Genomic DNA, 98205 nt, shown 5'->3' on the forward strand with positions numbered 1-98205 from the left:
GTCCGGGGACCATTCTGTCTGCCACATATTTGGCGGCTTCTGTATTGGCGAGAATCATCATCTCGGCAACCATGGTACGTGCAGGTGTGTCACTGCGGGCAAGGCTGATATGCACTCTCGACTGGTAATCGACATGGATATTAACATCCGGGAAGGGCAACAGCAGTGCTCCGGATTCCAGTCTGCGTTTGCGGAGTTTACGGCGTAACATCTCAAGAATTTTGATTTCCTCGTCACTTTCCAGCATCTGATCAACCTGGTCGTAGGTCAGACGCCTTGCCACTTTGATGATCGAGGGGAAGATACGGACACGGAGCACCTCACCTTTTGGGCTGAGGAGAATCATAAAGCTAAAGGCAGCACGCACTTCATCCTGGATCAACGAGCAGATTCCCTGAGAGAGGTGGCGGGGCAGCATCGGTATTTGCCGTTCCGGGAAATAAATAGAGGTCCCGCGACGCATGGCCTCAAGAAAAAGTGGATCACCGGGTCTGACATAATGAGCTACATCGGATATATGGACACCGACGAGGAAATCATTTCCTTTTTTCTCGACAGTAAGAGCGTCGTCAAAATCGAGGGTCGTCGGGCCGTCAATGGTCATCGGCTTGAGATCTGTGAGATCGCGGCGGGCATCATCTTCAAAAAGATGATCCGTACTGCTCTGCAACAGCATCTCCGCCTGCTGACGGGCGGGGAGGGAAAAGGTGTCGGGAAGTTCAGCCTGAAGGAGGGGAATATTTTCCTCTTCCGACCAGAAACCGCACTTCACCAGCAGGTGAAACGGGGCATGCTCACCGTGCATTCCCGCCTCCTTGAGGAGACGACGGGCAATATCCACAGTGCTGCTGTTTTTGCCGAAGAGATAGTAATCACGCAGGATTTTCAGCACATCCCCTTCAAAAATACTGCACCTGCCCACCTTGATGTTTCCGGCATCCATGTTTTTAAGGACACCGCAGCCTTCGGCAATCAGCTTCTCTTTTTGAGCCTCTTTTTCAGTTTGAATTCTAAGTTGTTCTACCTTCTCAACGCTGTTGGCAAGAATTTTTCCCTCTTTAAATTTAAAGAAGAATTTATCAACAAAAACACAGCGTAACAGGGCAGAAACCGTGTTGTCGGAGGCATCTTCACCGAAGGTCAGCTCAGCAAGAAAATCGGGACTGAAGGCATTGGTATTTTCGTCGGTTGTCAGTTCCCAGATTCCTTCCAGATCAACCTGAGCCATGAGGGCAAAGCGTTCCTGAGTCGTTTCCATCAACTGATGGGTAATGTCGTCACGATTACTGTTCACCTGCATGGTGGCGGTGGAACAATGGACAACCCGAGAGATCGGTAAATTCACTTCCCGGCCGTTTTGGGTGAGCAGGCGTAACCGCTTTGGTTGACTTTCGGTAACAAGGGCACAAATAAATTTGCCATTATCGAGATATTCTATGAGTTTTCCTGCGACAATCATTGGGAGTGCATTACCTTTTCACTTTGAGATCAGTCCTTGCAATAGCAGGAAAAAGAGAGTGTAATAGAATCGTTTTATATAACCGAATCAATATAGCGCAGAAACTGCGCTTTTGTCCATTACCAAATATTTATAATCCAGTGCTATGGAAATTAAACAAGCAGGATCCCCGGCAGAGCCGGTTCACTCGGGAATGACAGCTATTGTTGGACCGCCGAATGCCGGCAAGTCAACATTGATGAATGCGTTTCTCCGACAGAAAATATCTATCGTCAGTCCCAAACCGCAAACGACACGAAACCGCATTGCCGGAATTGTGAATGGCGACGACTATCAGGTCGTTTTTCTCGATACCCCGGGGCTGCACCAGACTCGGGAAGCGTTGAATACCGAAATGGTGCGGGTTGCCCTGGAGAGTCTTTCTGATGTGGATCTCGTACTTTTTCTGATGGACGTCTCTCTGCCGACTCCGGAGAAGGTGCAGGCAGCAAGGGAAAAAGAGATGTCCGGCTGGCTGGCAAAGATGAAGAGCCCGGCCATACTTGTACTGAACAAGGTCGATCTTATTGCCCGTGAAAAACTGTTGCCCCTCATCGCCGCCTATCAGAAGCTTTTTTCCTTTACTGAAATTATCCCGGTTTCAGCCAAAGACCGCGACGGTGTTGATCTGCTGCTGGAAACCATTATCAAGAAAATGCCTTTGGGCCCGCGCTATTTTCCGGAAGATATCCCAACCAATGCCTCCGAACGTTTTCTCTGTGCAGAGATTATCCGTGAAAAGGTGTTTTTACAGATCAATGCGGAGATTCCGTATTCAACGGCAGTAGTAATTGAGGCATTTCAGGAAGAGAAGAACCGGGTTCTCATTCACGCAACTATCGTTATTGAGCGACCTTCTCAGAAGGGAATCATTATCGGCAAGGGCGGCACAAAACTCAAGAGTATAGGTATTGCCGCCCGTAAAGATATTGAGAAACTGCTCGGGCAGAAGGTGCGGTTGGAGCTGTGGGTGAAGGTGAAGAAAAACTGGTCTCAGGATTCTCAGTTTATGAGAGAGCAGGGGTTTTGAACCGCGTTACAACTTTTCTTTTTTTGATCTCTGTCTGGTGTAGAGGTTGAGACTTTTCAAGATGTTGTAGGCAGCATGGAGCTGATTGTCGTTGGCGAGTCTTTTTTGCAACGCTTTCAGCTCCTGCGTATTTTGTTCCTTTTCTCTGATGTTTCTCTTTTCAGCCTCTCCCGGCAGATGATTCGCGAGATCAATCTCTTTGCGGGCCTTGCGTTTCATCGTGTTTTCTTCATCACTTTTTCGCTGTACCACTTCCACATCGGGGATGATTCCCATCGCCTGGATGGAGCGATCATCCGGGGTGTAATACCTGGCTGTGGTGAGGCGGAGTCCGGCGCCATTCGGCAGAGGAATCACCATCTGCACGGAACCCTTGCCGAAGGATTTTTTACCTGCAATGATACCTCGTTTATGGGCCTGAATCGCTCCGGCAACGATTTCAGAGGCGCTTGCGGAACCTTCATTGATCAGTACCACGAGGGGATACTCTGCATGGGAGCTGTTGTTGTGCGCGTTGTAAATGGTATTCTGGTCGGCTCGACGTCCCCGGGTATAGACAATGCGCCCCTGGTTGAGAAAGGTATCCACCACTTCAACCGCCTGGTCAAGCAGTCCACCCGGATTATTACGCAGGTCAAGAATGAGTCCCTGAATGGGTGCCTTTTGGGAAAGGTCAGCCAGCAGGTGACGCAGGTCCGCACCCGTGTTGCTCTGAAAATTAGTAATACGGGCATAGACCAGCCCTGGTGAAAGTGATTCGCCTTCGACGGAGACCAGTGGAATATTTGCACGGGTAATCTTGAAATTCCTCGGAGAAGCCCAGCCTGCACGTATAACAGCAAGATTTACCTTGCTTCCTTCTGGTCCGCGTAGTTTTTCGATGGCTTTGTACGCGCCGATATTCTCGGTATTTTCACCGTCAATGGAGACAATAAGATCTCCAGCCTTCAAGCCCGCAGATTCTGCTGGCGTGCCATGAATGGGGCTGACGACCGTCAACTCATCATGTTGCACCGTTACTTCAATGCCGATACCAGTGAACTGTCCACTGGTTTCCTCCTGCAGGTCTTTGAACTCCTCCGGGCTGAGGTATGAGGAGTGTGGATCCAGATTAAAAAGTAATCCTTTGATCGCGCCGTTAAGCACATCCGCTGTATCAACCTCTTCCACATAATTTTCCTGCAGCATGCTGAGAACGTTAGAAAAAACCTCAAGCTGTTTGTAGGTACGGGTAAGCTCTTCCTGACGTATCTTCTCCTTATTCTGTGCATCGGTTACGGCCAGGGCCGGAACTGCGAAGAACACAACACCGAGAAGAATTGAAGTTATAATTCTACACGGGAAGAGGTGGAACACCCGGGGAGTGGGGAGTCTTAACATGATCTTGTTTTGCCTTACAGGACGGTAATTACTCACGTTTAGTCGAAGTTTGATTTTATAAAAATCTTGAATAATTGTTTCTTATACCATTTACATTTTGTATTGACCAGAGAACGCAACTGCGTAAACATCTTTTTTGGCAATGACGAATGAGTAATAATTCGTGTTTATCCGTGTCCATTCGTGGTCCCTTTTGTCGTTTGTAACCACGAATGGATAAACAGGATGCAAAGCGGGGCATAACTTAACAGGAATGGTATTATTTGAATTTGAGCTGCTCAGAGTCAATCCATTCCAGAGGATCCACCTGGTTGTTGCCCTGGCGGACTTCGAAATAAAGGCCACGGGTGAAGAGGGTGGTACTGTCCCCGGCGATACCGATAACAGTGCCGGACCTGATCGTTTTTTCAGCCTCCACCTCGACATTTTCCAGCCGGGCAGTGACAGTGTAGACATGGGAACCATGGTTGATGATCACCGCATTGCCGTAGCCTTCGAGATAACCGGCAAAAATTACTTTACCGGTACCGATGGCACAAACCGAAGCGCCATCCGGGGCCTCAATTTCAATTCCTTCACAGAGTTCCTGCTCACCAAATTTATTCTCCGTCCAGGCGTGAAATCGTGTCCTTACGATACCATCTACCGGCATGGGCAGTTTCCCTTTACTTTTAAGAAACGCCTTCTGCTCGCGGGTAATCTCATCTTTTACTCTGGATATCGCCTCTGTAATTTCTTGAGATTTTTTTTCCAATTGTTGAATAGTCTTGCGGTGCAAACTGCGTTTGTCCTGCACGGCTTTTAAGACCTTTTCCAGATTCTTGCGGGCAACAGCGACTTTGACTTCTTCTCCTTTCCCCTGTTTGACCAGCTTGTCAAGTGCGGCGTTTTGCAGTTTGAAAGATTCCGTATTCTTTTTCTGCAGCTTGAGAGTCTCTTCATAGGCTGCAAGAAGTTTACTGTCGTACGTAACCAGCTGTTCAAAGGCGTTATTAAAGATAATCAGATCGGGCAGGGTACGGGCAGAAAAAATGGCATTAAGCAGCCCGAGACGGCCCATTCTGTAGAAGACGGAAGCGCGTTTCTGCAGCATGACTTCTGCCTTTTCACGTTCTGTGTGCAGGTGCTGCAGCTTCTTTTCTGTGCCCCTGATAATTGTTCGATACTTTTTGGCGCTTGCCTGAAGTTTTCTCAGTTTTGTCTGATGTTCAGCCACTATCAAGTCCATCTGCAGGATATCATGGAGGATTTTTTTTTCCTCCCTTTTGAACTGATTGTCTTCTCCGCGGGCAACTGCAATGTTCCCTTCGAGGTAAAGGATACTCTCATTGTAGGATTCAATCTGTTTTTCCACAGATGGTTCTTGAGACATCGCAAACGTATTAAAGACGCAGGCACATATTCCCTGCATGGCAAAAATGAAGAGAAAGGCAGTACCCCGCAGGACGTTACGCACAGGTTTTTTCTGCTGGACAGAGTTCATTAGCAGACCTTTACAAATCTTTGCATGGTTACCCATGAGCCTATGGTACAGAGAAGTATGGAGCTGAGGATAATAATCACTGTACCCCAGGGATTCAGGAAGGTGAAATCAAATATGGCCATGAAACCCGAAGTGGTAAAATGGATTTTGACCCAGAGAAAAAGTGCATAAAGAGTCCCGAGTCCGATGGAAGATCCCAGCAGGCCCTGCAGGAGGCCTTCCAGGAGAAAAGGTGCGCGGATGTAGTTGTTGGTTGCACCTACCAGCTTCAACAGTTCAAGTTCATTGTGGCGGCCAAGGATGGTCAGCCGAATGGTATGGGCCACAATAAAGATGGTGGTCAGAATGAGCAGGGCGCCGGAGGCGATGACAATGATGGTAATAAGCTGTGAGGTATAGTTGAACTTCTCCACCCAGTTCTGGCCAAACTGAACCTTCTGAATACCTCCCATTTTGGAGAGATAATCCGAGAAATCCTTGAGCCTGTTAAGGTGAGTGAGCGTGTTGAGCGGGACCACTTCTACCGAGGGAGAAAGAAAATTCTTTGGCATTCCGTCGAGGACGGCGGCATTCTCGCCAAGCTGAGCCTTGAAGCGGTTATATGCCTGTTCACGGCTGACGAAATTAATCTCTTCGACATCATCAAACTGCAGAATCTTCCGCTCAAGTTGTTTTCTCAATTCAGGGCCTGGCTCTTCGTCGAGATAAACAATCAAACGGATATTTTCACTGAGACGATCGCCAAAATGTACGATGTTAGTGTAAACAAGATAGGAAAAAGAGAAAATCAGTACTGAGAGAGCTACAGTAAGCAGAGTCATGATCTGTACCCCCCATGTCTGGCGAAGATTACGACCAAGTTGACGCAGAACTGTAAACAGAAAACTCATTATTTTTCCCCTTCAATGGGCTTTGGACCTGCGGTTAAAGCGTGCGGATTTCTGTGCCAGTGTAAATTCATCCTTTTTCTGCACATCCTGCAGAAAAATTGCTGCCTCATCCATACCATGCAGGGCAGAACCCTCTTTTTGTTGTACGGTGTTCCGTTTGTTTCGATCCCTGCGTCGATTTTTCGAATAAAGAAGGCAGCCGGTCTGGTGACCTGAGAGAGGGTCCACAGGGCATGGAAGGTATCATGGCACTGTCGGGACGCCTGTCATTTTCTTCAGCCTGCCGTTGGTAATCTCCAGTACACGATGAGAACTTTTCCGGAAAATTGTCTCGTCGTGAGTCGCAATCAGGATGGTAGCACCGTCCTTGTTGCAGTTGGAAAGCAGTCGCATAACGCGTTTAGTGGTAACGGCATCAAGGTTACCTGTCGGTTCATCGGCAAGAATAAGAGTCGGAAAGTTGGCAACAGCCCGTGCCAGAGTCACCCGCTGCTGTTCGCCATGGGAGAGCTCTCCGGTAGGGATGTTGTACTTATCGGCCAGCCCGAGTTGATCAAGCAGACTGCACACCCGATCACGAATGATCTGTGGTTTCTTGTAGCTTACTTCCATGCTGACGGCGATATTCTCCGCTGCAGTTCGTTTGGGGAGGAGCTTGAAATCTTGATAGGCAACCCCTATTTTCTGGCGGAGTTGCGAGAGCTTGCGGCCACGAAGCAGATTCATCTTCTGGCCGTCAACTTCAATCAGTCCACTGGTTGCCTGGTCCATATTGCAGATCAACTTGAAGAGCGTTGTTTTCCCGGCGCCGCTCTTGCCTGTAAGAAAACACATCTCACCCCTGCTAACAGTAAGAGAGATCTCATGCAAAGCGTTGATATCAGGTGGATAGATCTTGGCAACCTTGATCACTTCGATCATTGGTTTTGCTCTGCGATGTACTTTTTTTTTCATGGTTTGTCATTTTTACGAAAAAGAGAAACCGGGACGGGAAATGCCTCGGATTAAATACCTGAAACTCCATTAAATATATACGGTATTTACCGTAGAAAGGCAAATCTACTGTCTGAAAAGAGCAATATAATCCGGAAAGTGGTACTCTCCGGAAAATTTTCCGCCGAGACCTTTGCTTTCGGTATGTACTCTTTTTTTTCGGATAAATATCTATGAGAAGTTTCAATCGCAGTAACGATCAACAGCGTCCTTTTTCCCTCGAACGGGGTATTCAGCCGCAGGCGGCAGCCTCGATACTCATTAAAACTGGCAACACCCATGTTCTCTGCGGAGTCTCTGTGGAGGAGAACGTGCCGCCTTTCCTGCGCAACAGCGGACGCGGCTGGATTACCGCAGAGTATGGCATGCTCCCTTGTGCCACCAACAGCCGATTTCGTCGTGAGACGAAAGGACAGGGTGGCAGGACGATGGAGATTCAACGTCTTATCGGGCGCAGTCTGCGTATGATGGTTGACCTGCAAACTATCGGTGAACGTACCCTGCGGGTGGACTGTGACGTTATCAATGCCGATGGTGGAACCCGAACCGCTTCCATCACCGGTGCCTCCATTGCCATTAACGATGCCCTTCTTGGACTGGTTGAACAGGGACTGCTGGCACAGATGCCGAAGGTGATGCCGGTAACCGCGATCTCCGCAGGTATAGTAGATGGAGAAATTTGTCTTGATCTCGACTACAGCGAAGATTCCCGTGCTCAGACCGACGCCAATTTTGTCATGGGTGGCCTCGGCGAGTCTGCCCGCTGGATCGAAATGGGGGCCACCGCCGAGGGAAAACCGTTTGATGATGAAGAAACTTTTCACATGATGGCTCTCGCCAGGAAGGGCTGCATGGAACTTGCCTCTCTCTGGGATTGAGCAGAGTCCTTTCCCTTTTGTTGCCAACCCTCACCTTGCGAATACATGTTACGAGCATTTTTTTTAGACAGGCACTACTTCTGGTGGGCCTGGGGAACAGGGTTTCTTCTGGTCCTCATGGTGGTATACCAGGTTCTGCTAATGCTGGACTTTAACGACTGGTACAAGCAGTTTTACGACCTTGTGCAGACACCTCACAAGCATCACATTGATGAATTCTGGGGGAGCATCAAAGTCTTTGCCGTAATCACGGCGCAATACATTCCGCTGCAGACCCTCAACGCGTGGGTCAGTCGTCACTACGCCTTTCGCTGGCGCAAGGCAGTTACCTTCTCGTATCTCTATAAATGGCGTGCAGTCGAGCATGACATTGAAGGATCAAGCCAGCGTATTCAGGAGGATATCCGCCGTTTTTCCACCACCATTGAGAGTCTTGGCCTGCAGGCGCTGCAGGCAGTGCTGCTGCTCTTCTTTTTCACCCCGATTCTCTGGCATTACAGTTCAGATGTCCATATCCCGCTGCTTGAAGGGGTGCCCGGCTCGCTGGTATGGGTGGCGTTTGTGGTTTCTGTCGGTGGTATGTTCATCTCCTGGATGGTGGGAATGAAGCTGCCCGGACTGGAATATGATAACCAGCGCGTCGAGGCAGCTTTTCGCAAGGAGCTTGTCTATGCTGAGGATAACAAAAAGGATTACGCCGATCTCAAGACCATCTTCTGCCTCTTTACCGGACTGAAAAAAAGCTACTACCGTCTTTATCTGCACTATGGATATTTCGATATATGGCTGATTTTTTTCATGCAGTTGATGGTGGTGGTGCCTTTCGTTCTGATGGGGCCGTCGCTGATGTCCGGAGCGGTATTGCTCGGTGTGGCAATGCAGGTCGCCAATGCCTTTGAGCAGGTGCAGGAGTCACTTTCCATCTTTACCAATAACTGGACAACCATTACAGAATTGCGCTCCATCCACAAGCGTCTGCGTGAATTCGAACATAATATCGGTTACTGACGGGTACCTTGAATAATATTCAATGTTCCCTCTCCTGGAGTTAAAAACGTGTTCAAGGCATTTTTCGGCAGTAAGAAATGGGCAATATGGGCGTGGGGCGGCGGAATCCTCGTCTGCCTGCTTATTGAGGTAAACGTAATGCTCACCGTAGAGCTGGTGGAGTGGCGCGGCGATTTTTTCAAGATGCTGCAGGATGTCAGCAGTTATAACATTAGAGATTTCTGGACTGGCATCGGGAAGTTCACTAAAATTGCTCTTGAGCTGGTCTTTCTTGGCATGTTTTCCGCGTATTTTGCACGTATCTACTCTTTTCACTGGCGCGAAGCGATCACCTGCGCCCATATAAAGCGCTGGCGTGAGGTGGAGCAGGATATAGAGGGCTCAAGCCAGCGGATTCAGGAAGACTTCATGCGGTTTGCGATAATCGTTGAGTCCCTGGGAGCACAGGTGGTGAAAGCTTTTCTCACTTTGATCAGTTTTTTGCCTATTCTCTGGGCGGCCAGCGCTGATCTTAACCTGAGCTGGCTCAACAGTATCAACGGTTTGATTGTTCGTACAGCGGACTCCTGGCAGATCCCATTTTTATCTGTCTTTGCTGAAGGTTCAATGGTCTGGCTGGCCCTCTTCATTTCTATAGGCGGGCTGGTCATCTCCTGGCTGGTGGGGATTAAGCTGCCGATTCTGGAATATAATAATCAGATTGTCGAGGCAGCATTCCGCAAGGAACTGGTCTTTGCTGAAGACAACAAAATATCCTTCGCCCAGCCACCGACCATTATTGGACTGTTTACCGGACTTGAGAGCAACTATTACCGGCTCTTCCGCCATACCGCCTACTTCGATGTCTGGATTTACTCTTTTGACCGGATTATGATGATCACCCCCTATCTTCTCATGGCTCCAGGGCTTTTTGCCGGTGTCATTAATCTTGGCATACTTATCAAAGTCAGCAGTGCCTTTGGTCAGGTCCGCGCCTCCTTTTCCGTCTTTACAGCACGCTGGACCGTTATCACAGAACTGCGCTCCATCTTTCGACGTATTCGCGAGTTTGAACGTAATATTGGATATTGAAAGTATTGGGAAAATGTAATACCATTTACATTTTATATTGACTAGAGAGCGCGACTGCGTGGACATCTTTTTTTGTGATTACGAATGGTTACAAACGACAAAAGGAACCACGAATGGACACGAATAAACACGAATTATTACTGAAAAAACCATAAGGGACCCATAAGAGAATGCCCTTGTGGTTACTTTGAGGTAATTGATGTATTAGAGCGTAAAACGCTTAACCCTGACTTTCGAATGACTCCCAAAGTTGATTCATAATCCTGATGCACTGTACGGCTTAACTTTGGATACAAACGTTTTCGTTTAATGTGTTGTCCCTGTTCGTGAAAATTCGTGTCTATTCGTGGTTACAAATTGCAAAAGGAACCACGGATAAACACGAATTAGTACTCATTTGTAATCGCCAGAAAAATGTCCACGCAACTTTAAAGTTTTTTGCCTTTATTCGCATGATTAGAGCTTTCCTTTGGCAAAAATTTTTTCGCTGTTCCGTCTTTTGCTTTTTCCTGTCTCCCGTCTCCTTTCTCCTGTTTTCCGTCCCCCTGCCTTTACATTCGCCAATAGAAAGTGAAAATGGCATTTAGTGAGGTCACAACGTAATCGGAATGGTATCAGGGTTCCCTTCAGAATGTGATAACCTTGTCGCTGTGAATGACCCATTCCGCCAGCTCTGGCATTGTTGATTTCTCGGCACCTTCGAAATACGGATGATTCTTGTAGACTCCGCAACGTGCCATGCAGGTTCCGCAGACTTTGACGGAGACCCCATTGGCAATGAGGTCCTTGAGCATCTGTGACAAATCCTGGTCATAGCTCTCGGGTGGTCTGCACACGTCACGAGCCATATCCACAGAGTCGTTCATCAAGAAGATTCTAACTTCCTGCCCCGCCTCGGACAACTTTTGGGCCAGACGCAGACCGTTCCAGTTGACGTCGGTATTGTCGTAGGGTTCGTGATTGAAAATGATCAATATTTTCATAGTATTCTTTTCTCCATCATCTCTCAGCCAACATGTTTTCCATCGACCGATATTCAAAGGTTCGGTGAAAGGACGTGTTGGAATTTTCATGTTTTCTTCGTTAAGACGCAGAGAACATGGAGAGAATCATGTTCCTTTGCCAGAACGGAGATTTTAACCTCACTCCTTACAGATTTGGTAGATAAATTTACTACCACTCATAAAAATTGTTAATAATACAAATCGTGGTAGTACACTATTGCTTTGAGGTAATTGATGTTTTCCGTGTCCTTCCGTGTTTTCCGTGGTAGCAAACTGCATGAGTCTGTTGGAACCCAAAGGCAGGGATGGGAGACGGGAGACAGGAAAAAGCAAAAAGCTTCCGTAGAGAGGAGCAATTTGGGCGTTTCCAGCACAACGGATGTTTCTACAATGAGATCAATGTTACATTCTATCCATTCGTAATCGTCAAAAAAGATATAAGGTATCCGCGCAGCCAGGTTGCCGGGGCTTAAAAAAACACGGGATCTCGTAATCAGAAAACTCAAATTGGCACGGCCGTTGCTCTAAGGTCGGCATGGGCAGGATACTTTTTATGAAATCAGTGAATTTTGAATTTCTCAGACCAGAGAATGAGCCACTGGCCAATCTTGGCGGCCTGGCGGAAGCGGTGCTCTATATCGATCCGGGCAGTGCGCTGACCAGACTGCGCAGCTTTGCTGAAGAACTCACCAGAGCCATCTATAACGAAGAGCTGTTGCCAGTAATGCCTCAGTCCACCTTCTACGAGCTGGTCAAAAGCCCTGTGTTTGAGGCCTGTGTAAATACGTCACTGATCCATCAGATAAATTTCCTGCGGATTCAAGGCAACAACACCGCCCACGGTGGCAGGGGTAACCTGAGCAATGCGAAAACAGCACTGGAGACTGCCCATCAAATTGCCATGTACATGGCCCTTCGCTACTATGGCAGAAAAAAAGAGCAAATAGGTGAATTTAAACATATTCAGAATCCTGCCGCCACATTGAACACGCTGCAAAAATCAGTCTCCAGCCATGAAAAGGAACTGAAGAAACAGCAGGACGAGCTCCAGCGGGTGATAGACCATCTGGAGCAGGAGCGCATAAAAAACAGCGAAAAACGTAAAAAACCTGCCGAACCTGAGCAGCAGAAACGGAAACAGCAGAGCCAGAGCGTCGCCGACAGCCTGCAGTGGAGCGAGGCCAAAACGCGACATCTTTTGATCGACGCCATGCTGCTGCAGGCCGGATGGGATATCAAAGATCCGGAGCAGGTTGGTCAGGAGGTCGAAGTGCAGTTTGAGGACAACCCCTCCGGCAAAGGAAAAGTAGATTATGTTCTCTGGGGTGAGAATGGCGATCCCCTGGCGGTGATCGAAGCCAAGAAGTCCGGCAACACCAATTTACAGGCTGGCCGTGAGCAGGCACGTCTCTATGCCGATGCCTTCGAGAATATGGGCTGTCAGCGCCCGGTGATTTTCTATTCTAATGGCTATGAAAGCTTTATCTGGGACGATTCTCAGTATAACACCTACCGCCCGGTCTACGGCTTTTACAGCAGAGAGAGCCTCAAGTATTGCATCTATCAGCGGCATTACCGGGAACAAGAGCTGGAGAAGCATAATCCCCGGCTGAGCATTGCCGATCGCCCCTATCAGATCGAGGCCATCAAGACCGTGGCCGCTCATTTTCAAAACGAACGTCGCAAGGCGCTGCTCATCCAGGCAACCGGCACCGGAAAGACCCGTGTCGCCATCGCGTTGACCGAGATGCTGCTCCGCTGCAGCTGGGCCAAACGAATCCTGTTTCTCTGCGACCGCAAAGAGCTGCGGGTCCAGGCCGATGAAGCCTTCAAACAGCACCTGCCATCCGAGCCGCGCTGTATCATAGGAGGGACCAGTACAATCGATACCTCTGCCCGCATCTATATCGCCACCTATCCCGGCATGATGAACCGGTTTACTCAGCTGGATGTGGGCTTTTTTCACCTGATAATCGCCGACGAATCGCACCGCTCCATCTACAACAAGTATCAGGACCTGTTCGAGTATTTCGATGCTTTGCAGGTGGGACTCACGGCAACACCGGTGAAATTTATCAGCCGCAATACCTTTGATATGTTCGATTGTGAGTCCACCGATCCGACCTTCGAATTTGGCCTTGATGCTGCCATCAACAACGATCCTCCATATCTGACTCCTTTTCGTGTCAAAGACCTCACCACCGACTTTCTGCGTGATGGTATTCACTACAATGATCTCACCGAGGAACAAAAGCGTCAACTGGAAGAAGATGTTGGTCTCGAAGAAGCACGCAATACCACCATCGCCGGCAAAGATATAGGCCGTAAGATTTTCTGTGAGGATACCGATCGCATTATCCTGGAAAATCTGATCAATAACGGTATCAAGGATGAAACCGGCTCTCTGGTGGGAAAAACCATTATCTTTGCCCAGCGCCAGGAACACGCCGAACACCTGGAAAAGCTTTTCTGCACACTCTACCCGCAATACGGCACCAGGGTGTGTAAGGTTATCCACAATGCTGTTCCCCACGTGGAGAGTCTGATCAAGGAATTCAAAAAGGGCAGGAACCAGTTCCGTATCGCCATCTCTGTGGATATGCTTGATACCGGTATCGATATCCCTGAGGTTGTCAACCTGGTCTTTGCCAGGCCGGTAAAATCATGGGTCAAGTTCTGGCAGATGATTGGCCGCGGCACGCGTTTGTGCCCAGACCTCTTCGGCCCCGGCAAAGATAAGAGCGAATTTTTGATCTTTGATCACTACTCCAATTTCGATTTCTTTGAGGAGGAATACCAGGAGCCGGAAGATGTTGGCGGTAAATCCCTGCTGCAGACCACCTTCGAAACACGTCTTGCGCTGGCCTCTGCCGCCCTGCAGCAGAACCACGCCGCCGCCTTTGCTGTTGCGGTCGAGCTTTTGCGTGCCGATATCAACGATCTGCCCGAGTCCAGTATTGCCATCCGACGTGAGTTGCGCCTGGTACACCAGCTGCAGCAGACCGGGCTGCTGAAGAAGATGGATGCCAGAACCCGGCATCTGTTATCCACAACCATTGCCCCCCTGATGTCAACACGGGTGCTGCGCGACAAACATGCCAGCCGGCTCGACAGGCTTATGGCCTTTATAGAACGCTGTTTTGTCGAACAGGCCAGCTGTTTTGCCGATGGGCAGAGTCAGCTGCTGGCGGGGCTTGACAGCCTGGCCGTCAATATCCAGGCTGTGCAGCAAAAGGAAGCACTGATAGCCGAGGTGCGCTCGGCTGACTTCTGGCAGAATCCAAGTATTGAGCGGCTGGAAACGGCCCGCAGTGAACTGCGCGACATCATGAAGTATTGCCAGCAGCCAACAGGGTCTATCTACGAAACGGCCACCACCGACACCAGAGATTCGGGGCTGGAGACCCATGAGCGCAGGGTCAAGATCGCCGGAGCCAATGATGCCATGCTCTACCGCCACAGACTTAAGGGCATTCTGGATGAAATGATAGATGCCAGCCCGACGTTGCAGAAGATCCGTAAAGGTGAAACGATCGAAGAGGCAGAGCTGAAGAGCCTGACTTCAACCATCCTTGCCAGCCATCCCGGTGTGAGCCTCGAAGTTTTAAACGACTTCTACGGGCGCACGGCGGACCAGCTGCATCTCACCATCTGCGAGATCATCGGGCTGGACCTGCAGGCCGTTGAAGAACATTTCAAGGATTTTTTGCATACGCATCCCGCATTGACAGCGAGGCAGGTGCAGTTTATGAACCTGCTGAAAAACTATATTGCTCAGTACGGCTCCATCCTTGTCGACAAACTCTATGAAGCACCCTTTACCTCTGTTTCACACGAGGGCATTGAGGGGGTCTTCGGTCTTGAGGAGGCCGATGACCTTATTGCCGCACTGAAACCATTTTTACGGACTGGTTCATCGACCAGTGCCACCTCAACCCCCGTGCAGGGACAGGAAGAACAATGTTAACAGGACCAATACGTAACGATATCGATAAACTCTGGGAAAAATTCTGGACAGGAGGGATCACCAACCCTCTGACCGTTATTGAGCAGATCAGCTATCTGATGTTTGCCCGCATGCTCGACATGCAGGAAGATCTGGCCGAGCGGAAAGCCCGGCGCACCGGCAAAGATTTTATCAGACTGTACGAAGAGACCCCGGAAGGGCAGCTGTTGCGCTGGAAAAATTTTAAAAACCTCGGTGGCAGCGAGCTGCGCACCCATCTCAAGGAGAACGTTTACCCCTCTTTTTCCAGGCTTGGCAACTCTATGAAAACGGAGGTGAAGTCGCTCGGCCAGATCGGCGAATATATGCAGGATGCCGATATGGAGATCAAAAACGAATCGGTACTGGTCAGCGCTGTCGAGATGGTCGATAAGCTGCCGCTGGCGCAGAGCGATGTCAAAGGTGATATCTACGAGTATCTGCTCAGCAAACTCACCACCGCCGGGATTAACGGACAGTTTCGCACCCCGCGTCATATCATCGACACCATGGTGGAGATGCTTAACCCGCAGCCCACTGACACGGTCTGCGACCCGGCCTGCGGCACAGCCGGGTTTCTGGTGCGCACCATGGAGTATCTTAATCGCAGGTATTCCAGCGAGTTTGGTATTTTCACCGATGAAGAGGGCAATACCCAGTACAGCGGCGACCTGCTCGAACCCTACCGCGACCATATCAATAAAAACATGTTCTGGGGCTTTGACTTTGATACCACCATGCTCCGCGTCTCCAGCATGAATATGGCCCTGCATGGCGTCAGCGGTGCCCATGTCCTCTATCAGGACAGCTTAAGCAAATCGATCAAGGAGAATTTTCCTCAGCAGGAGGAGGATTTTTTCGACTGTATCCTCGCCAACCCGCCCTTTAAGGGCAGCCTCGATGAGACGAATACCAACCCCGATGTACTGGGGATGGTCAAGACCAAAAAGACCGAACTTCTCTTTGTGGCCCATATCCTGCGTGCCCTCAAGCTCGGCGGCCGCGCTGCGGTGATCGTACCGGACGGGGTGGTCTTTGGTTCCAGTAAGGCCCATAAGCAGTTACGCCAGGAGTTGATTGAGAACAACCAGCTGGAAGGCATTGTCAGTCTGCCCAGTGGTGTTTTTAAACCCTATGCGGGAGTGAGCACAGCAATCTTGTTCTTTACAAAGGGTGGCACCACAGAGCGCGTCTGGTTCTACGACCTGCAGGCCGATGGCTATTCGCTCGATGATAAACGCACCGAGCTGAAGGGCGAGGGGGGGAATGATCTGCCCGATGCCCTTGCCCGCTGGCAGGAGTATCGGGAACTGGTGCTGGCCAACGCCACAGCGGAGGAGATCAACGAGGCCTTTGGTGATAAGAAAGAAAAGGCCTTTGTGGTGGATGCAGAGGATATTGCTGCCAATAAATTCGACCTCTCCATCAACCGCTATAAGGAGGTTGTGTATGAGGAAGAGGTGTATGAAGAGCCGAAGGTTATTCTCCAAAAGCTCAGATCCTTGGAGAAGGATATTTTAGGGGATTTGGATGAGTTGGAGGGGATGCTGTGAGTTGGCCAATGGTGAAATTGTCTGAAGTGGCTCCAGCAAAGCCACTGAAAACAGATAAATATTCAGGTGAAGATCATATCCTTCATATTACGTTAGATAACATTGAGTCTGAAACAGGATCATTACTTAAACGCAATTATGCACCGGTAAATGAAGCTGGTAACTCAACACATTGGTTTAATAGCAGCCATGTCCTTTATTCAAAACTTCGGCCATATCTAAATAAAGTATACCTGCCGGATGAAACCGGTATTGGTACAACAGAGCTCGTACCAATGTTGCCAAATGAAAAGGTTCTGGACCGAAGATACTTGGCATATTTTCTAAGATCGAAAAATTTTGTTGATTGGGTGACTTTGCAAACAGCAGGAGCAAAAATGCCTCGCGTTTCTATGAAGGTGTTTTGGGATCATGAAATCCCCCTCCCACCCCTGACCGAACAAAAGCGCATCGCCGCCATCCTCGATAAAGCCGATACCATCCGCCGCAAACGCCAGCAGGGTATCCAGCTCGCCGACGACTTTCTCCGCGCCGTGTTCCTGGATATGTTTGGCGATCCGGTGACTAATCCTAAGGGATGGGAAAGGTTACCTCTCAAAAAGATCCTTGACCGAATTGACAGCGGCTGGAGCCCGAAATGTTATAATCGAGAACCAGCCAAAAATGAGTGGGGGGTTTTAAAACTTGGTGCAGTTACAACGTGCAATTTCATAGAAGGAGAGAGTAAAGCACTTCCATCTGATTTAGTTCCAAGACCTCAGCTAGAAGTGAAAAAAGGTGACCTCCTTTTTAGTCGAAAAAATACTTATAACTTGGTAGCAGCTTGTGCTTTGGTTAATTCTACCCGCCCAAAGCTTATGCTTTCTGATTTAATTTTTAGATTAAGAATCAATGAAAAAGCTAAAGTTGTTCCTGCCTACTTATGGGCACTATTAACACATTCAGGGAAAAGAAAAAAAATCCAGGGAATCGCTGGAGGGGCGGCCGGTTCAATGCCGAATATTTCAAAGAAGCGCCTTTTAGAGCAATTGATTGAAATACCAAATTATAAATTGCAACAGGAATTTTCTTTGATATTAGCCAAGACCATTGTTTTAAAATATAATTTTTATTTAGGTGTTGAAGAGAATGAATATTTTTTCAACTCCCTCACCCAACGCGCTTTCCGAGGAGAACTCTAATGCCGGAGACTTGCCCCTTCTCCTCGACCCAGATCGCCAGCATGTTTTTCAGGAAGAGATGCAGTAATACCCTTGACATTTTTACTGACCAGAGAACGCAACCGCGTAGACATCTTTTTTTGTGATTACGAATGGATAAACAGGATGTAAAACAAGCATAATTTAATAGAAATGGTCTAATCATGCGAAAAAGGGCATTTTTTATAAAAGCGTAACTTCTTAATTTTTTTTGCCTTTATTCGCATGATTAGAGCTTTTATTCGTTGGCAAAAAGTTTTTCGCTGTTCCGTCTTTTGCTTTTCCCTGTCTCCCGTCCCCCTGCCTTTCAATTCGCCAATAGAAAATGGCATTTAGCAAGGTCATAACTTAATAGGAATGATGTTATTCGTGTTTATTCGTGTCCATTCGTGGTTTCCGTGGTTCCTTTTGTAGTTTCCAACCACGAACAGACCGACTCGCATGCCAGTTATTTTAAGAGAGTTGATGAGTTGCGCTCTTTCATTGGAAGTTGTTTATTGACTAAATTTAGGGACTTAGCTACTATACTTTTCACGCATTATTTTTATGGGAACCTTGAATAATCAGTCTTTCGCCCATCTTCTTCGTTACAGTCGAAAATTTATCCTCGCAATATCAAACATATAGCTCCGGTAAATTTTCTCCTGTGCCTCGAATATGAACGAAATACAAGATTATTCAAGGTACCCTTATGTATTGTTTTTCTTCCAATAACCCCCACAAAAAAGGATCTCGACAATGACACAAGCTGTGAAATTTCTAACACTACTTTCTCTGCTGGTTTTGATGCCGGTTATGGCTCAGTCTAAAAGTACAGATTTCAATATGAGTGAAGTAGAACTAGAACAAGGGGCCATGTTTATACAGCAAATGATGAATTCACCTCAAGCTAAAGCCAAGTTTCAGCAAGAAAAAGATCAGATGCCAAAAATGCTGAAAATGATGAAAAGTTTTGCGAGCTGTCTGGAAGGTTGCTCCTCTCAAAAAGATGCGGATAGATGCGTTGAAAAAGCATCTAAACTTTCCCAAAAACTGGGATTAGATGAAGATTTTAGCGACGATGAAGATCCTTTCATCTGGGATGAAAACACCAAAGAACAAGTTCTTGCAGAATTCCAAGAAAATATTCAACGTGTAGAACAGATAATGCCATGTATTGAAAAAGCAGAGAATATGATGGATATAATGAAATGTAATCAGGATATGGAGCAGTTCTCGGAGTGAAATGACCTGAGACTATTTACATTTTGTATTGACCACAAAACACAACTGCGTGGAATAAACGGGTAGCAATTCCAAGAGTTATTAGAACAGATACAGCCGGGATTGGGTATCCTTAAACGGGGCATAAATTAAGAGAAAGGGAGGCGCTGGAGTAGTACAAGAAGTGCAACAGCAGTGCAAAAGCATCAGTCAAAAACACCAACTAAATACAGGAGTATTTATGAAATCTACGAAAGGATCAAGCGTTATGACTGACAGAAAGTTCGAGCAATCACTGGAAAAGCTGGGGGCATTTGAAGTGAGCAGCAAAATGCTGGGTTTAGCAAAGAATAATGAGCGTCACAACTCGTTTCTTAATGCTGGACGTGGCAATCCAAACTGGATTAACACCAGGGCTCGTCTTGCTTTTGCACGTTTTATCAGTTTTGGCGTGGAGGAATCGCAGCGTACGACTGATGAAGGCGATCTGGCCGGATATACTACTTTAGACGGAATAGCCGGGCGTTTTACTGCATTTCTGGACGAAAAGAATCAAACAGACGCCTTCCTGAGTCAGGCACTGGAGTATTGTGTCCAGAAATTGGGAATGAACGAAGATGTAGTGGTTAAGGAGTTCACTGATGCAATTATTGCAAACAATTATCCGGTTCCCAGTCGATTTCTCGTCAAGCTGGAGCAAATCGTCAACACCTATTTGCAGGAAAAACTCTACGGCGGCGTCGATATTGCAAAACAAACAACGCTGTTTGCTACCGAAGGCGGAACAGCAGCGATCGTCTATATCTTTGAATCGTTACGCCGCAATCATTTGATTAAGGAGGGGGATAAAATCGCGATTAACACGCCGATCTTCACCCCCTATCTCCAGATTCCTCATCTGACCATGTACAGCATGGCAGAGATCGACCTTTGTGCGACAGAGGAAAATGACTGGCACATGAAGACCGAGGAGCTTGATAAGCTGCTCGACCCTTCAATCAAGGCGTTTTTTCTCGTCAATCCTTCAAATCCCGGAGCCCGCGCCCTTGGGCAGCCCGAATTGGATAAGATCAAAGAAATTGCATCCAAACGAAAAGATCTGATTATTATTACGGACGATGTCTACGGTACCTTCGTCAATGGATTTCAGACGGTATATGCGGTCGCCCCATACAACACGCTCCTCGTCTATTCCTATTCCAAGCTTTACGGAGCCACCGGCTGGCGTGTGGGTACCATCGCGGTCAACAAGAAAAATGTGTTTGACGATCTGATCGCGGCAATGCCGGAGGCTACACAAAAAGAGTTCGATGAAAACTACAGCATTGTGACAAACGAGCCCCGCAAGCTGCCATTTATTGAACGTCTGACTGCAGATAGTCGCTCGATTGGTCTGTACCATACGTCGGGTCTGTCCACCCCCCAACAGGCGATGATGGCGCTTTTCTCGTTGACCAGCCTGATAGCAGGGAAAAACGATCCTTATATAGAGTCATCGAAGAAAATCGTAGCAGATCGCTATAGCACCCTTATGTCGACGTTGGGAATCACCGAGGATAATGAGCGTACGAACAGTAAATACTACTGTCTGATAGATATCTATAAGTTGGCCCGCAAACGTTACGATGCCGATTTCGAAACCTGGTTGCGAACAAAATTCGAGGAAATTGATTTTCTCCTGCGTCTGTCGGAAGAAGAGGGCGTTGTGCTGATGGAAGGGGTTGGTTTTGGAGCGTCGCCGGGCACGCTTCGCGTTTCACAGGCCAACCTGCCTGACGAGAGCTATGAAATACTTGGTGAGCGAATATTGCAATTGCTTGCTGAGTATCATGTTGAATTCAGCAGTAAAGAGGAGATAAAAGAATGACCTTTATCTCGCAATATATGCTCCATCACGTAACTATTGCTATCTTCCTTTGTCTTGCATTGGGCTATTTGCTGGGCAGATTAAGGTATAAAACATTGGTTGTCGGGGCGACCGTTGGCACGCTTCTGGTCGGCTTGCTCATCGGGCATCTCGGGAAGTTTGAGATTGATGGCAACATAAAGACGATATTTTTTAGCCTTTTCATCTTTACGATCGGGTACGAAGTCGGGCCGTCATTCTTTCGCAGCCTGAAATCATCAGGAATTAAAGTTGTTCTTCAATCAGTATTTTTCGCTGCGGCCGCTCTGGGTGTGGCCATGGCGTGCTTCAAGATTTTCAACATTCAACCTGGCGAGGCAGCAGGCATAATTGCAGGCGCGCTGACCCAAAGCGCGATAATTGGCACAGCCGCAACCGCGATCAGTGATCTGAGTATCTCTGCGAGCATGCAGCAGCAGATGCAATCGCAGGTAGCTGTTGCCTATGCACTCACATACGTTTTGGGAACGGTTGGTGTGATTATTCTACTGAAAAATATTGCCCCGAAGCTCTTAGGTGCAGATCTCCGCGCAGAAACGAAAGCGATGATCGAAAAGCACAATTATCATGGGGATACACCGCTATCAACAGCTGTCAGCCCAACGAAGCTCCGATCATTTATCGTGGAAAAGGGATCATCATATATCGGGCAATCCGTGGCGCAGCTCGAAGCTCAGTTCCAGGACCAGATTATAGTCGAGGGATTGTATCGAAATAATTCCAGCGTTGCTTTTTCTTTGGCAACAAAGATTACCGCCGATAACATCATCCTGGTTATTGGCGACCTCTCGGATATGGTTCAGTTGGAGGGTAATGGCCTTACGGAAACGTTTGATGAGAAATATCAGTCTGTCGATTTGCAGCAAGTTGATGTCATGCTGACCAGGGTGTTTCGTCGTGATCACCTCAAGGATCTTTATGCAAATAATATCGTGATTGTTTCCGATAAGTGCGAAGGCAATGCAGTTTCGGATCGAAATGATATGCAGGCAGGAGACACATTGACGCTGATTGGTCCCAAACGCTCCATTGAAAAAGTTGTGCACGAATTTGGTTATCCGAAGCAGGTGGGCAGCGATACCGATGTCAGTTTTCTCAGCGCTGGTATCGTACTTGGTTTGATCGTCGGCGCCATTACTTTGGGAAGTGCTTCTATTCCCATTACACTGGGTGGTGGGGGCGGTGCCTTGCTCATGGGTTTGTTGATGGGGTGGTATCGCGACAAACACCCGCATTTTGGCCTGATTCCTGCACCCACGCGCTGGTTTCTCAAAAGCGTTGGCCTGAACCTGTTTATTGCCATCGTCGGGATCGAGGCGGGGGCCAGTTTTATCCCTGCGTTGCAATCGATGGGGTACATGGTGCTGGTTATTGGGCTGATAGTCTCGATCGTGCCGCATATTCTATCGATATTCTTTGCCAAATACGCGCTGAGGATGAATGCTGTTGATATCATTGGCGGGCAGTGCGGTGCAGGAACTATTACTGCCGGGTTGAATGCGGTAAACGAAGAATATGGTACCAGTATCTTTGCGCTCAGCTATACGCCAGGTTATGCAGTGGGCAATATTCTACTGACACTTATGGGGCCAATCGTCATTGCTTTTCTCTGAGTGATGGCCGTTGCTGTCCGGAAGGGTACCTTGAATATTCAAGGTACCCTGTTGTGAGATGAGCCACCTGTTGTGCTGAAGACGCCCAAATTGGGCGTCTCTACAAGGACATCCTTCCCACAAAGACAACGCCATATTGCCACTACGGGGATATCGCGGCAGAATTGTATCCGGATTTGTATAATCAATACCCGCAAGATAAAAGATTTTTTTGCCAAAGGAATACTCTAAACATGCGAAAGGAGCATTTTATATAGAGAATCTTTCGTGTGTTTCGTTGGTCATCCAGTCTTTCCACCTTTTGCGTTTCCCTTTCTCCTGTCTCCCGTCTCCTTTCTCCCCTTTCCCTGCCTTTAAATTCACCAATAGAAAGTGAAAATGGCATTTAGAGAGGTCACAACGTAATCGAAATGGTCTTACTCATGTCGGTGTACAATAAAGTGGCGGCCCTTGATTTTGTTTTTGGAGAGCGCTTTTTCGGCTTTATCCGCCATCTTGCGCTCGATGGCCACGTAGGAATAGAACTCAAAGCAGTTGATCTTACCCACGCAGCTTCCGGCAATTCCCGCATCTCCGGTAAGAGCACCGAGAATATCTCCAGGGCGAAGTCTGGTCTTTCGTCCACCGTTGATGGAGAAGGTTACCATGGGAGGTGCGCTCTTTTCGGTTGAGGGCTCAAGCTCTTTGATATCTGAAGCCTCAAAAGCAGTACCCATCAGGGTATTTATCTCTTCCAGCCTGAAGCGTTCGCCAGGTGCCATAAGAGAAAAAGCCATGCCCTCTTTTCCGGCCCGGCCTGTCCGACCGATGCGGTGGATATACACCTCCGACTCAAAGGGAAGGTCAAAGTTGATTACCGTGCTGAGCTCTGAAATATCAAGGCCCCTGGCGGCGACGTCCGTGGCAACCAGAATGGGGCTGCTGCCGTTGGAAAAACGCACCAATATTTCAGTTCGATCCTTCTGCTCAAGGTCACCGTGAATGGCCAGAGATGAAAAGCCTTTTGCCTCAAGAAATTTTGCCAGAGATCTGCACTGCAGTTTTGTATTGCAGAAAATCAGTGTCGATGCAGGCTTGCACGTTGCTAAAATCTGCGCAGTAACAGCGGGCTTTTGATCCTCCTTTGATTTGTAAAAATATTGTCGAATAACGTTTTCTTCGTGCTCAGCATCCACTATCACCCGGTGCGCGTTTTTCTGAAAGCGCGTACTGAGCTTCAGGATCGGCTTTGGAAAGGTCGCAGAAAAAAGAAGAGTCTGGTGAGTTTTAGGAACATACCCCATGATAACTTCGATGCTGTCGGCGAAGCCAATATCCAGCATGCGGTCCGCCTCATCGAGAACAAGGGTGGTGACATTATCAAGGTTCATTGTTCCGCGCTTTAAATGCTGTTCAATACGCCCGGGAGTTCCCACTACAATATGTCCCTGATGCTCCAGAGAACTCTGCTGGGGCAGGAAAGGAACCCCGCCGCAGATGGTTACAATCTTGATATTGTGTTTAAATCGGGCTATGCGCCGCAGCTCAACAGCCACCTGCTCTGCCAGCTCGCGGGTGGGGCATATCACCAGGGCCTGCACCCTGAAGAGCTTCACATTCAGATTGTGCAGCAGGCCGATACCAAAAGCTGCGGTCTTCCCGCTTCCCGTTTTTGCCTGGGCCAGCAGGTCATCACCTTGAAGTACATGGGGCAGGCTCTCCGCCTGAACTGGAGTCATCTCGTGGTATCCCAGAGTGTCCAGATTTTCAATCATTGCTTTGGTTAATGGTAACGCGTTAAAAGTACTCATAAATCCTTTTTTTTATTAAATTCAGGCCTGTAAGACCATTTACATTTTGTATTGGCGGATTCAAAGGCAGGAGACGGAAAAAGGGAGACAGGAGAAAGGAGACGGGAGAAAGGGAAAAGCAAAAGACGGAACAGCGAAAAACTTTTTTCTCAATAATGCTTTTTGCCTTCCTTCGCGTTCTTCGCGGTGAAAAAATGTCTTATCGCCTTTTGCTTTTTCCTGTCTCCCGTCTCCCGTCTCCTTTTTCCCCTTTTCCTTTTTAATCTTGAGGTTCTGAAGCCAACATATTTAAAGTCACGGCCTCGGCGACCTTAATACCATCCACGGCTGAGGAGAGTATGCCGCCAGCATACCCCGCACCTTCACCCGTGGGATAGAATCCTCTGGTATTGATACTCTGCAGATCGTCGGTGTTGCGTTTGATGCACACCGGCGAGGATGTACGGGATTCCACCCCGGTGAGAACGGCATCGGCCAGGTCGAAATCTTTGATTTGTCTGGCAAAGGCGGGCAGGGCTTCGCGGATGGCAGTAATTGCGTACTCCGGCAGGGCCTTACTGAGATCGCAGAGGGTAACGCCGGGGCTATAGGAGGGCTGTACCGAACCAAACGCGGAAGAGGGCCGACCGGCCAGAAAATCACCCACCAGTTGTCCCGGCGCATGATAATTACTCCCGCCAAGCTCAAAGGCCCGTGATTCCCAAAAACGTTGAAATTCCATACCGGCCAGTGGGCCACCCGGGTAATCTTTGGGTGAAATGTCTACCACAATAGCGCTGTTGGCATTTCGTTCTTTGCGCGAATACTGGCTCATGCCATTTGTTACTACCCGACCGGCTTCAGAGGTTGAAGCAACGACAGTGCCTCCCGGACACATGCAAAAGCTGTATACCGTTCGGCCATTGCCGGTATGATGAACAAGTTTGTAGTCGGCGGCACCGAGCAGCGGATTGCCGGCGTTTTTGCCATAGCGACCGCGATCAATAAGGGACTGGGGATGCTCAATGCGAAAGCCTATGGAAAAAGCCTTTGCCTCGATATAAATTCCACGACGGAGAAGCATCTCAAAGGTGTCGCGGGCACTATGGCCAATGGCTGCAATGAGATGATTTGTGGGGATACGCTCACCACTGGCCAATACAACCCCCTGCACCTGACCGTCTTCAACAAGGACATCATCCACCCGGCTCTGAAAGCGAATATCTCCCCCCAGGGACAGGATGTGGGCACGCATTTTTTCCACGATACCAATAAGTTTATAGGTCCCTATGTGAGGCTTGCTGACATACATGATTTCCGGGGGTGCCCCGGCCTCAACAAATTCAGTAAGAACCTTTCTGCCGTAATGTTTGCGGTCTTTGATCTGGGTGTGCAACTTGCCATCGGAAAATGTTCCGGCGCCACCTTCTCCGAACTGAACATTTGATTCCGGATCAAGAATACCTTTGCGCCATAAATCAAAGGTGTCTCTGGCCCGCTCCCGCGCAATCTTGCCACGCTCCAGAATTATCGGCCGCAAACCGGCCTGCGCCAGGATCAGACCGGCAAAGAGGCCGGACGGGCCCATACCAATGATGACCGGCCGGGTGGTGAGCGGCTTTTTGGGAACACCGGCTACAAAATGATAGGAGGTGTCCGGGGCGATTTTCAGGTGTGGATCTTTCTTGAATCTGGAGAGAAGTCCGGCCTCATCTGCTGCTTCAAGATCAAGAGTGTAGACAAAGGTAATGGCGGAAGGTTTTCGTGCATCAACACCGCGTCGAAAAATCGTATAGCTGATAAGATCATCTGCAGGGATGCCAAGATATTTTATAATTGCCTGCAGGATGTCAGCTTCGTCATGTTTGAAAGGGAGTTTTATCTCTGTTAATCTAAGCATTTAAGTGATTGAGTTTTTTAGATTTATGCAGGTTGCGAAGGTAACTCGTCGTTTTCATTTATTTTCATTTAATGAGCGGTTATTTCTGAATTTTTCCATTTTGCCGCGTAAAGGCAAAAAAGGTCAACCATAAGCACTTTGTGAAAGAATTTCACCGCTTATTTCCGTAAAACAAAAATTCCAAAATTCCCACCGCCGGTAATCCTTTCCTTTTCAATTTTCAATCCTGCTTTTTCGATTACGCGTGGCAGGCCGCCATTTTTTATAAAATGACGATAATTTTTATGATGATCTCCTCCCGCCAGAAATTCAAAAAATCTTATTACTATTTTTGAATATACCCCTTCAAAATTTTCTATTGGTCCGGGATGGTAATCAATCAGGAGGATTCTTCCGTTATTTTGAAGAATTCTTGTCGCTTCTTTCAGTATTTCTATTCTTATGACGTCTGAAACTTCATGCAAAATAAGAGAACAGGTGATCAAATCAAAAGAATGCGGTTTAAATTCAGTTTTTGTGGCACTGCCAACAATGAGATTTGCTTTCTCATTCAGTTTTTTGCGGGCGACCCTGATCATGGAAAGCGATACGTCAATACCAGATATATTTTCAGTATATTTTTGATAAATCTTTAATAAGGAACCTGTTCCACAGCCTATATCCAACACACTTGTATTTTTGCTCACTGGAGACATTTCCAATCCCATGATTTTTAAATTTCTCACCATGGGCTCTATGATTCTATCATAGCCTTTTGATACATTTTTATATTGATCTTTCATATCAGCCTTCGGCAGTTTGCAACCACGAATGGACACGAATTTTCACTAATAACAATTACATTTCAAAGAACACGATTGCGTAGACATCTTTTTTGGCGATTAAGAATGGATAAACAGGATGTAAAAAAAGCATAACTTAATAGAAATGGTCTAATCATGCGAAAAATGGCATTTTTTATAAAAGCGTAACTTCTTAAAGTTTTTTGCCTTTATTCGCATGATTAGAGCTTTTATTCGTTGGCAAAAAGTTTTTCGCTGTTCCTTCTTTTGCTTTTCCCTGTCTCCTGTCTCCCTTTTTTTATTTAATCCCGAAAGGCTTCAGCTGTAGAAAAGCATTAAAAAAGTTCATTGTTGAGAATCAAAGAGGCAAGAGAAATCATACCGATAAGCTCACCTCCATCGTCAACCGGAGCTCTTCGTATTCCAGCCTGGCAAATCAGACGGGAAACATAGCGTATGTCCATATCCGCAGGCACGCTGATAACAGGTTTTGTCATGATTTCATAGACATTCACTTTCTGTGGGGAGCGACCGGGCATGATTACCCCTTTAATAAAATCCTGATAAACCAGTATCCCCCAGGCATCATCTGCATGCCTTTTATTGACAAGAAGTGAGTAGACTTTTTCAGAACGCATCTTCGCGGCAGCCTCACTGGCGGTTGCCATGCCGTCAATGTACACGATCTTACGCATCACGTCCCTTGCCCGAATTATTGTGGTATTGTCAGGTGCCATAATTTCTCCCTTTATAGAAACAAATATCATTGACGAATTATTGACTACAAATAGCTGTTTCGAACTTCTTCTTTGAATTTTTCCATCTGGCTTTCCAAACCGATAACATGTTCAACTGGAAGTACAAAAGCAATGCCTGTTCCAGGCTCATGAAATTTTCCCGCTTTCTTTATAGCGTCTAAAATTTTAGCAACAAAATGTTCTTCGACAAGGAACATGATAATGTCGGTTTGTGCTTCCAGCGAAAGGCCAAAAAAAGTTTTCGCCTCCTTGAGCCCGGTTCCTCTGGCCGGTATGATGGTCGCTCCAGTGGCTCCGGCCTCTTTTGCCGAATCAACAATATGGTCAGTGAGATCCGGTTTTACCGAAGATAAAATAAGTTTAAAGCGCATTCCTCTTCTCCATGATTTTTGTACTGCGTTTTGTTTTCCAGTTCATCAACTGAGCATAGCCCAAAACGGCAATGATTGGAAAAAGACTGGCAAAAGCAATAAGGCCAAAACCGTCCAGGGCAGGATTTCGTCCAGGCACGGTGGCGGACAAGCCAAGACCAAGGGCCGCCACCAGAGGTACTGTTACTGTTGAAGTGGTGACCCCGCCCGAATCATACGCCAGAGCAATGATGCTTTTGGGAGCAAACAGGGTTTGTACAATAACAATCATATAGCCGACAAGAATGTACAGGTAAAGTGGGGTCCCGGTGACAATGCGAAAGGTTCCGAGGCTTATTCCAAAAGCGACGCCTATGGCAACGGTAATTCTCAACCCCCATTGACTGATCGTCCCGGCGGATACCTCATTGGCTTTATACGCCACGGCGATAAGAGATGGTTCGGCGATGGTGGTTGCAAAGCCGATCATGGCCGCAAAAAGATACACCCAGCCATACGCCTTCCAGTCTGCCTCGCTGACAATTTCCGCTGCACCATAAATAAAGGCGGGATCAGACAGCTGGTCAGCCATAATTTTTCCCAGGGGGAAAAGTGCTTTTTCAAGTCCTGCCAGAAACAGGGCAAGGCCAATAACAACATAAACGCCACCGACAAGGAGACGACGCAGATGGGGAATTGGCTGACGCAGGACGAGGAGCTGAAAACCGGTAATGAGAAGAATAATCGGCAGCACATCTCTGCAGGTAGCAAGCAATATTTTACCGAAATCATACATGAATTCCACTCAAAAATTCCCCTTTTTATCTGAAGATGAGAAGTCCATAACCCATAACAAAAATCATCGGAAGAAGAGATGCAAAAGCGATAAGACCAAAACCATCTAAAAGAGGACTTCGTCCTTTGATTGATGAGGCCAACCCTACTCCCAAAGCGGTAACCAGTGGTACGGTAATGGTGGATGTGGTTACTCCACCAGCATCATAGGCTATACCAATAATCTCTTTCGGGGCAATTATGCTCATCAGCATCACAACAACATAACCGCCGATGATCAGATAATGAACAGGCCAGCCGCGGATGATACGCATGACACCGACAAGGATAGCAAGCCCCACAGAAAAAGCGACAGACATGCGAAGTCCAAAAGCATATCGCTGCAGGGATTCTGGACCGGGGTCAATAAGCCCTCCCTGGCTGGCAATATTGGCCGCTTCCCAGGCCACTGCTATGAGGGCAGGTTCTGCCACCGTGGTAGAGAAGCCCAGGGCAAAGGCAAAGGAGAGGAGCCAGAAGATACTGCCCTTTCTGGCCAGGGCATGGGCCATTGTCTCACCAATGGGGAACAGGCTCATTTCCAGTCCCTGAACAAACAAGGTGAGGCCAGCGACCACAAGAAGAGTACCAAAAAGGACTTCTCCCAATTGAGGTAAAGGCTGTTGCAGGACAACGATTTGAAAAAAAGAAATAACCAGAATAATGGGAAGCAGATCAGTAAAAGACTGCTTAATTTTGTTTAGAATTATGGAAGTGATCATTTTTTTCCCTGACTCTTGCAGAATGTCATGACAGTAAATGCGACGAAAAGAGGGCGGAACTCTTGTTACGTTACATCGACCCAACCACGTTTACAAAAAAAAGAAAGCCGCCAGGCTGTTAACTTCTACGTTAAGACCCTGTAGATTGAGATCGCGACTGCGTGGAAATCTTTTGCTTTTTCCTGCCTCCTGTCTCCCGTCTCCCGTCTCCTTTCTCCCTTTTCCCGTTCCTGCCTTTGAATCCGCCAATACAAAATGTAGACCGTATTATTCCTGTTCGAGGTCAGCAAAGCTGCCCCCCGTGGCTTCAAGCAGGGCCTGAGGTTTCAGTTCGAGATCCATTCCACGGCGTCCGGCACTGACAAAGACCGTCTCCGCCACCTGCGCCGAAATATCAAGGAAGGTGGGCAGGCGTTTTTTCTGACCAAGAGGGCTTACGCCACCGAGTACATACCCGGTGCTGCGCTGAACCTCATCGGGTTTCGCCATGGCAGCCTTTTTTGCCCCGGCGGCTTTTGCCGCCTTTTTCATGCTGAGCATGGCATTAACCGGAATGATACAGACGGCCAGAGATTTCTTGTCAAGGCTGACAACGAGTGTCTTGAACACCCGCTCCGGGGCCACACCAAGTTTTTCTGCGGCCTCCATGCCATAGGAATCAGTCGAGGCATCGTGCTGGTATTCGTGCAGGGTATATTTGATTTTCTTCTTTTGGGCGGTTTTTACGGCGGGAGTCATAGTTTTACTGTGAAATAGATTTTATTTTTGTGTTACGTATTTGTTTTTACGTCAGGTATTGCTGAATTCAAGGAAAAGTGCAACACGTCTGTCGGAAACTTAATTCGTCCTCGCTCCACCCCATTTCCGTTTACGATTCTCAATCCGGGTAGGTCTCCCGTGGAAACGAACGGGTTCCTTCTCCTGAGGAAAAACCTTTCTGAGTTCCATGGTCAACTCCTGACAGGGGCGGACCGTGAGATCGGAGAGCACGTCCACATCTACTTCACCAAGATCCTGGAAATCGAGGGTAATCTTTAAAGGGACACTGCCGTGCCATGAGAAAAAGATATTCTTTACCTTTTCCAGAAGAGGTCGATTCACCAGGTTTGCTGGAATTTTCAGGGTGGCAGAATCGGTATATTTCGCCCGTGCGTTCTCAAGTGTATCGACACTTTCGGCGATAATCTTTGGCCCGTGTTCTTCCTGCTGCACTCGTCCGAGCACTACTATCGGACCTTCACTTTTGAGAACTTCGGAACATTGTTCAAAGGTACGCGGGAAGATCACTACCTCTATGCTCTCAAAGACATCTTCTACTGAAATAAAGGCCATGGCGTCCCCTTTTTTACTGCGGTGGAGTTTTATGCTCTTAATCAGTCCACCGATGCGCACTGCGCCTTCATCGGGCCACTCTTTGAGTTCATCGATCTGGCAGTCAACAACGGTTTTCAACGCGGACATGACATCATTGAGAGGATGACCGGTGATATAGAACCCCACAGCGTCTTTTTCCCAGGCGAGTTTGTCTTTCTCGTCCCATTCGTCAATGGAAGGCATGATAATATTCGTGACAGGGATAATCTGTTCAGAGTCAGAAACTACGCCGAAAAGAGAAAGCTGACCGCTCTGTTTGTCCCTCTGTACTGCTTTCGCCTGCTCCATCACCTGTTCCAGCACTGCCATATACTGTGAGCGCCGATAACCAAGGGAGTCGAAGGCTCCCGCCCTTATCAGAGCCTCAATAACCCGGCTGTTCACCCTGCGGGAGTCTACCCGGTTGCAGAAGTCACTGATCGATCTATACGGACCGGACTCTTCACGCTCGGCAATAATGATTTTCAGCGCTGATTCTCCAACGTTTTTAATTGCTGCAAGACCAAAACGTACCCGGTCATTTTTGACACTGAAGTCGATATAACTTTCATTGATATCCGGTGGCAAAACGTCCACATCATGATCGCGACACTCAGTAATATAACGGACCACCTTCTCGGTGTTGTTCTTATCGCAGGAGAGCAGGCCTGCCATGAACTGCGGCATGTAGTGTGCCTTCAGCCATGCGGTCTGATAGCAGACAAGGGCGTATGCTGCAGAGTGCGATTTGTTGAATCCGTAACCCGCGAATTTCGCCATCAAATTAAAGACATATTCGGCTTTGTCCATGGGAACCTTGAGATTTTTCGCCCCTGCAAGGAAAGAGACCTTTTGCTTTTCCATCTCCTCCTTTTTCTTTTTCCCCATTGCCCGTCGCAACAGGTCGGAAGATCCGAGGCTGTAGCCGGCAAGAATGTTGGCGATCTTCATTACCTGTTCCTGGTAAACGATAACGCCGTAGGTCTCGCGTAAAACATCTTCAAGCTGGGGCAGGGGATAGACAGCCTCTTTGCGGCCGTGCTTGGTATTGACAAAGTCATCCACCATGCCGGACTCAAGCGGTCCAGGACGGTAGAGAGCGACAAGAGCGATAAGATCACTGAACTGCTCCGGAGCCATCTTCGTCACCAGATCACGCATCCCGGAACTCTCCAGTTGAAAGACGCCGAGGGCGTCTCCCCGGCAGAGCAGAGCGAAGGTCTCGGGATCATCAAGGGGGATAGTGTCGATGTTGAGGTCGAGTCCCTTGTCCTTTTTGATATGCTGTATCGCCTTGTGAATAACGGTGAGTGTCTTCAGACCAAGAAAGTCAAATTTGATCAGGCCTGTTTTCTCCGTGTGATAACCGTCATACTGGGTGATGGTGGTAAATTTCTTCTTCCCTTTTTTCCCTCCCGGCTGATCACTGTTTTTCTCCTCACTGCCCCGTGCAAGAGGGAGGAAACGATCCATGGGACCGGGGGAAATGACGACTCCGGCGGCGTGGGTTGAGGTATGGCGGGCCAGTCCTTCAAGGGTCTGTGAGACCTTCAGCAGTTCTGCTATCTGAGGGTCACTGGCAGCCATTTCTTTAATTTTTGGCTCAATGTCCAGTGCCTTGACAAGAGTCATCTTTAACTCATCTGGAATCAGTTTTGCGACCTTGTCAACCACCGGCAGGGGAATATCCAGTGCCCGGCCGACATCCCGCACCACGCCCCGGGCTTTCATGGTTCCATAGGTGATGATCTGGGCTACCTGAGTTGCCCCGCCGTACGTCCGGCGAACATAGTCAATAACCTCGCCGCGTCGTTCCTGACAGAAATCGACATCAAAGTCAGGCATGTTGATCCGTTCTACATTGAGAAAGCGCTCGAAGATCAGTCCGTAGGGCAGGGGATCGATGTTGGTGATCTTCATGCAGAAGGCGGCAAGACTGCCCGCGCCAGAGCCGCGCCCCGGACCCACCGGGATATCATTGTTCTTGGCCCAGATAATAAAGTCTGCAACGATGAGAAAATAGGTGGGAAAGTCCATGGTGATGATGACTTTCATCTCCATGTCGAGTCGGTCGTGATACTGTTTTGCTTTCTCCTCTGTGTAGATACCGGCCGCACGCATGTCATTGAAGCGGTCTTCAAGGCCGTCGAGACATGCTTTGGTGAACATTGACCCGGCAGTTTCTCCCTCTGTAATGGGGAAATCGGGGAAGGAGTAGTCCTCAAGGGGAATTTCGAGATCACAGCGTTGAACAATCTCCTGAGTGGTGACAATTGCCTCCGGGCAGTGGTCAAAGGCGCGCTTCATAACATCTGGAGATTTAAAGTAGAACTCGTCGGTAGAGAAACGAAAGTGTTTGGGATCGGTAACAGGTCTCCCTGTCTGGATGCAGAGAAGGATCTCATGGGCGTGAGCATCCTCCTTGTTGAGATAGTGACAGTCGTTGGTGGCGACAAGTTTTACCCCCATCTCCGAGGCAAGCTGCTTCATGCCGTCGTTTACCCCCTGCTGGGCGGGAAGACCGTTTTCCTGCAGCTCAAAGTAGAGACGGTCACCGAAAACATCGTAATATTCCTTTGCCTTCAGGCGGGCACCTTCCATGTCGTTATGAAAAATCATCCACGGAATTTCGCCCTTGATACAGGCGGTGAGAGCGATAATGCCCTCGTTATATTCGCGCAGTAACTCCATATCGATACGCGGCTTATAATAGTAACCTTCGAGCTGGGCAACGGTGGCCAGATGCATCATGTTCTGGTAGCCGGTGTAATTCATTGCCAGCAGCACGAGATGGTTCTTCTCGTTTTCGGGAACATTGTCCGTACACGTGTGTCCCATAGGGGCGATGTAGAACTCACAGCCGATAATAGGTTTGATATCGGCGGCCTTGCAGGCGAGATAAAATTCAAGCGCACCGAGCATGACGCCGTGGTCAGTGATAGCGACCGCGTCCATGTTGTACTCTTTGCATTTGGCGATGAGATCTTTGATGCGGATTGCACCATCGAGAAGACTGTATTGGGTGTGAAGATGAAGATGGGTGAACCCTGAGCTCATAGTGCTGTCCTGGAAGTCGTTATTGTAGAAAGAGAGTAGATCTGATTGCGAAGGGGAACCGCCGGAAAATCAGAGTGAAAAAGATATGGTTAAGGATGAAAATATTTTAACATGGGGGGAATCAATGACAAGCCCCTTTTAAAATGAAGGGACGTAAGTATCGGCAGTTTGGCGCTAAAAAATAACATGTAACAATAACAAATAGTTATCAGACAGAAAACGCTGTATCCCTTGACAGTAAAGGGATACAGCGTTCTTCCTGCAACAGGAGTGAAAGGGGAAATGTGATGCAAAAGTCTTCATTCTTCCTGCTGGAGATGGCGATGGCTCCCACCATAAGCATCTTCTGCAGCAGCAACTCCCGCCTGGTCTGTCTGCGGATTACGGCAGCAAAGAAGAGCATGAAGAAATTGGCACAGAGGAGGCAGTAGAAGGTGAGGGAAGAGCTCTGGATTGTGGCGTTGTTCTGCGTAGAAACAGGGCCGATTAAGAGTGAAACAGAAGCAGTTTCTTGTCCGCTTCAGCCATAGCCGCTTAGAATACCGGCTTGTAATCGAAGAAGTGAGTGGTGCGCAACTGACGATAGGTATGCGTTTCTCCACGGGCGACAAAACTGCTGGTCTGCGCACCGTTGGAGGTAAAACGAACGCCTTCCAAAAATTCGCCGTCGGAGACACCGGTGGCGGCAAATGCCACTTTATGACTTTTAATAAGATCTTCGGCATGAAAGATTTTGTCAAAATCGGTGATACCGTGGTGTTGTGATTCAGATCGGTCACGGTCATTTTCGTAGAATATTTTTCCTTCAAAATATCCGCCGAGACAGGAGATGGCTGCGGCTACCATAACCGCGTCCGGAGCGAAACCATAACCGATATAGATGTCCGCTTTTTCTCCGGTGATTGCCGAGAGACAACCGGAAATTTCACCATCCTCAATCAATTTAATACGGGCCCCGCACTCCCGTACCTCGTGGATAAGCTTGTTATGCCGCGCCTGGTTGAGAATACAGACGGTCACGTTCTCAGTATATTTCTTCAGTGCCCGCGCCACCCGTTTAACGTTTACCACTGGTGCCTGATTGATGTCGATCACTTCACCAGCCTCGGCACCGACGACGATCTTGTACATATTGAGATTGGGCACTGACTGAATAGTCTTATTTTCAGCTATTACTGCGAAGGCGGAGGCATTATTCTTCCCATCAGCAGCGGAACGGTAGGCTTCAAGTGGAATTGCCATGAGGTCAAATTTTTCACCACCCTGACCGATTTTCGCGGGGAACTGCACGATTTCCGTACGCGGGGTAAAACGGTCATTGACTATAGTACCATCAATGGGCACGCGGTTGAGTACTTTGATCAGCGAAGACCGGGCACGGTTGAGGATGTCAGTGTGGTTTCCAAGCCCCTGCATCCGTGCAGCGGTGAGCGCCGCAATCTCCGTCGCCCTGACGATCTCCATTCCGTAGTTGGTATTCATTATTGGCTCTGGCTCTGGTTTTCGGTTGTACTGCATTCCCTGGTGGGCACCCTGGTATCAGTTTTTTCAAACGCGATGGAATTCCGTTGCAGCGCTGTCACTTCCCATGGCCTGCAGCTCGGCGAGAATGGCATCCCGTTCAGCCTGCATTTTTTTCCCGGCGATTGTATCGCGGATCTTTATCGCCTGTGGAAATTCATCAATCAGCTCAATATCAAGTGGTGCAGATTCCAGCCGTCGCTCCGCTTCCATGATCTCCTGCGGCGTGGGCAAGATAATACCGTAGAGCTGGAACGGTGTATGAACAAGGCTGTGGCCGCGATTATAGTAGGCCGAGGCGAAGCCCCCGTCGATATTGATAGAAACACCGTCACTGCTTGCCATGTGCGCCCCTTTGGCATAGTTGACAGGTGTGTGACCATAAATAACCCGTTTCACACCAAACTCCTCCAGCAGTTTCTGCTTAAACCCCTCGGTATTCATATTTTTATGCCAGTAGAGGGTGCGTTCCTGATGGAGTTTTTTGTCAAGCAGGAAATAACGTTCAAAAGTCTTCATCGCCTCTTTGCCAAAAAAAGGCGATTTAGGGCCACACCAGAGGTAGAAAAAGAGTGCCTGATCCTCCGGTTTCTGTTTGCGTCCGGAAATGTAGTTCTGGCCAACACGGTAGATAATTTCCTGTATATGGTTAAGAAGCTGTTTGCCTCGACGACCAAGAAATTCCTCAAATTCGCCGTCTACAGTGGAGGGGACAAGGGCATGAATATTAAGAAAGTTGTTTTGAATATGATAGGTCTTGCCACGCTCAAAGAGAAACTGCAGCAGCCGTTTGAGTTTGCGGTTGGTGGTGAACTGCTTCACGAGGTCCTTGACGATCGCAGATTCCTCACTGGTCAGTTGTGCAGGGTTCTCAAGGTCAATGGTTGGGAAAAAAGTATCGTTGAGCCCCGCTTCTTTATTCTTCAGCATCCTGGCGAGACGGTCAAGCCACAGCCGGGATTCCATTTCATACTGGGGAAAATCGTGGATGGTCTGCTCTTCCAGCTTGAGCTGAATGATCGTCAATGCCTTCTCAAGTGCGCGGCCCTTATCGGTCTGAGCCTTGAAATTACCGGTGATTTTGTCGACAGGATAGGTCTCAATGGCAAATTTTTCGAGACGGGCGGTATCGAACCCCATCCGCTTGAGAAAGACAAAGTGATCGTAGCGACAGGTAATACGCATGGCCTCGACAGCCAGCGAGGCGCAGCCTGCGGCACCACCCATCCATAGGATATCATGGTTGCCGAAAACGTAATCAACACCGTTGCGGTAAGAGGATGAGGAGAGGATACGCAAAATCTTGTCAGGCTGATCGCCCCGGTCGAAAACATCCCCGAGAACCTGAATACGGTCGAGGAGAATCTGGCGGATAGCAAAAGAGAGATGTGAAATCAGCCGCCGAGAGACAATAGGCTCTTCAAAAATAGGGTCCGGTACAGGCAACCCGGAGAGCAGGCGGGAAATAACATCGCGAAACTCCGGCTTAAAGTTACTGCCTTTGTTGGGACGAATATTGGTCGTCTTATATCTCAACACTTCCACAAGACAAAGAATGATATCCTGCATATCCATCTTGATGACATCGTCCTTCAGATATTGCTGTTTACGGATGATGCGGGTGAGATATTGGATCTTTTCCATGCTGAAGGTGCCAGGCAGCGCCTCACGACAGGTCTGATAGAGCATGCCGAAGCGTCCGCGGAGAATCGATTTGAAACGATCCCCCTCCCCATGCAGGTCGCTGATCCAGAGAGTTGTGGGAATGTTGGAGTTGAGTTCGAGGTCGAGTTCGAGCAGCCGACTGGCAAGCTGGTCTATCTTTTCCACATAACCGCCTGAAACTTCGAACTTATTAGGAATGTGTTCCTTTTCTGCCGTCATGATTTCCCCATGCTGAAAGGAGTGATGCTGTAAAGGATTGAGCTGTCAATATAGCAAAATCAGGGCAGGAAATAAACCCTGGACTTTTTATAAGAAAAAGCTGTAATGTTGTCGGTGTTCGTGGATTATACGTGATGTCAGTTACAAGGAGTACTGTCATGTATCCCCGATCCTCTTTATTCCGGTTATATTACCACCTGTTCTTATTCTCTGGAGGCAATCTTGAAACGAATTCTCACCTTGTGTATTGTGGCAGTGCTGGGTCTGGTTTCGGTCAACTCTTTTGCAGAGTCAGCAGTGCCGCAGATCAGTGTGTTCGGAGTGTCCGAAAAAAGTGTGGTTCCCGATGAGATGCACTGGAATCTGCAGGTCAACACCCGCGGTGCCAGTGTTGAAGAAGTTGCCTCCGCCCATCTTAATGATGTCTCTGATGTGCTCTCTCTACTTGATGAAATGAAAATTTCTGAGGCGAAAACGGTTACGAGTCGTATGCAGATCCGTGAAAACTGGCAATATCAAAATAACAGCCGCGTGCGCGATGGCTACATTGCCGGCACACAGATATTTTTTGTCATGAAAGACTTTAAAAAATATGTGCCAATATGGACAAAGCTCTCCACTTTTAAAAATCTGCAAATAGAGAATGTTAACTTTGCTCTTTCCACGCAAGGGAATATCCAAAATGAACTTCAGATATTTGCCCTCAGGAATGCGAAAAAACGAGCAGAGAGGCTTGCGGCAGTACTTGGGGTTCGTATTGGCACTCCGCTTTTAATTGAGGTTAATGTATCTCCTTCGACACTCAACAACAGAATGGCACCAATGCTTGTTGGGAATGCCTCCAGTGATTCCAGTGAAAAGGTGGTGGCACCGGGAGAACAGCAAGTGCGCAGCTCGGTTCATGTCGTTTTCAGTTTGGAGACGATTTCTGGAACAGAATAAAATATAAAACATCTCATTTTATTGGATATACAATAAAATGTGTCTTCAGGAGAAATCCTGCGTCCAAAGATTTTTTCGCATTTCTCCTGTGGTAAAATATGATATATTTTTTTTGTTTCATGGGTACGGTTGTATAAACCTTTTATTTAAAGGCTCCCCTTATCTCTTTGAGGGCACTGGGGATGTATTGGATGTCTTCAATTTTGTTGAAAGTTTAAATTATTTGAAGAACCCGGCGTTTTGAAGTCTTACTACTGAATTTGAATGAGGAAAACTGGGATTACTATGAATGAGAAAGATCTGCAGAAGCAGTTACAAACCCGAGTGCGCAGGAAACTAGAAGCTCTTTTCACCAAATACGGCATGGATTACGGTGGAATTGATGACAGCATGAAGTGGAAGCCTCTGGTTCTGGTTATCGGAAACTATTCTTCTGGTAAGTCAACACTCATTAATGAGCTGGTTGGCAAAAATATCCAGCGTACAGGTCAGGCTCCCACTGACGACTCTTTTACTATTTTGACTTCAGGTGAGGAAGAAGAAGAGCGGGAAATTCCTGGTTCGACTCTTGTCAACGACAGCACCTTGCCTTTTGAGCATTTCAAGCATTACGGTGAAAAACTGATTTCTCATATCACCATGAAGACGCTCAACTCCCCGGTTCTTGATAATCTTGCTATTATCGACAGCCCCGGCATGCTTGATGCTACTTCTGAGAACGACCGCGGCTACAATTACATGGAGGTTCTTGGTGATTTTGCCAGGATGGCTGATCTTATTGTCCTCATGTTTGATCCGCACAAGGCTGGAACCATCAAAGAATCCTACGAAGCGATTCGTAATACTCTGCCGGAAAAATCTGGAGAACACCGTCTGATTTTTGTCATGAGTCGTATTGACGAGTGTGATCATCTCACCGACTTCACCCGTTCTTACGGGACGCTCTGCTGGAACATGTCGCAGATGACAGGTCGCAAGGATATTCCGCACATCTATCTGACCTATGCGCCGAATCTTGCCAATAGTGACAAAATGGCAAAAGACTGGCCTCAGGAACGTGAGGAGCTCTTTGAAAAAATTAAAGGTGCGGCGGCGTTTCAAATCAATCATATCCTTGAAGACCTTGATCGTCAGGTAAATGAGGTGAATATTGTTGCAGAAGCCGTAACTGAATTTATCAGAAGGGCAACACGCATATTCTGGAAATACTTTAATATCACCATGCTTATAGCTGTTCTGTTTTTCTTTTTCGGTGATGTAATGCTTAAATCTATTCTCGGTCTTCCAGAAGCTACACTGTTAAGTTCTATCCGCGGAGGTACGGTAGGAAGTTTTCCTTTTACTCTGATTTTATTCCCGCTTGTTTTTTTCTTTGGTACTATCGTTGTAGGGGGAATTTCTTTCAGCCGCTATGCCTTTCCGAAGTTGCGCCGTAACTCTCTGGCCCGGAGCAGTGAACTGGTGATTCTTGACACTCAGTATCGCAAAAATCTCTGGCAAAAGATGGAGGGCAAGGCTCTTGAAAACATCCAGAAACTTACCATGAAAGATCTCTGGGGTGGTTATATCCGCAGTTCTCAACGTATCAAGGCCTTCCTTAATAATGATATGAAGAGATTTTATGAAAAGATCGGCAGCAAACGGAACTCGTCTCCTGAATAAGGGGGAGTTAATACAGTTTTAAATCTATAAAAGGGCCGTCTCCAAGTAGTGGAGACGGCCCTTTTATATTGTGACTGGCAGGAGGCAGGGAAAAGCAAAATACGGAACAGCGAAATTTTTTTTGCCAAAGGAAAGCTCTAAATTACTGTTGTTCTCTCTTTACTTTTTGCGTTCTTCGCGGTGAAATTCTTTGTCTTTTTATACCATTACTATTAAATTATGCCCCTGTCTAAGGAGGCATCAGTAAAAAATGTAATTGGTATTAGTGTAATTGGTATTAGTGAAAATTCGTGTCTATTCGTGGTTACAAACTAAAAAAGGAAACACGAATTATTACTCATTCGTCATCGCCAAAAAAGATGTCTACACAGTTACGTTTTCTGGTTAATACAAAATAGAAATAATATAAGACAAATTGATAATCATCGGAGAGTTAAAAAGAAGGGTGCCCGCAGAGGTTCTCTTTTTCCTTTCTTTATGATGAAAAAGAAAAATTGTTATTTTTGGAAAATTGCGTCCAGGAATCAAAACGGGGAGCTAATAACAATTTTGAATCGCCAGCTGAGCAGTTACATATACAACAAACAAACCTGCCAGAATACTCAGAATAAAAGGTGTGCGTTTTTCATTAACATAACGTTTGCTCGTATTCACTATCCATTTCCAGTTCAGACTAAGATGTAAAAATAACAGAAAAACAAACAGAAGAGAAAAATAAAGGTGAATATCAGCCCATTCTTGACGATGTATTCCTAAAAAATACTTGTTTACACCTCTTCCTATTGGAATAATGAATCCCAGGAAAAATCCAGTCATCGTTACAGAACAAAAATCAATAAACATAACAATATCAACAACGCATTTCAGATTGTTTTTGTTCATTTTTTCCAGCATTTTTTTTCAGCGCGTCTTTTATTTATTTCCACCTGGATTTCGAAAGAGAGGGAAAAGAAGATGAGTTTTTCAGCAACAGTGGCGATATGCGTATTGGCGTACATATTGCCACTGATCCCTTTTTAGCAGTTCATAAGAATTTAGATCTTGATTTCACTTATTTGAATATGAGGCTCTATGTTCGTGAAGTTTTCCATATCAGAGAAGATTTCCTTGGCGTGAGGACCAAAACATGTTCGGAAAGAATCAATTGAGTCAAAGGTAAAGTGCCCAACGGCTACAAACAGGGGGGTTTCTCCTGGAGAACCACCGGCCACCCCGGCCTCCACTTCTTTTCCCTTTAAATCATTGCCAAGCAATTCTGTCATCATTAAGATATGTTTGCTGCAGTAATAATCAATGTCGAATTGACATTTTGAACTGTTCGGATACATGACACTTACTTTGATCATCGTTTCTCCTATTGATTGATATTTTTTTGATGTGACGATCCTCGACCGGAGATGCCTGCAGGTTAAGTGAAACAATGAGCAGCGTGTGTATCAATTACGGAGAAGAGAGATTTCGCATCAGAATCTTTTGTAAAAAAATCCCGAGTATTTCATTACCTTGATCGTAATGACGATATGAGTTCTTTCTCTCTATAATTTTTACGACTGTGAAAAAACGTACTCTTTGAACGACACATTGTCTGCATTCCTTCTCCGGGCAACGTTCGATAACAAACAGCCAGACCAGCTCTCCCTCATCTGCTCTCAGAAGCAACAAGATATTTACATCTTCTGAGTTTTCCTTCAACACTCACTCTTTAAATTGACATCTTCAGCAGAAAAAAACAAAAAAACAATAGAAAAAAAATAGGATAGAATATCTCTTAACGTTTCGCTTTTTATGAATATTTCAACTAATGATAATCTATATAATTATGGATTTCAAGTAGAAGACTTCCTCCAGGCAGGCATACCGCTCATGAGTAAAAATATTAAAACATCCTTCCCAGCCTGAAGAACGGGGATTCGGACGGGGATTCCTGCAGCGCCTGCGCGTTTTCTGCGTGAATCATTTCAACAGGAATTGCGGTAAATTTTCTCCTGTACTTTGAATATGAACAAAATACACGTTGTTTCAAGGTACCCTGCAGGCAGCTTGCTGTAAAAAGGGGACCGTACCTCTGATGGCCCCTTTTTTATGCATTGAATTGTATTTTGAGGAGGTCATATAAAAAAAGCCCGGCTGCACAAAGCAGTCGGGCCTGAAAAAGCATCAGAAAAAACAGTTATCAATTTTTCGGCCAGACCAGCGGGGCATAAATCCAGCCAATGGTTCCACCGGAGTGCCGTACTTTAATCCAGTCTCCTTTCTTCTGCAATTTAGTGAGTACAACTCCGCGCTCAACACTGGCAATAACTTTAGATTTGGTCGAAGGCTGGGAACGCATATTCATAGACTCCTCAGCATTCACGATAATGGAGTTCTGGGGCATGGTAATACCCTTATGAATCCAGCCCGTATCATTCTCAAAATCAGAAACCTTGAACCAATTCCCCTGAGTCTGCAGAATCTTCAGCGGATATCCCTTGAAAAGCTCCATGCAGACACTGTCCCTGGTTGACGGACCTGTACGCACATTGGCGTTATCTACTTTTACAGAAATATATTGAGCTGCAAAAGCCGGGGAGGAAACGAGAGCCAGAATAACCACTACAGCTATTGTACAAAGAGTCTTCTTCATAATTACATTTTTTGTCTTTTTTTTTGTCTCAAAGAGTAGCGCTTTTTTGCTGTTACCAAAAAGCAAACTAATACACGAATACAGAACACACGCACTCTCTCAAGTCATGCGAAAGAAGATCTGATATTACACGTTCTTGAAGTTCAGGTAAACCGTAAATCCTTTTTTTTTGACATGAGCGTTTCCGCGCCAAGAGCGAGAGCCATGTTTTCCGGGCAATGTCCCACCGGCAGACCGGCCCATATAGGGCAGGGAACTGCCGAACCCGAAACTGCATCCAATGCCAGTTGCCAGACAGCTTCAAGGAAGCGCAGATGGGCAAGACTGTCGGTCTGTGCATTCGCCTGTGAGGTATGAAAATCTCCAAGGAGCAGTCCCGCAAGGTTTTTCAGCTTTCCCGCCAGCTGCATCTGGGTAAGCATGCGGTCTATCTTATAAAGCGGCTCATCAACGTCTTCCAGCAGCAAAATACAGCCACTGTAATCAATGTCATTTGGAGTGCCAAGAAGGGAGACGAGAGTGGTGAGATTGCCGCCGAGCAATGGGGCACGCACCTCAGCGCCGTCACGAAGTACCTCAAGTTGACGTATTTCCAGAGCTGGCTGTTGCTGCAGAGGAGTCTGGAGACAATGGGCAAGACGCTCAAGAGCAGCTGGAGCAGCAGCAGCAATACTGGTGACTACAGGTGCGTGCAGCGAAACGAGCCCGGTCTTCGCCCGCAGGGCATTGAGCAGGATGGAGATGTCGGAGAATCCGGCAAAGATTTTCGGGGCAGTACGAATCTGCTCATAATCAATATTCTCCAGCAGCTTCAGGCAGCCGAAACCTCCGCGCATGCAGAAAATCCCCTGTACTTCGGGAGCAGCCCACATACGGTTGAACTCCTCTGCACGGTTGGCATCAGTATCAGAAAACCACGGGAATGTACTGCCGGGCCAAAGTTCCCGGGGAAATTTCACCTCAAATCCCATCTCGCGCAGGCAGGCTACTCCCCGTTCAAAGCGGACGGTATCCTGCAGCTGACCGGCGGGAGCAATAATGCCAAGGGTATCGCCACGTTTCAATGGCGGCGGAAAAAGAGGTGCCGGCAGGGTCGAAAAGCTCATTTAGCCAGTCTCCTGTAGATCTCCTGCAGCCCGTTAAGGGTTAACATCGGCTCGATCCTTTCAATGCAATGGCTGTAGGGAGTGACCAGGGGGGCCATGCCGCCGGTGGCGGTTACAGCGAAGTCATCCTCCGGTTCACACATCTCCATGCGGATATTGTGCACCATGCCGTCCACCATAGCTCCATAGCCGTGAAGGATACCGCTTTTCATAGCCTCCACAGTTGAGCGGCCAATCACATTCTCTGGCGGTGAGGAGATATCAATCTGCGGCAGACGCGCGGTGCGGGAGGAGAGGGCATCGAGTGAGATCCCGATACCGGGGAGAATCGTACCTCCTAAATAGGTGCAGTTGTCACTAATACAGTCAAAGGTAATGGCGGTACCAAAGTCAATTACGACCTGTTTCACCGGATTCAAAGCCCAGGCTGCAATAGAGTTAACGAGGCGATCCGCTCCAACTTCTTTCGGATTTTCAAGATCGACATGGATAAGGTCTTTGATCTGATCCACCTCCACCACAATAACATCCTGTCGTAAATGGGCAGAAAAATATCGTCTGCAGCAGCCGAGCCAGGCTGCCTGCAGGGCGGGGACTACCGAGGAGATGATGATACCGTGCAGTTCTTTATGCGGAATTTTCTGCATGGCAAAAAGGGCATTGTAGCGCATGGCAAGTTCATCGGCTGTGTGCTTGCGATCAGATGTCATCCGCCAGTCTGCGATAAGGGTATCGCCATCGTAAATCCCTGTTACAGTGTGGGTATTTCCCACATCGACAACTAAATACATGGTCATTCCAGAGTGGGTTAAGATTTCAAAGTGATGCCCGGATGAAAAGCAGGGCGCGTGTGAAAACCGAGCAGGGATTTCGCAGAATGACTATACTGTTTCAACGAATTGCGCTAATAATAGTCATCCGCCTGCTGTCTTGAGAGTTAAGATATCAGGAGTTAAGATACCGAAATGGGGAAAAAATGACAGAGAAAAAATCCTACCGCCGCCGTCACCGTGGAGAATATGTTTGCCACTGCTGCAAGCAGAAAAAAACTTTCTGCTGGAGCTGTAACTGCGGCTTCATGATCTGCCCTGAGTGTTTTGCAGAAAACGGCTGGGGGCTGACAAACGGTCCCATCTGGATCTGCCCGGACTGCGGTCGTATTCACATGATGGAGTAAACTCTGCCGGGGAGAGAAACTGCCTTGCCAAAGATGAATCATTTGCGCAAACCGCCTTGATATTATACAATAGCTGCCTCATTAAACACATCTCTTCCTGCCTCCCGCTGTCAACTTTCAGAAAAATTAAAAACTATGGCAATACCCCAGAAAAGTCTGCTTGATACCGCTGTAAACTCTACATCGAAGACAAATAATTCTTCCACCAGGACAGCAAAGGGACAGTACACCGACGACTCCATCAAGACCCTCAGTTCCCTGGAACATATCCGCCTCCGTCCAGGAATGTATATTGGCCGTCTCGGTGACGGCTCCAACCAGCATGACGGCATATATATCCTCCTGAAAGAGGTAATCGACAACTCCGTCGATGAGTATATCATGGGTGCTGGCAAACGCATCAATATAGAAATCAGCGACGAAGGCCGGGTGACGGTACGCGATTTCGGTCGCGGGATTCCTCTTGGCAAGCTGGTTGACTGTGTCTCGGTGATCAACACTGGTGCCAAATATAATACTGACGTTTTTCAGTTTTCTGTGGGTCTCAACGGCGTTGGTACCAAGGCCGTCAACGCGCTCTCCTCAGAGTTTATCGTTACCGCCTGTCGGGACGGGAAATTTGCTTCAGCCTCTTTTGCCAACGGCAATCTGCAACATGAGGAAAGTGGCGAGACCAAAGAGAAAAATGGCACCCGTATTGAATTCGTGCCCTCAACAGAACTCTTTCCCAAATACAGCTTCAATCCTGATTTTATTGAGAAACGGCTGTGGCGTTATGCCTGGCTCAACGCCGGACTCAAGCTCTATTTCGGCAACAACCTCTACTACTCGACCAGGGGGTTACTCGATCTGCTCGAAAAGGAACTGGACGGCGGCGAACTCTATCCGCCCATATCCCTGAAAACAGATATCCTTGAATTTGCCTTTTCCCATGCGGACAACTTTGGCGAAACCTACTACAGCTTCGTCAATGGGACCTACACCAGTGAAGGTGGAACCCATCTGTCTGCCTTTAAAGAGGGAATTCTCAAGGGGATTAATGAATATTCCGGCAAGAAATTTATCAACACTGATGTGCGCGACGGGATCGTCGGCACCCTCGCCGTGAAAATCATGGAACCAGTGTTTGAGTCGCAGACCAAGAACAAGCTGGGAAATACTGACATCCGGGTATGGATTGTCAATACCGTGAAAGAGGCCGTCTCCAAAGCGCTCTATAAAGATACTGAAGCGGCGCAAAAGCTGATCGACAAAATTAACCACAATGAGAGGGTACGCAAGGAGTTGCAGAGCGTGCGCAGTGAGGCGAGGGCCAACGCAAAGAAGGTTGCTCTGAAGATCCACCAGCTGAAGGACTGCAAGTACCATCCCGCCGCCGGGAAACCGTCAAAAGAAGATCAGGAGAATATGGTTTTCATCACTGAAGGACTTTCTGCCGCTGGCTCCATTGTCTCCTCACGGGATCCACTTCGTCAGGCAGTCTTCTCTCTAAAGGGAAAACCGAAGAACGTTTTTGGACAAAATATCGCGACACTCTATAAAAACGAGGAAATGTACGCCCTGATGCGAGCCCTTAACATCGAGGACAACATTAACAATTTGCGTTATGACAAGGTTATCTTCGCCACAGATGCCGATGTGGACGGACTGCATATCCGCATGTTGCTGCTCACCTTTTTTCTGCAGTACTTTGAGCCGATGGTCCGAGAAGGGTTTATCTATGTGCTGGAGACACCAATTTTCAGAGTACGTAACAAGAAGAAGACCATTTACTGCTATTCCGACAAAGAGAAGGAGAGGGCGATCAGAGAGCTGCAGGGCAAAAAAGAGATCAAGGTAGAAATAACCCGATTCAAGGGGTTGGGTGAGATATCTCCAAAAGAGTTTAAACAATTCATCGGGGATAATATCCGCCTTACTCCTATCATTCTTGATTCGCTGAGTGAGATCAACAAAGTACTCTCATTTTATATGGGAAAAAACACACCTCAGCGCAGAGATTACATCATGGATAATCTTTTACCTGTCGAGGAAGCAGTGGGCGCGTGAGTGAAAGGGGGGATGTTTCCTGCAGGGTAATCCTGATTGACAGCCTGCTCCTGCCATCTGTCGTACTGCTTTTTACTGAAATACTGTTCGCGGGGAACAAACTCTATGATCAACTGCGCCGAAAACCTTCGCATTCAGATTCACAATTTTCCACAGAAACAAATTAAAGATGCCTGAAAAACAGAGTAAACTTCGCGCCTTTTTCGATCATAACTTTATTGAATACGCGACCTACAACATCCGTGACCGTGCCATTCCCACCATTGATGACGGCTTGAAACCGGTACAGCGGCGGATTCTGCAGACCCTTGCCAATATGGATGACGGCCGATTTAACAAAGTGGCCAATGTTGTCGGCGAGACGATGAAACTGCATCCCCACGGCGACGCCTCCATCTATGAAGCCCTGGTTAACATCTCCAATAAAGGGTATCTCGTTGACCGCCAGGGAAACTTCGGTAACATCTTTACCGGCGACGGAGCTTCAGCCGCACGCTATATTGAGTGCCGTCTCTCAGCCCTTGCCAGAGAGACCCTTTTCAATAAAGAGCTTACGGAGTATATCGACTCCTACGACGGCCGCATGCAGGAGCCGGTCACGCTGCCGGCCAAATTACCCCTTCTGCTCCTGCTCGGAGCAGAAGGGATTGCCGTTGGCATGGCAACAAAAATTTTGCCTCACAACTTCTGTGAACTGCTCAAGGCAGAGCAGGCTGTCCTGCGGGGAGAGGAGTTTCAGCTCTACCCGGATTTCCAACAGGGGGGACTGCTTGATGCCTCCGGGTACGAGGACGGTAACGGTAAAATACGCTGCCGGGCACGTATTGTGGAGGAGAACGAGAAGACAATCATCATCAAAGATATTCCTTACGGTCAAACCACCCAGAAACTCACCGATTCCATAGAGAAGGCGGCAAAGCAGGGCAAGATAAAAATTGTCTCCATCAATGACTATACCGCTGAACATGTGGAGATTGAGATCAAGGTTGCCCGTGGAGTCTATGCCAGCGAAACCATCAAGGGGCTCTACGCTTTCACGGACTGTGAAGTATCCATTACACCAAATCTCACCCTTATCAATGGGAATGATCCTCAGATAAGCACCGTCACTGCAGTCGTGAAGCACAACGCTCTCAAACTTTGCCATGATCTTGAGAAAGAGCTCAATTTCGAACTTGCCCACCTTGAAGACAAGCTGCATGCCCGTCTCCTCGAACAAATTTTCATTGAAGAACGTATCTATCAGCGGATTGAGGAAGAGGTTACTCCGGCGGCCATCGTGGCAACAGTTTATGAAGGCCTGAAGGCCTTTCATAAAGAGGTTGGTCGAGAAATAACCGATGACGACGTCAATCGGCTGCTGGAGATACGCATCAAGCGTATTTCCCGTTATGACATTAATAAGCAGGCGAAGGAAATCAGGGATATCCGCAGTGCAATCAAAGTAATTACGTCTGATCTCAAGGATATGACTGGGTATACCATCAATTTCCTTGAGAAATTACTGGAAAAATATGGTGATCAGTTTCCAAGACAGACCGAACTGACCAGTTTCACAGAGGTCAATTTGAGAAGGGCGGCAATTGCCAACCTTAACGTGGTTTACAACCGCGAATCCGGCTTTGTCGGCACTCTGGTGAAACCGGAAGAGGGGCAGGATAATATGTCTCTGATGTGTTCTGAGTATGACAAACTCTTTCTCATCTTTTCCAATGGTCTCTATAAGTTTGTCTCAGTGACAGAAAAAATTTATGTCGGTAAAGAATTAGAGTGGGTTGGAATCGTGAAACGGGATCAAATCTTCAATGTAATTTACCGTGATGGCGCAGAAAATATTGCCTATGTTAAACGATTAAAGACACCAAGTTTTATCCTGGATAAAGAGTATCGTTTGTTCCCTGAGCATAAACGCTCAAGAATTCTGCTGTTGAGTTTTGGTAAAGGGCAGTATGCCAAAGTCAATCTCATGCCTTCCTCCCGCGCACGCAGCAACAGCCTTGAGATTGATTTCGACAGCCATCTGGTGAAAAACGCTACAGCCAGAGGCAAGAGGGTCTCACCGCGCAGCGTTCGCAGGGTTTCACCACTTTCCGATCTGAGCAGCAATGCTGAACCGAAAAAAGAGCCTCCTCTGCCGGGACTGGGGAAGGAAAAGGAGAACAGTGAATAAAAACGGGAAGGATGGAAAAAGGGAAGAGCAAAAGGTCTTTGTAGAGACGCCCAATTTTGGCGTCTCTACAAAAATCTCTCCAGTACAACAGGCGTTTCATACCACAAAGGATAGCATCGCGGATATCATCGGGTTTTGTTACCCTGCTTTTTCCTGTCTCCTGTCTTCCTCTTTGTCTTTGTCTTTTTTCATTTTTTTCTGAAGATCCTGCAGAGCAGTACGCACTCCCTCTTCAACGGTTGGGTGATAGAAGGGCATCTCCAGCATTTTCTCAACTGTCAATTCCATCTGATGTGCCCATGCGAGAAGGTGTCCAAGATGCTCGGCATCCGGGCCAAACATTTCGGCACCGAGAAAACGACTACTCTTCCTGTCTCCATACACCCGCAGCATTCCCTTATTGCGCAGCATCGTTCTGGCACGTCCCTGGCCGGTGAAAGAGACCTCTCCAACGGAAAAACCATTCTTCCCATATTCTTTCTGCAAATGCCCATAACTGTCACCAATCATGGCAATCTGCGGGTCGCTGAAGACAATTGATAAATTACTCCGCCGCAGACCGTGATTTATTTCAGGATAACTCCCCGCATTTGCACCGGCAATACGTCCCTGATCTGTTGCCTCATGGAGAATGGCAGACTGATTGCTGGCATCTCCGGCGATAAAAATGGTCGGGACACTGGTCTGCATCGTATTGCGGTCAGCAACAGTGGGAATACCGTGACTGTCAAGCTCAAGGTCAGTATTCTCCAGACCAAGATTCTCTACACTGGGACGGCGGCCGGTGGCAGCAAAAAGGTATTGCGCGTGAAAGACGGCTTCCTTTCCCTTACGATCGGTGTAGGTGATCTTTACCCTGTCTCCATCCTCTTCCATCGAAGTCACCGGATCTTTGGGCGCGACATAATATTCTTCGTTCAAAGCCTCTTCAGTGTAATCACGCAATTTGGGATCGGTGATCGGGCGAATCCGACCACTGCGGCCAAAGAGTCGCACATCAACTCCAAGACGGTGCAATGCCTGGGTAAGCTCCAATCCGATAACTCCAGAACCGAAAACCGCCACTGACTGCGGTAACTCTTTCATGGAAAAGAGATCATCGTTGGTGATGATGGCTGTGCTGAATTTCGCAAGACTGGCAGGAATCACTGTATGTGAACCGGTGGCGATAACAATCCGTTTCGCCTTGATACGCAGCTCTCCAGGCTCTCCAATATCGAGGGTGTGGTTATCAAGAAACCGGGCATTGCCGATAATCTTCTGTTCCGGCGGGATGTTGTCCACTCCCTCAAGCACAAAGCCAACAAAGCGGTCTCGTTCGGCAAGAACCCGTCCCATAACTTCATCACCCTTGATACAGGGGGCGTTCTCTGTATGAACCCCGAAACCGGGGGCACGCTCAATTGCATGCACACTCTCGGCTGCGGCAATGAGAAGTTTAGACGGCATGCATCCAACCCTTGCGCAGGTTGTTCCCCAGATTCCTCCCTCAATAAGAACAACGGAATCCGTATATGCAAGGGCAGAGCGGCGGGCATTGAGCCCGGCGGTCCCACCACCAATTACTGCGACATCGACGTTTTTTGTCTGCATTTCTCTTTCCTTAAACAGTTTTCCCCTGAAGAGAGTGTTGACCTGCATAGGTGATTTTCACCATGCACAGATCCCCGGGCACAGCCTTTACTCCTTCTTTCAGATGAACAATAAGATTGCTTCCGGTGCGACCGCGCATGAGCAACCCACCATCATCCGCCGGTTCGAGCATAATCTCCAGTTCGCGGCCGATATACTCTTTATTGCGCTCCAGACTTATTTCGTCCTGCCGTTTCTGAAAACGGTGAAGACGTTCACTCTTCACATCCTCGGGTACGGCATCGCTGAAATCAGCGGCCCGCGTCCCCGGGCGGGATGAATATTTGAAGGAGAAAGAACCGTGATAACGCACATCATTGAGCAACTTCATCGTTCCCTCAAAATCCTCCTCCGTCTCACCGGGAAAACCGACAATAACATCAGTAGTAAGCGCTATTGAAGGTAATACCTTATGCAGTTTGTCGACAAGTCCAAGATAGGAGGAGATAGTGTATCTGCGGTTCATCCGCTTCAGAACTGCATCCGAACCAGCCTGAACTGGCAGATGGAGTTGCGGGCAAAGGATATCAAGGGAACCAAAACAATCAATCAACTCGTCGGTAAGATCTTTGGGGTTGGAGGTGGTAAAACGAAGGCGTTTCAGACCGCGCTCCTGCAGCGCGGCAACCTCGCGCAGAAGTTCACTAAAACCATATTCCCCTTTGCCACGCCCCGGAGCTACGCTGTTGGTATTGCCGTAGGAATTGACGTTTTGTCCCAGCAGGGTGATCTCTTTTACTCCTCCCTCAACCAGTACCCGTGCTTCATCAACAATATCTACAGCCAACCGGCTGACCTCCCGACCACGGGTATAAGGAACCACGCAGTAGGTGCAGAAGTTGTTACATCCCTGCATGATGGTAATAAATTTTCGGAAGGGTACTGCAGAGGGTGGGAGATCCATAGATGGAAGAAATCTCGGGATATCATAGACATCAACCAGGGAGGTGACCACCTTCTGACCTCCCTCCGCTGCACACTGCAGGGCAGGGACGATGTTATATATATTCTGGGTACCGATAATCAGGGAGACAAAGGGCATGCGGCGAAGTATCTCGGATCCCTCCTGCTGGGCGACACAACCGGCGACCACTGTTTTCAGCTTCGGCTTTTTCTTCAGATTTCCACGCAGATGTCCCAGAAGGCTCATGACCTTTTGTTCCGCTTTTGCACGAATGGAGCAGGTATTGATAATAACCAGATCAGCGGTATCCATTTCCGCCGATTCAACGTATCCGGCCTCACCGAGAAGTTGTGCCATGATTTCCGAATCACGTTCGTTCATCTGACAGCCAAAGGTCTTAATATAAAAGAGCTGTTGTTCCATAATTTATAGTTGTATAGGGGCTTGGCGCAGGTCAGCGGCAATGCTGGCAAGAAGGGGAAAAAGTTCGTTGGCAGATTCCCGGGCGTATTTCAGACGCACTGTTCCCGGGACACCTGTACTGGAGAGAACAGCAAGGTTATCGTAACCTTCAAGGATGAACTTCAGAGAGTGAAAACGTCCCGGAGCTATACGAAAGTAAGAATTGCACAGCTCCGGGGCAAGAGCGGGAGTCATAAAATCAGACATTGAGGACACTGTCAACGGCGGCCATCCTGTTTTTATTAGCGGAGAGAAGAGGGTGCACTACCTCTTCAAGATATTCTGTGGTCTGCGCCTCTGCCCGACCGGTAAACTGCGTATAGTCAGAGATCATTGCATCCATTTCTTCCTGGGTGAAAGGAATACGAGGATCAGCAGCCATGCGCTCAATAAGGTCGTTACCAGCACCATTTTCCTTAATGTTACGGCCTGCGGCAAGGGAGTGTTCTTTCACAACTTCATGCATCTCCTGGCGACTTTTTCCTTTTTCGACAGCCATCATGAGGATCTTTTCAGTGGACATGAAAGGGAGTTCCTGCAACAGGTAACGTTCAATTTGTTTCGGGAAAACAACCATATCGGAAGAAACGTTATTGAAGATTCTCAATATTGCATCTGTAAGAAGAAAGGCTTGTGGAATATCCATCCGACGAATGGCGGAGTCGTCAAGGGTACGCTCAAACCACTGATTACTGTAGGTCCCGGCAAAATCAACCGACAGGTTCATCAGCTTGCGGGCAAGTCCACAGAGGCGTTCACTGCGCATGGGGTTTCGCTTATAAGCCATCGCTGAGGAACCAGTCTGGTTTTTCTCAAAGGGTTCCTCCTGTACCTTAAGATTGGAGAGAAGGCGAAGGTCAACGGCAAATTTATGAGTGGTTGCACCTATCCCGGAAAGGGTCTCCGCGAGTTTCATGTCGAGTTTGCGGGTGTAGGTCTGGCCGGTGACACTGAAGACCTTGGAAAAACCAAGTTTTTTCGCAACCAGCAGGTCGAGTTCACGTACTTTTTTATGATCACCCTTAAAAAGCTCAAGAAAGGTTGCCTGTGTACCGACGGTACCTTTTGCGCCGCGTGCTTTCTGCTGACTTAAATAGAAGTCAATAGAGTCAAGATCCATCACAAGATCCTGTAGATAGAGCGTGTTTCGTTTGCCGACCGTAGTTGGCTGGGCAGGCTGATAATGAGTATAACCGAGGGTGGGCAGACCTTTATATTTGTCGCAGAATCCGGCGAGATTCTGAATGGCATTGAGAAGGGCGCTGCGCACCATTTCCATGGCCTTTTTTTGAATAATCAAATCCGTATTGCAAACTACAAACTGCGAGGTCGCTCCAAGATGGATAATGCCGGCAGCTTTAGGACATTTCAGTCCAAACTCATAAACGTGGGCCATAACATCGTGGCGAATTTTTTTCTCCTGAGCAGCGGCAATCTCAAAATCGATATTTCCCACGTTGGCCCGCATTTGATCAAGCATCTCTGAAGTGATGATATCAGTGAGCCCCAGTTCATATTGTGCCTCGGCGAGAGCGAGCCAGCATTTTCTCCATAAAGTGAATTTATTGCGTTCTGAAAAAAGAAATTGCATTTCTGGACTGGTGTAACGGCTGACAAGCGGTTCCTGGTAAATTTCACGATTTTGGGTCATGGCAGCTCCGATATTACGATTTCAAGGAAGAAGTATAGTTGAGATAAAAAAATTAACAAAATTTTGAGGTATGAAGATATTGCTCTGAGAATGACGAAATTGGATCTTTATACCATTATCGAGATAATTATTAAAGTTTGAAGGACTCTAAAAACCCATCAAGAGAGGGCGAATACCAAAGCTTTGCAATTTACACACCAGAAACACATTATAGAAGTTATGTCGCATAATGTATATTATGTATAATTTTATAATAAAGGATTCCAAGCCTGAGATATTCTCTGGGTCTCGACTCCTTTGTTGGCCACCCTTCAACCAGACGCCTTTTTAACCAGACGCCTTTTTGCTTTTTGGCCTTTTTGCTCTCACTCTCATGATCATAGAGAATGAACACGAATCTGCCAGCTCTCCGTCCCGCGATATCGATTGCGTGTCAGCGAATAAACAAGACTCCGCTGAGACTCTGCCTGCACATCGTTTAGTTGTTCGCCAAGCCCGAAACCGATCCCCTTGTATTGCGAATACTGACCGCGAAACATCAGACTGAGATGCCGTTGATCCACGCCGACATTTCTTGACTGGATGACAATAGAGTTCTTATCATAAAACTTCGGTGCCGGATTTCCCTGGCCAAATGGCTCCATCAGCATAAGATATTGAATTGATACCGGATTCATTGCTTCATCAATACTGCAGGCAACATCGAAACTCTTCTTCCGTACAGGTTTCTGCCCATCCCGGGCACTTTCCTCGCGGATAGCCTTGCCCAGCATCTGAGTGAATTTATCCAGATTTTGTGGCTCAATACTCAATCCCGCAGCCATGGCGTGCCCGCCAAATTTTATAATTACATCAGAGCACTGCTGCAGCATTTCATGCAGATTGATTCCTTCCACAGATCTACCGGAACCCCGCAGAGTTAAACATCTATCGGAGTCAACCGTTTCGGCCAGAACGATTGCCGGGACACCAAATAATTCCACCAGTTTCGACGCTACAATCCCCGCGACCCCGGGATGAAATTTTCCTGCAACGACACAGACTTTTTGTTCTGCGACCTCGTATCCAGAGACCATGCTCTCGGCGAGAGCAAAATCATCGACACAGAGTTCTTTCCTTCTCAGATTCAGTTCCTGCAACTCGGCGCTCTTTTTTTTGGCGATTTTTGGATTCTCAGAGGTCAAAATTTCAACAACCAGTTGACTGTTTCCGAGCCGCCCTGCCGCATTTATCTTTGGCCCGATGCTGAAGCCAATATCCTCAGAGGTTACCTCGCCACTAAAAATTTCCGACTCTTCAAGAAGTGCTATAAGGCCGGTAAACCGTGGGTTATGCAACTCTTCAAAACCAGCCCGCACAAGAATACGATTGGTAGAAGTCAACTCAACCATATCCGCAACAGTCCCAAGGGCTACAAAAGGGAGAAATGACTTCATATTTATATCATTTCTCTTTGAAAATTCGTTACGAATGGCAGCTGCAAGGTAAAATGCAATTCCCACTCCGGCCATTTTGTCGCTGTGAAAACCACATTTCTCCTGCTCCGGGTTCACCACGATACAATCCGGAATGCCACTCTCGGGAAGAGCATGATGATCTGTTACGACAACCACCCCGCCGAGTTTCTGAATGAGCGTAACCACCTCACGGCTTGAGATTCCGTTATCTACCGTAATCAACAGAAACCGCTTCGAACTGAAGGATGATATATTTTCTTCAAACCAGCGGATATTCAAGCCATAGCCATCGGTCAGACGATTTGGGATGTGCCATTTTATATCAACGCCGAGCTCTCGAAAGAAATTTACCAGTAACGCAGTGGCGGTTGTTCCATCTACGTCATAGTCTCCCCAGATAATAATCTGCAGCTCTTTTTCCACGAAATAACGGACCACTTGTGCTGCTTCCCGCAGGTTAAGCATGGAGTCTGGTTTCGGCAGCGATGCGAGTTTCGGGAAAAGAAATTTCTCAATATCAGTATAGTCTTCTATTCCACGCTGAGCCAGCAGCTGAAGAATAAATCCGGGTATTTCTTTTTTCACCATCTGTCATTTCTCCAGCCAGAGTGCAATCGTCTTGAGAATTTGCTGCCTGTCTATGGCAACATCAAACCACTGCAGACCATCAACCTGATGAAACCAGGTATATTGCCGCTTGGCATAGCGCCGAGTGTCGCGTGCAAGCAGTCTCTCCATTTCTGCGTAATCATATTTTCCATCAAGAAATGCATTCATCTGCCGATAGCCAATGCTCTGCATGGATTTAAGTTCTGGTCCACAGCCCTTTTCCCTCAGACTGCGAACCTCCTGCTCAAGCCCGCCCTGAAGCATCATTCTGCAACGTTGATTAATTCTTTTATACAGTTTTTCTCGATCGCAGGTGAGGCCGATCTGCAGCAGACGACGGAAATCATTCCCTTCTTTACGGCGTCGTTCCTGTTGTCGACGCAGGTACTCTGACCAGGGTATTCCACTGACCAGATAGATTTCCAGCCCACGCAGCAACCGCTGGGTATCCCTGATGTGTACCCGCTGTGCCGTCTCAGGATCATACTGTTGCAACTCTTCGTAGAGTTTTTCACGCCCTTCTTCTTCCAGCCTCCTGCGCAAGACTCCGCGCAGTTTAATATCAATCGGAGCATCGTTAAAGAGCCCCTCTATGAGTGCCTTGAGGTACAACCCAGAACCGCCGGTAATAAAGGGGAGCCTGCCCCGCTCATGAATTTCCCGAACAAGACGCAGGCCATCAGCGGCAAAACGGGCTGCATCGTACTGTTCATCAGGGGTACAAACATCAATAAGATGATGGGGAACCTTCGCCCTCTCCTCATCGGTCGCTTTGGCTGTTCCAATATCCATGCCGCGATAGACCTGCATGGAATCAAGGCTGATGATTTCGCAGTCAAAACGCGATGCCACTTCAAACGAGAGCGCCGTTTTCCCAATAGCGGTTGGGCCAGCAATTACCAATACAGGTCCTTCTACAATCTCTTTCATTACACCTCAATCAAAACGGAATTTTTCAGCAATATTTTTCGCACCGACAGGCCCAATCCCCTTAATCTCAGAGAGAAACTGCGGCCCGTCTATTCTGCCGTGTTTCCTTCGCCAGGCGAGGATTGCCCGTGCTCTTTTCTCCCCAACCCCCTTCACCAGACACAACTCCTCTTCTGTAGCGGAGTTTATGGAGATTTTGCCAAAGAGAATTATATTAATCGCCCTGTTCTTCCTCAAGGAGTCGTCAATAATAATTTTTTGCGGGTTGTCGAAACTGTCAGAGAGCCGAAACCAGCCAATAAAAAGGAGAGCAAAACAAAGCAGCATCAACACCAGCCAGTGATTTTCTTTTTCCCAAAAGAGTTTTTCATCGGGAATTGAGCCCGTTTCACTTTCGGGCTTTTCTTGTATTCCTTGAGGGGACGGGGTACATTCCATGGCGGAAAACAGCGGGATTCCCGGAAGCGGGAAAGATTCACATCAGAGGACCTTGAAACAGCCTGCATTTGAGCGAAAGACTGATTCTTTGATGTCCCCAACAGTTGAAAACAACAATACAGGATAATCCTGAAAACTCTTATCATTATGCAGGATAGATGCAAAAAGTCAAACCTTTTAATATAGTGCTTGTTGAACCTGAGATTCCTCCCAACACCGGCACTATTGCCCGCCTCTGCGGAGCAACAGACACTGTTCTGCACCTTGTGCGCCCTCTCGGTTTTTCCACCGATGATAAACATCTCAAGCGCGCCGGACTTGATTACTGGAAATTTGTCAACATTGTCTACTGGGACAGTTTTGCGCAGTTTCTTACTGCCACCGAGGAAAATCTTCTCTACTTTTTTACCACGAAAACTGCACAAATTTACAGTGAGGTAGAATATCCTTCCGGAGCATATCTTGTCTTCGGAAAGGAGACGAAGGGACTCCCAAAAGAGATACTTCAGGGCCACCGTGACCGATGTTGTACTCTGCCAATGAGCAATCCTCACATCCGCAGCCTGAATCTTGCCGTATCCGCCGGAATTGTTCTCTATGAAGCTCTTCGGCAACGTGGTTTTGACAGGCAGTAAAATAAAATTGGACATTCAGCCCAACCTTTCTCACCGGAGATAATTCATGAAAGAACGAACCTTTAATTTTAGTGCAGGGCCCTCCACCCTGCCCGTCGAAGCTTTGGAAAAAGCCCGCGACGCGCTGTTTGATTTTGCCGGAACCGGTATTGGCATCATGGAGATAAGTCACCGTTCCCAGGAGTTTTCAGCCTATATTCTTGAGGTGGAAGCCAATCTGCGGACACTGCTTGGAATTGCGGATAATTATAAAGTTCTCTTTCTTCAGGGTGGTGGTTCCAGCCAGTTTTTCATGGTGCCAATGAATCTGCTGCTCGATAAAGGAAAAAAAGCGACCTACCTCAATACAGGTGTCTGGTCGAAAAAAGCCATTGCCGAGGCAAGGCTTTTCGGCGAAGTAGCTGTTGGCTTTGACGGCAGTGCCGAGGGGTTTCATCGAGTACCGCGCCCCGATGAGTTTACGGTGTCTGAAGGCTCAGAATACCTCTATTATACCTCAAACAATACCATCTACGGCAGCGAATACAGTTACATTCCGCAGACTGAAACCATGCTGGTCTGCGACATGAGTTCGGATTTTCTCTCTCGTCCCGTGGATGTAAACCGCTATGGACTTATTTTTGCCGGAGCTCAAAAAAATCTCGGTCCGGCGGGTGTTACCATTGTCATTATCCGCGAAGATCTTCTTGAGCGGGCACCGCTGTCGGTTCCAACCATGCTGCGCTATAAAACCCATGCAGACAAAGGGTCAATGTTCAATACGCCGCCGGTGGTCAATATCTTTGTTGCCGGTGAGGTCTTGAAGCTGCTGAAGAAGAGTGGCGGGCTTGAGGCTGTACAGCAGCGAAATATGGAGAAGGCAGCCTTGCTTTATGAAGTGCTTGACTCGGGGGATTATTACCGTGGCTACGCGGAAAGAGAGTCACGCAGTCTGATGAATGTCTCTTTCAACCTGGCAACCCCTGAACTGGAAAGTAAATTTGTTGCTGAGGCACTGGCAGCCGGAATGAGTGGACTGAAAGGCCACCGGGATGCCGGTGGTTGCCGTGCCTCCATCTACAACGCTTTTCCAAAGGAAGGCGTTGAACGGCTTGCTCAATTTATGACCGATTTTGCACAAAAGAATCCCGCATGATAAATTCATCAGAAAACAACAAGACAGACCTGCGTAACCTCACCGAGGAGCAACTTGTCGCTTTTGCGGAAAGTCTCCATCAGCCGGCTTTCCGTGGCCGCCAGATCATGGCATGGCTTTATCGCCCTGGCATTACGGACTTTTCTCAGATGACTGATCTCGCCAAAGAGTTTCGCGCTATTCTTGCTGAAAAGGCGTATATTTCACAGTTTAGCAACCCGCTGCTGGAGAAGGCCTCAGACGGTTGTGTGAAATTCGGTTTTCACCTCTTCGACGGGCAGATGATTGAAGCGGTTTTGATACCCGAACCCGATCGCAATACACTCTGTATCTCCTCACAGATTGGCTGCGCCATGGGCTGCACCTTCTGCCTCACCGGTACCATGGGTTTTATTCGCAACCTGACAACAGCGGAGATTGTAAATCAGGTTGTCGCCGCACGCGATTATCTTGCGGAGCAGCCACCGGAAACACTCATTGGATCGAACCGGGTGACCAATGTTGTTTTTATGGGTATGGGAGAACCGCTGAACAATCTGGAGAATGTTCTTGACGCCCTCTCCATAATGACAAACCAGAAAGGGATGAGTCTTACCACCCGCAAGCTCACCGTTTCAACATGTGGTATTGTTCCAAAACTACCGGAGCTTGGAGAAAATACTTCATGCAATTTAGCGGTTTCTTTGCACTCTGTAAAAAATAGCGTGCGCAGTGAACTGATGCCTGTCAACCGCCGCTGGCCGGTGGAAGAACTGCTCGATGCATGCCGCAATTATCCCCTGCCGAAGCGTAAGCGAATCATGTTTGAATACACCCTGCTTGAAGGTATTAATGATTCACCGACAGACGCCCTTCTCCTGGCAAAAAAACTGAGAGATATTCCCTGTAAAATCAACCTGCTGAGTTTCAACGCCTGCCCGGAACTGCCGTTCCGCAGCCCGCCACGGGAAAAGGTTTTACAGTTTCAAAAGATACTGCTTGATGCCCATTACACGGTTTTTATCCGCAGCAGTCGAGGCTCGGATATATCTGCAGCCTGCGGGCAGCTTGCCACAAAGAATCAGCAGGAGATCAAACAGGTCTGAGAGTTCTTAAATGTTCAGGGTACCCTTGAGAAAAAGCCGTCCCTGCCATGGAAAGATGTTGAAAGCATAATGAACAGTGCTTTTTTTATCGGGCGGAAATGGCTTACAGGTTATTTTCGTACCACACCTCTGCCGCTCTTAGAACTGGCCTTCTTCCGGCGGCAGAGGTGAAATTATTTTCAGGAAAACATGATGGGAAACGTAACAGACAACGACAGAAAACAACGAAAAGTCAGCGAGGAGACTCTGCTTAAAGTTGCCAAAGAAATCGCTGTAAAATTTATTGAAACCGGACGGATAAACCCTGCGACATTCGACAGCGCGTTCAAAAATATTTACCGCAGCCTTGAAGAGACGATTCGCGGAGAGAAGCAATGATGGATCTTGATCCACAACTCAACCACGCTCCCGACACAATCAAGCGCATTCACATCATGGGTATCTGCGGCACCGGTATGGCCGCGCTTGCCGGCATGCTCCAGGCGTCCGGTTATGTGATTACGGGCAGTGACAGCCATATATACCCGCCCATGTCAGATTTTCTTTCCGGACTCGGGATTGAGATCATGTCGGGGTATTGCGCGGAAAATCTCCAGAGTCATCCAGATCTCGTCATTGTCGGAAATGTAATTACCCGTAAAAATTCAGAGGCCATTGCCCTCTCGCAGACCACTCTGCCCTACCTCTCTTTTCCGCAGGCCCTGGCCCACTTCTTCATTCGCGGCCGCACCTCGCTCGTAGTTGCCGGAACCCATGGTAAAACAACCACCTGTTCCCTGCTTGCCAGCACCCTTTTTCGTGCCGAACTTGACCCCACTTTCATGATTGGTGGAATCGTCAAAGAATTCAACGCCAATTTCAGACTCGGTAAAGGAAAATACTTTGTTGCAGAGGGTGACGAATACGATACGGCATTCTTTGATAAAGAATCTAAGTTTCTCCATTATCGTCCTGAAATTGCGATAATTACATCCATTGAATTTGACCATGCTGATATTTTCGACAATCTCGACGAAATTAAGGCATCCTTTCGCAAATTTGTCCGCTTAATTCCCGAAAAAGGACTGCTCGTTGCCAACCTTGACGATCCCAATGTGGCGGAAATTGCCGCTGAAGCGAAGTGCGAGGTGCAGGGATATGGACTGTACACAGAAAACAGCACGCTCTCCTGGGCTCTCGGAGAGATGAAGACACAGGATGGCACCACGGACTTTGCGGTGTATCGCGAGGGCCAGCTCTGGTCACGGCTCAAAGTGAAGATGGCTGGCAGGCATAATTGCCTCAACAGCCTCGCGGTAACAGCTGTCTTAAACCGTATTGGGCTTACTCCGGAAGAGATCAGCAACGGTCTTTCCACTTTTGCCGGTGTAAAACGTCGCCAGGAAGTACGGGGAGAAAAAGGCGGCGTCACTGTAATTGATGATTTTGCCCACCACCCCACTGCCGTTCGTGAAACCCTGGCCGCTTTGCGCTCTGCCTGGCCCGGTCGCCGACTGATAACAATTTTTGAACCGCGAACGAACTCCTCCCGGCGGGCAATCTTTCAAAAATATTACGCCAGCGTGTTCGATTCCGCAGATCTTATTCTTCTCCGCGAACCACTTCCCATTGAAGGACTGGACCCCGAAGAGCTCTTCTCGTCAAGCAGGCTGGCCGCAGATCTGCGCCGTCGAGGACTCGATGCATTGAGTTTTTCAGACACCGACGCTATTCTTCATCACCTTATAAAAAGGCTGAAGAAAGGAGATGTTGTTGCAATTCTCTCCAATGGTGGTTTTGACAACATCCATGCCCGCCTCCTCGCTCAGCTTGACAGCTGACTGGAACATCCGTTGAAACAGCCCGCCCGCACAACACTCATAGATCGCGTTCGCGCCACCGTGCACAAGGAGGCGCTCATCCAGAGCGGCGAGAGAATTCTTGTTGGAATCTCCGGCGGTTCAGACTCCGTTGCTCTGCTGCACCTCCTCACCGCTCTTGTTTCATCAGACCGTCTCCATGCGCTTTATGTGAACCATGGCCTGCGCCCGGAAGAGGCAAAAACGGAGACTGCCTGGCTGCAGACCTTCTGCCAGTACCTCAACGTACCATTTACCGCAGTCAGCGTCTCCGTTAAGACCTTTGCCGCAGAAGAGCATCGCTCTCTTGAGGATGCCGCCCGTATTTTACGTTACCGTAAACTGCAGGAATTCTGCACTGCCTGCAGATGCGACTCCATTGCTGTTGCCCATAATTCGGACGATCAGGTTGAGACGTTCTTTATTCACCTGCTGCGGGGAAGCGGTCTGCAGGGCCTTACGGGGATGCGCTACAGAAAGGGAAATATCATTCGTCCCCTGCTCGATATCTCCAAAAAAGAGCTGCAGAAGTATCTGCAGAAGCAGCATCTTGAATGGAAGGAAGACTCCTCCAATTCCGATCTCCGTTTCCTGCGCAATCGTATTCGCCTTAATCTTTTGCCCTCTCTTGAAAAAGATTATACACCTTCACTTCGACGTCAGATCATACAGTTAATCGATATACTTCATGTAGATAATCATTTTCTGAACAGTGCAACAAAAGAGTGTTGGAAACGCAACGTAACAATGACAAAAGGGAAAAGGTTGAGGCTCACCCTCTCCTGCAGGCATTTTATCCAGGAAGATCCTGCATTGCAGCGGCGAACGATTGAACAATGCTGCTGGCAGATGGGAACCCGACCGGATTATGAACAGATTGATGCAATACTGAAATTGATGGGAAGAAAAACTTCCGGGGGAGAACTGCATCTGGAGAAGGGGCTGCGGGTGAACAGAAGCGGGGACGAACTCTTTTTTCACTACCCTCTGCCGAAGGGACAGAAGCGCGGTTCTGCAGAATCAGGCGCGGAGACTGGCTATCGCATTGAGGTGACACAACCGGGTCGTTTTGAGATCCCCGGCACGCAAAACGTTATCAATTTTCGTCTCAAACATCGTGAAAATATCAGAGACAAGCACGAGTATCTTGACAGTCTGGAGCCTGAAGCCCTGAACCTTGATGCAGACAAACTGACCTTTCCTCTCTGTCTGCGCACCATGAGGCCCGGAGATCGTTTTACTGCCTGCGGTTCGGGTAAAACAAAAAAGGTGGCACGCTATTTCTCTGAAAAATCCATCCCCGCTTTTATGCGCACCAGCTGGCCAATCATCACCAGTGCAGAGCGCATCGTGGCAGTGGCGGGCATGGAACTTGATACCTTTTATAAGGTAACCAGAGAAACACGTATCATTCTGGTGATAGAATACAGGGAACATTAACCAGCCAGTCTTCCTCTCAATCTTCTTCGTTACAGTCAAAAATTTACCCTCGGAATATTCAAGGTACCACTTTAGTAGTGGTATCGGCAGGATATGACAGTGATATATTCTTTATCAACCGCATAGACCAGGCGGTTTGTATCATCAATTCTTCTTGACCAAAAACCGCTGAGAGTCTCTTTTAGAGGTTCAGGTTTTCCAATACCCTTGAATGGATCGTTCCGTCTTATATCTTCCAAAAGCGTGTTCATTCGCTTGAGTGTTTTTCTATCTTGAGTTTGCCAATAAATGTAGTCTTTCCACGCTTCATCAGTCCAGGCGAGTTTTTTATTCATTTATCGTTTCTCTCTCAGTTGCTTTGCCCTTTTTATATTGAGCAATAGACTTTTCAAGGTGCCTGGCGTTTGAGGGAGATTTTAGAAGGTAAAACGTTTCCAAAATACTGTTGAAAGAATCGAGAGACATTACTACAGCGTCTTCGGCGTCACGACGAGTGATTACAGTGTAATCAGCATCATCAGTCACTTGATCCAGTATTGATTTCAGGTTATTTCTTGCTTCACTAAAATTTACTACTCTCATTTGAGCCTCCTTACTTGACTTGTTTATTGTACAAGTATAAGAAGTTCTGTTTATGTTGTCCAGTAAATTGTGCAGGTTTATTCTTGGAATCGAATCTCGGTGCTAACCAGCGCCATGGGCAGTGCAATACGCCAAAATCAATAAACGCCATTCTTTCGATGTCTTTTTTGCAAAACCAGAGCAGGCTGGTAGAGAGGAACAAAACTTCACTGGTAAACGTGTTGCACTTCTTACTTGAATTCAGTGGTCAACCTGGGGAGGAAGTCTTCTCCCTGTAACCTCACAGGATGTACCTCCGTTTCTGTTGGTCCGCTATCCCTTCAGACACGGACCAAATTGCTGTGGATGTTTATGTACCTTTGTTTAGAAAAACCCAACATACTGTAAAATGAAGTTATCAGGATTGCTTTCGGAGGAATCTTTGATTTCCAATCCGCATGGTGATCTTCACCCGGTCAAAGTATTCGAGTATCGGAATGGAAAATTTTCGCGAGAGGCCTGTCATTTCCTTGAACCCCTGAGCGTCAATTTCGCCATGCTCAACAAGATACCTTTTCAGCTCTTCAATCAGCGGTTCAATCACTCCCTTTGCATAGTAGAGTGATTCGCTGATCTTAATAATTCGCCCGTCCCGCAGCTGCACATCCATGACCTCTTTTACCAGCTTCGCAGGATACTCATTTAGATGCTCCATGATCTCTTTAAGAGTCGGCGTCTGCAGTCCCCGTTCCAGCAACCACTCCGCGAGTTCTCTCTCAAGAGCCTTCTCGTCTGCCTTTAAGGCGACTTCGTGGCCTGCAAGGCGGAGCAGCGATTCCTCCTGTACCACCCCGCCATTTTTCACCAGCTCGTTGAGGCAGTAATTAAATACTTTCTGCTCTACCGGTCTCGGCAGACTGCTGCGCAACTCTTCACGTACAATGCCGGGGAGCAGCGGATGTTTTTTATGCCACTCGGTAAAGGCCTCCACTATCATGGTTTTTACGCTTTCGGCCACAGAGGTCACGACATAACGCTGGACTGCGGAATCAACAACTGATATTTTCTTCGTAGAAACAGGATCCTGCAAAGCTTTTTTAAGGTTATTTCCAAAGAGGCCGATACGTATGCCAATATCTCCTGCCGTCAATCCCTGTTCCCTGCTCTCTTCAAGGAGGAGAAGGATTTTGTCGGTGAGCCCGCCCTGCTCAAGAATGTTGTATGCCTGCTGGTTTGCCTCCCGATCGCTGTCGTGAAGGCGCTTGCGCTTACGCGGCGGTACATTTCCCAGCACCTCCCCGCCACCAATGGTGAGTACCGGAGAATAACTGCGGATGACAAAGCGGTCCTGCGGCCAGACCGCGACCTGCTCCTCAAGCAACAGCTGCACCGGTGCTTCATCTCCGGGCTGAAGCTCTTTGCGGTCAAGCAAAGAAACCCGTCCCAGAACCTCGGTAGAACCAATATCTACACGAACCCTGGCACGATGCGACAAGGGCTTTCCCGCAGAATTGAGATAAATCATCCTGGTGTCGAGCATAAAACTTGCTTTCAGCGCCTCGGCGGGAGCAAGAACCATGCCTCGGGAGACATCACTCGCAACCACTCCCTGCAGGTTAACCGCCGTGCGATGCCCGGCCTCCACCTCTTCCACTGCCTCCCCATGTACCTGAATACCGCGTACCCTCGCCTCTTTTTCAGTGGGAAAAAGGCGCATGGAATCACCAGTCTTCATTCGTCCGGAGAGAGAAGTTCCGGTAACCACCGTGCCAAAACCTTTCATGGCAAAACAGCGATCTATAGGGAGACGAAAGGGGCCAAAAACTTCTTGAAATACGAAATCCCGCACCATCCGGTCAAGTTCATTGCGAACTTCTTCAAGCCCTTCGCCAGTAGTCGATGAGACGTTGATCATCGGCGCATTTTCAAGGAAAGACCCTTCACAAAATTCCGCAATTTCGCCTTGTACCATCTCCAGCCAGTCGCTATCAACCATATCCTTCTTGGTTACAACCACAATTCCCTGCTGGACACCCATCAACCGGCAGATCTCAAAGTGTTCCACCGTCTGCGGCATGATGCCCTCATCGGCAGCAATAATAAAAGCAACGATATCAATTCCAGAGACCCCGGAAACCATCGTTTTCACAAATTTCTCGTGGCCGGGCACATCAACAATACCGATGCGGTGTCCGCAGGGCAGATCCAGCCACGCGAAACCCAGTTCAATGGTTATGCCACGCTTTTTTTCCTCCTTCAGCCGATCCGTTTCCTGGCCGGTGAGTGCGCGTACAAAACTGGTTTTGCCGTGGTCAACATGCCCCGCTGTGCCAAGAACTATTTCACGCATGGATTACCCGCAAGACTCAGAGAAATGGATTGGACTTCGCTTCAATGCCGATGGTGGAGTGGCATCCGCCGTAGCCGTGTCCCGGCCAGACCACCGTTTCAGCGGGCAGAACGAACAGTTTGCTGCGAATAGCAGTGAGAAGCTGCTCCGTGGAACCACCGGGGAAATCAGTCCGTCCAATACCTCCGGCGAAAAGCGTATCACCGGTGAAGAGATTGGGAGCATTATAAAGACAGATACCACCCGGCGTATGGCCAGGCGTGTGAATAACTTTGAATTTTTCTTCACCCACAGAAACGATATCCCCCTCTTTTATTAGAATATCCGCAGGGGGCGATGGTTCCAGACCAAGCATGGAAAAATACTCGGCAATACCAGGTTTTGCCAGGAAGGCCGCTTCATCGGTATGCATGACAATCTTTGCCCCGGTGGCCTCCTTGAGTTTACGGTTACCGCAGACATGATCCGGGTGACCGTGGGTAAGGAGAATATATTCAAGGTCCAGACCATGTTTTTTCACGCTGGCGAGAATTTTATCTTCATCTCCACCTGGATCAATAACCGCGCCCTTTCCTGTTTTTTCACACCCCACCACATAACAGCAGACATCCATGGTTCCGACAATCAGTTGTTCAAGTATCATAAAAGTTATCCTGAAAGTAAGGCCGGAAGGGAATTCCTTCCGGCCGTGGAGATCAGCGTTTTGCCATCTGAATGGGTTCAGGGATTTTCACAGCCGGAACACGCAGTTCAACCTGGGCAAGGACCTTGCCAAAGGCCTCAACAGCCGGTCCGTCCTGGTTGGAGATGAGGAACGGTTTCCCGTCGTCTCCACCTGTTACAACCCGGGTATCCAGCGGAATTTTGCCGAGAAAGGCAAGATTGGTTTCACGGGCGAGTTCTTCACCGCCACCAGATTTGAAAATATCAACAGTCTTGTTACAGTGCGGGCAGATGAAACCAGACATATTCTCAATCAAACCGGCAATTTCCACTTCTACTGTTTTACAGAAGTTGATGGATTTACGTACGTCTGCAAGTGCTACTTTCTGCGGAGTGGTAACGACGACAGCGGTAAGGTTGGGGATGGTTTGTGCAACGGTAAGAGGTTCATCACCGGTACCTGGAGGAGCATCAATAATAAGATAGTCAAGATCACCCCAGTCCATGTCGGAAATGAACTGACGGATAGCCTGAATCTTCAACGGTCCGCGCCAGATAATTGCCTCGTCACGGTCACGCATCATGTATTCGAGGGAGACAACTCTCAGGTTGTCATTAAATTTCAAGGTTGGAACGAGATCTTTCGGAGAATCGGGACCTTGAAGTTTCCCTTTCATATCAAGCATGCGGAGGACATCGGGACCATGGATATCGACGTCCATCAGTCCGACCTGGTACCCCTTCTCGGCAAGGCCGAGAGCAAGGTTGACCGCAACGGTGGATTTTCCTACACCACCCTTGCCGGACATGACGAGAATCTTTCTTTTAATCTTGCCAAGAGATTTTTTGATTGCCAGCTCCTGCTGCGCTGCCTTTGCCTGCTGAGCTTCTGGAGTCATTCCTCCATTTTTAGTTGCCACTGTACTGTCTCCTTATACTTGAGCTGTTAAGCATGAAATGGCCTGTCCCATTTTTCCAGAATGGAAAAATGGGACATCTGCCGCTTTTACTTTATATCCAGGCAGTTTACGCTGAACTGACGTAACTCCTTAGAAACCCATGGAAAATAAAAAATAATAACGATACCAGTATGTTATATAATCATAAAAATTTATTTTTCGTGTCTTTATTACGATTTTCTTCAGTCGAAATTTTAAAAACGTGTAAATACAGTATGTTGATTATGACACAGGACGTGATTGAAAGCTGTTTTTTGTATGCGTAACATACTGAAATTACATACGTCCACAACTTCTTGAGAACGTACAAATTTACCAGACTAGACTATATGTCATGCCTGCCACTCGTGCAATGTTGAATCCGCCTGCAGACGGGATTCACACTTGCGCGACGGCTGGAAAATTTGTATTTCCTGTTACAAGGATTATTATCGACAATTGCAACAGGGTTGTTATTTTCTCTCATGTTTTTTCAAAAGGGGCGGCAGGCGAACAGCCACCGAAGGATTTTCCTCCCCCGCAGACTCTCAGGTGAAACATGCTCAAATGGTTTAAAAAAAAGCTCAAAGGCAATACGAACACAACCACTGAAACGGAGAAAGTGGTCGCTCCGGAAAGTGTTGATAATACTGCCGTAGAGACAGCAATAACTCCGTCAGAAGTTGCCCCCATAAAGGTTACAGCTCCGATTACACCGGCTGAACCGGACAAACATCTCGCACCACCCGTTCCTGTTGAGGCAAAAATACCTGCTCCACCTGAAGTTCCCGCTGAGCCTGACACTTTCCCTGAAGCGGAAAAAGTTTCTGCAATGGAAGAAATTCCTGAAGTAGAAGAAGTGCCGGAAGCAGAAGAAAAAAGCCCCCCCGCTCAAAAGCCCCACAGCTCCTTTTTTTCCCGTCTTTCAAAGCGCCTTGACAAGACGAAAGAAGCCCTCACGTATCAGATGGATGCTCTTTTTCTCGGCAGCAAAGAGATAGATAACACTCTGATGGACAGCCTTGAAGAAATTCTCATCACTGCTGACGTTGGTGTTGCCACCACAGAAGAACTGCTGAAAATTCTTCGCCGCAAGGTAAGCCGAAAAGAAATTACCCAGCCGGAAGCGCTCAAGAAACTGCTGAAGAAACAGATCAAAGCTTACATTCTCAGCAATGAAACTGACAGCGCCCTCGTCATGCCTAAAAAAGGACCTTTTGTTATAATGGTTATTGGCGTTAACGGGGTGGGCAAAACCACCACCATTGGCAAAATTGCCCACAAATTTATTGCCTCCGGACAGAGTGTAATGCTTGCCGCTGGCGATACCTTCCGAGCAGCAGCTGTATCTCAGCTTAAGATCTGGGGAGAACGCAACGGCGTGCCGGTTATCGCTCACCACGATGGTGCCGACCCGTCCTCTGTTGTTTTTGATGCAGTCTCCGCCGCCATCGCACAGAAGATTGATGTTCTGCTGGTGGACACAGCCGGCCGCATGCATACCAAAGAGAATCTCATGGAGGAGTTGAAGAAGATAAAACGAGTGATGAAGAAAAAACTGCCAGCAGCGCCTCACGAGACTCTGCTGGTTCTTGATGCTACTACCGGCCAGAATGGTATTTCCCAGGCACAGCTGTTTGATGCCGCAGTAGATGTTACCGGTCTTGCCCTGACCAAACTCGATGGGACATCCAAAGGCGGTATTGTCATCAATATTTGCCGGGAGATGAAGATTCCCATCCGTTTTATTGGTATAGGTGAAGGCATGGAAGATCTCCGTGACTTCGTCCCCGAAGAGTTTGCCGACGCCCTGCTTGAAAACAATTCCTACTGAAAACCCTGAACCGTAATACGAGAATATAATGCGATACCAACAACAACAGCCTCCGGGTTGCGGCGGCTGCCTGCTGATTGCCGCAATTTTAATCCTTCTTACTGGTGGTGCCCCCGCCCTGATGAATTTTATTGGCACTATTTTCTACTTTGTGATGTCCCTGGGGGTTCTTGGCATCGGCGGCTTCATGCTCTTCTCCTGGCTGATCCGTAAGCGGGTCTCTGAATATGAACAGTCACAAACAGAGAATCATAACCGCTTTGTCTGGCTGCTGGTCAACATCCTCATAACCATTGCCAAGATTGACGGCCAGATCACCCGCGCGGAAGTACAGACGATCCACAACTTTTTTCAGATCAATCTGCGCTACAACCAGACACAGATGAGCTGGGTCAAGGAGTTGATCAAGGAAGCCACCAACAGTGACCAGCCCCTTGACACACTGTGTGTTGAATTTCGCCAGACATTTCCCTACGAACATCGTTTCATCCTCCTGGAACTCGTCTATCAAATTCTCTTTACCAAGACCAGTGTTCCGGAAACTGAGCTGAATGTGGCCCGCCATATAGCGCAACTTCTGCAGATCTTCAGTCGAGATCAGCAAACTCTTGAAAACAAGTACCGCTTTCATCAGCAGAGCAGGACCCGCAGTGGAGGCAGCAGCTACGGAGGGCAGAGAAGTTACTCAACTGGTTCGACGGGAGATGAAGCGGCGAAACATTATGCAACTCTGGGCCTGAGCAAAGGTGCCACGGCGGATCAAATCAAGAAGGCTTACCGCACCCTGAGTATGCAGTATCATCCAGACAAAGTGCGTAACCTCGGCGAAGAGTTTCAAAAAATGGCTGAGGAAAAGATGAAGGAGATAAATGTTGCTCACGATTATTTTGAACGCAACGGGTATCTTTGAGGATACCTTGAAGTAATAACCAGAAGCACAACACTATCACGAGAGGTTTGCCATGTCTGTATCGGAAAAGATGAGAGAGTACGCCAAAAAATCGTCCTGGGTACGCAGGATGTTTGAAGAAGGTGCCGAAATGAAGGCTAAATTCGGCGCGGAAAATGTCTTTGATTTCAGTCTCGGCAATCCTGATCTGTCTCCGCCGGAAGAATTTAACGAGGTGATTCAACGCATCGCCGCAGACACCACCCCGGGTGTCCACTCCTATATGCCGAACGGTGGATACCCCTGGGTACGCGACGCCATCGCCGACAAACTCACCCGTGAGCAGGGAGTACCTGTTACCGGTGACAACCTGATTATGACCGTCGGAGCTGCAGGTGCCATCAACGTTACCATGAAGGCACTGCTCAATCCCGGCGATGAGGTTCTGCTGCTCGCCCCCTATTTTGTTGAGTATGGGTTTTATGTGGAGAACCACGGCGGCGTGCCGAAAGTAGTAAACATGAAGGAGGATTTCAGCCTTGATCTGCAGGCCATTGAGGATGCGATTACCAGTAAAACCCGGGCAATCATCATCAACTCCCCAAACAACCCTACGGGACAGATATACTCAAGCGCAGAGCTGACAGCTCTCGGTGAAATGCTGGAACGGGTTTCTGAGGAAGTCGCCAGAACGATCTATCTCATTGCCGATGAACCCTACCGTGCGATTGTTTATGACGATGCCGAGGTTGGTTCGGTATTTAAAGCCTGGCGGAACAGTATTGTTCTCTCTTCCTTCTCCAAAGATCTTTCCCTTCCCGGCGAGCGGATCGGTTTTCTTGCCGTAAATCCAAAGATTCGCAGTAAAGAAGAACTGATTAATGCCCTGACTCTCGCCAACCGCATTCTGGGCTTTGTCAACGCCCCTGCAATGATGCAGCGGGCAGTGGCTGAACTCATCGATGTAAAACCAGACATCTCTCCCTATGTCCGCCGCAAAAAGATGATATGTGATGTTCTGCGTGAGGCTGGCTTTGAGTTTACCGAACCAAAGGGAGCGTTTTATGTCTTCCCCAAAACTCCGATTGTGGATGATATTGCGTTTGTGAAAATCCTCGCTGAAGAGAAAATTCTCGCTGTCCCGGGAACCGGATTTTATGGGCCGGGTCATATCCGTATTGCCTTCTGCGTGCCGGATGAGACAATCATAAACGCTGCAGAAGGTTTCAAACGGGCGGTGAAACAAGCAAAAGCGCAAGGGGTTTAAGCGAATATTTATCTTGATATTTAAGATACACCCACAGAACAAAGGCGATGTGGAAAATAATCTCCACACCGCCTTTGTGTTATATACTCTTTTCTCTGTCACCCCTGACTTTCATGGCTTCCTTGTTGCATATTCTTGATTAAATCACTATGTTACACAATTTTTAAGGGGAGGTAATTTCCTCCCGGAGACCTTTGAAAACAGAGAAAACAAGACATCATGTTTACCATTGCAACCCTTGGCCCGGAAGGCTCCAACAGCTGGCAGGCCGCCTGCCAGTATAACCCTGCCGCAAAAATACTTACCTTTGGCCACATCGGGGAGGTCTTCGCTTCCTTTACTGAGAATTGCTGTGATATCGCTCTCATCCCGGTGTATAACACCCGTGAAGGCTCCATTCGCACATCTTCCCGTAAAATCGCCGCCAGCAAAGGTCTTTACTGGGTGGATAACGTGGTGCTGCCCATTCACGTCTCTCTCTTTTCTTTCCAGGCAGATTTCAAACAGGGAGACGAGATTCATACCATTATCGGTCGAGCCTCAGTACTTCGCCAGAGCCGGGATTTCCTCGACAGTGTATATCCCGACGCCACCCAGATGGCGGTTCACGATATCGACAGCACCATCAACCAGACTGGCAGTGGTCAAAGCAAAGGCTTTGCGGTTATCGACACCGAAGAAGTCGGACGGCGCCACGCCCTTACCCTTGTAAAACGTGAACTTGCTTCCCATAACCGGACCCGCTTCGCCGTTGTTGCCCGTCATCCCGCAGTAAAAACCGGCTACGATGCTACGGCAGTGATCACCATTCCACTGAAAGACCGCGTCGGCCTGCTGGTAGATATCCTCAATGAATTTACCTGTCGAGGTATCAACATCATAGACATGCAGTCTGAAAACGATGTAAAAACCCAAAAACTGCAGATATATCTTGAATTCGAGGGGCACAAGGAAGAGCCACTCATTGCCGAAATGCTGCGCACCATCGAAGAAGCTGTCATCCAGGAGAAAAATTCGCTCAATATTCTCGGTTCCTTTCCCCGGGTGGACATGCGTGAGAAAAATATCAAAGCCATCGGCTTCATCGGCACCGGAGCTATGAGCCACTGGTTTGCTGAACGTCTGCGAGGTGAAGGATACCGTACCCTGCTTACCGGCCGCACCACCACAATCACCCCCGTGGAGATGATTGCACGGGTAGATGTGGTGGTGATCTGCGTGCCAATCTCGGTGACCACCGAGACCATCCGTCAGTATGCGCCGAAGCTGCATGACGGCCAGGCGCTGATTATCCTCGCCGGGGAATCTGAGCATAACATAGAGGCAGCACTGACCTTTTCTGGTGAAGGGGTGGAGGTCATGTTTATTCACAACCTCTGGGGGCCACAGTCAGCGACAATGAAGGATAAACATGCTGCCGTTGTCCATACTTCGAAGGCAGGTGCACTGTGTAATGAAATTGAAGCCTTTCTCTATAAACACGGGGTCGACATCTATCAGGACACCCCGCGCAAGCACGATCTGTTAATGGGTGTAGGACAGAAACTCCCCACGACTATCTCTGTTGCCCTTGCCAAAACGTTTAAAGATCATAATCTTGACTATAAAGACATTGCCAGTCATTCTACCCTCACCTCGCTCTATGGTATTCTTGCAATGGCACGCATCCATAACCAGAATCCGCGTACCTACGCAGAGATCATGGCTACCGGTGGTGAAGGCAAAAAGATTGTACGCAGTTTCGCTGAAAATATTCTCAAGCTGATGGACTTGGCGGAAGACTCACAGATCAGTGCACTGTGTGAAGTAATGGAAGAAAACCGTTCCGTCATGCCTGCCGCCTTTCTTGAGGCGAGAATGTCAGAGGCAAAGGCGGTGGATGAGATACTGAGCCGACCGGGGATACGCAAGGCATAGCTGGCAGCTGTTGCAGAGTACCGGAGGCACCTGTTTTATAATTCTGTAGTTTTGAGGGAGTTCAAACCATGACAAATATTCTCCGCTATCTTGACGAAGTGAAAATCTGTCCGCATTGCAATCAGAAGCTTACTGCATGTGAAGCACCTCCAATCCATGTCGGCGATGGTCTTGGCTGGGGGGCAGAAGTTCTTTTTATCTGTCTCAACGACGAGTGCCCTGTTTTCGTAAATGGCTGGGATAAAATTGAGGAAGCTTACGGACATCATGCCTCATACCGTTATATGGAGCTTCCCGGCAGTCCAGAGAAGAACTACATGATGGTGGGTAATGCCGGTGCCTTCACGGGCTGTATTATCGACCGGGAAAAAATCCTTTCCAAAAACAAGCAATATATCGAACAGAAAAAGATGATGGCCCGCCTGGATACCGCCGCAGCAGAGAAAGACATAACAGCCCCGCTGGCAATCCTGCTTGATGAGGGTGCGGCCAAAGATAAACGCAAGCAGGCATGTGACATTCTCATTGAAATTGCCAACCTTGAATGCATTGATCCCATTCGTAATCACCCCTTCCGCGATCCGTCCCTGGAATCTTTCGCAGGACTGGCAGTCGTTGCCGTGTTGAAGAAAAACTTCAAAAAAGAATGTCCCCACTGCGCCGAGATTATCAAGGCACAGGCAAAAAAATGTAAATATTGTCAGGGAGACGTGTAAAACAGAAAAAAATTCTTGCATTTCAGTATTTGAAGAGGTACTGTATAAATTCATTTGTAATGTAGTAAAATGTAGCATATAGTAGAACGCTATAAGGATACTTTTACTAAAAGAATACTATCTTAAACGGTTGTATTTATAAATAAAACATGTACAATGAAAACTGAAAGCAAAAGGAACCTGCAATCCCTATAATTCATGTAAACTGTTGTACTACAGCAGCCATGGATATTGTAGCTCGGTAGAGTCTATCGAGTACATACGTGGAGAATCTTTTAAACTTCGGTTTTATCGAAGATTTTTAAGGATCTATGGAAGCGTATAATTTTCTATAGTAGATAATAATTTACTATTAGATTTAAGACTATATAAAATCTTCTTTTCCGATGGAACATGTGGTGGATGTAGCTCACGTTGGTTAGAGCACCTGGTTGTGGCCCAGGAGGCCGTGGGTTCAATTCCCATCATTCACCCCACCATCCAATGAATTGACATTCCCCTGAGACGTTTTTAATGTCTCAGGGGAATTTTTTTATCATTTGCAGTTGTCAGCAGCACGAAAGATGTTCCTTCTTCTGCTTCCCCAATCCACCCTGGACAACATCATGAAAATACCAGCCTCATTTTACGATGTACAGACCGTTGATACCCCCCTGAGTTCTCCCGATGTACCTGCAGAAGCGACCTGCTCCCTTAACGGAATTCCCGCAGTGTGGCGACCGACGGAAAAAGATGCACCCTCCGTTCTTCTCTTCCCGGCGCCGGAGGGTGACGCACAGCATTCACAGTCGCTTGTTGACGGTCTTGTCGGGAAAGGACTCAACGTACTGATTGTTCGCCCCTCTGGAGAGACTCTTGCGGAATTTTCCGCGCAGGGTGTGGAAATATGTTCGGCGGCGATAGATTTTCTTGAAAAAGAGGGCTGCGGCCAGCTTTTTCTTTTTGCCCAGGGAGTCGCCACTCTGCCGGCAGTACACGCCATGACGGAAATAAAAACCGGACTTAAGGGAATCTTTCTTGAGGGTACAGTTCTCGATTATGCCGTATGGCTTGAGAAGATTTGTGATATTAAAGGAATTACATCTGATGAGTACGAGCGTACCATCCTTGACGCCATGGAAGAGATTACCCGCGCCACCATGATCTTCCACGGTGCGCTTGATGAAATCACTCCAGCTCCGGTAGCAGAGAGACTGCAGGCAGACAGTGGTGCACGCACAAAACACTTTTTTATTATTCCCGGGGGGCACGCTCCAGACAAAGAACCTCTCTGCGATGTAGGAGGGGAACCTTACCTGGATGCTATCCGCCAGTTTATCAATACCGCCTGCGGTATCAACACCTGGCGCCAGCGGCGCAGACACGTGCGACCGACCTTAAAAAAATAAAGGGTACCTTGAAACAGCCTGGAAAGACTGGTGGGTGTCCTGAACTCTTAATTTGAGAGAAATAGAATGACTTCTGGAGACAAACGCAAAGATTATCTCAACTGGGACGAGTATTTTATGGCCGCCGCCCTGCTCGCTTCGCGGCGCAGCAAAGATCCCAGTACTCAGGTCGGTGCCTGTGTGGCCAATGAAGAGAATAAAATCGTCGGTGTAGGATATAACGGCTTTCCGAGGGGATGCTCTGATGATGTACTCCCGTGGAAGCGGGATGGTGAGCTGCTGGAAACAAAATATCCCTACGTCTGTCACGCTGAGCTTAACGCTGTGCTCAACTCCAATCAGACCAGCCTCACCGGCTGCAGAATCTACGTGGTGCTCTTTCCCTGCAACGAATGCACCAAGGTCATCATCCAGTCCGGCATCAGGGAGATTATCTACATCTCAGATAAATATGCTGATACTGATTCTGTAAAAGCCTCCAAGCAGATGCTGAAGATCGCCGGAGTCAAGATCCGGCGTTTCGTGAGCGAGCGCCGTGAAGTACGGCTGAGCTACGTTGCTCCGGAAGATCGTTGATCTTCAGGGTTTCCCCGGAGAGGATGTCAACGGCCTTCCGTTGACATCCTCCCCAGCCTGAAGGGCCGATTCAACGTTTGAAGGCCAACACTTTCCCTTCCCCCTTCTCTTTCTTTTTCAGCGGCTCCAGCGGAGGTTTGGTGCCAAAATCAACCGCCTTGATAAATCGGGGCGCGCCACCCATGGTGAAAATCTCCTCGCCGTACATTTGCGAAGTGCGCAGTGTCCAGGTAACCTTTTGCACTGGAACGCTGAGTATTTGTAAATACACATGCCACCACTCATCACGACGACTGGTATCCCGCTCAATGTCAGAGATGTGAGCATAGAAAAGAATATCTGTTTCGGTGCTCTTTTCGCTCTTGCCGACAACGAGAACCGTATCACCAATTTCCGTGGTCGGTTTGAAATTCATCAACGTTTTTAATTCCTTCACCATCTTTTCCATTATATTCCTCTATTTAACTGAATGCGCGGAAATTTCCGCCCGAGTCTTCCCGTACGACCTGCACAGCTGAACAGCCTCGGCCATATGGTTAACGCTAATCTTTTCAGCACCGGCAAGGTCGGCAATGGTGCGCGACAACTTCAAAATTTTATGGCAGGCCCGAGCTGAGAGGCCAAGGCGTGTCATGCTCTGTCCCAGCAGTTTTGAGGTGGAAACGTCAATGACACAATATTTATCCACGAGAGAACTGCCCATCTGACTGTTGCAATAGATGCCTTTGTCATTCGCAAACCTGTGCAGCTGCCTCTGCCGCGCTGCCTCGACCCGTGCTTTTACCACTGCCGAGCTTTCGCCCGGATCTCCCGTCTGCAGTTCCGAAAAGCTCAGGGGAGCAGTTTCGATCTTCACATCAATACGGTCAAGCAAAGGTCCGGATATCCTTGAGGTATAACGCTGAATTTCCACCTCTGTGCAGCGGCATCGATTGTGTGGATCGCCGAGAAAACCACAGGGGCAGGGATTCATTGCTGCAACAAGAAGAAAGCGGGCGGGAAAGCAGAGAGTCATGTTGGCGCGGGCAATAGAGACCGAACCATCCTCAAGAGGCTGGCGCAACACTTCAAGTACATTGCGCTTAAACTCCGGCAGTTCATCAAGAAAGAGCACACCGTTGTGCGCCAGTGAGACCTCCCCCGGCTGTGGAACCTGCCCCCCGCCGATCAACCCGGCATCAGAAATTGTATGATGCGGAGCGCGAAACGGTCGACGGCGGGAGAACTTCTTGCCAGCCGAAATCTTGTTGGAGACACTATAGATACGGGTTGTTTCCAGCAGCTCTTCGTCGGTGAGCGTTGGCAGAATGGTTGGCATTCGCCTCGCCAGCATCGTCTTGCCCCCGCCGGGACTGCCGACCAGCAGGATATTGTGGTTGCCAGCGGCCGCAATCTCCATCCCGCGCCGGGCAGTGTGCTGCCCCTTCACCTCGGAAAAATCAAGAAATCCCTCCTCGCTCGGAGTCTCTTCCTTAATCTTCCCCTCCGGTGCCTCAATTACCCCTGCAAGATACTCCACTGTCTGCGCGAGAGAGGTGACTGGAACGATCTCAATGCCTGCACGCACGAGAGAGGTCTCGGTATAGTTCTCCGCCGGGACAAGGATTGTTTTAAATCCCGCATCCCGTGCAGCTGTTGCCATTGAGAGCACTCCCTTTACAGAACGAACCCCGCCATCAAGCGAAAGTTCACCGGTTACACACCAGGGCCCGCTCCGCTGCGGGGTAAAAAATCCGCTTGCTTCCAGGATAGCGAGGGCAATGGGCAGATCGAAGCCCGGCCCTTCCTTGCGCAGGTCGGCAGGCGCAAGGTTCACAGTAATTCGTCGGGCGGGGAAGTCGTAGGAGGAATTGCGAATCGCCGCACGCACGCGATCCTTGCTCTCTTTAATAGAGGAGTCGGGCAGGCCAACGGTGGCAAACTGGGGCAGACCACGTGCCACATCAACCTGCACGTGAACGATGGCGCCGTCAATACCGGTAACACAGCAACTGTGGATGGTGGCAAGCATAATCAGTTCCGTCTGTAACAGGTTTTAACCTCTTCGCTGCGCGGGCCGCCTTTATGCTCATAGACATAGAGCGGCGGCAATACTTTCAGCGAGGATCGGCCGTTTTTCATGCAGGAGAAAAGTGTCAGTTTCGCTGGCCCGCCAGGATAGCTGTGGACATGGCGCAGGTTCTTCACCTCCATCCCCTCCTCACGGGCGGTTACGATAAAATCCGCGCCCTGCTCCGCCGGGTAGATAAAGACGGCGCTGCCCCTGTTTTTCAGCAGGTAACGTGCCGCAGCAAGGAATTCGGCAAGGCCGCCGTTCTGCTGCCGGCGGGCAAACTCCTCCTCCTGACCACCACTCGCCCTTCCATGTCCCGGCGGATAGAACGGTGGATTACTGATCACCCGGTCCACACTTTCGGCCTCAGCGAAATGACCGATGTCACGCAGGTCACCGTTGAAGATAGTACTGCGGGCAGTGAACCCTGCTGCGGAAATATTGCCAGTGGCGAGGTGATGGAGATCAGGCTGCAGTTCGATCCCGCTGCAGGTGATATCCCTGTTGCGATAGAGCAGAATCAGCGGCAGTACGCCACAGCCGCTGCCGAGATCGAACACGGAAAATCCGGATTTCACATCAAGAAAATGGGCAAGAAGGACGGAGTCCACGGAGAAGCGATATCCCGCCGCATGCTGCCGGCAGAGGAGTGCTCCGTTGAACAGGGTGTCCTCTGTATATTCTTTATTTCGTTGAGATTTCTCAGGCGACGGCATGGCGATTTCCAGTAAAAGCTGTATATTGACGAATCAATTCTGATAGACGAAACAGTCGGATTTCCAACGATCAAACACGCATCTGAGAGGAGATAATGTACGATATATTCATCGATACCCACTTTGCCGCTGCGCATCATCTGCGTGATTATAATGGATCCTGCGAGCGCCCCCACGGACACAACTGGAAGGTTCGTGTTACTGTACGGGCTGAAGAGCTGGACTCCATCGGCATGGGCATTGATTTTAAGCGGTTGAAGAAAATTGTCAAAGAAGTAATCGACCTGCTTGACCATTATGATATCAACGAACTCCCCTGGTTTGCCGAAAAAAATACCACCTCCGAACATATTGCCGAGTTTCTCTGGCTTGAGGTGGAGAAGCGTTTGCAGGACGACAGCTGCAGGCTTTACACCATTACGGTGAAAGAGACGGATACCCAGGGGCTGCACTATTATGGCCCGCAGAAGAGAGGAACTGACTGATGAAATGTGCGAAATTGAGTACTGTAAAGATCGGCATTATTGGCCTGGGCTATGTCGGATTGCCACTGGCCGTTGAATTTGGCAGGACAAAGTCTGTAGTAGGATTTGATCTCAAGGAGAAGCGCATTGCCGAGCTGCATTCCGGCACCGACTCTACCCTGGAGACGACACCCGAAGAGATGGCACAGGCGACTCATCTGCATTTCACCTCAGAACTCTCCGACCTGGCCGACTGTACCGTCTATATTGTTGCCGTCCCCACCCCGATTGATAAAGCACGCCGCCCGGACCTGCGCCCCCTCGAAGGCGCCAGCCGGACCGTGGCGAAGGTGCTCAGCAAAAATGATGTGGTCATCTACGAGAGTACCGTCTATCCCGGTGCCACCGAAGAGGTGTGTGTACCGCTGCTGGAGGCCGGTTCCGGTCTGACATTTAACAAAGATTTTTTTTGCGGCTACAGTCCGGAACGTATCAACCCCGGCGACCATGAGCACCGTCTGCCGTCCATCGTCAAGATAACCTCTGGTTCCACCCCCGAGGTCAGCGATTTTGTCGACGCCCTCTATTCCTCCATCATCACTGCCGGCACCTATCGTGCCAGCTCCATGAAGGTGGCGGAAGCCGCCAAGGTGATTGAAAATACCCAGCGTGATGTCAATATCGCCCTCGTCAACGAACTGGCGCTGATTTTCAATAAGCTCGGGATCAACAGCGGCGAGGTTTTTGCGGCTGCAGGAAGCAAATGGAATTTCCTCCCCTTTCGTCCCGGCCTCGTTGGCGGACATTGTATCGGAGTGGATCCCTACTACCTCACCCACAAGGCCCAGGAGATCGGCTACCATCCGGACATGATCCTTGCCGGGCGTCGTCTCAACGACTCCATGGGCGGCTACGTGGCAACACAGACAATTCGTCTGATGATGAAAAATGGTATTAACACCTCCAGTGCGAAGGTTCTGGTGCTTGGTCTCACCTTCAAGGAAGATTGTCCCGACCTGCGCAACACAAAGGTGGTGGATATTATTCGTGAGTTGCAGGACTGCAGTCTCAAAGTGGATGTTTATGATCCCTGGGTGACCCCGCAGGAGGCACAGACCGAATACGGTATTGTGCCCATAGAAAAGCTTGATAAAGGCTGCTATGACGCCATTATTCTCGCAGTGGCGCATCGCCAGTTCAAGCAGATGGCAGTGACAGATCTCCGTACTCTCTGTCACGAGAAATCAATTATTTATGACGTAAAGGGCATCTATCCTCCAGCAGAGGTTGATGGTACCCTGTAAAGGTAAATCAAATCATGACGAAAACTGTACCTGTTGAAAAAGCTGTGGGGATGGTAATTCCCCACGATATGACTGAAATTGTGAAGGATGTAAAGAAAGGCCCCGCCTTTAAAAAAGGCCATATCATCCGTCCTGAAGATGTGGAGCATCTCAAACGTCTCGGCAAGAATCATATCTATGTCCTCACTCTTGAGGACAACGAAGTGCATGAGAATGAAGCGGCACAGATTTTTGCCGGAGCCATGGCCGGGGAGAACGTAGAGTTCAACCCCAATGCCAGTGAGGGCAAGATTGCCCTTAAAGCGGGCTGTGACGGACTGTTGAAGATCGACAAAGATCGTCTGCTGCAGTTCAATCTCCTCGGCGAGGTGATGTGTGCGACCCTGCAAACCAACACCCCGGTGAAAAAAGGCGAGTCTATCGCCGCCAGCCGGTTGATCCCTCTTGTTGGCTCACGGGATATTGTTGAAAAAGCAGCTGCCATTCTTAAGAATGGTGAACCGATTGTACAGGTGAAGAAACTGCCAAAATTGAAGTTTGGTCTGGTGATTACCGGCAGTGAGGTCTTCGATGGCCGAATTGAAGACAAGTTTGAAGCTGTTTTGCGAGAAAAAGTTACTGAAATTGGCTCTGAAGTTGACATGGTAAAAAAAGCACCAGATGATATTGATTGCATTGCCGCAGAGATTCGTGCCTGTGTGGATGCCGGTGTCGATATTGTTATCACGAGTGGAGGGATGTCCGTTGACCCGGATGACGTTACCCGCCTTGGAATCCTCAAGGCTGGAGCTGATGATGCTGTGTACGGCACTCCAGTTCTTCCTGGTGCCATGTTCCTCAGTGGGCATCTCCCGGCAGGTGACCGACAGATTCCGGTGCTTGGCCTGCCAGCCTGCGGTATGTACCATAAGATCACAGTGCTTGATCTGCTGTTGCCGAGGGTAATGACTGGCGAGACGATTGGCCGCCAGGAATTTGCGGAGCTGGGACATGGCGGGCTGTGTCGGAATTGCCCGAAGTGTACCTATCCGGTGTGCAGTTTCGGAAAATAGCGTCACAGGTATATTCTGCGGGATTGTATAAAAAAGCTGGATTGCCCTTTTGGGCAATCCAGCTTTTCGTTTGCAGGGTCCCTTGAATAATCTTGTATTTCGTTCATCTCATAGTGATGAGAACACAGAACGTTGTGAGCATGATTCATAGCCCTGCATCGTGGTCAGAGCGGACATTCCTTAAGAAAATTTGTTTGTGTGTTTCTCTCTGCCAGCCTTAACAAGACAAAAGAGAGAAGGACTATCGTACAAAATAATATGCTTGTAATTCTATTATCAGTACACTATTATAGAATTTTATTAAATAGTTTTTCACTTATTGTGGCGTCGAAGAAAAAAATGTTTAACGTCAGGTATTGGCGGGAACGTATAACACTCAACAAAGGAGAAGAGACATGCCAGAATTTGGATCGCCTTTTTCAGGATTGGCTAAAGATAAAAAGCTTACAGATCAAGAACTTATCAGAGCAATAAGATTTATGGTGGCCGCAGAGTATGAAGCAGTTCAACTGTACATGCAGCTTGCGGAGTCAACAGACAACAAGCTTGCCATTGAAGTGCTCAAAGATATAGCTGACGAAGAACTCGTCCATGCCGGAGAGTTTTTGAGATTGCTTCATGAGCTTGCTCCAGATGAAAAAAAATTCTATGCAGAGGGTGCTGAAGAGGTAGAAGAAGAAATCAAGAAAATGAAGTGAGGGTTCTTTGAAACAACCTGCCTTTCGTTCATATTCGAGACACAGGAAAAAATGTATACAGGATTTGATATCGGAGTCTGGCGTTTACCTTCGAGGGTAATTTTTTTCCTGTACCAAAGAAAATGGGCGAAAGACTGGTTATTCAAGGAACCCTTATGGTTGGCAGCAAAAAGCTATGGGGCACATTCACAACAAGAGTAATAAAACTGACACCGTATAAAACGAATCAAGAATAAAGGGGCAATTTATCTTTACGTTAGAGAACAGGAGAAAACATGAAGCATATTTTAATTATTATGATTTCATTCCTGCTTAATGGTTGCTTAAGTATGCCTGAGACCGTAACACCAATACAAAAATTCGAATTAGATAAATACCTGGGTACGTGGTATGAAATTGCACGACTTGATCACTCTTTTGAAAGAGGATTAACTAAAGTATCTGCTGAATATACTCTTCGAAAAGATGGTGGTGTTTCTGTTTTGAATAGAGGCTTTTCTCAATCGAAAGGTGAATGGAAAGAAGCAGAAGGGAAAGCTTATTTTGTCAATTCTGCTGATGAAGGCTTCCTGAAAGTTTCATTCTTTGGTCCATTTTATGGATCTTATATTATCTTTGATGTAGACAAAAAAAATTATCAATACGCATTTGTCTCAGGGCCAAATGTATCATATTTATGGTTGCTTTCGAGAACACCAGATGTAAAAAATGAAGTAAGAGAAAAATTTATGAAAAGATCTCAAGAACTTGGTTTTGATACTGAAAATTTAATCTGGGTTGAGCATTAATCCGCACATGAAGAACAAAGATATAGAAGCATCAACGTAACGCTCCCCTTTTCACTAGTGATATTTTCTAAACAAGAAAATAATCGTGACCTGTCCCCTGTTTCGCCAATCTTAAATTTTCAAAACTCAATTTTAAAAAATATATAATATACTGTATCATAATCATATCGAAAATGTATAATTTATATGGTATCTTGGAACCGTTTTTATTTCGTTCTCCATGTGAAATCTATACATTTCGCAATACAATTTAATTTCCTACAGGAAACATTATGCCGAGAAGTAAAAAAGCTTTTAAAATTCCCCCAAAAAAATATCAACCCAAAGGGCTTTCTGTTCTCTATGAAGATCATGATATTCTGGTTGTAGATAAAACGAATGGCCTTTTGACAGTAAGTACTGACAAAATAAAAGAAGATACTGCTTATTATCATTTAACTGATTACGTAAAAAAAGGGGTTCAGAAATCAACAAACCGGGTATTTATTGTGCACCGTCTGGATAGAGACACTTCAGGTATTTTGGTTTTTGCAAAAAATGAGTATTCTAAACGTTTTCTTCAAGACGAATGGCATGAATTTAAAAAAAAGTACTATGCTGTAGTCCATGGAACGTTATCGGATACAGAAGGGATAATCACTTCATATCTTGTGGAAAATCGTGCGTACAGGATGTATTCTGTTAAGGATCCCGAAAAAGGCAAGCTCGCGAAGACCGGATATAAAGTTCTGAAAGAATCAAAAAAATACAGTTTGCTGGAAATAGATCTTCTTACCGGAAGGAAAAATCAAATTCGGGTTCATTTCGCGGAAAAAGGCTTCCCCGTGGTTGGAGATAAAATGTATGGGGATAAGGAAAAGAACAAAGGAATTAAAAGACTTGCACTTCATTCAACGTCCTTAACCATATTACATCCTGTTACAAAAGAAAAAATGACCTTTGAAACAGATCTCCCTGATTATTTCAAATCACTTATGAAAAAATAATAAAAATTAAAACGAAATTCACCGCGAAGAACACAAAGAAAGGCAAAAGAATTTGAGAAGATCCACACAGTTTTCTGTCAGGCTCTTCACATAAATCTGGGAATTATACTGGAGACGTAAAGATATCTCACCTTCAATAAAACCGAGGATATAAATTATGGAATCAAAAAAAATAGTTGTTATAGGTGGTTCTGCCGCAGGTGCCAAGGCCGCCGCCAAAGCCAGAAGGCTTGATGAATTTGCTGAAATCACTCTTGTCCAGAAAGCACCAGATCTTTCCATGGCTTCGTGCGGGTATCCCTACTATGTTGGCGGCGTTTTTGATGACCGCAACCTTTTGCTCTGCACACCAACCGGGGTTCCCCGTGATCCGGCTTTTTTCGACAAGGCCAAGGCCATTAAAGCCCTCGTGGAAACAGAGGTTATGACAATTGATCGCAAAGAAAAGAAGGTAGTTTGCCGCAATGTCAAAACCGGCGATGAACAGACCATTTCCTACGACAAGTTGATTATCAGCACCGGGGCAAAACCCAACATGCCACCAATCCCCGGCATCGATCTTGACGGTATCACCAACCTTCAGAGTATGGCAGATACTGATTACCTGCGTCATATATGTGACGAAAAAAAAATCAAACAGGCGGTCATTATTGGCGGTGGATTGATTGGAGTTGAGACCTGCGAAGCACTGCGTCTCGCGGGACTCGAAGTTACAGTTGTCGAAGCACTTGACCAGGTTTTGACCTTTCTTGACTGGGATCTGGCTCACCTGGTTGAAAACCATATCCAGAGTAAAGGAGTGCAGGTTTTAACTTCTAATGGTGTGAAAAATTTCATCGGTAAAGATGGTAAACTTACGGGTGTTGAACTTGCAGATGGGACGGTTATCAACTGCGAGCTTGCCGTTATGGCAATCGGAGTACGCCCTAACAGTGATCTCGCCAGAACTGCCGGTCTTGCAACCGGTAAATTCGGTGGCATTACAGTCAACCAGTACATGCAGACCTCTGACCCCGATATTTATGCCGCCGGTGACTGTGTTGAGATCCCCAGTATTATGAGCGGTGAACCGGTTTTTGCTCCGATGGGCGATCTTGCCAACCTTGAAGGCCGGGTAGCAGGAGAAAATGTCATCAATGGTAATTGTGTTACCTTTCCCGGTACCAGTCATACAGGTATCTGCAAGATTTTTGATTTTGCTGCCGGTTCGACCGGCCTGTCGACTAAAGCCGCCGAGCGCATGGGCCTGACCGACTACCAGACGGTGGTCAATGCCAGTCCGGATAAACCAGGGTTCATGGGCGCGAAAATTCTTGTATCGAAAATGCTGGTCAGCACCAGGGACCAGCGCATCCTCGGCTATCAGTGTGTGGGAGCGGGCGATGTCAGTAAACAGATTGCCACCGCTGCCATGGCTGTCAAAGGCAAGTTAACGGTAGAAGACCTGATCAATATTGATCTGCCTTATGCACCATCGTTTTCCCTCGCCATTGATCATTTTATTGCTTCAGCCCATATCATGCAAAACAAACTCAAGGGCCGCATGACGGGGATCTCAGCTGTAGAGGTATGGAAGAAAAGAGAGAACGGCGAACAACCATACTTCCTGGACGGCCGCAGCCCGGGTGAATATGAAGAGATGCAGCTCGGCATCGGCGAGCACCTCATTCCCATTGGCGCCTTACGTTCTCGTCTGGATGAGCTTCCGGCAGATAAAAATGCAGAAATTATCTGTTTCTGCAAGGTATCGCTTCGCGGGTATGAGGCAGAACTCGTCCTCCGGGCTCACGGGTACACGAATGTCAAGGTTATGGAGGGAGGTATCATGGCGTGGCCGTATCCCCGTAAAAAATGAGGGCTTAAACAGGAAAAAGATGCGGGCAGAGTCTGAGAGCAGGAGTACAAGCACCTGAGCTTATCCCATGTCATTATTATTATCCCGAAGAGGCGGCACTGACCAGTTCAGTGCCACCTCTTCGTTGATGTATCCCCCCATGGTTTATTGACCAGAGAACTCAACTGCGTGGACATCTTTTTTGGCGATTACGAAGGGATAAACAGGATGTAAAATTGATCTCATTGTAGAAATGTCCGTTGTGCTGGAGACGCCCCAATTGGTCGTCTCTACAAAGACTGTCTCCTTTCTCCTGTCTCCCTTTTCCCGTCCCTGCCTTTGAATCCTTCAATACAAAATGTAAATGGTGTGACTGATACCATTTACATTTTGTATTGACCAGAGAACGCAACTGCGTAGACATCTTTTTTGGCGATTGCGAATGAGTACTAATTCGTGTTTATCCGTGGTTCCTTTTGCAATTTGTAACCACGAATAGACACGAATTTTCACGAACAGGGACAACACATTAAACGAAAACGTTTGTATCCGAATTTAAGCCGTACAGTGCACCAGGATTATGAATCAACTTTGGGAGTCATTCGAAAGTCGGGGTTAAGCTTTTTACACTCTAATATTCCGTGTCTTCCGTGGTTTACCAGGAGCATGAGAACAGACCCTGCTCCAGATGGATCGATAAGCAGAAACAATACATTGCCACAATACTCATGTAGTTTGCTACCACGGAAAACACGGAAGGACACGGAAAACATCAATTACCTCAAAGCAATCACAAGGGCATTCTCTTATGTTTTTTTCAGTAATAATTCGTGTTTATTCGTGTCCATTCGTGGTTCCTTTTGTCGTTTGTAACTACGAATGGATAAACAGGATGCAAAACGGGTTACAACTTAATAGGAATGGTATGATAGGCTCTCACCATTAAGGAGGTTTTATCTCTGCTATTGGAGCAGATTGCCTGCGGCAGCTTTTTGCAAGGCACTTAAGGTCTCAGGGTCGTTGAATAACTTTTTACATAAACTGCATTTACGATATGTTACAATATCTCTTGATTTCATTCCAAGGTACGAGGCGATGGGAGTAATGCCCATGGTACGAATACAGTTATAAAGAATATTGTTTTCACTCCTGGTCAACAACTGGTCCACTGACCAGTCGTTCAGGCTGCCCAGTCGGAAAAAGTTGGTGGAACTGAAATGACTGCCTGCATCACAACAGGCATACATGGTCAGGTCCGGGGCCAGATAGGGGTTCATCTGGCAGCAATTATCCTGGTAATCGGTGAAAAGAGGCTGCTGGCTGAAGTCCTCTGCCCGTCCCGCGTAGATAATTGGCTCTGGAAAAAATTTGACGTTATTGTCCCGCAGATACTGTTCGAAAGGATCATCCAGTTCTGAAAAATCAGTTATAAAAGAAATAAAGGAATCAACTCCTGCCTCCTGACAGGCTTCTGTCGCATAGAGTACCTGCTGTTTCGGCACATGCTGCTGATGCCACCTGCTGTAGCTCAGGCGCAGCTGGCAAAGACCAGATTGCTTGAGCAAATGCAGTTTTTCTCTGGCTTGCTCGGGTGTTTTGGCCCAGGAGCTGTTGGTTACCACCCGGGTATATATTTTTTTTTCAGAACAGAGATTGATCAGTTCCAGGAGATCCTCCAGGTAGATAAAGGGCTCTCCTGCGGTAAAACTGATTCCCTTCACCTCTGCCGTGGCCATCTCGCGGATAATATCCCTGGCACGAGCCAGTTCCATTTTACGAGCAACAGGAGTCTCTCCTGCTGCAACGCAGTGGGAGCAACGAATGTTGCAGCGGGTGGAGTAGCCAAATGCGATTTTTCTCATCAGTTTTCCGGTTGTTTTATGTTTTTTTTGAGGTCTTTTTTGGGTTTATCTGGTGGCAACATCTGCCAGAGGATTGGCCGGACAACTGCTTTTTTGGGAGGATGAAACCTTCAAACTCAATATAACAGGATCAATGTGCAATGAACACGTCTGAAGATCGTTTGAACGAAAAACTCCAAAATATTTCGAATCGTCTCGTTGAATTAACAAAAGAAAACAACCAGTTAACGTCGAATATCATCAATCTGGCGGAAAAAAGAAATACGATGACCGAAGAACGCACACAACGCACCAGGGACCAGTCAGAATTAAATCACCACAACACTGATCTTGCGGAAGAGCGCACCAGCCTCTCCGAGAAGCGGACGGTTCTGGCGCAGGAGCGGACTGAACTGGCTGAATCACGAACTGATTTTTCCATATATCGTTCAATTCTGGCAAAGGGTCGAACTGAACTGGCGTTCATTCGAACCGGTTTTTCATTCATTGCCCTGGGAATTGGCCTGATGCGATATTTTGGCTTCGGTCCCTGGACGACACTCGATGCGGGTATTGTGGTCATTGGTGCAGTCTCAGGTCTATACGGCAGTACTCGCTTCATAACCACGATGAAATTCCAGCGTATTTACGATCGCAAGATGAAAGCCTTTCTCGCCTCTGAACTCGAGGGTGTAGACAAAAAATGAGACGACCTTTCTCTTTCCCCGTCCTCCTGTTACCTTTTTTTCGTTCTCTCCGGTTTTATACGTAATTTCAGTGTGTTAATTATACGAAAAAGAGTGAGCTGCCAATATGGTTACGTCACCATAACCTGATCCGAAGTTACCATGCCACAACAGGGTGCCAGCACTCGCTGCCCCCCACTCTCTCTTACAAGGTACCAGGTCACGGCCTTTCAAGCAGGAAGGTCTCAGACTGAGATTGCTGATGCACTGAATCCTTCTAATACCATTTACATTTTGTATTGACCAGAGAACGCAACTGCGTAAACATCTTTTTTGGCGATTGCGAATGAGTACTAATTCGTGTTTATCCGTGGTTCCTTTTGCAATTTGTAACCACGAATAGACACGAATTTTCACGAACAGGGACAACACATTAAACGAAAACGTTTGTATCCGAAGTTAAGCCGTACAGTGCACCAGGAGTATTAATCAACTTTGGGAGTCATTCGAAAGTCGGGGTTAAGCGTTTTACACTCTAATATTCCGTGTCTTCCGTGGTTTACCAGGAGCATGAGAACAGACCCTGCTCCAGATGGATCGATAAGCAGAAACAATACATTGCCACAATACTCATGTAGTTTGCTACCACGGAAAACACGGAAGGACACGGAAAACATCAATTACCTCAAAGCAACCACAAGGGCATTCTCTTATGGGTTCCTTATGGTTTTTTCAGTAATAATTCGTGTTTATTCGTGTCCATTCGTGGTTCCTTTTGTCGTTTGTAACCACGAATGGATAAACAGGATGCAAAACGGGTTACAACTTAATAGGAATGGTATCAGAGTAGAAAATAATATTTTTGACAGAATCAGGGGGTGTAAGGAGATATCGACACGGGACAATGGCAGTAATTTTACTGCTCACGCCAATATCAATGAACGTCATTCCATTAATATCTTTTTTGCGAAACTATACGCAAACTGGCAGAGAGAAAAAAATAGAAATACCACTGGCAGACTCAGAAGAATCTGGTCGAAAAAAAATAACAAGAGAACTCTTTCTCAAGAAGAGAGAGACAAGGGGGTTCTGTTGTTGAATTTGATCCCGAGAAGGTAACTTCTCAAGAAATCGGGAAGAACGAAAGGAGGAAGACAGGAGGATGGGGAAGGAGAAATGAGGTGAAACATTTTTTGCATCGCAAAGAACGCGAAGAAAGACAAAAAACATTTAATAACAAAGAGTTAGTCGAAACTAAACCGGGAAGGACGGAAAAAGTGGAGCCAGAAGAAAGGAGACAGGAGGACGGAAAAATCAAAAAGCAGGAAAGCAGATTTTCTTTTCACCTCGAAGAACACGAAACATACTGCAATTACATGCGTCCCGGCTTATTGAGAACGTCCCGAGAAAGGCCTTAAAGGTGCTGACATCTCTTGAAATATTCACTGGAAAACGTGTTGTATTTATTCCTTGAATTCAGCAGTTTTTGTGTTGCTGTGGAGGATGATTTCGATAGCCAGAATCGCGTCATAGACCAAAATAAAACACAATTTTTTGACGTTTATGATAATATATTACTGGTCTAATCCAAAAAAAAATTTCCCTGCCTTCCTGCCTCACAGAGGTATTTCTGATTGCCAGTCAACAGCAGCAGGTCCTTCACTCAGTCATGGCAGGCGTATCTTCTGCCATCTCAGATTTTTGAGGCGTCTCGATATTAGCGGAAACGTAACGATAACGCCTGGAACGTGTGGATTCCTGTTTTTCGTTTTCAACAGCAATTTAACACTACAGCAAGGAGGTTATGCATGAAATACACACCTTACATGCTTCACAACTACAAAAGTATTCGCCAATTGCAATCCGTTTCACCCGAAATTATCGAGGCAATCGAGGTTGTCGGCTCAGTGCTGCCGTTTAAAACCAATAACTATGTGGTCAATAACCTCATCGATTGGAACAATATCCCGGATGATCCGATGTTCAAGCTGACATTTCCGCAAAAGGAAATGCTTATTCCGGAACATTTCACAGAAATGGCATCCGCCATTAAAAACAATGTCGGGAAAACACAGATAAAGGAAATCGCAAACAAAATCCGTTTGGAATTGAACCCTCATCCAGCCGGCCAAATCGAATACAATGTTCCCTCAATCGAGGGCGAAAAAATTTACGGCATGCAGCATAAATATCGGGAAACGGTTCTGTTTTTCCCCAGCCAGGGCCAGACATGCCATGCGTACTGTACATTCTGTTTTCGCTGGCCCCAGTTTGTCGGGATAGAAGATTTAAAGTTCGCCTCCAGAGAGGTTGAACTGTTAGTGAAATATGTCAAAGAACATAAAGAGGTAACCGATGTGTTGTTCACCGGCGGCGATCCTTTGATTATGAAAACAACGCATCTTGAAACCTATATTCGGGCATTGCTGGATGCCGACATTCCGAATTTGAGGCACATCCGGATCGGAACCAAATCACTTTCTTACTGGCCTTATCGATTTTTGACCGATACTGATGCGGATGATCTGCTGCGGCTGTTTGAAGAGGTCAAAGGCGCCGGAAAACATCTGGCGATTATGGCGCATTTCAATCATCCGGCGGAACTCAAGAGCGACGCAGTTACCAAAGCGATTAAAAGGATTTTAAAGACTGGCGCCGTCATCCGGACCCAGTCTCCGATTCTCAGACACATCAACGACTCCGCAACAGTCTGGGGAAATATGCTCAGGAGGCAGATCGCGCTCGGATGCATCCCCTACTACATGTTCATCGTCAGAAATACTGGCGCGCAACATTATTTTTCCATTCCGCTGGTTGAAGCCTGGCATATTTTTCAGGAAACCTATCAGTCGATCAGCGGGATTTGCAGAACGCTGCGCGGACCAAGCATGTCCTGTATTCCAGGTAAGATTCAGATACTGGGGGTAGCGGACGTGAAAGGAGAAAAAGCTCTGGCACTCAGAATGATTCAGGGAAGAAATCCGGACTGGGTAGCGCGTCCGTTTTTTGCAAAATATGATGAAAAGGCCACCTGGTACAATGAGCTGAAGCCTGCGTTTGGAGAGGAAAAGTTTTTCTTCTCCGATGAACTTGAAAAGAGGTTAGATACCGATGCATTGGAGGCAGGCTGCGAGTAACCGTTCTGTTCAAGAAACCCCTTAGAAAAACGTTTTAGGTCCCTTCGCTTCAATGTTTTCGCCATCTCCTTTTTATTTCAAGAAAATCGATTATCTGGTATCTTTCTTCTATGGAGAGATGCCTGTGAGTGTTACCGGTACCTTGAAGAATAATGTCAAGACATAAGGAGAAAATACATGGAAAAAGTAAAATCAATTGCAATCACTGGGGCCAGTGGTTTCGTCGGTTCTCACTTGTGTCAGATTTTTAAGAAAAACGGCTGGGAAATAACACCCCTCGGCCGTAAAGAATTTGCCTCCACAGCAGAAGAACTTGCTAAAATCATACAGGGGGTTGATGTCATAGTAAACCTGGCCGGGGCTCCTGTAGTCGGTCGGTGGAGTGAGAAGTATAAAAAAATTTTATACGACAGCAGAGTCACTCTCACAAGCAAACTGATTCGTGCCTGCAATCTGTTGGATACGCCTCCTTCTACGTTCCTTTCTGTTTCTGCCGCCGGTTGTTATACCGAAACAGGAAGCCATACTGAAGAGGATAATGTCCTGGCTGACGATTTTCTCGGAAAACTGACCCGCAACTGGGAGCATGAAGCTTTAAAAGCTAAAGAATTTGGCAGCCGCACAGTTATTTTTCGTTTTGGTATTGTTTTAGGAAAGGGAGGAGGTGTCCTGGGGCAGATGCTTTTGCCTTTTAAACTTGGTTTGGGAGGCACCATTGGTGATGGCAGTCAGGCTCTTTCCTGGATACATATAAAAGATTTGGTTCGGATTTTTGAAGCTGCAATTAATGATTCGACCTATGAAGGTATCTATAATTTAACAGCGCCTCATCCAACAACCAATCTTGAATTCACCAAAGCTCTCGGCAAAGCTCTTTCAAGACCAACCATTTTACCCGTTCCCGTTTTTCTCCTTCGTCTCGTCTATGGCGAAGGGGCAAAGGTCATCACTTCCGGGCAGACAGCTCTTCCCAAAAGGTTGCTGGACCGTGGTTTTCAATTTGATTTTCCTTTTATTGATGAAGCAGTTTCTGACTGCATAAAATAGCAGGTAGAATTTATATGCGGATTTGGGATATAAACCCTGGTTTCCTCAATGATCAAAGTCTTTTAGGAGAACATCGCGAACTGCATGGTATTCATTCCATTATCAGCAAGGGCAAGTCCGGGTATTCCCGTCACCCGGAAACCCTTCGCTGGTATTCTCATTTGTCTGCGCTGGTAATTCGCCATGAGTTACTCGTTGAAGAGATGAAATTGCGGGAATTTAACCACTACAGCCCACTTCACAGAGATACGAGGAGTTTTGAATGGCCGACAATTTTTATTGATTCCCCCGCAGCGCAATACAGACTGCTTCAGAAAAAGTATGTCAGAAAAAAACAGGGGCGTATCTCTTTGCCACGGAATATCCAGGAATTATGGGCAGCCCATAAATATTCCGTTATGGCCAGAAGCCCTTCCATCTGCAAAGAAATCGGTAAAAGAGTGGCTGCTGAAGAAATTACTTTCGATGCTTTATCAGAAAAGCTCGTGCTTTTTCTACGTACCCTGCCCCCTCAGGAACGCATTACGAATGCAGTCTTCCATATGTGGGGCTATATTTCCGATTATTCACTGGTGAATCCTCAAGAGCTGACAAACATTGAGTTGCTCCAGAAAATTCAGAAAAAATCCAGGGAATATAATATCGATTATCTCCTTCACTCCACGGCCCTCAGTGAATTAATGTTCTATGCCCGATGGCCTTCATTTCTGGAAGAATAGCTCCTTCAGCGCGGGAGAAGACGGGAGTTACCACCGTTCCCTCCATGATCTTCAACGACTTGACCCGTCTCGTCGGTGCCTGGTCTGTTGAGGAGGACAAGAAGGTGCTCTCTCAACTCTCGAAAGGAGAGCAGCGCAGCCAAAACCCTTCACTGTCATAATCTCCAGCCATATAACCCGCCTGTATTACATCCCGCAGAACGCCACAATACAACGAAAAAAATGCCATCTCTCTGGCCCTCCTCACCCCGCCCTTCACTATTGTTCCCCCGTGACCTCTTTTCACACCGGCCTTGAGCACTGTTGTCACTGGTTCAACTCGTAAAGAATCGGGGGTACCCTTGATTTTTGAGAAATGACGAGTACAACAGGCTGTGTCTTTCCAGCTGTCAATTTTAGCTTTGCTATTCATCATCAAAATAGCTTATATATACAACCAGCTGATATTCCATGTAAAAGACTACTTTACATGGTGAGACCTTACAAAAAACCGGTTGCCACAATGGATAACTTACCTATACTTAGGTGCTACTAAGTTACTTGTTATTATGAAAAATTATTTATATGTTCGAAGTAGATCCTGCACCTCTACGCAGGGAAGGCTTCAACTAGAATACTGGAGGCATCATGGCAACACTTAATACCCTCAGGGCAGGTGACAAAGCAAGGATCACTGCGGTGAACTGCGAATCTGCACTGAGAGGTCGTTTCTACTCTTTTGGTGTCGTCAAAGGGGCAAAACTTGAGGTGACAGAAATCACCCTTGCCCGTCAGACGATGGATATTATCATCAACAAAAGTAAAATTGCGCTGCGTATCTCAGAAGCCAAACGCATTGATACGGAACTGATTGAAAAGATGTCACCAGTCGAGAGAATGATCCCTCTTGAAAAAAGGGACGACAGAGACCCCGTCATTGAGCACAAGGGAGGAACGCTGATACGAATTGCCCTTGCCGGACAACCCAATGTCGGAAAGAGCAGTTTGATCAACTCAATCTCCGATGCGCGGCTGCGGGTTGGCAACTTCGCCGGAGTAACGGTTGAAAAGAAGATGGTGACCTTCAACTACCGCAACTACACCCTTGAAATCACTGATCTGCCTGGTTCTTATTCCCTGAACGACTACACTCCTGAGGAGAGAGTGACCAAGGAGTTCCTTGACAGGGCACAGAAGTACGACATCATTCTCAATGTTGCCGACTCCACCAATCTTGAACGTAATCTCTATCTCACGTATGAACTCCTCTCTCTCGACCGAAAAATGCTTCTCGCTCTTAATATGAGCGATGAGGCGGAGAAGGAACAAATTGTCATTGACGAGGAGCTGCTTTCCGGCCTGCTCGGCATCCCATGCGTGAAAACCAGTGCCGTAAAGCGTACCGGTCTTGAGACACTGGTGGAAACTGTTATCAGAGTTTTTGCAGAGGATTTGAAACCGTCGAAGGTGATTTTTTCCGATCTGGTGGAGAGGGAAATCGAAAAGATTACAAACTTTCTCTCCAAAGCAAATTCTCCAGATCTTGACAAACACAATTCATACCGGGCAAGTGCCATTAAAATACTTGCAGGCGATAAGCAGATCTATGAGACTCTGCATGACAAACCGGTGTGGGCGCAGGTTCAGCCAATTCTTGATGCCTCCTGGGAGAAAATCTATCTGAAATACAACTCCCGGGATATTGAGGATATTTTCAACGATGAAAAATTTTCTTTCTGCAAAGGAGCAATCACCGAAGTATCCATCTCTAAAAAGGAGGAGCGCCGTTCCCTGTCGGCAACGCTGGACATCCTTTTCCTCAACAAATACATCGGACTTCCCATTTTTCTGGTTTTGATGTGGGGACTTTTCCAGGCGACCTTTGTCATCGGGCAGATTCCCATGGAATGGATAGAGAGTGGCGTCACCTGGCTGCAAAATACAACTGTTCAGGTCCTTGGCGAAAATTCTCTCTCCGATATGATCTCAAACGGAGCCATCGGCGGGGTAGGAGCAGTGGTTTCCTTTATCCCCAACATCATGATTCTCTTCCTTGGTATCGCTCTGCTGGAGACTACCGGCTACATGAGCCGGGCGGCCTTTCTGCTCGACGGTTTTCTGCACCACTTCGGCCTGCATGGGAAATCTTTTATCCCGCTGATTACAGGTTTCGGCTGCTCTGTTCCCGCCTATATGGCAGCACGTACCTTAAAAAACCGCAGTGACCAGCTGTTGACTCTCTTCACCGTGAGTTTCATGTCCTGCGGAGCGAAACTGCCTACCTACATCCTCTTCACCGGGGCTTTTTTCAGCAAGGAAAGCGCGGGGAACGCCCTCTTCGGGATCTATGTCGGCGGAGCCTTTATCGGTCTTCTCTCGGCCCTGGTTCTGAAGAAAACGGTTTTCAAAGGAAGAAATGAACCCTTTGTCATGGAGATGCCAAAATATCGCATGCCGTCGTTTCAACTGGTGAACAGCATGGTGATGAACCAGACGATGATGTATTTTAAAAAGGCTGGAACATATATTCTCGCCGTCTCAATTCTGGTATGGGCTGCAAGTTCCTACCCGAAACAGCTGCACCTGGACGAGGCGTTCAATATACAAATTGCCGGGTATGATCATCAGATCGAACAACTCCAGGCTCAACCGGAGAGTGAAACTGCTCAGGTGAAACTGGCTGAGCTTCATACCGCAAAAGAGACTCTCGGGAACAAGCATGCTGAAGAGAATCTTGGGAACTCTTATCTCGGCAAGATAGGCAAATTCTCCGAGCCCTTCTTCAGACCTCTCGGCTACGACTGGAAAATGGCCGTTGCACTGGAAGCCGGACTGGCGGCAAAAGAGGTGGTTGTTTCCACCCTGAGCGTGCTCTACAACATGGGAGATGACGTTGATGAGACATCTGTGGGGCTCATTGAAAATATTCGCAAAAATATCCCGTTTCCGGTGGCGGTCTCCTTTATCGTCTTCGTAATGCTTTATCTGCCCTGCATTGCTTCGTCGATGGTTTTTGTGAAGGAGAGCGGCGGCTGGAAATATCTTGGATACCAGTTTGCCTACACTACCGCAGTGGCATGGATTTTCTCTTTCATCGCCTTTCATGTAACGACGCTGCTCACATAAGGGGACCTTGAAACAGCTTGTATTTCGTTCATATTCGAGGCGCAGGAGGAAATTTATCACAGGTATATTAGTACCTTAGAAATTATTTCCGTGTTTTTCCGAAAAAAATTTCGTGAAGGTTCTTATACCGACTTACCGTTCATCATCAGTGTAGTTGATATCGGAGTCTGGCGCTTACCTCCGAGGATAAATTTTTGACTGTAACGAAGAAGATGGGCGATTATTCAAGGGACCCATAATCAGGGGATACGGCATCCTCCCGCCAGGATGGCTGAAGGATGGCACACCCGAGGAGAAAAAGATGACAGTATATTCGATTCTAGTCTGGATTATCGTTGCAATCGCCGCGATCTATATGCTTATCCGTCTTTACAGGACATTTTCCGGCAAAGGTGGCTGTGGTAACAGGGGAAAACAAAAAGATATCCGGACGTCGGCAACTACCGGCAAGAAACTGAAAACGCCCTTTCCCATGGCCTCGCCAAGAACAAAAAATGAAAAGAAATGAAGGGCAAAAATGAAGGGCAAGAGTGTATGGAGCTCTTCTCCTGCAACCTCAGCGGGTAATTTTTCCCGCTGACACATCAGACATCCCACATAATAAAAAAAGCCACCTTCCGAAAGAAGGCGGCTTTTTTTATTATCTTCCCGGTATAGACTTCGCTTTCGTACAGTCTGCACTGCTTCAGGGCTTTGTCTTGTGCCCTTCTCAGCAAATTTTCGTCTGGCGATTGCTGAGACATAAGCATCGCAGGGATCATATTCCCCTTCGGTAGAAATACATCACCATCGGTGAAAAATCAGCACAGCAGTGATTCCAGCAATGCTGTTGTAGAGACAAGGCATGCCTTGTCTACACGGTGACGATAAAGGTAACGGTAACGGTAACGGTGCAACCGTAACCGAATCCGGGAACACCGATAACCCATGAAATAATACACGCCACGTTGTCACCACGTGGTAATGACGGTAGAATTCAGTGGTGTCCGGTTAGAAAATTGCATGTTTCTTTTTTAACCGTTTTCGTGGTCGTGGACTGCATTTTCGTTTGTGTATTTGCATAGCTGCTGCCTGTTCTGCTGCCTGCTGTCTTGCTTCATTACG

82 protein-coding genes and 1 tRNA gene (1 of these 83 cut by a window edge) are annotated in these 98205 nt (G+C 47.6%); 45 read left to right on the top strand and 38 right to left on the bottom strand.

Going from position 1 to position 98205, the window contains the following annotated elements; genetic code table 11:
• A protein-coding gene (locus JWG39_RS07090; RefSeq protein ID WP_205218689.1) for an RNB domain-containing ribonuclease crosses the window boundary here: on the bottom strand, window positions 1-1459 show its 5' portion. It extends 539 nt beyond the left edge of the window; 1459 of the gene's 1998 nt are visible here — the first part of the coding sequence; the start codon lies at window positions 1457-1459; its stop codon lies beyond the left edge, outside the window.
• Window positions 1460-1604: 145 nt separating this feature from the next.
• On the opposite strand from JWG39_RS07090, the gene era reads away from it, so the two are divergent.
• The gene (gene era, locus JWG39_RS07095; protein ID WP_205218690.1) at window positions 1605-2528 is read left to right on the top strand and encodes a GTPase Era; all 924 of its coding nucleotides are present in this window, start codon (window positions 1605-1607) and stop codon (window positions 2526-2528) included.
• Window positions 2529-2534: 6 nt separating this feature from the next.
• Here era and JWG39_RS07100 read toward each other — a convergent pair whose 3' ends face one another.
• The 4 genes from JWG39_RS07100 to ftsE all read right to left on the bottom strand — a co-directional run bounded on the left by JWG39_RS07100 (window position 2535) and on the right by ftsE (window position 7235).
• Complete coding sequence (locus tag JWG39_RS07100) at window positions 2535-3908, bottom strand: S41 family peptidase (protein ID WP_240192032.1); 1374 nt, start codon at window positions 3906-3908, stop codon at window positions 2535-2537.
• 259 nt (window positions 3909-4167) lie between these two features.
• Window positions 4168-5391 carry a murein hydrolase activator EnvC family protein gene (locus JWG39_RS07105; RefSeq protein ID WP_205218691.1) on the bottom strand — a complete coding sequence of 408 codons (1224 nt, stop codon included), beginning with the start codon at window positions 5389-5391 and terminating at the stop codon, window positions 4168-4170.
• Window positions 5391-6281: a cell division protein FtsX gene (locus JWG39_RS07110; RefSeq protein ID WP_205218692.1), complete on the bottom strand. Its 891-nt coding sequence runs from the start codon at window positions 6279-6281 to the stop codon at window positions 5391-5393. The genes JWG39_RS07105 and JWG39_RS07110 overlap by 1 nt, the downstream gene beginning before the upstream one ends.
• A gap of 243 nt (window positions 6282-6524) precedes the next feature.
• On the bottom strand, window positions 6525-7235 hold the full coding sequence (gene ftsE, locus JWG39_RS07115; RefSeq protein ID WP_240192033.1) for a cell division ATP-binding protein FtsE: 711 nt from the start codon (window positions 7233-7235) through the stop codon (window positions 6525-6527).
• Window positions 7236-7447: 212 nt separating this feature from the next.
• Between ftsE and rph the strand changes: the two genes are divergently transcribed.
• Genes rph through JWG39_RS07130 form a run of 3 tightly spaced genes read left to right on the top strand, consistent with a single transcriptional unit; the run spans window position 7448 to window position 10231 of the window.
• Window positions 7448-8152 (top strand): ribonuclease PH, encoded by a 705-nt coding sequence (rph, locus tag JWG39_RS07120; RefSeq protein WP_205218693.1) that lies wholly within the window; start codon window positions 7448-7450, stop codon window positions 8150-8152.
• A 45-nt stretch (window positions 8153-8197) separates the two neighbouring features.
• Window positions 8198-9160 carry a putative transporter gene (locus tag JWG39_RS07125; RefSeq protein WP_205218694.1) on the top strand — a complete coding sequence of 321 codons (963 nt, stop codon included), beginning with the start codon at window positions 8198-8200 and terminating at the stop codon, window positions 9158-9160.
• Between the two features lie 48 nt (window positions 9161-9208).
• Complete coding sequence (locus JWG39_RS07130) at window positions 9209-10231, top strand: putative transporter (protein WP_205218695.1); 1023 nt, start codon at window positions 9209-9211, stop codon at window positions 10229-10231.
• A 626-nt stretch (window positions 10232-10857) separates the two neighbouring features.
• Here JWG39_RS07130 and JWG39_RS07135 read toward each other — a convergent pair.
• Window positions 10858-11214, bottom strand: coding sequence for a DsrE/DsrF/TusD sulfur relay family protein (locus JWG39_RS07135; protein WP_205218696.1), 357 nt, complete (start codon window positions 11212-11214; stop codon window positions 10858-10860).
• A gap of 574 nt (window positions 11215-11788) precedes the next feature.
• Here JWG39_RS07135 and JWG39_RS07140 point away from each other — a divergent pair.
• The 6 genes from JWG39_RS07140 to aspT all read left to right on the top strand — a co-directional run bounded on the left by JWG39_RS07140 (window position 11789) and on the right by aspT (window position 22694).
• Window positions 11789-15202 (top strand): DEAD/DEAH box helicase family protein, encoded by a 3414-nt coding sequence (locus tag JWG39_RS07140; protein WP_205218697.1) that lies wholly within the window; start codon window positions 11789-11791, stop codon window positions 15200-15202.
• The gene (locus JWG39_RS07145) at window positions 15196-16773 is read left to right on the top strand and encodes a type I restriction-modification system subunit M (RefSeq protein WP_205218698.1); all 1578 of its coding nucleotides are present in this window, start codon (window positions 15196-15198) and stop codon (window positions 16771-16773) included. Before JWG39_RS07140 ends, JWG39_RS07145 begins: the two co-directional genes overlap by 7 nt.
• Entirely contained in the window at window positions 16770-17954 is a 1185-nt protein-coding gene (locus tag JWG39_RS07150; protein ID WP_205218699.1) for a restriction endonuclease subunit S, read from the top strand. The genes JWG39_RS07145 and JWG39_RS07150 overlap by 4 nt, the downstream gene beginning before the upstream one ends.
• A gap of 756 nt (window positions 17955-18710) precedes the next feature.
• Window positions 18711-19196: a hypothetical protein gene (locus tag JWG39_RS07155; protein ID WP_205218700.1), complete on the top strand. Its 486-nt coding sequence runs from the start codon at window positions 18711-18713 to the stop codon at window positions 19194-19196.
• A 247-nt stretch (window positions 19197-19443) separates the two neighbouring features.
• The gene (locus tag JWG39_RS07160) at window positions 19444-21042 is read left to right on the top strand and encodes a bifunctional aspartate transaminase/aspartate 4-decarboxylase (RefSeq protein ID WP_369130587.1); all 1599 of its coding nucleotides are present in this window, start codon (window positions 19444-19446) and stop codon (window positions 21040-21042) included.
• Window positions 21039-22694, top strand: a complete 1656-nt coding sequence (aspT, locus tag JWG39_RS07165) for an aspartate-alanine antiporter (protein WP_205218702.1) — start codon at window positions 21039-21041, stop codon at window positions 22692-22694. Before JWG39_RS07160 ends, aspT begins: the two co-directional genes overlap by 4 nt.
• Window positions 22695-23110: 416 nt before the next feature.
• Here the strand turns inward: aspT and dbpA are convergent, their stop codons facing one another.
• The 9 genes from dbpA to dnaE form a co-directional block, all read right to left on the bottom strand.
• Window positions 23111-24484, bottom strand: a complete 1374-nt coding sequence (gene dbpA, locus JWG39_RS07170) for an ATP-dependent RNA helicase DbpA (RefSeq protein WP_205218703.1) — start codon at window positions 24482-24484, stop codon at window positions 23111-23113.
• Window positions 24485-24743: 259 nt separating this feature from the next.
• Complete coding sequence (locus JWG39_RS07175) at window positions 24744-26363, bottom strand: NAD(P)/FAD-dependent oxidoreductase (protein WP_205218704.1); 1620 nt, start codon at window positions 26361-26363, stop codon at window positions 24744-24746.
• Window positions 26364-26521: 158 nt separating this feature from the next.
• Window positions 26522-27145 (bottom strand): class I SAM-dependent methyltransferase, encoded by a 624-nt coding sequence (locus JWG39_RS07180; RefSeq protein ID WP_205218705.1) that lies wholly within the window; start codon window positions 27143-27145, stop codon window positions 26522-26524.
• Window positions 27146-27480: 335 nt separating this feature from the next.
• Window positions 27481-27882 carry a CBS domain-containing protein gene (locus tag JWG39_RS07185; RefSeq protein WP_205218706.1) on the bottom strand — a complete coding sequence of 134 codons (402 nt, stop codon included), beginning with the start codon at window positions 27880-27882 and terminating at the stop codon, window positions 27481-27483.
• Window positions 27883-27926: 44 nt separating this feature from the next.
• Window positions 27927-28274, bottom strand: coding sequence for a P-II family nitrogen regulator (locus JWG39_RS07190; RefSeq protein WP_205218707.1), 348 nt, complete (start codon window positions 28272-28274; stop codon window positions 27927-27929).
• A complete protein-coding gene (locus tag JWG39_RS07195; RefSeq protein WP_205218708.1) occupies window positions 28264-29058 on the bottom strand; it encodes a DUF1538 domain-containing protein in 795 nt (264 codons plus the stop codon). The genes JWG39_RS07190 and JWG39_RS07195 overlap by 11 nt, the downstream gene beginning before the upstream one ends.
• Window positions 29059-29074: 16 nt before the next feature.
• Complete coding sequence (locus JWG39_RS07200) at window positions 29075-29809, bottom strand: DUF1538 domain-containing protein (RefSeq protein ID WP_205218709.1); 735 nt, start codon at window positions 29807-29809, stop codon at window positions 29075-29077.
• A gap of 267 nt (window positions 29810-30076) precedes the next feature.
• A complete protein-coding gene (gene ybaK / locus JWG39_RS07205) occupies window positions 30077-30547 on the bottom strand; it encodes a Cys-tRNA(Pro) deacylase (protein WP_205218710.1) in 471 nt (156 codons plus the stop codon).
• Between the two features lie 99 nt (window positions 30548-30646).
• Window positions 30647-34219 (bottom strand): DNA polymerase III subunit alpha, encoded by a 3573-nt coding sequence (dnaE, locus tag JWG39_RS07210; protein ID WP_205218711.1) that lies wholly within the window; start codon window positions 34217-34219, stop codon window positions 30647-30649.
• A gap of 287 nt (window positions 34220-34506) precedes the next feature.
• Here dnaE and JWG39_RS07215 point away from each other — a divergent pair, with 287 nt between their 5' ends.
• Complete coding sequence (locus JWG39_RS07215) at window positions 34507-34650, top strand: hypothetical protein (protein WP_205218712.1); 144 nt, start codon at window positions 34507-34509, stop codon at window positions 34648-34650.
• 103 nt (window positions 34651-34753) lie between these two features.
• Here the strand turns inward: JWG39_RS07215 and JWG39_RS07220 are convergent, their stop codons facing one another.
• Together JWG39_RS07220 and JWG39_RS07225 are read right to left on the bottom strand one after the other, a co-directional pair.
• Window positions 34754-35701, bottom strand: a complete 948-nt coding sequence (locus JWG39_RS07220; protein WP_205218713.1) for a fructose-bisphosphatase class II family protein — start codon at window positions 35699-35701, stop codon at window positions 34754-34756.
• Window positions 35702-35767: 66 nt separating this feature from the next.
• Complete coding sequence (locus JWG39_RS07225; RefSeq protein WP_205218714.1) at window positions 35768-37624, bottom strand: fructose-bisphosphatase class III; 1857 nt, start codon at window positions 37622-37624, stop codon at window positions 35768-35770.
• 222 nt (window positions 37625-37846) lie between these two features.
• On the opposite strand from JWG39_RS07225, the gene JWG39_RS07230 reads away from it, so the two are divergent.
• On the top strand, window positions 37847-38566 hold the full coding sequence (locus JWG39_RS07230) for an SIMPL domain-containing protein (RefSeq protein WP_205218715.1): 720 nt from the start codon (window positions 37847-37849) through the stop codon (window positions 38564-38566).
• 285 nt (window positions 38567-38851) lie between these two features.
• Window positions 38852-40228: a dynamin family protein gene (locus tag JWG39_RS07235; RefSeq protein ID WP_205218716.1), complete on the top strand. Its 1377-nt coding sequence runs from the start codon at window positions 38852-38854 to the stop codon at window positions 40226-40228.
• A gap of 537 nt (window positions 40229-40765) precedes the next feature.
• On the opposite strand, the gene JWG39_RS07240 is transcribed toward JWG39_RS07235, so the two are convergent.
• From JWG39_RS07240 to JWG39_RS07260, 5 genes are all read right to left on the bottom strand, one after another.
• Window positions 40766-41110 (bottom strand): DUF4405 domain-containing protein, encoded by a 345-nt coding sequence (locus JWG39_RS07240; RefSeq protein WP_205218717.1) that lies wholly within the window; start codon window positions 41108-41110, stop codon window positions 40766-40768.
• Window positions 41111-41262: 152 nt separating this feature from the next.
• Window positions 41263-41574 carry an EthD family reductase gene (locus JWG39_RS07245; RefSeq protein ID WP_205218718.1) on the bottom strand — a complete coding sequence of 104 codons (312 nt, stop codon included), beginning with the start codon at window positions 41572-41574 and terminating at the stop codon, window positions 41263-41265.
• A gap of 827 nt (window positions 41575-42401) precedes the next feature.
• Window positions 42402-42854 carry an SH3 domain-containing protein gene (locus JWG39_RS07250; protein ID WP_205218719.1) on the bottom strand — a complete coding sequence of 151 codons (453 nt, stop codon included), beginning with the start codon at window positions 42852-42854 and terminating at the stop codon, window positions 42402-42404.
• Between the two features lie 143 nt (window positions 42855-42997).
• Window positions 42998-43960 carry a S66 peptidase family protein gene (locus tag JWG39_RS07255; protein WP_205218720.1) on the bottom strand — a complete coding sequence of 321 codons (963 nt, stop codon included), beginning with the start codon at window positions 43958-43960 and terminating at the stop codon, window positions 42998-43000.
• Entirely contained in the window at window positions 43957-44751 is a 795-nt protein-coding gene (locus JWG39_RS07260; protein WP_205218721.1) for a type III pantothenate kinase, read from the bottom strand. Before JWG39_RS07260 ends, JWG39_RS07255 begins: the two co-directional genes overlap by 4 nt.
• Before the next feature lie 185 nt (window positions 44752-44936).
• On the opposite strand from JWG39_RS07260, the gene JWG39_RS07265 reads away from it, so the two are divergent.
• The 3 genes from JWG39_RS07265 (at window position 44937) to JWG39_RS07275 (ending at window position 49356) form a co-directional block, all read left to right on the top strand.
• Window positions 44937-45137, top strand: a complete 201-nt coding sequence (locus JWG39_RS07265; RefSeq protein WP_205218722.1) for a hypothetical protein — start codon at window positions 44937-44939, stop codon at window positions 45135-45137.
• A 135-nt stretch (window positions 45138-45272) separates the two neighbouring features.
• Window positions 45273-47186: a DNA topoisomerase IV subunit B gene (locus JWG39_RS07270; protein WP_205218723.1), complete on the top strand. Its 1914-nt coding sequence runs from the start codon at window positions 45273-45275 to the stop codon at window positions 47184-47186.
• 169 nt (window positions 47187-47355) lie between these two features.
• Entirely contained in the window at window positions 47356-49356 is a 2001-nt protein-coding gene (locus JWG39_RS07275) for a DNA topoisomerase IV subunit A (protein ID WP_205218724.1), read from the top strand.
• A gap of 138 nt (window positions 49357-49494) precedes the next feature.
• Here JWG39_RS07275 and JWG39_RS07280 read toward each other — a convergent pair whose 3' ends face one another.
• From JWG39_RS07280 to JWG39_RS07310, 7 genes are all read right to left on the bottom strand, one after another.
• Entirely contained in the window at window positions 49495-50949 is a 1455-nt protein-coding gene (locus tag JWG39_RS07280; RefSeq protein ID WP_205218725.1) for a dihydrolipoyl dehydrogenase, read from the bottom strand.
• A gap of 10 nt (window positions 50950-50959) precedes the next feature.
• Entirely contained in the window at window positions 50960-52315 is a 1356-nt protein-coding gene (gene miaB / locus JWG39_RS07285) for a tRNA (N6-isopentenyl adenosine(37)-C2)-methylthiotransferase MiaB (RefSeq protein WP_205218726.1), read from the bottom strand.
• 3 nt (window positions 52316-52318) lie between these two features.
• Entirely contained in the window at window positions 52319-52561 is a 243-nt protein-coding gene (locus JWG39_RS07290) for a DUF4911 domain-containing protein (protein ID WP_205218727.1), read from the bottom strand.
• Complete coding sequence (gene purB / locus JWG39_RS07295; protein WP_205218728.1) at window positions 52554-54005, bottom strand: adenylosuccinate lyase; 1452 nt, start codon at window positions 54003-54005, stop codon at window positions 52554-52556. The genes JWG39_RS07290 and purB overlap by 8 nt, the downstream gene beginning before the upstream one ends.
• Before the next feature lie 377 nt (window positions 54006-54382).
• The gene (gene recJ, locus JWG39_RS07300) at window positions 54383-56050 is read right to left on the bottom strand and encodes a single-stranded-DNA-specific exonuclease RecJ (protein WP_205218729.1); all 1668 of its coding nucleotides are present in this window, start codon (window positions 56048-56050) and stop codon (window positions 54383-54385) included.
• Between the two features lie 3 nt (window positions 56051-56053).
• Entirely contained in the window at window positions 56054-57001 is a 948-nt protein-coding gene (miaA, locus tag JWG39_RS07305; RefSeq protein WP_205218730.1) for a tRNA (adenosine(37)-N6)-dimethylallyltransferase MiaA, read from the bottom strand.
• A 6-nt stretch (window positions 57002-57007) separates the two neighbouring features.
• Window positions 57008-57439: a ComEA family DNA-binding protein gene (locus JWG39_RS07310; RefSeq protein WP_205218731.1), complete on the bottom strand. Its 432-nt coding sequence runs from the start codon at window positions 57437-57439 to the stop codon at window positions 57008-57010.
• 158 nt (window positions 57440-57597) lie between these two features.
• On the opposite strand from JWG39_RS07310, the gene JWG39_RS07315 reads away from it, so the two are divergent.
• From JWG39_RS07315 to tilS, 6 genes are all read left to right on the top strand, one after another.
• Entirely contained in the window at window positions 57598-58074 is a 477-nt protein-coding gene (locus JWG39_RS07315) for a tRNA (cytidine(34)-2'-O)-methyltransferase (protein ID WP_205218732.1), read from the top strand.
• A 46-nt stretch (window positions 58075-58120) separates the two neighbouring features.
• Window positions 58121-59209, top strand: a complete 1089-nt coding sequence (gene serC / locus JWG39_RS07320) for a 3-phosphoserine/phosphohydroxythreonine transaminase (protein ID WP_205218733.1) — start codon at window positions 58121-58123, stop codon at window positions 59207-59209.
• A complete protein-coding gene (gene rlmN, locus JWG39_RS07325) occupies window positions 59206-60294 on the top strand; it encodes a dual-specificity RNA methyltransferase RlmN (RefSeq protein WP_205218734.1) in 1089 nt (362 codons plus the stop codon). The genes serC and rlmN overlap by 4 nt, the downstream gene beginning before the upstream one ends.
• A gap of 189 nt (window positions 60295-60483) precedes the next feature.
• Window positions 60484-60672: a hypothetical protein gene (locus tag JWG39_RS07330; RefSeq protein WP_240192034.1), complete on the top strand. Its 189-nt coding sequence runs from the start codon at window positions 60484-60486 to the stop codon at window positions 60670-60672.
• Window positions 60669-62114, top strand: a complete 1446-nt coding sequence (mpl, locus tag JWG39_RS07335) for a UDP-N-acetylmuramate:L-alanyl-gamma-D-glutamyl-meso-diaminopimelate ligase (RefSeq protein WP_275888977.1) — start codon at window positions 60669-60671, stop codon at window positions 62112-62114. The genes JWG39_RS07330 and mpl overlap by 4 nt, the downstream gene beginning before the upstream one ends.
• Before the next feature lie 12 nt (window positions 62115-62126).
• On the top strand, window positions 62127-63572 hold the full coding sequence (tilS, locus tag JWG39_RS07340; RefSeq protein WP_205218735.1) for a tRNA lysidine(34) synthetase TilS: 1446 nt from the start codon (window positions 62127-62129) through the stop codon (window positions 63570-63572).
• A gap of 71 nt (window positions 63573-63643) precedes the next feature.
• Here the strand turns inward: tilS and JWG39_RS07345 are convergent, their stop codons facing one another.
• The 5 genes from JWG39_RS07345 to JWG39_RS07365 all read right to left on the bottom strand — a co-directional run bounded on the left by JWG39_RS07345 (window position 63644) and on the right by JWG39_RS07365 (window position 68066).
• On the bottom strand, window positions 63644-63907 hold the full coding sequence (locus JWG39_RS07345) for a Txe/YoeB family addiction module toxin (protein WP_205218736.1): 264 nt from the start codon (window positions 63905-63907) through the stop codon (window positions 63644-63646).
• Window positions 63900-64154 carry a type II toxin-antitoxin system Phd/YefM family antitoxin gene (locus JWG39_RS07350; protein ID WP_205218737.1) on the bottom strand — a complete coding sequence of 85 codons (255 nt, stop codon included), beginning with the start codon at window positions 64152-64154 and terminating at the stop codon, window positions 63900-63902. Before JWG39_RS07350 ends, JWG39_RS07345 begins: the two co-directional genes overlap by 8 nt.
• Window positions 64155-64551: 397 nt before the next feature.
• Window positions 64552-66483, bottom strand: coding sequence for a selenocysteine-specific translation elongation factor (selB, locus tag JWG39_RS07355; RefSeq protein ID WP_205218738.1), 1932 nt, complete (start codon window positions 66481-66483; stop codon window positions 64552-64554).
• Window positions 66484-66499: 16 nt separating this feature from the next.
• Window positions 66500-67126 (bottom strand): MBL fold metallo-hydrolase, encoded by a 627-nt coding sequence (locus tag JWG39_RS07360; protein WP_205218739.1) that lies wholly within the window; start codon window positions 67124-67126, stop codon window positions 66500-66502.
• Between the two features lie 52 nt (window positions 67127-67178).
• Complete coding sequence (locus JWG39_RS07365; protein WP_338032189.1) at window positions 67179-68066, bottom strand: P-loop NTPase; 888 nt, start codon at window positions 68064-68066, stop codon at window positions 67179-67181.
• 577 nt (window positions 68067-68643) lie between these two features.
• Here JWG39_RS07365 and ftsY point away from each other — a divergent pair.
• The 8 genes from ftsY to JWG39_RS07405 all read left to right on the top strand — a co-directional run bounded on the left by ftsY (window position 68644) and on the right by JWG39_RS07405 (window position 76671).
• On the top strand, window positions 68644-69918 hold the full coding sequence (gene ftsY, locus JWG39_RS07370; protein ID WP_205218740.1) for a signal recognition particle-docking protein FtsY: 1275 nt from the start codon (window positions 68644-68646) through the stop codon (window positions 69916-69918).
• A 28-nt stretch (window positions 69919-69946) separates the two neighbouring features.
• On the top strand, window positions 69947-70828 hold the full coding sequence (locus tag JWG39_RS07375) for a DnaJ domain-containing protein (protein WP_205218741.1): 882 nt from the start codon (window positions 69947-69949) through the stop codon (window positions 70826-70828).
• A gap of 52 nt (window positions 70829-70880) precedes the next feature.
• On the top strand, window positions 70881-72074 hold the full coding sequence (locus tag JWG39_RS07380; RefSeq protein WP_205218742.1) for a pyridoxal phosphate-dependent aminotransferase: 1194 nt from the start codon (window positions 70881-70883) through the stop codon (window positions 72072-72074).
• A gap of 219 nt (window positions 72075-72293) precedes the next feature.
• Window positions 72294-73991: a prephenate dehydratase domain-containing protein gene (locus tag JWG39_RS07385; protein WP_205218743.1), complete on the top strand. Its 1698-nt coding sequence runs from the start codon at window positions 72294-72296 to the stop codon at window positions 73989-73991.
• A 68-nt stretch (window positions 73992-74059) separates the two neighbouring features.
• A complete protein-coding gene (locus JWG39_RS07390) occupies window positions 74060-74707 on the top strand; it encodes a zinc ribbon domain-containing protein (RefSeq protein ID WP_205218744.1) in 648 nt (215 codons plus the stop codon).
• A 398-nt stretch (window positions 74708-75105) separates the two neighbouring features.
• Window positions 75106-75183 (top strand) — tRNA-His (locus JWG39_RS07395).
• A 129-nt stretch (window positions 75184-75312) separates the two neighbouring features.
• Complete coding sequence (locus JWG39_RS07400) at window positions 75313-76095, top strand: alpha/beta hydrolase (protein WP_205218745.1); 783 nt, start codon at window positions 75313-75315, stop codon at window positions 76093-76095.
• A gap of 66 nt (window positions 76096-76161) precedes the next feature.
• On the top strand, window positions 76162-76671 hold the full coding sequence (locus JWG39_RS07405; RefSeq protein WP_205218746.1) for a deoxycytidylate deaminase: 510 nt from the start codon (window positions 76162-76164) through the stop codon (window positions 76669-76671).
• 70 nt (window positions 76672-76741) lie between these two features.
• On the opposite strand, the gene JWG39_RS07410 is transcribed toward JWG39_RS07405, so the two are convergent.
• From JWG39_RS07410 to JWG39_RS07420, 3 genes are read right to left on the bottom strand one after another with little or no spacing between them, the layout of a single operon-like run.
• Window positions 76742-77119, bottom strand: coding sequence for a hypothetical protein (locus JWG39_RS07410; protein ID WP_205218747.1), 378 nt, complete (start codon window positions 77117-77119; stop codon window positions 76742-76744).
• Window positions 77120-77128: 9 nt separating this feature from the next.
• On the bottom strand, window positions 77129-78682 hold the full coding sequence (locus tag JWG39_RS07415) for a YifB family Mg chelatase-like AAA ATPase (protein ID WP_205218748.1): 1554 nt from the start codon (window positions 78680-78682) through the stop codon (window positions 77129-77131).
• 2 nt (window positions 78683-78684) lie between these two features.
• Window positions 78685-79440, bottom strand: coding sequence for a tRNA1(Val) (adenine(37)-N6)-methyltransferase (locus JWG39_RS07420; protein WP_205218749.1), 756 nt, complete (start codon window positions 79438-79440; stop codon window positions 78685-78687).
• 95 nt (window positions 79441-79535) lie between these two features.
• Here JWG39_RS07420 and queD point away from each other — a divergent pair, with 95 nt between their 5' ends.
• From queD to JWG39_RS07455, 7 genes are all read left to right on the top strand, one after another.
• The gene (gene queD / locus JWG39_RS07425; RefSeq protein WP_205218750.1) at window positions 79536-79925 is read left to right on the top strand and encodes a 6-carboxytetrahydropterin synthase QueD; all 390 of its coding nucleotides are present in this window, start codon (window positions 79536-79538) and stop codon (window positions 79923-79925) included.
• The gene (gene tviB / locus JWG39_RS07430) at window positions 79925-81208 is read left to right on the top strand and encodes a Vi polysaccharide biosynthesis UDP-N-acetylglucosamine C-6 dehydrogenase TviB (RefSeq protein WP_205218751.1); all 1284 of its coding nucleotides are present in this window, start codon (window positions 79925-79927) and stop codon (window positions 81206-81208) included. The genes queD and tviB overlap by 1 nt, the downstream gene beginning before the upstream one ends.
• A gap of 14 nt (window positions 81209-81222) precedes the next feature.
• Window positions 81223-82260, top strand: a complete 1038-nt coding sequence (locus JWG39_RS07435; protein WP_205218752.1) for a molybdopterin-binding protein — start codon at window positions 81223-81225, stop codon at window positions 82258-82260.
• A gap of 395 nt (window positions 82261-82655) precedes the next feature.
• Complete coding sequence (locus JWG39_RS07440) at window positions 82656-82958, top strand: ferritin family protein (RefSeq protein ID WP_205218753.1); 303 nt, start codon at window positions 82656-82658, stop codon at window positions 82956-82958.
• A 275-nt stretch (window positions 82959-83233) separates the two neighbouring features.
• Complete coding sequence (locus JWG39_RS07445) at window positions 83234-83746, top strand: lipocalin family protein (RefSeq protein ID WP_205218754.1); 513 nt, start codon at window positions 83234-83236, stop codon at window positions 83744-83746.
• Between the two features lie 272 nt (window positions 83747-84018).
• Window positions 84019-84732: an RluA family pseudouridine synthase gene (locus JWG39_RS07450; RefSeq protein ID WP_205218755.1), complete on the top strand. Its 714-nt coding sequence runs from the start codon at window positions 84019-84021 to the stop codon at window positions 84730-84732.
• 157 nt (window positions 84733-84889) lie between these two features.
• Window positions 84890-86587 (top strand): FAD-dependent oxidoreductase, encoded by a 1698-nt coding sequence (locus tag JWG39_RS07455; protein ID WP_205218756.1) that lies wholly within the window; start codon window positions 84890-84892, stop codon window positions 86585-86587.
• A gap of 941 nt (window positions 86588-87528) precedes the next feature.
• Here JWG39_RS07455 and JWG39_RS07460 read toward each other — a convergent pair.
• Window positions 87529-88428 carry a radical SAM protein gene (locus JWG39_RS07460; RefSeq protein ID WP_205218757.1) on the bottom strand — a complete coding sequence of 300 codons (900 nt, stop codon included), beginning with the start codon at window positions 88426-88428 and terminating at the stop codon, window positions 87529-87531.
• Between the two features lie 140 nt (window positions 88429-88568).
• Here JWG39_RS07460 and JWG39_RS07465 point away from each other — a divergent pair, with 140 nt between their 5' ends.
• The 8 genes from JWG39_RS07465 to JWG39_RS07500 all read left to right on the top strand — a co-directional run bounded on the left by JWG39_RS07465 (window position 88569) and on the right by JWG39_RS07500 (window position 97609).
• Window positions 88569-89114, top strand: coding sequence for a DUF202 domain-containing protein (locus JWG39_RS07465; RefSeq protein WP_205218758.1), 546 nt, complete (start codon window positions 88569-88571; stop codon window positions 89112-89114).
• Between the two features lie 1160 nt (window positions 89115-90274).
• Window positions 90275-90511: a hypothetical protein gene (locus JWG39_RS07470; protein WP_205218759.1), complete on the top strand. Its 237-nt coding sequence runs from the start codon at window positions 90275-90277 to the stop codon at window positions 90509-90511.
• A 390-nt stretch (window positions 90512-90901) separates the two neighbouring features.
• Window positions 90902-92230 (top strand): KamA family radical SAM protein, encoded by a 1329-nt coding sequence (locus tag JWG39_RS07475; protein WP_205218760.1) that lies wholly within the window; start codon window positions 90902-90904, stop codon window positions 92228-92230.
• A 177-nt stretch (window positions 92231-92407) separates the two neighbouring features.
• Window positions 92408-93277, top strand: coding sequence for a TIGR01777 family oxidoreductase (locus tag JWG39_RS07480; protein WP_205218761.1), 870 nt, complete (start codon window positions 92408-92410; stop codon window positions 93275-93277).
• Window positions 93278-93291: 14 nt separating this feature from the next.
• Entirely contained in the window at window positions 93292-93996 is a 705-nt protein-coding gene (locus tag JWG39_RS07485) for a DUF1722 domain-containing protein (protein ID WP_205218762.1), read from the top strand.
• Window positions 93972-94157, top strand: coding sequence for a hypothetical protein (locus JWG39_RS07490; protein ID WP_205218763.1), 186 nt, complete (start codon window positions 93972-93974; stop codon window positions 94155-94157). The genes JWG39_RS07485 and JWG39_RS07490 overlap by 25 nt, the downstream gene beginning before the upstream one ends.
• A gap of 466 nt (window positions 94158-94623) precedes the next feature.
• Complete coding sequence (gene feoB / locus JWG39_RS07495) at window positions 94624-97101, top strand: ferrous iron transport protein B (RefSeq protein WP_205218764.1); 2478 nt, start codon at window positions 94624-94626, stop codon at window positions 97099-97101.
• Window positions 97102-97402: 301 nt separating this feature from the next.
• Window positions 97403-97609 (top strand): hypothetical protein, encoded by a 207-nt coding sequence (locus JWG39_RS07500; RefSeq protein WP_205218765.1) that lies wholly within the window; start codon window positions 97403-97405, stop codon window positions 97607-97609.
• Window positions 97610-98205 lie beyond the last annotated feature (596 nt).

This window comes from Desulforhopalus vacuolatus (assembly GCF_016918505.1).
GTDB classification, from domain to species: Bacteria; Desulfobacterota; Desulfobulbia; order Desulfobulbales; family Desulfocapsaceae; genus Desulforhopalus; species Desulforhopalus vacuolatus.

Coding starts and splice junctions, on each gene's coding strand:
- JWG39_RS07445 (WP_205218754.1), top strand. CDS start 83,234: ATGAAGCATATTTTAATTATTATGATTTCATTCCTGCTTAATGGTTGC.
- JWG39_RS07500 (WP_205218765.1), top strand. CDS start 97,403: ATGACAGTATATTCGATTCTAGTCTGGATTATCGTTGCAATCGCCGCG.
- JWG39_RS07350 (WP_205218737.1), bottom strand. CDS start 64,154: ATGAGAGTAGTAAATTTTAGTGAAGCAAGAAATAACCTGAAATCAATA.
- JWG39_RS07110 (WP_205218692.1), bottom strand. CDS start 6,281: ATGAGTTTTCTGTTTACAGTTCTGCGTCAACTTGGTCGTAATCTTCGC.
- aspT (WP_205218702.1), top strand. CDS start 21,039: ATGACCTTTATCTCGCAATATATGCTCCATCACGTAACTATTGCTATC.
- JWG39_RS07220 (WP_205218713.1), bottom strand. CDS start 35,701: ATGAATACCAACTACGGAATGGAGATCGTCAGGGCGACGGAGATTGCG.
- JWG39_RS07190 (WP_205218707.1), bottom strand. CDS start 28,274: ATGCGCTTTAAACTTATTTTATCTTCGGTAAAACCGGATCTCACTGAC.
- JWG39_RS07155 (WP_205218700.1), top strand. CDS start 18,711: ATGACACAAGCTGTGAAATTTCTAACACTACTTTCTCTGCTGGTTTTG.
- JWG39_RS07330 (WP_240192034.1), top strand. CDS start 60,484: ATGATGGGAAACGTAACAGACAACGACAGAAAACAACGAAAAGTCAGC.
- JWG39_RS07125 (WP_205218694.1), top strand. CDS start 8,198: ATGTTACGAGCATTTTTTTTAGACAGGCACTACTTCTGGTGGGCCTGG.
- JWG39_RS07315 (WP_205218732.1), top strand. CDS start 57,598: ATGCAAAAAGTCAAACCTTTTAATATAGTGCTTGTTGAACCTGAGATT.
- JWG39_RS07450 (WP_205218755.1), top strand. CDS start 84,019: ATGCCGAGAAGTAAAAAAGCTTTTAAAATTCCCCCAAAAAAATATCAA.
- JWG39_RS07200 (WP_205218709.1), bottom strand. CDS start 29,809: ATGATCACTTCCATAATTCTAAACAAAATTAAGCAGTCTTTTACTGAT.
- JWG39_RS07280 (WP_205218725.1), bottom strand. CDS start 50,949: ATGCAGACAAAAAACGTCGATGTCGCAGTAATTGGTGGTGGGACCGCC.
- JWG39_RS07455 (WP_205218756.1), top strand. CDS start 84,890: ATGGAATCAAAAAAAATAGTTGTTATAGGTGGTTCTGCCGCAGGTGCC.
- JWG39_RS07380 (WP_205218742.1), top strand. CDS start 70,881: ATGTCTGTATCGGAAAAGATGAGAGAGTACGCCAAAAAATCGTCCTGG.
- miaA (WP_205218730.1), bottom strand. CDS start 57,001: ATGAAAGAGATTGTAGAAGGACCTGTATTGGTAATTGCTGGCCCAACC.
- JWG39_RS07260 (WP_205218721.1), bottom strand. CDS start 44,751: ATGTATTTAGTTGTCGATGTGGGAAATACCCACACTGTAACAGGGATT.
- rlmN (WP_205218734.1), top strand. CDS start 59,206: ATGATAAATTCATCAGAAAACAACAAGACAGACCTGCGTAACCTCACC.
- JWG39_RS07100 (WP_240192032.1), bottom strand. CDS start 3,908: ATGTTAAGACTCCCCACTCCCCGGGTGTTCCACCTCTTCCCGTGTAGA.
- JWG39_RS07245 (WP_205218718.1), bottom strand. CDS start 41,574: ATGATCAAAGTAAGTGTCATGTATCCGAACAGTTCAAAATGTCAATTC.
- miaB (WP_205218726.1), bottom strand. CDS start 52,315: ATGGAACAACAGCTCTTTTATATTAAGACCTTTGGCTGTCAGATGAAC.
- dbpA (WP_205218703.1), bottom strand. CDS start 24,484: ATGAGTACTTTTAACGCGTTACCATTAACCAAAGCAATGATTGAAAAT.
- JWG39_RS07235 (WP_205218716.1), top strand. CDS start 38,852: ATGAATGAGAAAGATCTGCAGAAGCAGTTACAAACCCGAGTGCGCAGG.
- serC (WP_205218733.1), top strand. CDS start 58,121: ATGAAAGAACGAACCTTTAATTTTAGTGCAGGGCCCTCCACCCTGCCC.
- recJ (WP_205218729.1), bottom strand. CDS start 56,050: ATGGTGAAAAAAGAAATACCCGGATTTATTCTTCAGCTGCTGGCTCAG.
- JWG39_RS07400 (WP_205218745.1), top strand. CDS start 75,313: ATGAAAATACCAGCCTCATTTTACGATGTACAGACCGTTGATACCCCC.
- JWG39_RS07160 (WP_369130587.1), top strand. CDS start 19,444: ATGACTGACAGAAAGTTCGAGCAATCACTGGAAAAGCTGGGGGCATTT.
- mpl (WP_275888977.1), top strand. CDS start 60,669: ATGATGGATCTTGATCCACAACTCAACCACGCTCCCGACACAATCAAG.
- JWG39_RS07270 (WP_205218723.1), top strand. CDS start 45,273: ATGGCAATACCCCAGAAAAGTCTGCTTGATACCGCTGTAAACTCTACA.
- JWG39_RS07250 (WP_205218719.1), bottom strand. CDS start 42,854: ATGAAGAAGACTCTTTGTACAATAGCTGTAGTGGTTATTCTGGCTCTC.
- JWG39_RS07310 (WP_205218731.1), bottom strand. CDS start 57,439: ATGGAATGTACCCCGTCCCCTCAAGGAATACAAGAAAAGCCCGAAAGT.
- JWG39_RS07225 (WP_205218714.1), bottom strand. CDS start 37,624: ATGACGGCAGAAAAGGAACACATTCCTAATAAGTTCGAAGTTTCAGGC.
- JWG39_RS07140 (WP_205218697.1), top strand. CDS start 11,789: ATGAAATCAGTGAATTTTGAATTTCTCAGACCAGAGAATGAGCCACTG.
- era (WP_205218690.1), top strand. CDS start 1,605: ATGGAAATTAAACAAGCAGGATCCCCGGCAGAGCCGGTTCACTCGGGA.
- JWG39_RS07485 (WP_205218762.1), top strand. CDS start 93,292: ATGCGGATTTGGGATATAAACCCTGGTTTCCTCAATGATCAAAGTCTT.
- purB (WP_205218728.1), bottom strand. CDS start 54,005: ATGACCCAAAATCGTGAAATTTACCAGGAACCGCTTGTCAGCCGTTAC.
- feoB (WP_205218764.1), top strand. CDS start 94,624: ATGGCAACACTTAATACCCTCAGGGCAGGTGACAAAGCAAGGATCACT.
- JWG39_RS07105 (WP_205218691.1), bottom strand. CDS start 5,391: ATGAACTCTGTCCAGCAGAAAAAACCTGTGCGTAACGTCCTGCGGGGT.
- JWG39_RS07275 (WP_205218724.1), top strand. CDS start 47,356: ATGCCTGAAAAACAGAGTAAACTTCGCGCCTTTTTCGATCATAACTTT.
- JWG39_RS07440 (WP_205218753.1), top strand. CDS start 82,656: ATGCCAGAATTTGGATCGCCTTTTTCAGGATTGGCTAAAGATAAAAAG.
- JWG39_RS07135 (WP_205218696.1), bottom strand. CDS start 11,214: ATGAAAATATTGATCATTTTCAATCACGAACCCTACGACAATACCGAC.
- JWG39_RS07145 (WP_205218698.1), top strand. CDS start 15,196: ATGTTAACAGGACCAATACGTAACGATATCGATAAACTCTGGGAAAAA.
- JWG39_RS07345 (WP_205218736.1), bottom strand. CDS start 63,907: ATGAATAAAAAACTCGCCTGGACTGATGAAGCGTGGAAAGACTACATT.
- JWG39_RS07420 (WP_205218749.1), bottom strand. CDS start 79,440: ATGCCGTCGCCTGAGAAATCTCAACGAAATAAAGAATATACAGAGGAC.
- selB (WP_205218738.1), bottom strand. CDS start 66,483: ATGCGTGAAATAGTTCTTGGCACAGCGGGGCATGTTGACCACGGCAAA.
- JWG39_RS07360 (WP_205218739.1), bottom strand. CDS start 67,126: ATGATACTTGAACAACTGATTGTCGGAACCATGGATGTCTGCTGTTAT.
- JWG39_RS07490 (WP_205218763.1), top strand. CDS start 93,972: ATGGCCTTCATTTCTGGAAGAATAGCTCCTTCAGCGCGGGAGAAGACG.
- JWG39_RS07475 (WP_205218760.1), top strand. CDS start 90,902: ATGAAATACACACCTTACATGCTTCACAACTACAAAAGTATTCGCCAA.
- JWG39_RS07265 (WP_205218722.1), top strand. CDS start 44,937: ATGACAGAGAAAAAATCCTACCGCCGCCGTCACCGTGGAGAATATGTT.
- JWG39_RS07435 (WP_205218752.1), top strand. CDS start 81,223: ATGACGAAAACTGTACCTGTTGAAAAAGCTGTGGGGATGGTAATTCCC.
- tviB (WP_205218751.1), top strand. CDS start 79,925: ATGAAATGTGCGAAATTGAGTACTGTAAAGATCGGCATTATTGGCCTG.
- JWG39_RS07480 (WP_205218761.1), top strand. CDS start 92,408: ATGGAAAAAGTAAAATCAATTGCAATCACTGGGGCCAGTGGTTTCGTC.
- JWG39_RS07415 (WP_205218748.1), bottom strand. CDS start 78,682: ATGCTTGCCACCATCCACAGTTGCTGTGTTACCGGTATTGACGGCGCC.
- rph (WP_205218693.1), top strand. CDS start 7,448: ATGAGAAGTTTCAATCGCAGTAACGATCAACAGCGTCCTTTTTCCCTC.
- ftsE (WP_240192033.1), bottom strand. CDS start 7,235: ATGAAAAAAAAAGTACATCGCAGAGCAAAACCAATGATCGAAGTGATC.
- JWG39_RS07465 (WP_205218758.1), top strand. CDS start 88,569: ATGAACACGTCTGAAGATCGTTTGAACGAAAAACTCCAAAATATTTCG.
- JWG39_RS07185 (WP_205218706.1), bottom strand. CDS start 27,882: ATGGCACCTGACAATACCACAATAATTCGGGCAAGGGACGTGATGCGT.
- ftsY (WP_205218740.1), top strand. CDS start 68,644: ATGCTCAAATGGTTTAAAAAAAAGCTCAAAGGCAATACGAACACAACC.
- JWG39_RS07460 (WP_205218757.1), bottom strand. CDS start 88,428: ATGAGAAAAATCGCATTTGGCTACTCCACCCGCTGCAACATTCGTTGC.
- JWG39_RS07215 (WP_205218712.1), top strand. CDS start 34,507: ATGCAAAAGTCTTCATTCTTCCTGCTGGAGATGGCGATGGCTCCCACC.
- JWG39_RS07385 (WP_205218743.1), top strand. CDS start 72,294: ATGTTTACCATTGCAACCCTTGGCCCGGAAGGCTCCAACAGCTGGCAG.
- ybaK (WP_205218710.1), bottom strand. CDS start 30,547: ATGACTCCCGCCGTAAAAACCGCCCAAAAGAAGAAAATCAAATATACC.
- JWG39_RS07290 (WP_205218727.1), bottom strand. CDS start 52,561: ATGTCTGATTTTATGACTCCCGCTCTTGCCCCGGAGCTGTGCAATTCT.
- queD (WP_205218750.1), top strand. CDS start 79,536: ATGTACGATATATTCATCGATACCCACTTTGCCGCTGCGCATCATCTG.
- JWG39_RS07390 (WP_205218744.1), top strand. CDS start 74,060: ATGACAAATATTCTCCGCTATCTTGACGAAGTGAAAATCTGTCCGCAT.
- dnaE (WP_205218711.1), bottom strand. CDS start 34,219: ATGAGCTCAGGGTTCACCCATCTTCATCTTCACACCCAATACAGTCTT.
- JWG39_RS07405 (WP_205218746.1), top strand. CDS start 76,162: ATGACTTCTGGAGACAAACGCAAAGATTATCTCAACTGGGACGAGTAT.
- JWG39_RS07240 (WP_205218717.1), bottom strand. CDS start 41,110: ATGAACAAAAACAATCTGAAATGCGTTGTTGATATTGTTATGTTTATT.
- JWG39_RS07175 (WP_205218704.1), bottom strand. CDS start 26,363: ATGCTTAGATTAACAGAGATAAAACTCCCTTTCAAACATGACGAAGCT.
- JWG39_RS07255 (WP_205218720.1), bottom strand. CDS start 43,960: ATGAGCTTTTCGACCCTGCCGGCACCTCTTTTTCCGCCGCCATTGAAA.
- JWG39_RS07410 (WP_205218747.1), bottom strand. CDS start 77,119: ATGGAAAAGATGGTGAAGGAATTAAAAACGTTGATGAATTTCAAACCG.
- JWG39_RS07375 (WP_205218741.1), top strand. CDS start 69,947: ATGCGATACCAACAACAACAGCCTCCGGGTTGCGGCGGCTGCCTGCTG.
- JWG39_RS07180 (WP_205218705.1), bottom strand. CDS start 27,145: ATGAAAGATCAATATAAAAATGTATCAAAAGGCTATGATAGAATCATA.